Consider the following 115,343-nt stretch of genomic DNA (forward strand, 5'->3'; position numbering starts at 1 on the left):
GCCGCGCGGCGCCTGGGGATTGCGGTCGTCAGCGGCTTCCACACCAACTTTCAGCAGTACACCAGCCAGTATGGTCTGGAGCTGCTGACACGTTTGCTCACCCACTACCTCCGCTGGTTTCACAATCGTTCGGCAATGACCCTGGTGCCTAGCGTCAGCCAACGCCTGGAGCTGGAGCGCCGGCACTTCGAGCGATTGGCGTTGTTGTCGCGGGGAGTGGACAGCCAGCTGTTCCACCCGAGCAAACGGCAGAACGCGTTGCGTGAGCAATGGGGACTGTCCGAGCAGGATATCGCTGTGATTCACGTCGGACGACTCGCCCCGGAGAAGAATCTGGGACTGCTCAAGCGTTGCTTTGACACCCTGCGGGAAACCTATCCACAGCGCCGTTTGAAACTGATCGTGGTCGGAGATGGCCCGCAGCGTTCATTGCTGGAAAAACAAATGCCGGACGCGATTTTCTGCGGTGCTCAGCGTGGAGAAGCACTGGCGGCGCACTATGCTTGCGGTGATCTTTTCGTGTTTCCCAGCCTGACGGAAACCTTCGGCAACGTTGTGCTGGAAGCCTTGGCTTCGGGACTCGGCGTGGTGGCGTACGACCAGGCAGCGGCGGCGCAACATATTCGCCACGGCTACAACGGCGTGTCAGCCATGCCCGGCGATGAGCAGGCGTTTTGCGAAGCGGCGGCGTGGTTGCTGGAGGAGGATGAGCGGTTGCGCTGCGTAAGGTTGAATGCGCGTCAGCATGGCAGTCGCCAGGGATGGGCGGCGATTATCGAGCAGTTCGAGGGGTATTTGCGCGGGGCTTGTATCGGGGAGCAAGTAATTCCTCGGGCGCAGACACAACCTTAGATTTTCGTCGACATAAAAACAGCTTTCGCGAGCAGGCTCGCTCCCACATGGGCACCGCATTCCGTCACCTGAAATGCGATCAAGGGTGGGAGCGAGCCTGCTCGCGAATGGTTCGAACTGGCGCCGCTTAGACCAAGGTCATCAACGCCTCACGACTGAACGGCAAAATATCCTGCTCGCGCCCTTCACGAACTTTCTGCGCCCAGTCCGGATCGACCAGCAGTGCACGGCCTACCGCCACCAGATCGAATTCCTCTTTGTTCAGACGCTCCAGCAGGTTTTCCAGACTGGCCGGTTGCGCGACCTTGTCGGTGTTGACCATGAACTGCAGGAACTCGCCGTCCAGCCCCACGCTGCCGACGGTGATGGTCGGCTTGCCGGTCAACTTGCGCGTCCAGCCGGCCAGGTTCAGATCGGATCCGTCGAACTCCGGTTCCCAGAAACGTCGGGTCGAGCAGTGGAAAATGTCTACGCCGGCGTCGGACAGCGGCTTGAGAAATTCGCCCAGTGCTTCGGGGGTCTGCACCAGACGCGCGGTGTAATCCTGCTGTTTCCATTGCGAGAAGCGGAAGATGATCGGGAAGCCTTCACCGACGGCCGCGCGCACGGCTTGAATCAATTCAATGGCAAAGCGCGAGCGGTTGGCCAGGCTGCCACCGTATTCGTCGTTGCGCTGGTTGCTGCCTTCCCAGAAGAACTGATCGACCAGATAGCCGTGGGCGCCGTGGATTTCCACGCCGTCCATGCCGATGCTCTGCGCATCTTTGGCAGCCTGGGCAAACGCAGCGATCACGTCCTGGATATCCTGTTTGGTCATGCCGTGAACCACGACCTGACCGTCCTTGAGTTTTTCCGACGGGCCGTAGCCCGGCACGCTGGCGTCCGGCTCGGTGCCGAGGCGGCGTACGCTGCCGACATGCCACAGTTGCGGGACGATCTTGCCGCCCTCGGCGTGTACGGCGTCGACGACTTTTTTCCAGCCGGCCAGCGGCGCGTCACCGAAGAATTGCGGAACATTCGGATAGCCGTTGGAAGCGATGTGGCCCACCGTCGTGCCTTCGGTGATGATCAAACCGACGCCAGCCGCCGCGCGCCGACGGTAGTACTCGATGACCTTGGAATTGGGCACGCCGCCCGGCGAGAACGAGCGGGTCATTGGCGCCATGACCACGCGGGTCGGCAGTTCGAGGGCACCGAGGTGGAATGGTTTGAACAGGGCTTGAACAGGCATCGGGAGGCTCCATGGCGATCGCTTTATGACGGCGATAATATGGAGAGCCGGAGCCTTTGAACAGCATTATTGATTTTGGTGATTAAGGATTAAAAGAATGAAAAGCAAAAGATCGCAGCCTTCGGCAGCACCTACACGGAGTTTGTGGTCCCCCTGTAGGAGCTGCCGAAGGCTGCGATCTTTTGATCCTGCTTTTCAGCTCAGCGCTTTTTCAATCGCATGCACGATGGTCGGATCATCCGGCGCCGTTCGCGGCGAAAACCGCGCCAGCACCCGGCCGTCCTTGCCGAGCAGGAATTTCTCGAAATTCCAGGTGATGTCACCGGGAAACTCGGCGCCCTCGCCCGCCAGCAGGCGATACAACTGATGCCGCTCGTGGCCGTTGACTTCGAGCTTGCTCGACAACGGAAACGTCACGCCATAGTTGAGGCTGCAGAACTCCTGGATTTCTTTCTCAGAGCCCGGTTCCTGACCGGCAAACTGATTGCACGGCAGGCCCAGCACGGTAAAACCTTTGCCTTTGTATTGCTGATAGAGGTTTTCCAGTGCTGCGTACTGGGGGGTCAAGCCGCACTTGGAGGCCACGTTGACCACCAGCACCACTTGGCCCTTGAACGGCGCCAGCGGTAGCTCCTGACCATCCAGGGCTGTCAACTTAAGGTCGTGAAAAGCACTCATGCCGAACTCCAGGATTCTCGTGTTCTACTCGAAACAGCCACTTGGCGAGGCCACCAAGGACAGCCGCGGACTAAAAAGGCGCCCACAGGCGCCTCTCCAGTACTCGAAGCTTAGCGCAGAAAATCAGTGGTGATGGCCACCTTCGCCATGGACGTGACCATGAGCGATTTCTTCCTGGCTGGCGTCACGGATATCAACGATCTTCACTTCGAAGTTCAGGCGCTGACCGGCCAGAGGGTGGTTGCCATCAACGGTGACGTCGTCGCCGTCCAGATCACGGATGGTGACGATCTGCATCTGGCCGTCCGGCGCCGAAGCGTGGAACTGCATGCCGACTTCCAGCTCGTCAACGCCTTCGAACATGCTGCGGCTCAGGGTGCTGACCAGCTCGGCGGCGTATTCGCCGTAAGCGTCTTCCGGCTCAACGGCCACTTTCAGCTCGTCACCGACGGCTTTGCCTTCCAGGGCTTTTTCCAGGCCCGGGATGATGTTGCCTGCGCCTTGCAGGTAAACCAGCGGAGCGCCGCCGGCGGAGCTGTCGATGACCTCACCAGCGTCGTTGGTCAGGGTATAGTCGATGGAGACAGCCTTATTGGCGGCGATCAGCATGGGGCGAGACCTTTTGCATAAGAATATAGAAAGGCCAAGTTTAGCGAAGCAATCGCGTGAAAGCGACCACAACCCGGACAAACGGGTTTCGACCATCACCGGCTTCCATCAGGACGAAGACGGCCACTGGGTGGTCGAGCTTTCCTGTGGCCACACCCAGCACCTGCGCCACCAGCCGCCATGGCAAACCCGCGCCTGGGTCTTGGATCCGGCGCAACGTATTGAAAAAACAGGTCAACCCTTTGCCTGCGGTTGGTGTGCACAGGGCTCGGTTAGCGCTAACCTTGGCGACTGAATTTCGGTAGTCGGCCAGACATAGGCTGACACCCTTGCATAGAGAATTCCCATGCAAACTTTTTTTATCGCACCCACCGATTTTGGCGTGGGTCTGACCTCCATCAGCCTCGGGCTGGTGCGCACGCTTGAACGCGCCGGCCTCAAAGTCGGCTTCTTCAAACCGATCGCCCAGCCGCACCCGGGCGACACCGGCCCTGAGCGTTCCACCGAACTGGTGGCACGCACCCACGGTTTGAAACCGCCGCAACCGTTGGGCCTGGCGCATGTCGAGCGCATGCTCGGTGACGGTCAGCTCGACGAGTTGCTCGAAGAAATCATCGCCCTGTATCAGCAGGCGGCTGTCGGCAAGGATGTGCTGGTGGTCGAAGGCATGGTGCCGACTCGCAGCGCCAGTTACGCCGCGCGGGTCAATCTGCACCTGGCCAAGAGCCTGGATGCCGAGGTGATTCTGGTCTCGGCGCCGGAAAACGAAGTGCTCGCCGAGCTCTCTGGTCGGGTCGAGCTTCAAGCGCAATTGTTCGGCGGCCCGAAAGATCCGAAAGTTCTCGGCGTGATCCTCAACAAGGTCAAGACCGATGAGAGCATGGACGCCTTCGCTACGCGTTTGAAAGAGCATTCGCCGTTGCTGCGCAGCGGTGACTTCCGCCTGCTCGGCTGCATCCCGTTCCAGCCGGAACTCAACGCGCCGCGCACCCGCGACGTCGCCGACCTGATGGGCGCGCAGGTGCTCAATGCCGGCGACTACGAAACCCGGCGCATGAGCAAAATCATCATTTGCGCACGAACCATGCGCAACACCGTCGAGCTGCTCAAGCCCGGCGTGCTGGTGGTGACGCCGGGTGATCGCGACGACATCATCCTCGCTGTCAGCCTCGCAGCCATCAACGGTGTGCCGCTGGCCGGCCTGCTGCTGACCAGCGACACCCTGCCCGACCCACGCATCATGGACCTGTGCCGGGGCGCGTTGCAGGCCGGTTTGCCGGTGTTGTCGGTGAGCACCGGCTCGTACGACACCGCCAACCTGCTCAATGGCCTGAACAAGGAAATCCCGATCGATGACCGCGAGCGCGCGGAGATCATCACCGATTTCGTCGCCAGCCACCTCGACGCCAGTTGGCTACACCAGCGCTGCGGCACGCCACGGGAAATGCGCCTGTCGCCAGCGGTGTTCCGCTATCAATTGATCCAGCGTGCGCAGGCGGCGAACAAGCGCATCGTCCTGCCTGAAGGCAGCGAGCCGTTCACCGTGCAAGCGGCGGCGATCTGCCAGGAACGCGGGATCGCCCGCTGCGTGCTGTTGGCCAAACCCGAAGACGTCGAAGCGGTCGCCCGCGCCCAAGGCATCGTGCTGCCGCCGGGTCTGGAAATTCTCGACCCGGACCACATCCGCGAACGCTACGTCGAACCGATGGTCGCTCTGCGCAAGAGCAAAAGCCTCAACGCACCGATGGCCGAGCAGCAACTGGAAGACACCGTGGTGATCGGCACCATGATGCTTGCGCTGGATGAGGTCGACGGGCTGGTGTCCGGGGTGATCAACACCACCGCCAACACCATCCGCCCGGCCCTGCAACTGATCAAGACCGCGCCGGGCTGTACGCTGGTGTCTTCAGTGTTCTTCATGCTCTTCCCGGAAGAAGTGCTGGTCTACGGCGACTGCGTGATGAACCCGCACCCGAGCGCTGCCGAACTGGCGGAGATCGCCCTGCAAAGCGCGGATTCAGCAGCGGCATTCGGCATCATCCCACGGGTGGCGATGATCAGTTATTCCAGCGGCGAATCGGCACGCGGTGAAGAGGTCGAGAAAGTCCGCGAGGCGACCCTGCTCGCCCATGAGCAACAAAACTCACTGTTGATCGACGGCCCGCTGCAATACGACGCTGCGGCCAACGCCGACGTCGCCCGGCAACTGGCGCCGAACAGTCAGGTCGCCGGACGCGCCACGGTGTTCGTGTTCCCCGATCTCAACACCGGCAACACCACGCACAAAGCCGTGCAGCGCAGCGCCGATTGCGTCAGCCTCGGGCCGATGCTGCAAGGCCTGCGCAAACCGGTGAACGACTTGCCGCGCGGCGCGCAAGTCGATGACATCGTCTACACCATCGCGCTCACCGCGATTCAAGCCGCCAACCGACCTATGGATGTGTAAATGCTGGATTTTCTACCCGCACCCGTGCGCGGCGTGATCGCCTCGCTGCTGTTGGCGCTCAACACGATTCTGCTCTGCTCGTTCCTGTTCTGCGTGGCGCTGGTCAAGGCCCTGCCGTTTGCAGTTACCCAGCGCATTGCCGGTTGGCTGATGAGCCACACCCACGAGGCGTGGATCAGCAACAACAAGGGCTGGATGAATCTGGTACGGCGCACCCGCTGGCACCTCAGCGGCCTGCAGGGTCTCGACTATCAGCACTCGTACCTGATCACCAGCAACCACCAGAGCTGGGTGGATATTCTGGTCCTGCAATACGTGCTCAACCGCAAGATTCAGCCGCTGAAGTTTTTCCTCAAGCAGGAGCTGATCTGGGTGCCGGTGATCGGTCTGGCCTGGTGGGCGCTGGGCTTTCCGTTCATGAAGCGTTACTCCAAGGCGTATCTGGAAAAGCATCCGGAGAAGAAAGGCAAGGATCTGGAGACCACGCGCAAGACCTGCGCAAAATTCCGGCATAACCCGGTGGGGATTTTCAACTTCGTCGAAGGCACACGCTTTACCGAAGGCAAGCATGCGCAACAGCAGTCGCCGTTCAAGTATTTGCTCAAGCCCAAGGCTGGCGGGATCGCCTTTGTGCTCGATGCGATGGGCGAACAGCTAGAGTCGATCGTCAATGTGACGATTCATTACCCGGCCGGACGACCGGGGTTCTGGGATTTGCTCTGCGGCAACGTGCGCGATGTGGTGGTGCATTTTGAAGAAATCAAAATCCCGCCGGCCTTCATCGGCAAGAACTACGACCAGGACGGCGAGTACCGTTTGCAGTTTCAGGGCTGGATCAATCAGCTGTGGCTGGACAAGGATGCGCTGCTGGAGCAGATGCACCGCGAGTATCCGCCCAAACACTGAGCCCCCTGTAGGAGTGAGCCTGCTCGCGATAGCGGTGGATCAGCCGCCACCATTGTTGAATGACACACCGCTATCGCGAGCAGGCTCACTCCTACAATTGACCGAGCTGGCCCGAATAAAAAAGCCCGCCGATGATTGCTCATCGGCGGGCTTTTTATTTTGGGCTAACGCTTATATGGCGCCACGCTGACGCAACAGCTCCAGCACCTGCTTTACGCTTTCTTCCAGACCCAGCGACTGCGTGTCGATCACCAGGTCGGCGTTGAGCGGCACGTCGTAGGGGAAGGATTCGCCAGGGATATTGTCGCCGCCAGCGGCATACAGACCTTGCGGATCACGTTCGGCGCATACGGTTGGCGAGGCCTGCACGTAGACCGTCAGCAAGCGATCCTTGCCGATCAGTTCCTTGGCCTGCTCGCGACCTTCGGCGCTCGGCGCAACGAAGGCGGCCAATGTCAGCAGGCCCGCTTCGTTGAACTGACGCGCCACGTGTGCAGCACGACGCCAGTTCTCGGTGCGACCGGCGCGATCCTGTGGCAGACCTTTGTTCAGATCGTGACGCAGGTTCTGGCCATCCAGTACAAACACCGCACGGCCCATGTCGAACAGCTTGCGCTCGACCGCATACGCCAGGGTGCTTTTACCCGCACCGGACAGGCCGCTGAACAGCACGGTGGCCGGTTGCTGGCCGAAACGCTGGGCACGTTCTTCAGTTGCCACGTGAGCCAGTTTGCCGTGGTGCGTGGCGGTGCCATGAGCCACTGGCTGAGCGACGATCATGCCGGCGCCAACGGTGCCGTTGGTCAGGCGATCGATGACAATGAATGCGCCGGTGGTGCGGTTGCTTTCGTAACCGTCGAGGGCGATCGGTGCATCGAGTGCGATCTTCACCTTGCCGATTTCGTTGAGCTGCAACGCGCTCGCCGGGCCTTCTTCCAAAGTGTTGACGTCGACCTTGTTGACGATGCTGGCAATCGAGCCCGGCACGTAACTGGTGGCGCGTTTGATGTCGTATTTCTTGCCCGGCAGCATCGGCTCTTCAGCCATCCACACGAGCATCGCTTCGAAGCTGTCGGTGACCGGCGGCACGTTGTCGGCATGCACCAGCAGGTCGCCACGGGAGATGTCGATTTCGTCTTCCATGGTCAGCGTCACCGCCTGACCGGGACCTGCGTGTTCCAGCTCACCTTCGAACGTGACGATGGACTTCACCCGGCTGCTCTTGCCGGACGGCAGCACCACGACTTCGTCGCCCTTGTGCACGATGCCGCTGGCCAGGGTGCCGGCGAAACCACGGAAGTTCAGGTTCGGACGGTTGACGTACTGCACCGGGAAACGCAGGTCGGTGAAATTGCGATCGCCCGCCACTTCCACGGTCTCGAGAATTTCCATCAGCGACTGGCCGGTGTACCAAGGCGAGCGCTCGGACTTGTTCACCACGTTGTCGCCCTTGAGGGCAGACATCGGCACGAAGTGCATGCTGGTCGGCTTCATCTTCAAGCCTTCGGCGAACTTCAGGTAATCGGCCTTGATCGACTCGAACACGCCTTCATCGAAGTCCTTCAGGTCCATCTTGTTGATGGCGACGACGATGTGTTTGATGCCCAGCAACGAAGCGATGAAGCTGTGGCGACGGGTCTGGGTCTGCACGCCGTAACGGGCATCGACAAGAATGATCGCCAGGTCACAGGTGGATGCACCGGTGGCCATGTTGCGGGTGTACTGCTCATGGCCGGGGGTGTCGGCGATGATGAATTTGCGCTTGGCGGTAGAGAAATAGCGGTAGGCCACATCAATGGTGATGCCCTGCTCACGCTCGGCCTGCAGACCGTCGACCAGCAACGCCAGGTCGATGTCGTCACCGGTAGTGCCGGATTTCTTCGAATCGCGGGTAATCGCTTCAAGGTGATCTTCGTAGATCATCTTCGAGTCGTGCAGCAGGCGCCCGATCAGGGTGCTCTTGCCGTCGTCGACGTTACCGCAGGTCAAAAAGCGCAGCAGCTCTTTACGTTCGTGCTGGCCCAGGTAGGCGAGGATGTCCTCGCTGATCAAATCAGATGCGTGCGACATGACAACCCCTTAGAAATAACCCTGACGTTTTTTGTCTTCCATCGAGCCTGCGCCATCGTGGTCGATGACCCGGCCCTGGCGCTCGGAAGTTCGCGTCAGGAGCATTTCCTGAATGATGTCCGTGAGGCTTTCGGCCTCGGACTCCACCGCGCCCGTCAATGGGTAGCAGCCCAGGGTGCGGAACCGCACTTTCTTTTTCACGATGCGCGCTTTGTCTTCGTCGGACAGGTGTTCGAGGATGCGCTCGTCGTCGATCATGATCAGCGTGCCGTTCTTCTCGATCACTTCGCGTTCGGCGGCGAAATACAGCGGCACGATCGGGATGCCTTCGAGGTAGATGTACTGCCAGATGTCCAGCTCGGTCCAGTTCGACAACGGGAATACACGGATGGATTCGCCCTTGTTGACCTTGCCGTTGTAGACGTTCCACAGTTCGGGACGCTGGTTTTTCGGGTCCCAGCGGTGCTTGCTGTCGCGGAACGAGTACACGCGCTCTTTAGCGCGGGACTTCTCTTCATCGCGACGGGCACCGCCGAAGGCTGCGTCGAAACCATGCTTGTCGAGTGCCTGCTTCAGGCCTTCGGTTTTCATGATGTCGGTGTGCTTGGCGCTGCCGTGGGTGAACGGGTTGATGTTCTGCGCCACGCCATCGGGGTTGATGTGGGTGATCAGGTCCAGGCCCAGTTCTTCGACCATCTTGTCGCGGAACTTGTACATCTCCTGGAATTTCCAGCGGGTGTCGACGTGCATCACCGGAAACGGCAGTTTGCCCGGGAAGAACGCCTTGCGTGCCAGGTGCAGCATCACGGCGGAGTCTTTACCGATGGAGTACAGCATCACCGGGTTATCGAACTCGGCGGCCACCTCGCGGATGATGTGGATGCTTTCCGCCTCCAGCTGTTTCAGATGCGTCAGTTTGTCGACCATGGCTACTCACGAAAGCTTTCTTATGAACGGCCAGCGGGCCGTGTTCGAGCGGGGAATCCTAGCACAGCGACCTCTTCTAATCAGGACGCCAACTAGATCGAAAGGGTATATGAATATGCCCACCAGTTCGGCCGTCAGGGCCGAACGTGGGAGCGAGCCTGCTCGCGAAGGCGGAGTGTCAGGCACCTTTGTATTGAAGGTCTGACGCCTTCGCGAGCAGGCTCACTCCTACAGGGGAAACGCGGTGTGTCAGATAGGGTTCGGGATGTCGATGAAGATGTGCTCAAGGGCAAAGCGCTTCGCCAGATAATCGCCCAGCGCCTGCACGCCATAGCGTTCGGTGGCGTGATGGCCGGCGGCGATGAAGCTGATGTCGTTTTCCCGCGCACTGTGAAACGTCTGCTCGGAGGCCTCGCCACTGATGAACAGGTCGACCCCTGCAGCCACGCCCTGATCGATATAACCCTGGCCGCCCCCGGTGCACCAGCCGACGCGGCGGATCATGCCGCTGCCTTCGATCAACAGTGGCTCGCGGCCCATGACTTCCTGCACCTTGCGCGCGAAATCCCGGGCAGTCATCGGCTCATTCAGCGAACCGACCAGACCCACGACTTTCGGGTTGCTCGGGTCCAACGGCCCTTCGACAGTGATGTCGAGCTGACGCGCCAGTTGCACGTTGTTGCCGACGTCCGGGTGCAGATCCAGCGGCAGGTGATACGCCAGCAGACTGATGTCGTGCTTGAGCAAGGTCTTCAAGCGGCGCTGTTTCATGCCGGTGACGCAGGGGTTTTCGCCTTTCCAGAAATAACCGTGGTGGACCAGGATCAGATCGGCCTCGGCTTCGACGGCGGCGTCCAGTAAAGCCTGGCTGGCGGTGACGCCACTGACGATGCGCATCACCTGTGGGCGGCCTTCGACCTGCAATCCATTGGGGCAATAATCGGCAATTTTCGCACTGGTCAGGTAACGGTCGGCTTCTTCGACGAGGGTGCTGAGGGCAACGGCCATGAAAGACTCCTAAATATCCCGTTCAGAGGCACGCGCGGCCTCGTATAATGCGCGACATTATGGGCGGTCTGACCTCGCCTGCAACCTTTCCAGGAACGTGCTTAATGCTCAAGGCGCTGCGTTTTTTCGGCTGGCCACTGTTGGCCGGTGTGCTTATCGCTCTGTTGATTATTCAGCGTTATCCCGAGTGGGTCGGGCTACCGAGCCTCGACGTCAATCTGCAACAGGCGCCACAGACAACGATCGTGCAACAGGGGCCTGTGTCCTATGCGGATGCGGTAGGTATCGCCGCACCGTCGGTGGTCAACCTGTACACCACCAAGGTCATCAACAAACCGGCGCATCCTCTGTTCGAGGATCCGCAGTTCCGCCGCTTCTTCGGTGACAACTCGCCGAAACAGAAGCGCATGGAATCGAGCCTCGGTTCCGGGGTGATCATGAGCCCGGAAGGCTACATTCTCACCAACAACCACGTCACCAGCGGCGCCGACCAGATTGTCGTGGCATTGAAGGATGGTCGCGAGACGCTGGCACGGGTGATTGGCAGCGACCCGGAAACCGACCTCGCGGTGTTGAAAATCGACCTGAAAAACCTCCCGGCGATCACCGTCGGCCGCTCCGACAGCATTCGCATCGGCGACGTCGCGCTGGCCATCGGCAACCCGTTCGGCGTCGGCCAGACCGTGACCATGGGCATCATCAGCGCCACCGGGCGTAATCAGTTGGGCCTGAACAATTACGAAGACTTCATCCAGACCGACGCGGCGATCAACCCGGGCAACTCCGGCGGTGCGCTGGTCGATGCCAATGGCAACCTCACTGGCATCAACACGGCGATCTTCTCCAAGTCCGGCGGCTCGCAAGGCATCGGATTTGCGATTCCGGTGAAACTGGCGATGGAAGTCATGAAGTCGATCATCGAGCACGGTCAGGTGATCCGTGGCTGGCTGGGCATCGAAGTGCAACCGCTGACCCAGGAACTGGCCGAGTCGTTTGGCTTGTCCGGACGTCCGGGAATTGTCGTCGCGGGGATTTTCCGTGACGGCCCGGCGCAGAAAGCCGGCCTGCAGCTGGGCGATGTGATTCTGAGTATCGATGGCGAACCGGCCGGCGATGGTCGCCGTTCGATGAACCAGGTGGCGCGAATCAAACCGACTGACAAGGTGACGATCCAGGTCATGCGCAACGGCAAGGAGCTGAAGCTGAGCGCTGAAATCGGCCTGCGTCCACCGCCGGCACCAGTGAAAGAAAAAGAAGAGTAAAAATGTTTTCGCGCCAGCGGCGCGAATAACAGACATTCTCAACGGGCATGTTATATTGTTTCAATTCTGACAATTGGAACAACATAACATGTCGTCTCGAAAAAAGGCTTCGCTGCTGGGCCTGACCCTGGGTTTGCTCTGCGATCCCGCCTTCGCCGATGAACCGCAGCCCGTTGAGCTGGAAGCCATCAGCGTCACCTCCGACTATGAGTCTCCTACCGGCCCGGTCAGCGGCTATCGCGCGACTCGCTCCGCCAGTGCGACCAAAACCGACACGGCAATTCGCGATATCCCGCAAGCCATCAGCGTGGTCCCGGCCAGCGTGCTTTCGGATCTGGGCAGCGCCAGCGTTGATCGCGCGCTGGATTTCGCTGGCGGGGTATCGAAACAGAACAACTTCGGCGGCCTGACCCTGTACGAATACAGCGTGCGCGGCTTCACCACGTCCGAGTTCTACAAGGATGGCTTCAGCGCGAATCGCGGCTACCCGAGCACGCCGGATGCGGCCAACATCGAACGCATCGAAGTGCTCAAAGGCCCGGCCGCCAGCCTCTACGGTCGAGGCGATCCCGGCGGCACGGTGAACATCGTCACCAAGAAACCCCAGCCGCAAGCGTTCACCACTCTACAAACCAGCGCCGGTAGTTGGGACCGCTATCGCACCGCGCTGGACGTCAATACGCCCCTCGATGAACAGGGCGACGTACTCTCGCGCATCAATCTCGCCGTCGAGGACAACCACAGCTTTCGCGATCACGTCGACAGCCAGCGGGTCTTCGTCGCGCCCTCGATCAGTTGGCAGTTGAACCCGGACACCTCGCTGCTGGTTGAAAGCGAAATCGTTCGTCACAACTCGACGTTCGATCGCGGCGTGGTGGCGCCAAACAATAAATGGAGCGGCGTATCGCGTTCGACGTTCCTGGGCGAACCCAACGACGGCAATATCGACAACCACAACAACCTGCTTCAGGCCACGCTTGAGCACCATCTGAACGACAATTGGAAACTGCGTCTGGCCAGCCACTACAAGGAAGGCAAGCTCTGGGGCGACGCCTCGGAACAACGCGCGCTGAACGCCGACGGCCACACGGTCAACCGCCGCTTGCGCGAACGCGATACGAATTGGCACGACAGCATCACCCAACTGGAACTGCGCGGTCTGTTCGACCTCGGCCCGTGGCAGCATGAATTGCTGGTGGGCACCGAGTACGAGAATTACCGCAAGGACGAACGCGTCACCACCGTCGCCGGCGGCCCCTACGCCATCGACATCTATAAGCCGGTCTACGGCCAGCCAAAACCCAACGGTGCGCGCTCGGGCACTGACTTCTTCGAACACGTCGAAAGCCATGCGTTGAACCTGCAGGACCAGATCATCTTCACCGACAAGCTGCGCGGCATGCTCGGTGCGCGCTTCGAACACTTCGATCAGCGCATCGACGACCACAGCCGTAACGCCAAGAGCCAGCAGCGCCACGACGCGCTGACCCAACGCGCCGGCCTGCTCTATCAACTCACGCCGAACACTGGCCTGTTCGCCAACGCCTCGACCTCGTTCAAACCGAACAACGGGCTGGATGCTTCGGGCAAATCCTTCGATCCGGAAGAAGGCGTCGGTTACGAAGTGGGGATCAAGAACGAATTGTTCGATGAGCGCGTGAGCAGCACCCTCGCCTTCTTCCACATCGACAAGGAAAACGTCCTCGCCCTCGATCCGGGCACCGACACCAGCCGCGCCATGGGCAAGGCGCGAAGCCGGGGTTTCGATTGGCAATTGAGCGGCCAGGTGACCGACGCGGTGCGGGTCATCGGCGCCTTCGCCTACATCGACGCCGAGGTGACCAAGGGTGACGCGACCATTCCCGCCGGCAGCCGCATCCTCGGCGTGGCCAAACGCAGCGGCAGTCTACTGGGTGTGTATGAATTTCAGGATGGCCATCTGCGCGGTTCAGACGTCGGCGCAGCGTTCACTTACGTCGGCGATCGCTCGGGCGAGTCAGGCAGCGACTTCGAATTGCCGGCCTACCAGACCGTCGACCTGCTTGCGCACTACAAGGCCAGCGACAACGTCACGGTCGGCCTGAACCTGAACAACATCTTCGACGAGAAATACTACGAGCGCTCCTACAGCAACTACTGGGTCAACCCCGGCGAACCGCGCAATTTCACCGTCAGCCTGACACTCAACCTGTAAAAGGACGTCACCATGCACTACGGCAAACCCCTTCTGCTCATCGCGGCGCTGTTCGCAGGCCAGGTTTCGGCCCACGGCCTGTGGACAGAGGAACGGCGCGGCAATATCGAAGTGATCTACGGCCACGGCGCCGAAGACAACGCCTTCAAGGCGCAGAAAATCAGCAGTGCCTGGGCTTATGACGCGGGCGGCAAGATGATCCCGGTCAGCGTCGAGCGCCTGGCTGATCATGCACGGCTGAAACCGTTGAAGCCGCCGGCAGTGATGGCCGTAGCGCTGAACAATGGCATGTGGTCGCAGACGGCGGACAAGAAGTGGATCAACGAAGGACGCAGCAAAGTGCCCGGCGCCACCGAGGCCACACAAACGTTCAAGTACAGCCTGGCGATTTATCAACCGGGGGCAAAGTTGCCGAAGCTGGATCAAATCAAACTGCTGATCCTGCCGGAGGTCGATCCGCTGACGGTAGGGCCGGGCAAATCGTTGCCGGTGCGGGTGTTGCTCGATGGCAAACCCGCGGCGGGCGTGAAGTTGTACGGCGACTATCGCAGCGCGCCGAATACGCTGAGCACCGAGACCGACACGGATGGGCGTGCGCAGGTGCTGGTGAGAAATGAGGGTTTGAATGTGATTGCGGCGCAGGTTGAAGTGCCGGTGAAGGACAGTGTGGATGTGGATAGTCGAGGGCTGTTCAGTTCACTGACGTTCCTTGGCGAGCCGCATCACGAATAAAAAGCTCCCCTCACCCCAGCCCTCTCCCGGGGGAGAGGGAGCCGACCGAGTTATCTTGCGGGATACATCGACCTGAAAGAGCGAGTCGATTATGGATTCGGTAAAGCAAATTCAGGTCGGCGTACCTCAGCAATATCCCCCGATCAGTCCCCTCTCCCTTTGGGAGAGGGTTAGGGTGAGGGGCTTTTTGCTTTTAGAGGTTGCCCAGTCCATCGATGAGTGCCTGATTCTGCTCCGTCGCACTAATCGAAATCCTGATCAACTGTGCGATGCCCTGCGATTAAAAGTGACGGCCACCTTCTCTCGTACAAGCAGGTAATTGGACCGGCCTGCATGCAATGCAGGAGCGCCCTTCCCAATTACGACTTTCCGCTATATGAACAATAATATTAAATAATATAAAAACCTGTCAACTCTGACAGTTGCTGATTACCACCCAACACTTCACTTTATAACTATCTCCCCCACAAAACCCAGGGAAAGAACCATGACAAAAACAACCCCAACCACCACAACTGCAGAAAACGACAAACTCGCTGAGTCAAGGGGCCATATTAAAGTCGAGTTTAGCCAGGATTCACCAGTTACCCTGAACTCCGTCCACTTAGGCCCTTTACCAGAGGGCGGTGGCATAATGCGGGGATCAGAACTCGAAAACGTTGAATCCAAAGATTTCATTCAACTCACTTACCCACGCAATCCAATGATAGGTAGCCCGCAAAACTATACCTACCCAAATGATTTTGAAAACATGGTCGCGGAGTGGACATACTACAAGGACGAAAAATACCATACTGCAAAATCAGGAAACCTGAAGAACACCGTCGAGACTCTGGGCGAAACTGCTAAAGGCGAATATTCATTCAAAACCGAGAACGACATACAGATATCGGGAGACTTTGATTTGAGACCACGAACTTTGAGTTAAACCATGCCAAAAGAATAAACTCCTGCTCTTGCGCAATACTCGCAAGAGCAGGAAGTCCAAAATCAATAGAGGGCGTCCGAAGTATTACAACCCTCGCAGGCCATCGACCAACGCCTGATTCTGCTCAGGCGTGCCAATCGAAATCCGCAGGAACTGCGCAATCCGCTCCTGTTTGAAGTGCCGTACGATCACGCCCTGCTCGCGCAGTTTCGCAGCCAGGCCCGCCGCATCATGCTGCGGGTGCCGGGCGAAGATGAAGTTGGCCGCCGACGGCAGGACTTCAAAGCCCTTGGCCTGCAATTGCGCAACGACCCAATCGCGACTCTCGATCACCTCACGACAGGTCTCGTCGAAATATTCGCGATCTTCAAACGCCGCCGCCGCACCGACAATCGCCAGACGATCCAGCGGATAGGAGTTGAAGCTGTTCTTGATCCGCTCCAGCGCCTCGATCAGATCCGGATGCCCTACCGCCAGACCGACACGCAGACCGGCCAGCGAGCGGGACTTGGACAATGTCTGTGTCACCAGCAGGTTCGGATAGCGGTCCACCAGACTGATCGCGGTTTCGCCGCCGAAGTCGATGTAGGCCTCGTCCACCACGACCACCGAATCCGGGCTGGCCTTGAGGATTTGCTCGACGGCGTCCAGCGCCAGCAGGCAGCCGGTCGGGGCGTTCGGGTTGGGGAAAATGATCCCGCCGTTCGGCTTGGCATAGTCCGCCGGGTTGATCTGGAATTGCGCATCCAGCGGCACCGCGTCGAACTCAATTCCATAGAGCCCACAATAGACCGGATAGAAGCTGTAGCTGATATCCGGGAACAGCAGCGGCTGATCGTGTTGCAGCAGACCGTGGAAAATGTGCGCGAGCACTTCGTCCGAACCGTTGCCGAGGAACACCTGACTGGTTTGCACGCCGTAGTATTCGGCCACGGCGTTTTTCAGCAGATCACTGTTCGGGTCCGGGTACAGGCGCAGATTGTCGTTGAGCTCGGCTTGCATCGCCGCCAATGCTTTTGGCGACGGGCCGTAGGGGTTTTCGTTGGTGTTGAGCTTGACCAGTCTGGTCAGCTTCGGCTGTTCGCCCGGTACGTACGGCACCAGATCCTTGACGAACGGGCTCCAGAATTTACTCATGCTCATTCCCCTTGCTCTTTCAGAAAGTCTTCATCTTTGATGCGGTATTCGGCGCTACGGGCGTGGGCGCTCAGCGATTCGCCACGGGCCAGTACCGATGCAGTCTTGCCCAGCTCCGAAGCACCGGCCTCGGAGCAGAAGATGATCGAAGAACGTTTCTGGAAATCGTAGACACCCAGCGGCGAGGAGAAACGCGCAGTGCCCGAAGTCGGCAAGACGTGGTTCGGGCCGGCGCAGTAGTCGCCCAGCGCTTCGGAGGTGTGGCGGCCCATGAAGATCGCGCCAGCGTGACGGATCTGCGGCAGCCAGGCTTGCGGATCAGCGACCGACAACTCCAGGTGTTCCGGCGCGATGCGGTTGGCGACTTCGATGGCCTGGGCCATGTCGCTCACCTGGATCAGCGCGCCACGGCCATTGATCGAGGTCTCGATGATGGTTGCGCGGTCCATGGTCGGCAGCAGTTTGTCGATGCTCGCGGCGACCTTGTCGAGGAACTCGGCGTCGGGGCTGACCAGAATCGCTTGCGCGTCTTCGTCGTGCTCGGCCTGAGAGAACAGGTCCATGGCGATCCAGTCCGGATCGGTCTGGCCATCGCAGACCACAAGGATTTCCGAAGGGCCGGCGATCATGTCGATGCCGACCTGGCCAAACACGTGACGCTTGGCGGTGGCGACGTAGATGTTGCCCGGGCCGACGACTTTGTCGACACGCGGCACGCTTTCAGTGCCGTACGCCAGCGCAGCAACCGCTTGCGCACCGCCGATGGTGAATACCCGGTCAACACCGGCGATGCAGGCAGCGGCCAGCACCAGTTCGTTGAGCTCACCGCGCGGGGTCGGCACGACCATGACCACTTCGGTCACGCCGGCAACCTTGGCCGGAATCGCATTCATCAACACCGATGACGGATACGACGCTTTGCCACCCGGCACATACAGGCCGGCACGATCCAGCGGCGTGACTTTCTGGCCGAGCACCGTGCCGTCGGCTTCGGTGTAGCTCCAGGAATCCTGCTTCTGCTTTTCGTGATAGCTGCGCACCCGGGCAGCGGCTTTTTCCAATGCTTCGCGCTGCGGCACCGTAATGCGGGTCAGGGCCAGCTCGAGGCGCTCGCGCGGCAGGATCAGGTCGGCCATCGAGGCGACTTCGAGGCCGTCGAACTTCTGAGTGAACTCGACCAGCGCCGCGTCACCGCGTTCGCGCACAGCCTTGATGATGTCCAGCACGCGCTGATTGACCGAGTCGTCAGACACACTTTCCCAGCTCAGCAGATGATCCAGATGATGCGCGAAATCCGGGTCAGCAGCGTTGAGTCGGCGAATTGCAGTGGTTGCGGTCATAGCGAGAGCCTCATAGGAATGGCAAATAACTCAGGCGCCCGAAACTAGCATTCGATCCGCTTGGGCACCTGAGAATTCTGGCTATGAGGCGGATAGACGGCGCGGCCTTGGGCCACGCAGGTAGATCAGCCGCGGTGTCGCGATTCCACTGCGTTGCGCAGGGTGTCGATCAACGCCTGGATTCGGGCGTGCTGCATTTTCATTGAAGCCTTGTTGACCACCAGGCGCGAGCTGATCGTGGCGATCAGTTCCTGTGGCTCCAGGCCGTTGGCGCGCAGGGTGTTGCCGGTGTCGACCACGTCGATGATCTTGTCGGCCAGACCGATCAGCGGCGCCAGTTCCATCGAGCCGTACAGCTTGATGATGTCGACCTGACGGCCCTGCTCGGCGTAGTAACGCTTGGCAACATTGACGAACTTGGTCGCCACGCGCAGACGGCCCTTGGGCTCGGCCGCGCCGATTTTGCCGGCAGTCATCAGCTTGCACTGCGCGATCTGCAGGTCTAGCGGCTCGTACAGGCCCTGGCCGCTGTATTCCATCAGCACGTCCTTACCGGCGACGCCGAGGTCGGCCGCGCCATGCTCGACATAGGTCGGCACGTCGGTGGCGCGCACGATCAGCAGACGCACGTCGTCCTGGGTCGTGGGGATGATCAGCTTGCGGCTCTTGTCCGGATTCTCGGTCGGCACGATGCCCGCTTCAGCGAGAAGCGGCAGTGTGTCGTCAAGGATGCGGCCCTTGGACAGTGCGATGGTCAACATGGGAAACGTCAGTCCTTATCAAGGTACTCATGCCCGGTCGCAATCGGCGCCGGACACACATCGAGGGTGCGCACACCCTCGACTCGAAACGAATTCAGTGGACACGTCCGTGTGTCCCGATGCAGCGATCAGCCCGGAACGCGACGGATCTTGGCGCCGAGCATCTGCAGTTTTTCTTCGATGCACTCGTAACCACGGTCTATGTGGTAGATGCGGTCGATCAGCGTGTCGCCTTCGGCCATCAGTGCCGAGATCACCAGACTGGCCGAAGCTCGCAGGTCGGTGGCCATCACAGGCGCGCCCTTGAGGATTTCGGTACCGGTGACGATCGCGGTGTTGCCTTCGACCTGGATCTTGGCGCCCATGCGGTGCAGTTCGTAAACGTGCATGAAGCGGTTTTCGAAGATCGTCTCGATCACCGCACCGGTGCCTTCGGCAATGGCGTTGAGCGAAATGAACTGTGCCTGCATGTCGGTCGGGAACGCCGGGTACGGCGCGGTGCGCACGTTGACCGCTTTCGGGCGCTTGCCGTGCATGTTCAGCTCGATCCAGTCTTCACCGCAGGTGATTTCCGCGCCGGCTTCACGCAGCTTTTCCAGCACCGCTTCGAGGATGGTCGGATCGGTGTCCTTGACCTTGACGCGGCCACCGGTGACGGCTGCAGCAACCAGGTAGGTGCCGGTTTCGATACGGTCAGGCATGACCTTGTAGAACGCCGAACCCAGACGCTCGACGCCATCGATGGTGATGGTGTCGGTGCCGGCGCCGGAAACCTTGGCGCCCATGGCGTTGAGGAAATTCGCCAGGTCAACCACTTCAGGCTCGCGGGCGGCGTTCTGCAACACGCTGCGACCTTTGGCCAGTGCTGCGGCCATCATGATGTTTTCGGTACCGGTCACGCTGACGGTGTCGAAGAAGAAGTGCGCGCCGCGCAGGCCACCTTCAGGCGCCTTGGCCTTGATGTAGCCGCCTTCGACGTCGATGACCGCGCCCATGGCTTCCAGGCCACGGATGTGCAGGTCGACCGGACGCGAACCGATGGCGCAACCGCCCGGCAGTGCGACTTCGGCTTCACCGAACCGCGCGACCATCGGGCCCAGTACGAGGATCGACGCACGCATGGTTTTCACCAACTCGTACGGCGCGATCAGAGTTTTGATGGTGCGCGGGTCGATTTCGACGCTGAGCTTCTCGTCGATCACAGGCTCAATGCCCATGCGCCCGAACAGCTCGATCATGGTGGTGATGTCGTGCAGGTGCGGCAGGTTGCCAACGGTCACCGGGCCATCGCACAGCAGGGTCGCGGCCAGGATCGGCAGGGCAGAGTTCTTTGCCCCGGAAATGCGGATCTCGCCATCAAGACGAGCGCCACCGGTAATAATCAATTTATCCATTAGTATCTCGACGCCCTAGGGCTCAGGTGCGCTCGGCCCAGGCCGCGCTGCTGAAAAATTTCATAGTGACCGCATGGATGCTGCCATCGACGATCCATGGGTTCAAATGGGCATAGACCTGCTGCTGACGCTTCACCGGGCTCAACGCCGCCAGTTCATCGCTGATCACGTTCAGCTGGAAGTTGCAGCCTTCGCCTTCAACTTCTACCAGCGTTCCTGGCAGCTTTCCTTCAAGGAAGCTCTTCACTTCTACGGCCTGCATGCTCAACCTCAATCGGCGCCCTGTGCGCACGGGTCGGACATCATACAAAAAAGCCCCGCGCCTGCGAACCCCGCAACGCAGGACTCTGACGGGGGGCTTCTTTATAGATGAGGGTTCAGGGGTGCGCCAACAGCTCGGTCAACTCGCTGACCTGAGCGATTTCGCGCATGTCTTCGGGCATCGCGCGGATGCTGACGGCCTTGCCGGCCGCCTGAGCATCACGCATGAAGCACAGCAGCAACGACAGGCCGACGCTGCTGGACTTCTGCACCGCCGAACAATCGATGACCAGCGCCGACGCCTTGCTCGACTTGATCAGCGCCTGCCCTTCCTTGCGCAGGTCAGGCCCGGTGCGGTAATCCAGCACGCCGCTGAGTACCAATTCGTCGACATCACTCATCCGTACTGCCGCCTCACTCATTGGGCTGGCTTCGCGGCGGCTTTGTCGGTTTCCTGCTTGGCCTTCGCCACTTCACCGGCCCAGCCATCGATGGTCTTGTCCAGATCGTTGCCATTGCGCTGCATGGCGTCGGCGAACTGGTCACGGAACAGCTTGCCGATGTTGATGCCGTTGATGATCACGTTGCGCAGCTTCCACTCGCCATTGATCTTCTCAAGGGTGTACTGCACTGGATAGATCGCGCCGTTGCTGCCCTTGACGGTCATGTTGACGCTGGTGCGGTCGCCCGATTCGTCTTTGGCCGGGTCAACGGTGATGCCCTGGTTGTTGTATTCCAGCAGAGCGTTGCCGTAGAACTGGAACAGACCGCGCTTGAAGTTTTCCTGGAAGCGCTGCATCTGCGCAGGCGTGGCCTTGCGCGAATACTTCACGGTCATGATGCTTTTGGAGATGCCCTCGGCATCCACCACGGGACCGACAATGCTGTTCAGCGCCGCATAGAAATCCTGCGGATCCTGCTTGTACTTCTCTTTATTGGCCTGCAAATCGGCAAGCATCCGGTTCGTGGTGTCCTGAATCAGGTCATGAGCCGATTGTCCCGGTGCAGCGTTAGCCATCAACGGCAGGGCCGCGAGTAACACCAACAGGCCACGTCGCAAGATAGAGATCATTCAAAAGCTCCTCATTTGGCGTCTTTGCTAACGGTATTGAGCAGGAATTTACCGATCAGGTCTTCCAGTACCAGTGACGACTGCGTGTCATGGATGGTTCCACCGTCTTTCAACTGAGTGTCTTCACCGCCGACGCTGATACCGATGTATTTCTCGCCCAGCAGGCCCGCGGTGAGGATAGACGCAGTCGAATCAACCGGCAGGTTGTCGACCTTTTTATCCACCTGCAGCGTGACCCGACCGGTGAAACTGTCGCGATCCAGATCGATGGCGGTGACCTTGCCGATGGTCACACCGGCCATGGTCACTTTGGCTCTGACCGTCAGACCGGCGATATTGTCGAAATAGGCATACAACTTATAGGTGTCGGTGGACGAAGTCGGAGACAGGCCGCTGACGCGCAAGGCGAGCAGCAGCAAAGCCAGGATCCCTGCCAGCAGGAACAGGCCGACACCGATTTCCAGGGTGCGGTTTTGCATCAGAAATCTCCAAACATCAAAGCGGTCAGAATAAAGTCCAGACCGAGCACTGCCAGCGAGGCAAACACCACGGTCTTGGTGGTGGCACGACTGATTCCCTCGGAAGTGGGTTCACAGTCATAGCCTTGGAATACGGCGATCCACGTCACGACGAAAGCGAAAACGACACTCTTGATCACGCCGTTGAGCACGTCGCTGGTGAAGGTCACGCTGTTCTGCATGTTCGCCCAGTAGGAGCCTTCGTAGACGCCCAGCCAGTCGACCGCGACCCACGAACCGCCCCAGATGCCGACGACACTGAAGATCATCGCCAGCACCGGCAGGGAAATGAACCCGGCCCACAGGCGCGGGGCAATGATGTACTTGAGCGGATCAACACCGATCATTTCCAGGCTGGACAACTGCTCGGTGGATTTCATGTTGCCGATCTCGGCGGTCAATGCCGAACCGGCGCGACCGGCAAACAGCAACGCCGTGACCACCGGCCCCAGTTCACGCAGCAACGTCAGGGCGACCATCTGCCCCACCGCCTGCTCTGAACCATAGCTGGAAAGAATGCTGAAGCCCTGCAGCGCGAGCACCATGCCGATGAAAATGCCGGAGACCACGATGATCACCAGCGACATGACGCCGACCGAGTGCAGCTGCTTGACCAACAGGCCGAAACCACCGCTGATACCGCCACGGCCCAGCAGGGCGTGAAACAGGAACAGGGTCGCCCGACCAAACACCGCGACCGCGTCGATCGCCGATTCGCCGAACCGACGCACGCGTTCCATCAATGAAATTCTGCGCATCAGCGCTTCCCCAGAAGATCTGCGCGGTAATCCGTCGCTGGAAAATGGTACGGCACCGGACCATCGGGATCGCCGGTCATGAACTGGCGGATACGCGGCTCATCCGAGTTCATCAGCTCATCCGGCGTGCCCTGCCCCAGCACCTGACCATCGCCCACTACATAGATGTAGTCGGCAATGCTCGCGGTCTCCGCCAGATCGTGGGACACCACGATACTGGTGATGCCCAGTGCATCGTTGAGCAAACGAATCAGGCGCACCAGTACGCCCATGGCGATCGGGTCCTGGCCCACGAAAGGCTCGTCGTACATGAGAATCTGCGGATCGAGGGCAATCGCCCGGGCCAGCGCGACGCGGCGCTTCATGCCGCCGGACAGCTCGTCCGGCATCAGTTCGATGGCACCGCGCAGCCCCACGGCCTGCAACTTGAGCAGGACGATGTCGCGGATCATGTCTTCCGGCAGTTGCGTGTGAACCCGCAGCGGAAAGGCCACGTTCTCGAACACATCGAGGTCGGTGAACAGCGCACCGCTCTGAAACAGCACGCCCATGTGCTTGCGCGCATCGAACAGATCGCTGCGCGACAGCGTCGGCAGGTTCTGCCCGTTGACCCAGACTTCGCCGCTGGACGGGCGCAACTGCGCGCCCATCAGACGCAGCAGCGTGGTCTTGCCGCAGCCGGAAGGCCCCATGATGCCGGTGACCTTGCCGCGCGGGATGCGGATATCGACGTTATTGAAAATGCTCCGCGCACCGCGCTTGAAGGAGACTCCCTTCAGCTCGACCGCGTAGGCGTTATCGGCACTCATCTAAACTCCTTGCGATGCAGCCTCTCACTGGGATGCCAGACTTTCCTCGGAAACACCTGCATCCCGGGCAGGCCGAACTGGCGGCGAACTATATCACTGCAAAGGCTGAGCGCCCAAGCGAGAACCCGGCCTGAATCGCCGACAGATGAGGGTCGCAGCGACTTTCAGAGGGTTTTGGTAACCAGTAATGACAAAGCACGACGAACTTGCGTGAGGCTTTGCCACATAACCGCTATAATCGCCGCCTTTTCATCGGCCCATACGATTCTGACATGAGCAAAACCCGCGACCTGATTCAATCGGCACAACGCACCATCCGCCTCGAAGTGGAAGCCGTCCAAGGCTTGATGGCCCATATCGACGCCGATTTCGTACGCGCTTGCGAGATGATTCTGGCCAGCAAGGGCCGTGTGGTCGTGGTCGGCATGGGCAAATCCGGGCACATCGGCAACAAGATCGCCGCGACCCTGGCCAGCACCGGCACTCCGGCGTTTTTTGTCCATCCCGCCGAAGCCAGCCATGGCGACATGGGCATGATCACCCGCGACGACGTCATTCTGGCGCTGTCGAACTCCGGTTCGACCAACGAAATCATAACGCTGCTGCCATTGATCAAACGCCTGGGCATCCAGTTGATCAGCGTCACTGGCAACCCGCAGTCGCCGCTGGCGAAGGCTGCCGAGGTGAATCTCAATGTGCACGTTGAGCACGAAGCCTGCCCGTTGAACCTGGCACCGACATCTTCGACTACCGCAGCGCTGGTCATGGGTGACGCCCTGGCCGTGGCCTTGCTGGAAGCGCGCGGTTTTACCGCCGAAGATTTTGCCTTCTCGCATCCGGGCGGCGCACTTGGCCGGCGCCTGTTGCTGAAAGTGGAAAACGTCATGCACGCCGGGGAGGAACTGCCGCAGGTCCAGCGCGGCACCCTGCTCAAGGATGCGCTGATGGAAATGACCCGCAAGGGCCTCGGCATGACCGCTATCCTTGAGGCCGACGGCAAACTCGCCGGGATCTTCACCGACGGTGATCTGCGCCGCACCCTGGACCGCACCATCGACATTCGCAACGCGACCATCGACGAAGTGATGACCGCACATGGCAAAACCGCGCGGCCCGACATGCTTGCCGCCGAAGCCCTGAAAATCATGGAAGACCATCGAATCAGCGCCCTGGTAGTCGTCGACGAGGAGGATCGCCCGATCGGCGCCTTCAACCTCTCCGATCTGCTGCGCGCAGGAGTCATGTAATGAGCAACGATCTGCTGCAACGCGGCAAAGCGATCAAACTGGCAGTCTTCGACGTCGACGGTGTACTCACCGACGGTCGGCTGTACTTCCTCGAAGACGGCAGCGAGTTCAAGACTTTCAATACTCTCGACGGCCAGGGCATCAAGATGCTGATGAATGCCGGCGTGCAAACCGCGATCATCAGCGGTCGCAAGACCCCGGTGGTCGAGCGCCGCGCGAAGAATCTCGGCATCCCGCATCTGTTTCAGGGGCGTGAAGACAAATTGGTGGTGCTCGACGGCCTGCTCGCACAACTGGGCCTAAGCTATGAAGAAGTCGCCTATCTGGGCGACGATCTGCCAGACTTGCCGGTAATCCGCCGCGTAGGGCTGGGCATGGCGGTGGCCAACGCTGCCGATTTCGTCCGCGAACACGCCCACGGCGTTACCCGCGCCCGTGGCGGCGAAGGTGCCGCCCGCGAATTCTGCGAATTGATCCTGCGCGCCCAGGGCCGCCTCGAAGCGGCCAACGCCGCGTACCTGTGAGCCAGACCATGTTTAGCAAAAAGTTTCGCAACTTCCTGCTGTTCGGCTGCATCGCGGCGATTTTCGCCGCGGTCGGCTATTGGAACATCAGCCCGGAACGCTTCCTCGACAAGCCGCCGGTCTCGACTGCCGAGAACCCGATCGACTGGTACGCGACCAACACGCACACCATCCAGTACCTGCCCGACGGCAAGGTGCAATACGAGATGACCTCCGACAAGGCCGAGCACGTCAAGGCCACCGATGTCACGCTGGTGACCAAGCCTGATTTGAACATGTATCGCGGCACCGACTTCCCGTGGCACGTGACCAGCGAGCGCGGCGAAGTGAACTCGGGCGGTACCGAAGTGGAATTGATCGATTCGGTCCGCGTACAGCGCACCGATGAGAAAAAGCGCGGCACCCTGATCACCAGCACCCGCATGACGGTGTTCCCGCAGCAGGAATATGCGCAGACTGCGCAACCCGTTAGAATCGAGGGCGCTGGCGGCGTGTCGACTGGCGTCGGAATGAAAGCGTACCTGAAGGACAGCAGGATACACCTGCAATCGAACGTAAGAGGACAGTATGAGGCTCGTTAAAACCCTCCCTATTTTGCTCAGTCTGGGCGCAGCACTGGGAAGCGCGAGCGCCTGGTCCCTGCCGAACGATCAGCAGCAACCTATCCGCATTCAGGCCGACGACGCCCAGCTGGACGACAAGAATGGCATCGCCACCTATAAAGGTGACGTGATCATTACCCAGGGCTCGATGATCGTTAAAGGCAACACGGTGACCATGACTCGCGCGCCCAACGGCGATATCGACGTGGTGACCTCGGTGGGCAATCTGGCTTACTTCGAGCAGTTGCAGACCCAGGGCGACGCCAACCCGGTCAAGGGCTACGGCGTGACGATTCAATACCACGCCCAGCAGAACCGCGTGGTGCTGATCGACAAGGCCAAGGTTATCGACAAGGATAACAACGTCACCCAAGGCGAAAAAATCGTCTACGACACCGTGAAGAAACTGGCCAGCGCCGGTCGCGCCACGGGCAGCAAGGTCACCGAATCGCGTCCGCGCATCGACATGGTGATCCAGCCGAAGAAGAAAACCGAAGAGAAATCCCAGTAATGGCAACTCTGAAAGCTCAGCACCTGGCCAAGGCCTATAAAAGCCGCCAGGTCGTGCGTGACGTCAGCCTGTCGATCGACAGCGGGCAGATCGTCGGCCTGCTCGGCCCGAACGGCGCCGGCAAGACGACCTGCTTCTACATGATCGTCGGCCTGGTGCAGGCCGATCAGGGCCGGGTGCTGATCGATGATCTGGACGTCAGCCACCAGCCGATGCATGGCCGCGCCAAGGCCGGTATCGGCTATCTGCCGCAAGAAGCGTCGATCTTCCGCAAACTGTCGGTCGCCGACAACATCATGGCGATCCTCGAGACCCGTCCTGAACTCGACAAGGCCGGTCGTCGCAAGGAGCTGGAAAGCCTGCTGCAGGAATTCCACATCAGCCACATCCGCGACAACCTCGGCATGAGCCTGTCCGGTGGCGAGCGTCGCCGGGTGGAAATCGCTCGCGCTCTGGCCACTGCGCCGAAATTCATCCTGCTCGACGAACCGTTCGCCGGTGTCGACCCGATCTCGGTCGGCGACATCAAGCAGATCATCCACCACCTCAAGGCCAAGGGCATCGGGGTGTTGATCACCGACCACAACGTCCGTGAGACGCTGGATATCTGCGAAACCGCTTACATCGTCAACGACGGTCAACTGATCGCTGAAGGCGATGCCGAGACCATCCTGGCCAACGATCTGGTCAAGGAAGTGTATCTGGGTCACGAGTTCCGCCTGTAAGCGCGCCAGCGCTGTATCGATTCAAGGCGCATTTATCCGCTTTAATTGTTACAGCGCTCTAGGCAAACACTTCAGTTTCAGGCATATAATTTGCTTAAGTTTGGCGCTTCGGCGCCCTGTAGTGGATGGCGCAAAGCGCCGGCGAATAAGGTGTTAAGCCCCTGCCATGAAACCATCGCTAGTCTTGAGAATGGGCCAGCAGCTGACGATGACACCGCAGCTGCAACAGGCCATCCGCCTGCTCCAATTGTCGACCCTGGACCTGCAACAGGAGATCCAGGAGGCTCTGGAATCCAATCCGATGCTCGAACGCCAGGAAGAAGGCGACGACTTCGATAACGCCGATCCCTTGGCCGACAACGCCGAACAGAAGCCCGCCGAAATCCAGGAACCCTCCTATCAGGAAGCCGCCCCGACGGTGGACAACCTTGAAGATGGCGAATGGAACGAGCGCATCCCCAACGAACTGCCGGTAGACACCGCCTGGGAAGATGTTTATCAGACCAGCGCCAGCAGCCTGCCCAGCAGCGATGACGACGAGTGGGATTTCACCACCCGCACTTCCGCCGGCGAGAGCCTGCAGAGCCATCTGCTTTGGCAACTGAACCTGGCGCCGATGTCCGACACCGATCGCCTGATCGCCGTGACCCTGATCGATTGCATCAACAATCAGGGTTACCTGGACGAAACGCTTGAAGAAATCCTCGAAGCGTTCGATCCGGAACTGGACATCGAGCTCGACGAAATCGAAGCCGTCCTGCATCGCATCCAGCAATTCGAGCCCGCCGGGATCGGCGCACGCAACCTCAGCGAATGCCTGCTGCTGCAATTGCGCCAGCTGCCCGCGAAGACGCCGTGGCTCACCGAGGCCAAACGTCTGGTCGCCGATTACATCGACCTGCTCGGCAGCCGCGATTACAGCCAGTTGATGCGGCGCATGAAGCTCAAGGAAGACGAACTGCGCCAGGTCATCGAACTGGTGCAGAGCCTCAATCCGCGTCCGGGCTCGCAGATCGAATCGACCGAAGCCGAATACGTCATTCCCGATGTGATCGTGCGCAAGGACAACGAGCGCTGGCTGGTGGAACTGAACCAGGAATCGGTGCCACGTTTGCGCGTCAACGCCCAGTACGCCGGTTTTGTGAAGCGTGCCGACACCAGCGCCGACAACACTTTCATGCGCAATCAGTTGCAGGAAGCCCGCTGGTTCATCAAGAGCCTGCAGAGCCGCAACGAAACCCTGATGAAAGTGGCCACGCAGATCGTCGAACATCAGCGCGGTTTCCTCGAATATGGCGACGAAGCGATGAAGCCGCTGGTGCTGCATGACATCGCCGAAGCGGTCGGCATGCACGAGTCGACGATCTCGCGGGTGACCACACAAAAATTCATGCATACCCCGCGCGGTATTTATGAACTGAAATATTTTTTCTCCAGCCACGTCAGCACCTCCGAAGGCGGCGAATGCTCGTCCACGGCGATTCGCGCGATCATCAAGAAACTGGTCGCGGCGGAAAATCAGAAAAAGCCGTTGAGTGACAGCAAGATCGCTGGTTTACTGGAGGCACAAGGCATTCAGGTGGCTCGCCGCACCGTCGCCAAGTACCGCGAATCCCTCGGAATCGCGCCTTCGAGCGAACGCAAGCGGTTGATGTAAGCCACGTTACAGCGTTCCAGTGGCAGGCTTTTCGGCCTGCCGCTTTATGCACTGGCAACGAAGGAGAAGCTGTATGCAAGTCAACATCAGTGGACACCAACTGGAAGTGACCCAACCTCTGCGTTCCTACATCGAGGAAAAACTCCAACGACTGGAGCGACATTTCGACAAGATCACCAACGTGCAGGTCACGATGTGCGTCGAAAAACTGCAGCAGAAAATCGAAGCCACCTTGCATATTCCCGGAAAAGAAGTGGTCGCCAACGCAGAAGATACCGACATGTATGCTGCGATCGACTCACTCACCGACAAGCTGGACCGCCAACTCAAAAAGCATAAGGAAAAGACCGAGAGCCTCCTCCAGGGCGCAACCGGTCGTTAACCCCCCTATCCCATGATCCGACTTGAAACCATCCTGACCCCCGGCCGTTCCCAGGTGAACGCGCCGGGCGGCAGCAAGAAAAAAGCCCTCGAACAGATTGCCAACCTGATCCACCGCGAAGTGCCGGATCTGGCGATGCAGGATGTCTTCGAGGCGCTGATCGCCCGTGAGAAACTCGGCTCCACCGGTTTCGGCAACGGCATCGCCATTCCCCACTGCCGCCTCAAGGGCTGCACGGCGCCGGTCAGCGCGCTGCTGCACCTCGAAGCCCCGATCGATTTCGACGCCATCGACGGCGCCCCGGTGGACCTGCTGTTCGTGCTGCTGGTCCCGGAAGCTGCGACCGATGCGCATCTGGAATTGCTGCGCCAGATCGCCAGTATGCTCGACCGCAAGGAAGTGCGCGAAAAACTGCGCAGCGCTCCGAGCAACGAGGCCCTGTACCAGGTTGTACTGGACGAGCAGAACGGGCACTAATCATGCGTTTGATCATCGTCAGTGGCCGTTCGGGCTCGGGTAAAAGTACCGCCCTGAATGTCCTTGAAGACAACGGTTACTACTGCATCGACAACCTCCCGGCCGGCCTGCTGCCGGAACTGGCCGAGCGCGCGTTGATCCACACCGAGCTGGCGCAGCCGCTGGTCGCGGTATCGATCGATGCGCGCAACCTGCCGAGCCATCTGTCTCGTTTCCCCGAATTGCTCGAAGACGTGCGGGCCAAGCATATCAAGTGCGATGTGCTGTATCTGGACGCCGACGAAGAAACCCTGCTCAAGCGTTTTTCCGAGACCCGTCGTCGTCACCCGTTGAGCAACGCCAATCGCTCCCTGGCCGAAGCCATCCACGATGAAAGCGCCCTGCTCGGCCCGATCGCCGATCTGGCCGACCTGAAAATCAACACCACCCACCTCAATCTGTATCAACTGCGCGACACCCTGAAGTTGCGCCTGTTGAATCAGCCTGAGCCGGGTACGGCGTTCCTGGTCGAATCGTTTGGTTTCAAGCGCGGCATGCCGGTCGATGCCGATTTGGTCTTCGACGTCCGCTGCCTGCCCAATCCGTACTGGAAACCGGAGCTGCGTGCGCAGTCGGGTCTCGATGCACCAGTGGCCGAGTACCTGGCGGAACAGCCGGATGTCGAAGAAATGTATCAGGACATCTACGCCTATCTGAACAAGTGGCTGCCACGTTTCGCCGCCAGCAACCGCGCCTACGTCACCATTGCCATTGGCTGCACCGGCGGGCACCACCGCTCCGTCTACCTGACCGAACGCCTGGGTCAGGCCCTGCAGAAAACCCTGAAGAACGTCCAGGTTCGCCACCGCGACCTCACCTAAAGGATTCACACCGCGATGCCTGCTCGTGAAATCGAAATCATCAATAAGCTGGGCCTGCATGCCCGGGCATCGGCCAAATTTGTCGGCGTGGCCGGCAAGTTTCCGCAGACTACGATAAGAGTCGGCCGCACGCCCGAGACAGCAGTGGACGGTAAAAGCATCATGGCGATGATGATGCTCGCGGCTGGCAAGGGCACCAAAATCCATTTGAGCACCGAGGGCGAACAGGCTCAGGAAGCTATGGACGCCTTGGTCAAACTGATCAACAACTACTTCGACGAAGGCGAATGATCCGCCAATGAGGGAGCTTGCTCCCTCCTCACCTTCATTCAACCCAACGCCGTATCCATCACCATCATCAGACAAAAACCGATCAGCAAGCCAAGACTCGCCAGCTTGTCATGTCCATGCCGGCGCGACTCCGGAATCACTTCGTGAGTCACCACCAGCAACATCGCCCCGGCCGCCAGCGCCAGCCCCAGTGGCAACAGCACTTGAGCCAGACTCACCAGCCACGCGCATAACAACGCGAACACCGGTTCGACCAGCCCTGACGCCGCGCCGATCAGAAAGGCCCTGACCCGCGACATTCCCGCCCCGGCCAGCACCAGTGCAATCACCAGACCTTCCGGCACATCCTGCAACGCGATGCCCATCGCCAGACTGTCGGCATCCGCCATACCGCCACCGGCAGAAACGCCGACCGCCATGCCTTCCGGAATGTTGTGCGCGATGATGGCGAACACGAACAGCCAGATGCGCGGTGGAATCACCGGACGCTCAAGCGTACCGACGAGCATCTCCGGCGTAGCACCGGAAACCCTGCGATCCACCAGATACAGGCCGAAGGCGCCGAGCAGGATGCCAAAGCAGATCAAACCACTGGCGGCCCACGGCGTCAGGCCAAGACTCTCAGCCGCAGCAATGCCCGGCACGATCAGCGAAAACGCCGTCGCCGCCAGCATCACCCCGGCACCAAATCCCAGCAAGGTGTCGCTGAGTGCCTGCGGCATGCGCCGGATTATCAGCACCGGCACCGCGCCGAGCGCCGTGCCCAAGGCGCAGATAGCGCCGCCCTGCAATGCGCGCAGCAACCTGGGTTCAAGATTCAGCCAGTGCAAACCGTGGGCGACCAGCAGAGCCATCCCCGCCAACAGCAACAGCGAGCCCACCGCGTAACGAAACATCCGCCCGCTGCCAATCGCCAGTGTTTCAGTGCTCATAGTCAGCCCTGGATTGTTTTTATTGAAGGCTCAAACCAGTGCGGCTTGATAGCGCGCAGCAACTTCCGGCCAGTTGATCACGTTGTAGAACGCGCTGATGTATTCCGGGCGACGGTTCTGGTAGCGCAGGTAGTAGGCGTGCTCCCAGACGTCGAGGCCGAGGATGGGTGTATTTCCGTTCATCAACGGGCTGTCCTGGTTGCCGCTGCTTTCCACCACCAGCTTTTTTTCCGCGGTCACGCTGAGCCAGGCCCAGCCACTGCCAAAACGAGTCAGCGCGGCTTTGGTGAACGCTTCCTTGAAACTGTCCAGTCCGCCCAGTTGCTCGTCGATGGCCCGGGCCAGCTCGCCGTCGGGTTTACCACCACCGTTGGGCACCATGACTTCCCAGAACAACGAATGATTGGCGTGACCGCCGCCCTGGTTGATCACCGCCGCGCGAAGTTTTTCCGGCAGTTGCTGCACGCTGGCGACGAGCTTTTCCACCGGCCACTCGGCAAACTCGGTGCCTTCCACGGCGGCGTTGAGGTTGTTGATGTAGGTCTGGTGATGCTTGGTGTAATGGATCTCCATGGTCTGCGCATCGATGTGCGGCTCGAGGGCATCGTAGGCGTAGGGCAAGGCAGGCAAGGTAAAAGCCATTTCAATGGACTCCGTACTGATGAGAAGTTGAGGCGCGGCGGGCATTGCCGGTGTCGGGATGCAGCAGGCGCTGGGTGCGCGGGTATTCCCCATGCTCACTGATGAAATTCAACAGCTCGACGTAGGTCTTGCTGCTCTGGCGCAGCGCCGCTTCCCGCAGGGCCGGGCGCAGGCGTTCGTCCTGCATGGTCTGCAACAGGCGTTGATGGATGGCGCACAGGTACTCGGCGCTCTCCTCCGGTTGGTTCAGGCGCAGATGCAGGTCGGCGAGGTTGTGATGAGAGACGACGCAGGCCGCCACTGCTTCGTCGGCATCCGCCCAGCGTTCGAACAGCACTTGCGCCAGGGCCAGGGCTTGCAGGTAAGCCTCGCGGGCGTCGATCAATTCGCCCAGCATGAAGCAGCGATTGGCCCGTTCGATCGTGCGTTTCCAGTGCTCCATGGTGAGCCTCCAAAGCAGTTGCGGGTTTTACACGCCGCCGGCGGTGAGCTTCTCGGGGTTGAGCAACTCTTCCAGCTGGCTGCGCGACAGGTCGGTGTGTTCCAGGGCAACGTCGATCACCGCGCGGCCTTCCCGGTAGGCCTGCTTGGCGATGTCTGCGGCTTTCTGGTAGCCGATGATGGGGTTGAGGGCGGTGACCAGAATCGGGTTGCGCGACAACGCTTCTTGCAACCGCGATTCGTTGACCTTGAAGCTGGCAATCGCCTTGTCACCGAGCAGGCGACTGGAATTGGCCAGCAGTTCGATGCTGCTCAGCAGATTGTGCGCGATGATCGGCAGCATCACGTTAAGTTCGAAATTGCCCGATTGCCCGGCCACGGTGATCACCGAGTCGTTGCCGATCACTTGCGCGGCGACCATGGCGGTGGCTTCCGGGATCACCGGGTTGACCTTGCCGGGCATGATCGACGAGCCCGGCTGCAGCGCTTCGAGTTCGATTTCGCCGAGGCCGGCCAGCGGGCCGGAGTTCATCCAGCGCAGGTCATTGGCGATTTTCATCAGCGACACGGCGGTGGCCTTGAGTTGGCCGGAGACAGCGACGGCGGTGTCCTGCGAGCCGATCAAAGCGAAGAGATCCTTGCCTGGGGTGAATTGCACGTCGGTCAATTGGCTCAGATGCCGACTGAATCGCGCGGCGAACTCCGGATGCGCGTTGATCCCGGTACCCACCGCGGTGCCGCCCTGCGCCAGGGATTGCAGGCTCGGCAACAAATCCTGCAGATGTGCGACGTTGGCCTTGAGCTGCTGCGCCCAGCCGTTGAGCACCTGACTCATGCGCACCGGCATCGCGTCCATCAGATGGGTGCGTCCGGTTTTGACGTGATGATGCACCTGTCCGGCCTTGCGCTCGATGACCTGGACCAGATGCAACAGCGCCGGCAACAGTTGTTCATGCAGCGCTAGCGCGGCGCTGACGTGAATGGTGGTCGGGATGATGTCGTTGCTGCTCTGCCCGCAGTTGACGTGATCGTTGGCATTGACCGGCTCACCGAGCATGCGGCTGGCCAGCGTGGCGATCACTTCGTTGGCGTTCATGTTCGAGCTGGTGCCGGAACCGGTCTGGAAGATATCCACCGGAAAATGCTGCATGAAATCGCCTTCGAGCAGACCTTGCGCGGCATCGCTGATGGCTTTGCCCTGGGCCACGCTGATCTGGTTCAGCTCAACATTGGCCCGGGCCGCGGCGGCTTTGGCGAGAATCAGCGCGCGGATGAATTGCGTCGGCATCGGCTTGCCGCTGATCGGGAAGTTGTCCACTGCGCGCTGGGTCTGCGCGCCATAGAGCGCGTCGACCGGCACCTGCAGCTCGCCCATGCTGTCGCGCTCAATACGTGTCTTGGTCATTCGAATGTCCTTGCAGCAAATCAATAAGAGGAATCGACGGTTGCAACTCGCAAGTGGCGAGCTGCCAGGTGTAGCGTTGCCAGCGCTGCAGGCGGCATTGGCACAGCGACAGGCGCTCCATGTCACGCAACGGGCGCCAGGCTTGATCGAGACAGACGCTGCGCCAGTGCCACGGCAACGCGGTGTCGCTGGCCGTGTCGAGCAGCAGACGGAAAGACGTTTCGGCGACGGTCCAGGGCGAAGTGGCTGTGCAACAGGACAGATAGCGCCCTTCGGCGAGATAGTGTTCGATCAGGCGCGGTTCGTCAGGATCCAGTGCGCAACGGATTTGGCGGCTCATCCAGCGCCAGCTTTCGAGGTAGGGCTGCTCGTGCAAGGCAGAACTCATGATCCGGGACTCGTTCGGAGATGAGATTCATTATTAGATGATAATGAGAACCAACACAAGCGATCGAGTTTGCGCTGCCCATTTGTGGGAGCGAGCCTGCTCGCGAATGCTTCTGGCCGGTTGGGATGTTTTGTTCGGTCCACCGCTTTCGCGAGCAGGCTCGCTCCCACAAGGAGTTTGTGGCGAAGCGAATAAAAAAGGCGCGCCATCCACAACGGATGGCGCGCCTTTTTGGTTTGGCGGAATCGCGGTTTAGCTGCCCGCGACGGTCATCCGCTCGATCAATACCGAACCGGTGCGGATGTTGCTGCGCAGCTCCAGGTCGTTACCCACCGCAACAATCTGCTTGAACATGTCGCGCATATTGCCGGCGATGGTCACTTCCTGCACGGCGAACTGGATCTCCCCGTTATCCACCCAGAAACCCGCCGCCCCGCGCGAGTAGTCGCCAGTGACCATGTTCAAGCCATGGCCCATCAACTCGGTAACCAGCAGTCCTCGGCCCATGCGTTTCAACAGCGCTGCCTGATCCTCATCGCCATGGGTGACGAAAAGATTGTGCACACCGCCCGCGTTGGCGGTGCTTGGCATGCCCAGTTTGCGCCCGGAGTAGGTACCGAGGATGTAGGAGACCAACTCGCCCTTTTCGACGAACGGTTTCGCGTAAGTCGCCAGGCCATCGCCGTCGTAGGAAGCACTGCCCATGGCGCGCATCAGATGCGGACGCTCATCGATGGTCAGCCATTCCGGGAACAGCTTCTGCCCCAGCGTGCCTTCCAGAAACGACGATTTGCGATACAGACTGCCGCCGGATACTGCCGAGAGGAAGCTGCCGAACAGACCACCCGCCAGCTCCGCGGAAAACAGCACCGGCACTTCACAGGTCGGCACCGGACGCGCGCCCAGACGGCTGGCCGCCCGCTGCGCGGCACGCTGGCCGATGCTCACCGGATCGGCGAGCAAGCTGCCCTGGCGATTGACGTCGTACCAGTAATCACGCTGCATCTGGCCCTCGGCTTCAGCGATCATCACGCAACTCAGGCTGTGCCGGGTCGACGCGTAACCGCCGATGAAACCGTGGCTGTTGCCGTAAACGCGGCAACCCTGATGGGTGCTGAGGGTGGTGCCGTCGGCGTTCTTGATCCGCGCATCGGCGTCGAAAGCCGCAGCCTCGCAGAGCAGGGCCTTCTCGATGGCTTGCTCCGGGGTGATGTCCCACTCGTGGAACAGGTCGAAATCCTGCACATCCCTGGCCATCAGTGCCGCATCGGCGAGGCCCGAGGCTTCATCTTCGGAAGTGTGTCTGGCGATGGCCAGCGCAGCTGCGACCGTTTCACGAATCGCCTCAGGGCCAGTGGCCGAGGTGCTCGCCGAGCCCTTGCGCTGGCCGACGTACAGGGTGATGCCAAAACCCTGATCACGATTGAACTCAACGGTTTCGACCTCGCGCTGACGCACCGAGGTCGACAGGCCCTGCTCCAGCGACACCGCGACTTCACAGGCGCTGGCGCCCTGGCGCTTGGCTTCGGCGATGATCTGCTCGACCTGTTCTTGCAGTGCCGGCAATGCCTGCGGGCCGACGCTTTGAACTGCACTCATGCTCATCTCCACTCAAATTCTGCTTTCGGCTGGGGTCATCGAGCGACCGGGCCGGACAAGCGGCCCCCGACTGGTTATCATGGCGGCGTTTCTTTGCGGACTGCCACCATGGTTGATTCTTACGACGACTCCCTCGATACGGGAGAAAAAAGCAAATCTCAGGTCAAACGCGAGCTGCATGCGCTGGTTGACCTCGGCGAGCGCCTGACCACACTCAAGCCTGATCTGGTCGCCAAACTGCCCTTGACCGACGCTCTGCGCCGGGCACTGGCCGATGCGCCCAAGCACACCGCGAACATCGCGCGTAAACGGCATTTGCAGTTCATCGGCAAACTGATGCGCGATCAGGACACTGACGCGATTCTGATTCTGCTCGATCAACTCGATGCCTCCACTCGCCAGTACAACGAGCGTTTCCATAATCTGGAACGCTGGCGTGACCGCCTGATCGCGGGCGATGACGCCGTGCTGGAGAAATTCGTCGTCGAGTACCCGGACGCCGATCGCCAGCAATTGCGTTCCCTGATCCGTCAGGCCCAGCATGAGGTTGCGCAAAACAAACCCCCTGCTTCGAGCCGCAAGATCTTCAAATACATTCGGGAGCTGGACGAGACTCAACGCGGCCTGCGTTGATCATCGCCACCGGGTGGCCGTCCTGCGCGCTACCCGAAAGCCCCACCGTTCTTATGCGCCCGTGCCACCCACGGTGATCGCATCGATTTTCAGCGTTGGCTGGCCCACACCCACCGGCACCGACTGCCCATCCTTGCCGCACGTGCCCACACCGCTGTCCAGCGCCAGATCGTTACCGACCATCGACACCCGGCTCATCGCCTCTGGGCCGTTGCCGATCAACGTCGCGCCTTTGACCGGCGCGGTGATCTTGCCGTCCTCGATCAGATACGCCTCGCTGGTGGAGAACACGAACTTGCCGCTGGTGATGTCGACCTGACCGCCGCCGAGGTTGGCGCAGTAGATGCCCTTCTTCACCGAGGCGATGATTTCCGCCGGATCGCTTTCGCCACCGAGCATGTAGGTATTGGTCATGCGCGGCATCGGCAGATGTGCGTAGGATTCGCGGCGACCGTTACCGGTACGCGCCACGCCCATCAGCCGCGCGTTGAGCTTGTCTTGCATGTAGCCCTTGAGCACGCCGTTTTCGATCAGCGTGGTGCACTCGGTCGGCGTGCCTTCGTCGTCGACGCTCAGCGAACCGCGACGGCCGCTCAAGGTGCCGTCATCGACGATGGTGCAGAGCTTGGAGGCAACCATTTCGCCCATGCGCCCGCTGTAGGCGGAGCTGCCCTTGCGGTTGAAATCGCCTTCCAGACCATGGCCGACCGCTTCGTGCAGCAGCACGCCGGACCAGCCGGAACCGAGCACCACCGGCAAGGTACCGGCCGGCGCCGGAATCGCTTCCAGATTGACCAGTGCCTGACGCAGTGCTTCGCGGGCATAGCCCATGGCGCGGTCTTCGGCGAGGAAGTAGCGGTAATCGGTACGCCCGCCGCCGCCATGCCCGCCGCGCTCGCGCCGGCCATTCTGTTCAACGATGACACTGACATTGAAGCGCACCAATGGGCGCACATCAGCGGCCAGACCACCGTCGGTGGAGGCAACCAGAATCCGCTCCCAGACGCCGGCCATGCTCACGCTGACCTGCTGAATGCGTGGATCGAGTGCGCGGGTGGCGACGTCGATGCGTTTGAGCAATTCGACTTTTTCCGCGCGGCTGAGCACTTCCAGCGGGTTATCCGGTGCATACAGTTGCGCGACGTCCTGGCTGGTGAACGCCTGCACGGTGCCGTTCTGCCCGGCGCGGGAGATCGAGCGCGCGGCACGGGCCGCGGCGCCGAGGGCTTCGAGGGTGATCGCATTGCTGTAGGCAAATCCGGTTTTTTCACCGGACTGCGCACGTACGCCGACACCTTGGTCGAGGTTGAAGCTGCCTTCCTTGACGATGCCGTCTTCCAGCGCCCACGACTCGGAGATCTGGCCCTGGAAATACAGGTCGGCGGCATCGATGCCCGGCCCGGCCAGATCGCCGAGCACGCCTTGCAGGCTCTCGATCGTGACACCGCCGGGTGCCAACAGGTGATCACTGACTGAGGACAACAACTCGCTCATAGTCTTACGCCTTAAATTCGTGTTCTGAAGCAGGCCGCTGGGCGCCCTGCGAGAAAAACCGCCGATGACGCGTCACCGGCATGCGCGCCCGGATGGACGCTTGTTCATCGCTGTCGCGGGCGGCCAGCAACACCGCCTCGCCTTGATCCTGCTGGGACAGCACGCGTCCCCACGGGTCGACAATCGCCGCATGCCCGAAGGTTTCCCGAGGCCCCGGATGGGTGCCGCCCTGTGCTGCCGCCAGCACATAACATTGTGTTTCGATGGCCCGTGCACGGATCAGCACATCCCAATGCGCGGCGCCGGTCACGGCAGTAAACGCCGACGGTGCGGTAATCAACTCGGCACCGGCGGCGCGCAATTCGCTGTACAGCTCCGGGAAGCGCAAGTCGTAACACACGCTCAGACCAACGCGGCCTACCGGCGTGTCCGCCACTACTACATTACCGCCATAAGCATAGTCATCGGATTCACGATACCGGCCACGATTGTCGGCGACATCGACATCGAACAGATGCAGCTTGTCATAACGCGCGACGATCTCGCCGTGATCATCGACCAACAGCGAGCAGGCATTGGCTTTGGCCGTGGGTTGGCCCAGCGGTGGTAACGGCAATGTACCGGCGACTATCCATAAGGTGAGGTCGCGGGCGGTCTGTTTCAACCAACGCAGGATCGGCCCTTCGCCCAAAGCCTCGGCGCGGCCGATATCGGCCACGTCGCGACGGCCCATGGCGGCGAAGTTTTCCGGCAGCACCGCGAGTTTCGCCCCGCCGGCGGCTGCCTGTTCAAGCAGGCGTCGGGCCTGGGCCAGGTTGGCCAGCACGTCGCTCTGGCTGACCATTTGAATCACCGCTAAAGACATGGCCGCTCCTCGGAATTTACGCAGAACTGTGTAGGAGCTGCCGAAGGCTGCGATCTCTTGATCTTGATCTTGATCTTCAACAACAAGATCAAGAGATCGCAGCCTTCGGCAGCTCCTACGGGGCTAGTGTCTGCTAGTTAAAAAGGCTTGTCGAAGGTGATTTTCGGCTCTTTCCATGGGCCTTTGACGGTGTACTTGACGCTGGCGAAGCGCGCCACGCGGTCACCGATCAGTTTGTCGATGAGAAATAGCGCGCCGCCTACCGCCGGTGCGCCGACGATCAGCGCAGCAATCGGCAGATTGTTGGTCACCGGCAAGGTCACCAGCAATTTCGCATCGACCTTGTCGTCAACCAGATCCAGCGTGCCGTCCAGCTCGAGGTTGCTCGAAGGCCCGGTCAGGCGAATCGGCTCACGGGTGACGTAGACGCCATTGTTCGCCACCAGCAAACCTTTGACCCGGTCGTAGCTCAAGCCTTTGCCGAACAGGTCGGAGAAATCCAGACGCAAACGCCGGCCAATCGAGTTGAAGTTGAGCAGGCCGAACACCCGCAACGCCTGAGCGCCGCCCTCGACCTCGACGAACTGTCCCTTGTTCAGCGAAGCGTCGAGGGTGCCGGAGAAACGCTTGGTCGCCAGCCACGCCGGCGAGCCCGGCCAACGGCCGTCGACGTCCATGTGGAATTCTTCGCTGGTCACGCTCGGCGCGAAGCCCCAGCCCTTGAGCACATCAGCCAGGTTCTTGCCGCCAATGCGGCCCTTGTACCAGCTGCTGGTCGAACCCGGCGTGCCTTCCCAGCCGCCGTTGCCTTGCAGAAGGATGCCTTTGAGCCCCATGTCGAGGTTGTTCAGGGCGATGCCTTTGGCGGTCGGCCTTACTTTCAGCGACCAGCCACCGACCAGATCGGGACCGAGGAACAGTTGGTTAAGGGTGATATCCAGCGCCGGAATTTTCGTCGGGTCGACAGAGGCCAGTGGATCCGGCGCGTTTTCGTCAGCCTGCACCGCCGGGTCCGGCGCCGGCAGTTTCACGTACTGCAGATTCACCGCGATCGGCACGCCTTTGGCGTCCGGCAGACTGGCGCTGCCCTTGGCCTGCTGGCTGTCGAGAGCGAGATTCCATGCGCCGGGCTTGCGATTGATCTGCACCGAGGCCTGATCCAGTGTGGTGCCGAACGCAGTCAGTTTGCCGACCTTGATGTCAGCGCTGCTGAGCAGTTGTTTGGCGCTGCCGCCAGGATCCTGCCCGGCGTATTTATTGGCCAGATCCTGCCACGGCGCCACGTCCAGCTCCGATAGCACGCCGCGAATCCGCAGGCCTTTGGCACCCGGCAGGACGGCTTCGCCCGTGCCGAGAAACAGCTCGCCACGGCCGTCGGCGAAATTGCTCGGTGGCGCGGCGAAGGTGAAATTGGCCAATTGGTCGTAGTTGACCCAGTAGCGTCGCTCCTGACCTTGCAGGGTCATGCGGAACACCGTGTCCCGCCCGACATCGGCGGCCATGCCGAAAGGCGCCGGCAGATCCACCGCCACGCCTTTGAGGTTGGAGCTGACCATCAACTGGCTGTCGGCCCCGGAAAGATTCAGCTGCAACTGATAAGGCAGGGTCCCGGACACCGGCAACGGTTGGGTGACGCCCAGCCAGTCGGTAAGCTTTTTGACTTCGACCTGCCCCGACGCCGCCACCCGAGTCTTGATCTGGTTGGGGCTGCCATCCGCGAAGATCTGCGCAGTGACCGGTTTGTCGAAGGCCCGCGCAGAAATGTTCTGACCGCTAAGGCCTTTGTTACTGTCGAAGCGGAAATCGCCCTTGAGCTGGCTCAGTTCCAGCTTCGGCTCGGCCAGTTTCAGCCGCGCATTGGCGGTTTTGAAGTCGACGAGGATTTTCGGCTGCTCGCCCTTGGCCAGCGGAATATCCAGCTTGAGCTTGCCATTGAGATCACCCGCGCCTTCCCAACCGGCAAAGGTCTCGGCAGTGCCGATCGGCGCGTCCTGGAGGATCTTCAAGCCATCGCCCAGGCCACCGGCAAATGCGCCATCAAGCAACAGATGCGAATTCTGTCCGGCCGGTACATGAGGAATATTGACGAAGACATCGCTGACCTGCGTGTCGAGCAACTGGCCTTTGCTGGCCCAGATGCGCACACCGCTGTCTTCGATGAACACATCGCCGCTGACCTTGCTCACATGTGGCCACCCCGGCTGAAAGGCCAGTTCGGCGTCGTGCACTTTGAAGAACAGACTGATGCTGCGGTCAGCCTCACCGGCGTTCTTGTTCAGCGAACCCTGATACTGGAAGAAGCCCTGATCCACCGCACCTTTGAGGATCGCCGTGCGCAGCCATTCATCAAGCGCGGGGCTCAACACGGCCGGCAGGTATTTAGCGGTATAGCGACCGTCGCCGTCGACCAGACCGACGCGCAGGTCCATGTAGTCTTCCTGGCTATGGTCGAAGTGCAGGCGGATGAGGAAGTCGCCGGCAATCTTGCCCTCCTCGCCCAACACCTTCAGATACGGCGCGATCAGGGTGAAGCCATCCTTGTCGAGTTTCCAGGTCAGGCGCGCATTGGCCTGCAGGTATTGCCATGGCTTGGCGAAAATCGGATCGAGGTGCAGGACGAAATCCTTGCTGTCGAGGCGCAACTCGCCGCCGTCGAGATTGCCGCTGAGGCTGCCGCTGACATTTCGCGCCGCCGGAGCGCCGTGGTAGGCGTCAAAACCGACGTTGTCGAGGTTGGCGGCGAAGCCGAATTTATTGCCGTCGGTGGCAGTCGGGCGGAAATCCATCAGAACATTGCGCAGGCCGCCGGTCACTTTCAAGCGTTCAACCACCGTGGCAAGACTCTGCGGCAACGGGCCCAGCGCATTGAGCAGCGGCGTAATCGGGGTCAGATCGAGGCGATCCGCCTGCAAATGCCAGAGCTCTTCAGCCTTGGCGCTGGCGCGGGTCTGCTGTATCTGCACGCGGGATTCCCAGCGGGTTTCGCCAAAGCTCATCGCCAGTGAATCGAGGGTGACGTTCACGCCCTCGGCGCTGTTGCGGTAGTAGGCGTTGAGCGCCAGATTGTTGATCTGGATTGGCTTGCGCTCGGCGTAGGCGCCCGTCACTTGCGGCGCATTCAAGCGCAACGCGGCGCTCTGCAATGCGCCTTCGGCCCAATCGACCCAGAGTTCGCCGCCGGCCTTGATCTCGGAAAAATTCCATTGCTGGGTCAGCCGCTCGGGCAGCCACTTCGACCAGTCGCTCTGCGGCAGGCTGGCGTAACCCTCGATGGCGCTGCTCTGCCATTGATTGGGACGAAGCTGGCTGCGCAGGCTCAGCGCAACGGGCTGGCCATCGGGCAAGGTCAGACGCGCATCGAGCCGCTGACGGCTGGCGCCGGTGCGCAGATTGAGGCCGACATAGGTGAGCGTCATGGGCGGATGATCGAGCGGTTGCAGGGTCACCTGGCTATCGAGCACCGACAACTGCCTGATCATCTGCGAGCGCTGGAACAGTTGCGCCGCATCGAACGGTTGATCCTTCTGCACCGGCAAGCCTTCCAGCGCCCAGGTGCCGTCTTCGGCTTCCTTGAGGCTGATCTTCAGACCGTTGAGTTCGATATGCGCGAGGCGCACTTCGCGAGCCAACACACTGGCCCACAGATCCGGCACTACCCGCACGCGATCAAGGCGCAGTGCGTTGGCACCGTCGCCGACCATCACGTCATGGGCCAGCAGGATCGGCGCGAAACCGCTCCAGTTGCCTTCCAGCTCACCGATCTGCAAGGGCATGCCGAGGGCGGCACTGGCCTTGTCTTCGATGTCGGCGCGGTATTCGGCCACTAGTGGCGTCAGCTCGCGGCCGAGGCTGACGTATAGCGCCATCAACACCAGAACCAACGCGCACAGGCCCAGCCCCCAGCGGGTGAGTGCGGCCAGTATGCGTGTCAGACGCTCCATGTCAGTTGGCTCCCATGGCAAAAAAACTGCGAAAAGCTGAGGCCAGCCGCGTTGAATGAAAGGTGTTGCAGGGCTTCAGAGCAGCACCACGTCATATTGTTCCTGGGAATACATGGTTTCCACCTGGAAGCGTATGGTGCGACCGATAAAGCCTTCAAGCTCGGCGACGTTACCGGACTCTTCGTCGAGCAGGCGATCGACCACTTTCTGGTTGGCCAGTACCCGGTAACCCTCGGCCTGATAGGCACGAGCCTCGCGCAGAATCTCGCGGAAAATCTCGTAACAGATGGTTTCGGCGGTTTTCAGTTTGCCGCGTCCCTGGCAACTGCTGCATGGTTCGCACAGCACCTGTTCAAGGCTTTCACGGGTGCGCTTGCGGGTCATCTGCACCAGGCCCAACTCGGTGATACCGATGATGTTGGTCTTGGCGTGATCGCGCTCCAGCTGTTTCTCCAGAGTGCGCAGGACCTGACGCTGGTGCTCTTCATCTTCCATGTCGATGAAGTCGATGATGATGATCCCGCCGAGATTGCGCAGGCGCATCTGCCGGGCAATCGCGGTGGCCGCTTCGAGGTTGGTCTTGAAAATGGTTTCTTCGAGGTTGCGGTGACCGACGAACGCCCCGGTGTTGACGTCGATGGTGGTCATGGCTTCCGCCGGATCGATGACCAGATAGCCACCGGACTTCAGCGGTACCTTGCGCTCCAGCGCGCGCTGGATTTCGTCTTCGACTCCGTACAGATCGAAGATCGGCCGCTCACCCGGATAGTGCTCCAGACGATCAGCGATTTCCGGCATCAGTTCGGCGACGAATTGCGTGGTTTTCTGGAAGGTTTCCCGGGAATCTATGCGGATCTTCTCGATCTTCGGATTGACCAGATCACGCAGGGTGCGCAGGGCCAGGCCGAGGTCTTCGTAGATCACGCTTGGCGCGGCGATGGTCTTGATCTGCTCATTGATCTGGTCCCAGAGGCGGCGCAGGTAACGGATGTCCATGAGGATTTCGTCAGCGCCTGCGCCTTCAGCGGCGGTGCGCAAAATGAAGCCGCCGGCTTCCTTGATGCCTTCTTTGGCCACGCAATCACTCACCACCTGCTTGAGGCGCTCGCGTTCGGCTTCGTCTTCGATCTTCAGGGAAATGCCAACGTGAGCGGTTCGCGGCATGTACACCAGATAACGCGAAGGAATCGACAGTTGCGTGGTCAGGCGCGCGCCTTTGGAACCGATCGGATCCTTGGTGACCTGCACCACCAGACTCTGGCCTTCATGCACAAGCGAGCTGATGCTTTCTACCGCCGGGCCTTCGCGCAGGGAGATTTCAGCGGCGTGAATGAAGGCGGCGCGATCGAGACCGATGTCGACGAATGCCGCCTGCATGCCCGGAAGAACACGGACGATCTTGCCTTTATAGATGTTGCCGACGATCCCGCGTTTCTGCGTGCGCTCGACGTGGACTTCTTGCAGCACACCGTTTTCGACCACCGCCACGCGCGACTCCATCGGCGTGATGTTGATCAGAATCTCTTCACTCATGGCAGGATCTCGTTCAGGCATGTTCACGATAGTGGCCGCATCTGGATTCGTACGACGCTCAGGGCGTGTTCAGGTTTTGCCAACAGGGTATGCCGAAATGGCCCAACACCTGGCAGGTTTCGCACAACGGCAGGCCGACCACCGCCGAATAGCTGCCTTCGAGCCCGGCGACAAACACTGCACCGAGGCCTTGAATGCCGTAACCGCCCGCCTTGTCACGCGGTTCGCCACTGGCCCAGTAGGCGGCGGCCTCATCGCGGCTGATCGTGCGGAAATGCACCCGACTGCGCACCACCCGCGACTCGCAACGCTCGCCTTCGAGCACGGCGATGGCCGTCAGCACTTCGTGTTCGTTGCCGGACAACATCATCAGCATGGCGCATGCATCGGCTTCGTCCACCGGTTTGCCAAGAATTTTGCCGTCGAACACCACAGCAGTGTCGGCGCCGAGCACGCAGAACGGCCGATCAGAGACGACCGAGCGGCGACCGGCCTCAGCCTTGCCGCGCGCGAGGCGTTCGACATAGGCTGAAGGGGATTCATCAGGAAGCGGGGTTTCGTCGATATCCGCACTGATGGCGGAGAACTGCACGCCGACCTGCGTGAGCAATTCACGGCGACGCGGTGAGCCGGAGGCGAGGTAAAGCAGTTTCATCAAAACATCTCCCTGTTCAGTGCCCTGCTTCACCGGCTCAATAGATTCTGTAGCGTCGGCACATCCCGCGCAGGGCGAAGCTGACCCACGGCCAGAGCAAGGCACTGACCAGTGCCGGCAAGACCAACGCCAGGGTTGGTTGGCGATTGCCGGTCAAGGCGCTGAGCCACAGTTGCGCCAATTGTGCGAGGCCGAAGATAACCAGGATCACCAGGCACTGTTGCCACATCGGGAACATGCGCAGACGCTGCTGCAACGACAGTACAAGGAACGTGATCAGGGTCAGGATCAGCGCGTTCTGCCCAAGCAGGTCGCCCTGCAGGACATCTTCGGCCAGCCCCAGACAGAACGCGGTGACCATGCCGACCGTGTGCGGCATGTACAGCGCCCAAAAGGTCACGAGCAAGGCCAGCCACAGCGGGCGGAGGATTTCCATGAAGATCGGCAACGGTGAAACGCTGAGCAGGATGCCGACGAAGAAGGTCAGCCAGATCATCCAGCCGTTTGCGGATTTTTTCGCGCCGACCATTATTCTCGTCCCCCGGTAGTCGCTGGCGGTTTCGCCGGTGGTTTGCTGGCGGCCGGTGGCTTGGCCGCGGCCGGCGCGGCAGCGGGCGGTTTGCTCGCGGCGGGCTTGGCTGGCGTGGCGGCAGGCGCTGCGGCTTCGGCGGCCGGCGCGGCGGTAGCGGTGGAAGGCGTGGCAGGCATGATCAACGGTTTCGGCACGCTGGCCGGCAACATCGGGCCGCCACCGTGGGCGTCGAGCTGTTCCTGGGCCTGGGCGGCGTCATTCGCGCGTTCCTCTGCGGTGCGGCTGTCGCTGAACACCAGCAGCAGGTAGCGGCTGCGGTTCAGGGCGGCGGTCGGCACAGCGCGGACAATCGCAAACGGTTGGCCGGAATCGTGGATGACTTCCTTGACCGTGGCCACCGGATAGCCGGCCGGAAAACGCTGGCCGAGACCGGAACTGACCAACAGATCGCCTTCCTTGATGTCCGCCGTGTCGGCGACATGACGCAATTCCAGGCGCTCCGGGTTACCGGTGCCACTGGCAATCGCGCGCAGACCGTTGCGGTTCACCTGCACCGGAATGCTGTGGGTGGTGTCGGTCAGCAGCAGGACACGCGAGGTGTAAGGCATCAATTCGACCACCTGGCCCATCAGCCCCCGTGCATCGAGCACCGGTTGGCCGAGCACCACGCCGTCGCGCTCACCTTTGTTGATGATGATGCGATGGGTGAAGGGGTTGGGGTCCATGCCGATCAACTCGGCCACTTCGACCTTTTCGTTGACCAGTGCAGAGGAATTGAGCAGCTCGCGCAGCCGAACGTTCTGCTCGGTCAGGGCCGCGAGCTTTTGCATGCGTCCCTGCAACAGCAGGTTTTCGGTCTTGAGTTTTTCGTTTTCGGCGACGAGCTCGGTGCGGCTGCCGAACTGGCTGGCGACCCCTTCCCACAAGCGGCCGGGCAGGTCAGTGATCCAGTAGGCGTCCATGAGCACCAGCGACGCTTGTTTGCGCGCGGGCTTGAGCAGGTCGAAACGCGCATCGACCACCATCAGCGCGACCGCGAGCACGGCCAGCACCAACAGGCGCACGCCCAACGAAGGGCCCTTGGTGAAAAGCGGTTTAATAAGCCGCTCCTCCCAGGCAAATGTTCTGTTTATTCATACGGCATCAAACCGGCCTGGATGAAGACTGACAGAAGATAAACGCCAACAGGCAGCACTGCAAAGTGCTGCCTGTGCGTTCACCCACGTATTGCATTCGAAGCATCAAATGGTGTGAAAGCGTAGCGAGCGACGGCAAGACAAGGCAAAAACAGGCGAGGAAGCGGAGTTTACGGGTTGTAAATGAGCATTCCGAGCCTGTTTTTAACGCAGTATTGCGCGCGTAAAGCCGAAGGCTCCCAGCCCTGAGTAGCTTTCACGCCGTTTGATTATTCGCTCGAAAGCAGATCCATGGTGTGCTTATCCATCATTTCCAATGCACGGCCACCGCCGCGAGCAACGCAAGTCAACGGATCTTCGGCAACGATCACTGGCAGACCGGTTTCCTGGGCCAGCAACTTGTCGAGGTCACGCAGCAGCGCGCCACCACCGGTCAGCACCAGGCCACGCTCGGCGATGTCGGAAGCCAGTTCCGGCGGCGATTGCTCCAGAGCGCTTTTCACGGCCTGAACGATGGTCGCCAGCGACTCTTGCAGAGCCTCGAGCACTTCGTTGGAGTTCAGGGTGAATGCGCGTGGAACGCCTTCGGCCAGGTTGCGACCGCGAACATCGACTTCGCGCACTTCGCCGCCCGGGTAGGCGGTACCGATTTCCTGCTTGATGCGCTCAGCGGTGGATTCACCGATCAGGCTGCCGTAGTTGCGGCGCACGTAGGTGATGATCGCTTCGTCGAAACGGTCGCCACCGACACGGACGGATTCGGCGTAAACCACACCGTTGAGGGAGATCAGGGCGATTTCAGTGGTACCACCACCGATGTCCACGACCATCGAACCGCGCGCTTCCTCGACCGGCAGACCGGCACCGATCGCAGCAGCCATTGGCTCTTCGATCAGGAACACTTCACGGGCACCGGCGCCAAGGGCCGATTCACGGATGGCACGACGCTCAACCTGGGTGGACTTGCATGGAACGCAGATCAGCACACGAGGGCTGGGCTGCAGGAAACTGTTTTCATGAACCTTGTTGATAAAGTACTGCAGCATCTTTTCGCAGACGCTGAAGTCGGCGATTACGCCATCCTTCATCGGACGAATGGCAGCAATGTTGCCCGGCGTACGGCCGAGCATGCGCTTGGCCTCGGTGCCGACAGCGACGACACTTTTCTGGTTACCGTGTGTCCGAATGGCCACAACCGATGGCTCATTCAGGACGATACCGCGCTCGCGCACGTAAATAAGGGTGTTGGCAGTGCCCAGGTCAATGGAAAGATCGCTGGAAAACATGCCACGCAGTTTCTTGAACATGGGAAAGGGACCCTAGGCAACGCGTGGGTAAAAAAGTGCGGCAAACTCTAACAACGACAGGGATTTTGGGCAAGGCGCCAATATGTTAAATTGGCCGCTTTTCTGTGCACCAAGCCCCACAATCGCGGCCTTATGACCGTAGAAGTGCGGTAGTGTTCCGACAATCTAACACACGGACGCCGTCCGTTCTGTTTTCCACTGGAGAATCCCGATGGCGCTAGAACGCTCCGACGTGGAAAAAATCGCGCATCTGGCCTGCCTTGGCCTCAACGATGCCGATCTTCCGCACATTACTTCCGCCCTCAACAGCATTCTCGGGCTGGTCGACGAAATGCAGGCCGTTGATACCGACGGTATCGAGCCGCTGGCCCACCCCCTGGAAGCCAGTCAGCGCCTGCGCGCCGACGTGGTGACCGAGACGAATAATCGCGAGGCCTACCAGTCCATCGCACCAGCGGTCGAAAACGGCCTGTATCTGGTTCCGAAAGTCATCGACTAAAGGGAAAGAGCCTGCAATGCATCAAATGACTCTGGCCGAGATCGCCCGCGGTCTCGCCGATAAAAAGTTTTCCTCCGAAGAGCTGACCAAAGTCCTGCTGGCGCGTATTACCCAGCTCGATCCGCAGCTCAACAGTTTCATCAGCCTCACCGAGGACCTGGCCATCGAGCAGGCGAAAGCCGCCGACGCACGCCGGGCCAACGGTGAGAGTGGCGCCCTGCTCGGCGCGCCGATCGCTCACAAGGATCTGTTCTGCACCCAGGGCATCCGCACCAGCTGCGGCTCGAAAATGCTCGACAACTTCAAGGCTCCATACGACGCCACCGTGGTCGCGAAACTGGCTGCTGCCGGCGCCGTGACCCTGGGCAAGACCAACATGGACGAATTCGCCATGGGTTCGGCCAACGAGTCGAGCTGGTACGGCGCGGTGAAAAACCCGTGGAACCTGGAACATGTGCCGGGCGGTTCGTCCGGTGGTTCGGCGGCGGCGGTTGCTGCGCGTCTGTTGCCGGCGGCCACCGCAACCGACACCGGCGGCTCGATCCGCCAGCCGGCAGCATTCACCAACCTCACCGGTCTGAAGCCGACCTACGGTCGCGTTTCGCGCTGGGGCATGATCGCCTACGCGTCCAGCCTCGATCAGGGCGGTCCTTTGGCGCGCACGGCCGAAGACTGCGCGATCCTGCTGCAAGGCATGGCCGGCTTCGATCCGAACGACTCCACCAGCATCGATGAGCCGGTGCCGGATTACTCCGCCAGCCTCGGTGATTCGCTGCAAGGCCTGCGCATCGGCGTGCCGAAGGAATACTTCAGCGCCGGTCTCGACCCGCGCATCGCCGAGCTGATCCAGAACAGCATCCAGCAGTTGCAGAAGCTCGGTGCGGTGATCAAGGAAATCAGCCTGCCGAACATGCAGCACGCGATTCCCGCGTACTACGTGATCGCCCCGGCAGAAGCCTCCTCCAACCTGTCGCGTTTCGACGGCGTGCGTTTCGGCCACCGCTGCGAGAACCCGGAAAACCTCATCGACCTGTACAAGCGCTCCCGTGGCGAAGGCTTCGGCGCGGAAGTACAGCGCCGGATCATGGTCGGTGCCTATGCGCTGTCCGCCGGTTACTACGACGCCTACTACCTGAAAGCGCAGAAGATCCGTCGTCTGGTGAAAAACGATTTCATGGCTGCCTTCAATGAAGTCGACATCATCCTCGGCCCAACCACGCCAAACCCGGCCTGGAAGCTTGGCGCGAAGAACAGCGACCCGGTCGCTGCCTATCTGGAAGACGTCTACACCATCACCGCCAACCTCGCCGGCCTGCCGGGCCTGTCGATGCCGGCCGGTTTTGTCGACGGTCTGCCGGTGGGCGTGCAGTTGCTCGCGCCGTATTTCCAGGAAGGCCGCCTGTTGAACGTTGCCCACCAGTATCAGCTCAACACTGACTGGCACACCCGCACCCCAACCGGCTTCTGAGGAGACACACATGCAATGGGAAGTCGTGATCGGGCTGGAGATTCACACTCAGCTCACCACCCGGTCGAAAATCTTTTCCGGTAGTTCCACCACCTTCGGTTCCGAGCCGAACACCCAGGCCAGCCTGATCGACCTGGGCATGCCCGGCGTGCTGCCGGTGCTCAACCAGGAAGCGGTGCGCATGGCGGTGATGTTCGGTCTGGCGATTGACGCCGAGATCGGCCAGCACAACGTGTTCGCCCGTAAGAACTACTTCTATCCGGACCTGCCGAAGGGCTACCAGATCAGCCAGATGGAATTGCCGATCGTTGGCAAGGGCCACCTGGACATCGCCCTGGAAGACGGCACGGTCAAACGCGTCGGCATCACCCGTGCGCATCTGGAAGAAGACGCCGGCAAGAGCCTGCACGAAGAGTTCAACGGCGCCACCGGCATCGACCTCAACCGTGCCGGCACGCCGCTGCTGGAAATCGTTTCCGAGCCGGACATGCGCAGCGCCAAGGAAGCCGTGGCTTACGTCAAGGCGATCCACGCACTCGTGCGTTATCTGGGCATCTGCGACGGCAACATGGCCGAAGGCTCGCTGCGTTGCGACTGCAACGTTTCGGTGCGCCCGAAAGGCCAAGTCGAATTCGGCACCCGCTGCGAAATCAAGAACGTCAACTCGTTCCGCTTCATCGAGAAGGCGATCAACTCCGAAATCCAGCGCCAGATCGAACTGATCGAAGATGGCGGCAAAGTGATTCAGCAAACTCGCCTGTACGATCCGAACAAGGACGAGACCCGTCCGATGCGTTCGAAAGAGGAAGCCAACGACTACCGTTACTTCCCCGATCCGGACTTGCTGCCGGTGGTCATCGAAGAGTCGTTCCTCGGTGAAGTGCGTGCGACCTTGCCGGAACTGCCACCGCAAAAGCGCGAGCGCTTCCAGAGCCAGTTCGGTCTGTCGGCCTACGACGCCAACGTGCTGGCCACCAGCCGTGAGCAGGCGGATTACTTCGAGAAAGTCGCGGCCATCGGTGGCGACGCGAAACTGGCGGCGAACTGGGTGATGGTCGAGTTGGGCAGCCTGCTCAACAAGCAGGGCGTGGACATCGAGGATTCGCCAGTGTCCGCCGAGCAACTGGGCGGCATGCTCCAGCGCATCAAGGACAACACCATTTCCGGCAAGATCGCCAAAGTGGTGTTCGAAGCGATGGCCAACGGCGAAGGCAGTGCTGACGAGATCATCGAAAAGCGCGGCCTCAAGCAGGTCACCGACACTGGCGCAATCTCCGCGGTGCTCGACGAAATGCTCGCAGCCAACGCCGAACAGGTCGAACAGTACCGCGCGGCAGACGAAGCCAAACGCGGCAAGATGTTCGGCTTCTTCGTGGGCCAGGCCATGAAAGCCTCCAAAGGCAAGGCCAACCCGCAGCAGGTGAACGAACTGCTGAAAAGCAAGCTCGAAGGCTGACCACAATGGAGCCAGATCCAAAGCCTGGCTCCATCCCCTGTAGGAGTGAGCCTGCTCGCGATAGCGAAATGTCAGACACTGAAAAAGTGACTGTCGAACCGCTATCGCGAGCAGGCTCGCTCCCACATTTGTATCCGGGAAACCTTGAATGAAGCGCCTGTTTTTGAGCAGCGCCCTGCTCTCCCTGCTGGCCGGTTGCGCCAGTACCGACACCATCGACCCGCACGGTTACGACCAGACCGGCGTCGCCTCCTATTACGGAGCCAGACACCACGGTAAACGCACCGCCAGCGGCGAGGCGTTCAACCAGCACTCCCTGACCGCCGCCCACCGCCAGTTGCCGTTCGGCACGCGGGTAAAGGTCACCAATCTGAAAAACGATGAATCGGTCGTGGTCCGCATCAATGACCGTGGCCCACACACCCGTGGCCGATTGATCGATCTGTCACGCGAGGCTGCCGACGAGATCGGCATGCTGCGCAGCGGCACCGCGCGGGTTCGCGTGCAGGCCCTCGACTGATGGAGCGCCGACCATTTTCGCACTAGCCGATCTGCCGCTGATCAACGTCATCGAACTGTTCAGCGGCTTGTGTCTCTTGATCATCGGCGCCGAGCTGATGGTGCGGGCCGCCGTGCGCCTGGCCGAGCGGCTGCATGTGCGTCCGCTGATCATCGGCCTGACCATCGTCGCCCTCGGCAGCAGCGCGCCGCAGATGACCGTCAGCCTGCAAGCGGCGCTGACCCACAACCCCGACATCGCCGTCGGCAGCGTGGTCGGCAGCGGCATCTTCAACATTCTGGTGACCCTCGGCCTGTCGGCGCTGATCATCCCACTGCGCGTGTCTCGGCAACTGGTGCGCCTGGATATCCCGCTGATGATCGGCGCCAGCCTGCTGGTGTTCATCCTCGCCTGGAACAAAGACCTCGGACGCTTCGACGGCATTCTTTTGCTCGGCGCTCTGGCGCTGTACCTCGGCTTGCTGTTCCGCCAGTCGCGACATTCGACCCGCCCCCATGGCGCAGAGCCGCCGGAAACGCAGCAATCCTGGCTGATCAGTGTGCTGATGATTCTCGCTGGTCTGACCCTGCTGGTCTTCGCCGGTCGGTTGCTGCTCGGCGCCGCCGTGGCCGTGGCCACCGACCTTGGGCTGTCGGAACGGGTCATCGGCCTGACGGTCGTCGCGGTCGGCACTTCGCTGCCGGAACTGGCAACCTCGCTGATCGCCGCGTTGCGCGGGCAGCGCGACATTGCCGTGGGCAACGTGATCGGCGCCAATCTGTTCAACCTGCTCGGGGTGCTGGGGCTGACCGCGTTGCTCGCACCGGCGCCGCTTTCGGTTTCGCCCAACGCGCTGGATTTCGACTTGCCGGTGATGCTCGGCGTCGCCGCGCTGTGTCTGCCGGTGTTCTATTCCGGCTACCGCGTGACCCGGGCTGAAGGCTTGCTGCTGCTGGGTTTGTATCTGGTCTACGGGCTGCACGTGGTGTCGTTCACCACCGGCATGCCGCTGGCCGGCAAGCTCGAGCGCTTGATGCTGTTTTATGTCCTGCCGGCGCTGCTGACGTTTCTGGCGTTCACGTCGATCCGCGCCTGGCGTCGCCAACACCACAAGAGAGATGTGCCATGAGCGAGTCGAAGCAGTCCGGGGTTGAAATCCGTCGTCAGGTCATGGGCGATGCGTTCGTTGATCGCGCGCTGGGCAATGCCACTGAATTTACCCAGCCGTTGCAGGATTTCGTCAATGAACATGCGTGGGGCGGCGTGTGGAATCGCCAAGGCTTGTCGCTGAAAACCCGCAGCCTGATTACCCTTGCAGCGCTGACTGCATTGAAGTGCCCGCAGGAGTTGAAGGGCCACGTGCGCGGCGCGTTGAACAATGGCTGCACAGTGGAAGAGATTCGCGAAGCGCTGCTGCATTGCGCGGTGTACTCCGGCGTGCCAGCGGCGATCGATGCGTTTCGCGCGGCGCAGGAAGTGATTGATAGCTACCAGAAGCCGGAGTGATTCGGCGCGGCTGAAATAGCCTGCTCGCGATGGGGCCATGAGCAACACCGCAAAATCCAGATCAGATCCACCCACCCCACTGCAACACGAAGATCCCGACATTGGTGGTGATCGCCGCCATCAACGTGGTCATCACGATAATCGCCGCCGCCAGCTCATGATTGCCCTGCGCCGCCCGGGCCATGACGAAACTCGCCGCTGCCGTCGGACTACCGAAGTAGAGAAACAGAATCCCCAACTCCGCGCCGCGAAAGCCCCACAACCACGCTCCGAGGGTTGCCAGTATCGGCAGACCGACCATCTTCACCAGACTGGAGCTGAGCGCCATGTTGCCGCTCTTGCGCAGCGCCGCCAGTGACAGCGTGCCACCGATACAAATCAGCGCCAGCGGCAAAGTGGTCTGCGCCAGATACTGGCCGGAGGTTTCCAGCCAGCCCGGCAGGCCGATCTTGAAATAGGCAAACGGCGCGGCGGAAATCACGCTGATGATCAGTGGATTGCTGAACACGCTTTTACAGATACTCCATGGATCGGACTTGATCACCGGGCTGTACACCGCCAGCACAATGGTCGACAGCGTGTTGTAGAACAGGATCACCAGCGCAGCCAGAATCGCCCCGAGGGAAATACCATAATCGCCATACATGCTCGCGGCGAGCGCCAGACCGATCACGCCGTTGTTGCCGCGAAACGCGCCCTGGGTGTAAATGCCGCGATCTTCACGCGGACATTTGAAAATCGCCCAGCCCCAGGCCACGGCAAAGCTCACCAGGGTGGCCAGGGAAAAGTAAATGAGGAGCGAAGGTTGCAGCGCGGCGTGCAGGTCAGCGTGGAGGATGCCGAGAAACAGCAGTGCCGGCATCGTGACATTGAACACCAGCGACGAGGCCGTGTGAATGAAGTTGTCGTTGATCCAGTCGATGCGCTTGAGCAGCACACCGAGAAACAGCATGGCAAACACCGGCGCGGTGATGTTCAGGGTTTCGAGAAAGATTGCCAGCATGCCGGAGAGCCTTGGGTGAGCGTCGATAGGGGGCTAATGATAAGCCACTTGCGGCGCTATGGCCTTAATCCAAAAGCCGAAAGCTGAAAGGCAAAAGCCCCTCACCCTAACCCTCTCCCGGAGGGAGAGGGGACTGACCGAGATGTCTTGCGTCATACATCGACCTGAAAGACCGAGTCGACTATGGATTCGGTAAAGCCGTTTCAGGTCGGTGTGCTTCGCGAATATTCCCGGGTCGGCCCCCTCTCCCTCCGGGAGAGGGCTGGGGTGAGGGGCTTTTGATCTTCCCTGCAACAATCAGGTAATCGGCGCCGGGTTGAACAAGGTGATGTCGTTGTGCAGCTTGTGTTTCTCCGCCCAGGTCTGTTGCTTGCCACTGGCAACATCCAGGTAATAGTGAAACAGCTCCCAGCCGAGTTCTTCGATGGTCGCGCGCCCGGTAGCAATGCGCCCGGCATCGATGTCGATCAGGTCCGGCCAGCGCTGCGCCAGTTCGGTGCGGGTCGACACTTTGACCACCGGCGCCATGGCCAGCCCGTAAGGCGTGCCGCGACCAGTGGTGAACACGTGCAGGTTCATCCCCGCCGCCAGTTGCAGCGTACCGCAGACAAAATCGCTGGCCGGCGTTGCGCAGAAAATCAGGCCCTTCTGCTTGAAACGCTCGCCCGGGCCGAGCACGCCATTGATCGCGCTGCTGCCGGACTTGACGATCGAGCCCAGCGACTTCTCGACAATGTTCGACAACCCGCCCTTCTTGTTGCCCGGCGTGGTGTTGGCGCTGCGATCAGCCTCGCCCTTGGCCAGGTAACGGTCGTACCAGTCCATCTCGCGCACCAGCTCTTCGGCGACGGTCTGCGTCTGCGCCCGTGAGGTCAGCAGGTAGATCGCATCGCGCACTTCGGTGACTTCGGAAAACATCACCGTCGCCCCCGCACGCAATAGCAAGTCCGAGGCATAACCCAGTGCCGGATTGGCAGTGATGCCAGAGAACGCGTCACTGCCGCCGCACTGCATACCGAGAATCAGCTCGGAGGCCGGCACGGTTTCGCGGCGGCGCTGGTCGAGTTTCTTCAAACGGACTTCAGCCAGTTCCATGATCTGCTCGATCATTTCGGTGAAACCGTGACTGGAGTCCTGCAAGCGGTACAGCCACGGATCGCTGAGATCCACAGACGCATCGTCCTCGTGCATCACCTGCCCGGCCTGCAATTTCTCGCAGCCCAGACTGATCACCAGCGCCTCGCCGCCCAGGTTCGGGTTGCGCGCCAGATTGCGCACGGTGCGAATCGGGATGTAGGCGTCGGTGGCGGTGATCGCCACGCCGCAGCCATAACTGTGAGTCAGCGCCACCACGTCATCGACGAGCGGGTACTTCGGCAGCAGCTCCTCCTTGATGCGCTTGACCGCGTGATCGAGCACGCCGGTGACGCACTGTACGGTCGTGGTAATCCCGAGAATGTTGCGCGTGCCGACGGTGCCGTCGGCGTTGCGATACCCCTCGAAGGTGAAGCCTTCCAGCGGTGCCTGCGCGGCCGGCACGTCGGTGGACAGCGGCAGGCTGTCGAGCGGCGGCGCGGTCGGCATGCGCAGTTGATCTTCCTTGACCCAACTGCCACGACGGATCGGCTGCAATGCGTAGCCAATGATCTGCCCGTAACGAATCACCGGGCCGCCCTCGGGAATTTCCTCCAGGGTGACCTTGTGGCTCTGTGGCACGAAATCCACGGTGACCAGGCCATCGGCAAACTCGGTACCGGCCGGTACGCCCTGATCGTTGACCACCACTACAACGTTGTCCCGCTCGTGCAGGCGGATGTAGCGCGGCGAGTCGGAATGTTCAATCAACTGCATGACGCCGCTCCTCAGGAATGCGCTTGAGACAAATTGCCGGTGGCTTCATTACCGCCCTTCGCAGGCGGCTCTTTCAACACCACACGCTTGATCGGGCCGACGATCACCAGGTAGCTGAACACCGCCACCAGTGCGTTGGCGCCGACAAACACCAGCGCCCATTTGAACGAACCGGTGGAGCTGATGATGTATCCAATCACGATCGGCGTGGTGATCGAAGCGATGTTGCCGAAGGTGTTGAACAGGCCACCGCTCAGACCGGCGATCTGTTTCGGCGAAGTGTCGGAGACCACCGCCCAGCCCAGTGCGCCAACGCCTTTGCCGAAGAATGCCAGGGCCATGAAGCCAACCACCATCCATTCCACTTCAACATAGTTGCACGCGACGATGCTGCTCGATACCAGCAGACCGGCGATGATCGGCGCCTTGCGGGCGAAGGTCAGCGAGTGGCCCTTGCGCAACAGGTAATCGGAAATCACCCCGCCGAGCACGCCGCCGATAAAGCCGCAGATCGCCGGCAACGAAGCGATGAAACCGGCCTTGAGAATGGTCATGCCACGCTCTTGCACCAGATACACCGGGAACCAGGTCAGGAAGAAATAGGTGATGCCGTTGATGCAGTACTGGCCCAGATAAACGCCGAGCATCATGCGGTTGGTCAGCAGCTGACGGATGTAGTCCCATTTCGGACCGTCGGACTTCTTGCCCTTCTGATCCATGTCGACCATGCCGCCGTTGTCAGCGATGTGCTTGAACTCGGCCTCGTTGACGCGTGGGTGCTCACGCGGGCTGTAGATGACTTTCAGCCATACCAGCGAGAACACGATGCCGAGGATACCCATGACGATGAACACGTGCTCCCAGCCGAAGCTGTAGACGATCCAACCCATCAGCGGCGCGAACAACACGGTGGCAAAGTACTGCGCCGAGTTGAAGATCGCCGAAGCGGTGCCGCGTTCAGCGGTCGGGAACCACGCGGCGACGATGCGCGCGTTGCCAGGGAACGATGGCGCTTCGGCCAGGCCCACGAGGAAGCGCAGCATGAACAGCGCAACCACTGCCGTGGACATGCCGAATTCACCGACGAAGCCTTGCAGCACGGTGAACAGCGACCAGGTGAAAATGCTCAGGGCATAGACTTTTTTCGAGCCGAAGCGATCGAGCAACCAGCCACCGGGAATTTGCCCGGCGACGTAGGCCCAACCGAATGCGGAGAAGATGTAGCCGAGGGTAACGGCGTCAATGCCCAGATCCTTTTGCAGGCTGGAACCGGCAATGGCGATCGTGGCACGGTCGGCGTAGTTGATCGTGGTCACCAGAAACAGCATGAGCAGGATCAAATAGCGGACGTGAGTCGGCTTGGAGGATTGCATGCAGATGTACTCCCACTGATTATTTTTATGCGCGGGTGAAGCTTCTTTGGTCCCCGGTTTGCCGGGTGTTCCCTGTAGGAGCTGCCGAAGGCTGCGATCTTTTGATCTTCAGAAGCAAAGATCGTCCGATCGCGGCCCGAGCCTTCGGCAGTTCCTACAGGGGTATTGCGTGTATCAGGAGCCGATGTAACTGGTCTTCACGACCGTGTAGAACTCTTGCGCATAGCGGCCTTGCTCGCGGGAGCCGTAGGACGAGCCTTTACGCCCGCCGAACGGTACGTGGTAATCCACGCCGGCAGTCGGCAGGTTGACCATCACCATCCCGGCCTGGGAGTGGCGCTTGAAGTGGTTGGCGTACTTCAGCGAGGTGGTCGCGATGCCGGCCGACAGGCCGAATTCGGTGTCATTGGCCATCGCCAGCGCGGCGTCGTAATCGGCCACCCGCACAATGTTGGCGACCGGGCCGAAGATCTCTTCGCGGCTGATACGCATCGACGCTTCACTGTCGGCGAACAGCGTTGGTGCGAGGAAGTAGCCTTCGGTATCGCAGGTCACCACACCACCACCGCTGACCAGACGTGCACCTTCGGACTGGCCGATGTCGATGTACTTCATGTCCTGTTCAAGCTGCGCCTGGGAGACCACCGGACCGATGTCAGTGCCGGCTTTCAGCGCGTGACCGACCTTGATCGACTTCATGCGCTCGGCCATGGCCTCAACGAACTTGTCGTGAATGCCGGCGGTGACGATCAGACGGCTCGACGCCGTGCAACGCTGGCCGGTGGAGTAGAACGCGCTCTGCACCGACAGCTCGACCGCTTGCTTGAGGTCGGCGTCGTCGAGAATGATCTGCGGGTTCTTGCCACCCATTTCCAGCTGAACCTTGGCCTGACGCGAAACGCAGTTGACCGCGATCTGCCGGCCAACGCCTACCGAACCGGTGAAGCTGATGCCGTCGACTTTCGGGCTCTGCACCAAGGCATCGCCAACCACACGACCGCTGCCCATCACCAAGTTGAACACACCGGCCGGGAAGCCTGCGCGGGAGATGATTTCCGCCAGCGCCCAAGCGCAGCCCGGAACCAGATCGGCAGGCTTGAGCACGACGCAGTTGCCGTAGGCCAGCGCCGGGGCGATTTTCCACGCCGGGATGGCGATGGGGAAGTTCCACGGGGTGATCAGACCGACCACGCCCAGCGCTTCGCGAGTGACTTCAACGTTGACGCCCGGGCGTACCGACGGCACGTAGTCACCGGACAGACGCAGGCACTCACCGGCGAAGAATTTGAAAATGTTGCCGGCGCGGGTCACTTCACCGATCGCTTCCGGCAGGGTCTTGCCTTCTTCACGGGCCAGCAGCGTGCCGAGCTCTTCGCGACGAGCGAGGATTTCAGTGCCGACTTTATCCAGCGAATCGTGACGGGCCTGAATGCCCGAAGTGGAATACGCCGGAAACGCAGCGCGAGCGGCGTCGATGGCGGCGTTGACCTGAGTCAGATCAGCCTTGGCGTAGTCGCCGATGGTGTCGCTGAGTTCGGACGGATTGATGTTGGCCGAGTAATCGGCACCGGCGACCCATTCGCCGTTGATGTAATTGTCGTAGCGTTTTGCAGTTGTCACAGGGCAGCCCTCAACTCTAAAAGCCTTCACGCAAAAAGCCGCTGATTGCTCAGCGGCCTCGCTTTTCTCGTTTACTGCGCGCCTTGCTTGTCGATCAGCGCAGCGAGCATTTCGTACTCTTCGCCGGTCAGGTCGGTCAGCGGTGCCCGCACCGGGCCTGCGTCATAGCCGGCGATTTTTGCACCTGCCTTGACGATGCTCACGGCGTAACCGGCCTTGCGGTTGCGGATGTCCAGGTATGGCAGGAAGAAGTCGTCGATGATCTTGCCGACGGTGGCGTGATCTTCGCGAGCGATCGCGTGGTAGAAGTCCATCGCGGTTTTCGGGATGAAGTTGAACACCGCCGAGGAGTACACCGGCACGCCCAGCGCCTTGTAGGCAGCGGCGTAGACTTCGGCGGTCGGCAGACCACCCAGGTAGCTGAAGCGGTCACCGAGGCGGCGACGGATCGACACCATCAACTCGATATCGCCCAGGCCATCCTTGTAACCGATCAGGTTCGGGCAGCGCTCGGCCAGACGTTCCAGCAGCGGTGCGGTGAGGCGGCAAACGTTGCGGTTGTAGACGACCACGCCTATCTTCACCGATTTGCACACGGCTTCAACGTGCGCGGCAACACCGTCCTGGCTCGCTTCGGTCAGGTAGTGCGGCAGCAGCAACAGGCCTTTGGCACCCAGACGCTCGGCTTCCTGAGCGTATTCGATCGCCTGACGGGTCGAACCACCGACGCCGGCGAGGATTGGCACGCTGGTGGCGCAGGTGTCAACGGCAGTCTTGATGATTTCCGAGTATTCGCTGGCGGCCAGGGAGAAGAACTCACCGGTGCCGCCGGCAGCGAACAGAGCTGAAGCGCCATACGGAGCCAGCCATTCCAGGCGTTTGATGTAGCCCGCGCGGTTGAAATCGCCCTGCGCGTTGAAATCGGTCACCGGGAAAGACAGCAGGCCGGCAGAGAGGATGGACTTCAGTTCTTGTGGATTCATTATTCGAACACCCTGGTAGCAACGTTTTATTGTGAGTGGACCGTTCAGCCTTCGCCGAAGTTGTAGGTCATCGTACAACTTAAAAGATAACCGTCAACTGCATTTCATCGTTGGCAGCGCTTTTTTGTCCGACAAAATTGCTTTTTTACGCTTGCTGAAATCGCTGGAAGGCCCGTCCTTGAAGCCTTCGCTCGCGGAAATATCTGGTCTGGATTCGTTTAATTCCTGAGGGACCAGCGGCTCGTAAAGTACGTCGACTGCCACGAAGGATCGTGGCGGACCACTCAAAGGAAGCCTTTATGTCGATGCATTTTGCCGCCCCCACCCTCACCCACGCCGCCCCTGCGCAGGATGACTGCGTCACCGTTCAACTCTCGCAACTGCCGGACATCCTCACCGTGCAGGTGCCGGATTCCAGCGATTTCGCAGCGAACTGGAGCGTTTACGCGATCCTTGGCAGCGACGCCGAGGATCCTGAATGGGAAGGCGATGAGGTGGACACTGGCGCCTGGGACGACGCCGAGGATGAAATGGAAAAGCTGTTCGACATCGAGGTGCAACTGCCGAAAGAGGCGCTGCAACCGTATCTGAACCGCGAGGTGGAGCTGAGGTACAAATTTCGGGATGAGTCGAGTATGGAACCGTATTCGCAGGCGTTGAGGTTGCGGGTTGAGGCGTGAGGGATTGGGTGTTTGAGGAATGACCGTTGGTCGGGACTGGTATTTCTTACAGGTGCCAGGCTTTCGCGATCCATACGTTAATTAGCTTGAGCTGCCAACGGCTCGTTTCGACAACTAAAAGGATTTTGAACATGACAGATAAACGTTTCGCTATCCAGATGCTGCCAGCGCCTGTGCTGAAGGAAGCAATCAATGGCGTCCTGCACGTATCTAGCCTGGTGGACCCCGCTCACGGAATAGTACCTGCGTCTCAAGAAGCGGCCTTAGGGGACACAATTACACTGAACGTGTACGACTCTGACGGCGCCGAGCAGTGGTCACATTCCGTAGTACTGACTGAAAGCTCCGCTGGAGAGCCCGTTGAGTTTGCAATCCCGAAAGCGCTATTTGAAAAAATGCTCAATGCTGGCATGAATGCGCGCTTGCAGTACTCCAACGACAGAGCAGGCAACGTCCGGCAATCATTACCATTGGAAATCACGCTTAAAGGCTGATCCAACCTCAGCCCTGCGCCTGCGCCTCTTCATGGGCCTGGCGCAGCCTTTCGCGGCTGTTGGTCAGGTGCAGACGCATCGCCGCACGCGCGGCATCGGAGTCCTGACGGGCAATCGCGTCGTAGATTTCCTCGTGCTCGCGGCTCAGGCGGCTCATGTAATGCTGTTGATCATCGTGGGCCAGGCGCGCCGAGTTCAGCCGCGTACGCGGAATGATGCTGGTGCCCAGGTGGGTCATGATGTCGGTGAAGTAGCGGTTGCCAGTGGACAGGGCGATTTCCAGGTGGAAAGCGAAGTCCGAAGACACCGCATCGCTGGCATGCGAGGCGCTTTCGTTCAGGGCGTCGAGGGCGGCGCGCATGGTTGCCAGCTGCTCGGCACTGCGACGTTGCGCGGCGAGGCCGGCGGATTCGACTTCGAGGCTGATGCGCAATTCGAGAATCGCCAGGACGTCACGCAGAGTGACGACAGTGGCCGGGTCGATGCGGAAACCGCTCGGGCTTGGTGTGTCGAGAACGAAAGTGCCGATGCCATGGCGGGTTTCCACCTGACCGGCAGCCTGCAAACGGGAAATCGCCTCGCGCACCACGGTGCGGCTGACGCCATGGGCTTCCATGATCGCCGACTCGGTGGGCAACTTGTCGCCACGCTTGAGCAGGCCATCGCGGATCTGCTCGCTCAACACCGTCACCAGTTCCTGGGCGAGGCTGCGGCGCTTGCGGGGGAGGCGCGGGGTGTCGATCAGCTTTTCCATGATTTGTATCTTGTCTCGAAAGTTCGGCTTGCGGCCATCATAGCTCAAGCGAGTTGTACGATCACCGCCCAGATCACATACCCTTTGTAGGAGTGAGCCTGCTCGCGATAGCGTTCTATCAGCCACATCCATGTTGAATTTATCGACGCTATCGCGAGCAGGCTCACTCCTACAGGGGTTGTGTGGGCGTCAGGCAGTCACGGGTTGCTCCACCAGACGCCCGCTGTCGATCCGCACATGCCGTGGATGGAATCGTTTCAAACTGCTTCGATGGCCGACGCTGACAATGCTCAACCCCGGAATCTCATCGATCAACGCCTGATAAAGCGTCGCCTCGTCCTCTTCATCCATCGCCGAAGTGGCTTCGTCCATGTACAGCCATTGCGGTGCATAGAGAAGTGCGCGGGCGAAGGCCAGGCGTTGCTGCTCGCCCGGCGAGAGCATGCGCTGCCAGTGATTGGCCTCATCCAGACGTCCAACCAGGTGCGGCAGACGGCAGGTTTCCAGTACTTGTGCATAACGCTCTGGCGCGTAGGTGTCGCCCGGTTGTGGATAACTCAGTGCCTCACGCAATGTACCGATGGGCAGATAAGGTTTCTGTGGCAGGAACAGGTAGCGCGCCGCCGGCAAACGAATATTGCCGTGGCCCGCCGGCCACAAATGCCCCATCGCCCGCAGCAGAGTGGACTTGCCGCTGCCGGAACGGCCGCTGAGCATCACTCGCTCACCCGCCTCCACGGTCAAATCGGCGTTGGTCAGCAGGTGACGACCGTCGGCCAGATCCAGGCCGAGGCGGTGCACCTGCAATTCGCTGCCCTGATTCTGCACATCGATGGCGGGCACGCGCTCCTCGTTGTTGCTCATGGCATTGCGGAAACTCAGCAGACGATCGCAAGTGGCCCGCCACTCGGCCAGATCCTGGTAAGCGCTGATGAACCAACTGAAGTTCTCCTGCACATTGCCGAACGCCGAGTTGATTTGCATCAGCTCACCCAGCTCGATCTTGCCGCTGAAATACCGCGGCGCTGCAACGATGAACGGAAAAATGATTGCGATCTGGCCATAGCCCGAAGTGAAAAACGTCAGGCGCTTGGACACGCGCATGATGTCCCAGAAGTTATGCCAGACCAGTCCGAAGCGATTGCTCAAACGACGGTTTTCATTCGGCTCGCCGTTGTACAACGCGATGCTTTCAGCGTTTTCGCGTACCCGAACCATCGAAAAACGCAGGTCGGCTTCAAAGCGCTGCTGGTTGTTGTTCAAACCGATCAGACGTCTACCAATCAAGTGCGTCAGCCAACTGCCGACCGCCGCATAGACCAGTGCACACCAGAACATGTAGCCGGGAATCGTGAAACCGAACACCTCGATGCTCCCGGACACACCCCACAGGATGATCGAAAACGACACCAGACTGACGACCGTACGGATCAAGCCCAAGCCCAGCGCCAGCGTGTTCGCGGTGAATTTATTAAGGTCTTCGGAAATTCGCTGATCGGGGTTATCGGTGTAACCACCCTGCTCCAGCTGATAGTAATTCTTGTGTTCAAGCCAACGGGTGAAGTGCTTTTCGGTCAGCCATGCCCGCCAGCGAATGGTCAGCATCTGCGTCAGATATTGGCGATAAACCGCAGCGAGAATCGCCACAGCCGCAATACCGCAGAAGTACAGGATCAACTGCCAGAACGCCGCCTCGTCCTTTTTCTGCAGGGCGTTGTAGAAATCCTTGTACCAACTGTTCAGCCACACCGCGATCCATACGCTGAACAACGTCAGCGCGATCACGGCAATCAGCAATGTCCAGGCCTTGCCCTTCTCTTCGCTGCGCCAGTACGGCGTGGTCATCGCCCAGACCTTGCGAAAAAACTGCCCGCGCACAGCATCGTTGACCGCGGAATATTCAGCGTTCTGATTCATGGATAAGGCTCGATAGAAAAAACAACAGACACGCGCCGATCATAGATGATCGGCGCGATTTATCGCGAGGGCAGGCGATAGTCGTTCAGCGCAGGTTCAGCGACGCACCGGACGCTTCTGCAATTTGCGCTGCAGGGTGCGGCGGTGCATGCCCAGCGCTCGCGCCGTGGCGGAGATGTTGCCTTCGTGCTCGGTGAGCACGCGCTGGATGTGCTCCCATTGCAGACGGTCGACCGACATCGGGTTTTCCGGCACCAGACTGTCGAGGTCGGCGTGCTCGGACAGCAGCGCGGCCAGTACGTCGTCGGCATCGGCGGGTTTGCACAGATAGTTGCAGGCGCCGCGCTTGATCGCCTCGACCGCGGTGGCAATGCTCGAATAACCGGTGAGGATCACCACGCGCATTTCCGGGTCCAGCTCCAGCAGTTTGGGCAGCAGCACCAGGCCGGAGTCGCCGTCCATTTTCAGGTCCAGCGCGGCGTAATCAGGCAGATCGGCCTGGGCGATGGTCAGGCCTTCTTCAGCGGAACCGGCGGTGCTGACGCGAAAGCCGCGGCGGGCCATGGCACGGGCCATGACGCGGGTGAAGGTCGCGTCGTCGTCGACCAGCAGCAGATGCGGCAGTTCTTCGCCTTCGACTTGGATTTCGTCACTCATGTTGGTCTCCTCGGGCGCCGTGGGGCAGGCGCAGCTCGGTGAGCGTGCCGCCTTCCTCATGACTATAGAGTTTCACTGAGCCGCCGGCGCGTGTCACGCTGGCCTTGCTCAAAAACAGGCCCAGGCCGAAACCTTTGCCCTTGGTGGTAAAAAACGGTTTGCCGATCTGCTCGGCAATGGCCAGCGGCACACCGGCGCCGTGGTCGCGAATGCTGATGGTCAACGTTTCCGCATCCCAATCCAGCGTCACCTGGAGATTTTCCGGGCAGGCGTCAGCAGCGTTGTTCAGCAAATTAAGCAGCGCCTGAGTCAGATCCGGCGGCGGCGCCATGCGCGGCACCGTGCCCTGGCCGAGACGCTGGAAGCGATAACTGGCCTCCGGGCGCATCAGGTGCCAGCGGTTCAGCGCCTCGTCGAGCCAATCGGTGACGTCCTGCATTTCTACTGCCAGACGCCGGTTGGCCTCAGCGGCGCGGACCAGTTGCTGCAAGGTTTCCTTGCACAGCTTGACCTGATCCTGCAGCACTTTCAGATCGTCCTGCAGCAGTGCATCGGGGTGATCCTGCTGCATTTCCTTGAGCAACACGCTCATGGTCGCCAGCGGGGTGCCCAGCTCATGCGCCGCACCGGCAGCCTGGGTCGCAACGGCCAGCAACTGCTGATCGCGCAGACCTTCTTCGCGACGAATCGCACGCAACTCTTCCTGCCGGCGCAGCTCTTCAGCCATGCGCGCGGCGAAGAATGTGATAACCGCAGCGGCGAGGGCGAAGCTCAGCCACATGCCGTAGATCTGCAGATTCTCACGGGCGACCGGCAAGGTTTCCAGCGGGTAGAAACGCGTCAGCATCACCGTGTACAGCGCCAGTGCGATGCCGGACAGAATCACCGAATAACGCCACGGCAACGTCACCGCCGCGATGGTCAGCGGCACCAGATAATAGGAAACGAACGGGTTGGTCGAGCCGCCGGAGAAATACAGCAGCGCACTGTGAATCACCAGATCGCAGGCCAGTTGCAGCGCATATTCAAGCTCGGTCACCGGCCACGACGTACGCAGGCGCACAGCCGTGAACACGCAGAGCAGAATCGAACAGCCAAGGGTCATCGCCAGCTGCACCCACGGCAATGGCAACAATTGCAGCCAGTACGCCAGGCCCACGGACCCGGCCTGCGCGGCCAGCACCAGGGTGCGGATGAAAGTCAGCCGCCAGAGGTTCTGGCGAGTGGCGGAAGTCAGTTGTACGGGGGCGAGCATGAGCTCTCCTGATGAGCGCTCCAGGCGGATCGCACGGAGTATAACCAAGGCGCGGGGTTCAGAGGCGAAAGTGCGGCAAACGACCACATGGCGCTGCCCGTAAATTCAAACGAGGCGATTTTTTGTTGCGGCATATCACCTGTGGCGAGGGAGCTTGCTCCCGCTGGCCTGCGAAGCAGGCCCGAACCCGGCTACCATGATCTTTCTGAAACAGCGCTGCTGCTGATTTTACGACTGCTGCGCAGCCGAGCGGGAGCAAGCTCCCTCGCCACAAAGGCACTGCCGCCCCACCAGGCCGATCTGTATCGAAGTTGTAACTGGGCGAACCGGATCATAGAAGTTAGAGTCTGATGGTTCACGCAGGCCGAGACCCAACACCTGCGCCTCATTCAAGGAGCCTTCATGCACACATTTCGCCGCAGCGCCGCCCTCCTCGCCCTGACAGTCGGCAGCGTCGCCAGCCTTCCGGCGCTGGCCGCCGATGAGCTGCACTACAACCAGATTTCCCTGCGCGCCGAAGTCAGCCAGGAAGTCGCCCGCGACCAGATGATCGTGACGCTCTACACCGAAGAGCAGAACACCGACCCGGCCAAACTCGCCGCCGCCATCAGCACCACCATGAACAAGGCCACCGCCCAGGCCAAACAGGTCAAAGACATCACCCTGCGCACCGGCAGCCGCAACAGCTACCCGATCTACGACACCAAGGGCCAGAAAATCACCGGCTGGCGCGAACGCGCCGAACTGCGCCTGGAAAGCACCGACTTCGCCGCCCTGTCCAAACTCACCGGCGAACTGCTGACCGACCTGAAAATGGGCGGCATGGACTTCGCCATCGCCGACCCGACCCGCAAGGCCAGTGAAGACCAATTGCTCAAAGAAGCCGTCACCGCCTTCAAGAATCGCGCGCAACTGGCCACCGACGCTCTGGGCGGCAAGGGCTACAAAATCGTCAACCTGAACCTCAACAGCAACGGTTACCCACAACCGTACCTGCGCGCGCCGATGATGATGAAAGCCGCGGCCATGGATTCGGCACCGGTGACGCCGGAAGTTGAAGCGGGCACCAGCCAGGTCAGCATGACGGCTGATGGCGCGATTGAAGTGTTGATGCAGTGATTTGAGCTTGGCTCAATGAAGGACCGCCGATCGGTGAATGATCGGCGTTTTTTTTATGCCCGGGATTTGTGGTGAATGTTCCACCGCCTTCGCGAGCAGGCTCGCTCCCACAGGTTGAACGCATTTGGATGTGGGAGCGAGCCTGCTCGCGAAGAACGATGACGCGGTCTCAAGCGTGCGGATCCACCCGATCCAGCGCCCGATTCACCGCCAGCTCCGCCAGCATGATGATCTGCTGAATCGCCAGCGCCGTATTGCGCTGCGGACGGCCGAGCTGATCGGCGAAATCGCTGGCCAGCGTGTTGGCTGACGCGAGGGATTCACAGGCGTGGGCGAGCAGGCTTTCAGTATCGATGTCGGGCTGGATCAGAAACATCGTGCTGGGTGGATGGGGTTTGCTGGGTGCCGGGCAGAGATAGAAATCGAGGGCACGCTTGATGGCTTCGCGGTTTTTTGCGAGATCGTCGGCGCGCAGCGCGGCTTCGAGGGGGGTTGGGGTTTCTTCGGGTGGGTCGGGGACTGGCTTGGTCATACGCTTCACCTATGAGGTTGAGCCATCTCGATGCCGTTTCTCACACGGCGAAGAGGGGGCAGCTTTGTGCGGGGTGAGAAACCCGGTCATAGGCGCCCGGCCGGACATACGTCCGCCCGCACAGAGCCGCCATAACGCACTTTGCAGGCAGCAGACTTGCTGGCGGCAATTATGCGGATCTGGGCACTGAATGACTATGAATGTCGGGTTCTCACACCCGATCGCTGAACAACCAGCGACGCCCCAGACTAGAGAGCGGACGTCCGACGGACAACCTGAAAACCTTGTGGGAAGGTTCTGGTTATTTGGCAGCGGATTTAAACAGCCAAAAGCAAACCCTCACCCTAACCCTCTCCCAGAGGGAGAGGGGACTGACCGAGGTGTTTGGCAGACCTGCGCCGACGTGGAATACCGAGCTGAATGCAAATATGCAGAAGATCAAAAGCCCCTCACCCTAGCCCTCTCCCAGAGGGAGAGGGGACTGACCGAGGTGATTGCGAGAGCTACGCCGACGTGAGGTACCGAGTCGAATGCAGGTTTTGAACACCACCCAAATCGGCCCCCTCTCCCTCGGGAGAGGGCTGGGGTGAGGGGCAGCAACAACACAAATCAAAAGCCGGCCCCCCACGCTTTTCACCACTCAATAGGCCGAGTGTCAGCTCGCCTGCTCTTGATCTTGATCCACGGGCGACGTCGGAAGGCTGATCGGAGGGATTGATCCGGGGGTGGGAGCGCAGCGACCGTCTGGCGCAGCCAGACACAGCGGAAGGAGGTGCAGCGAAGCAAACCGGAGCCGCTGCGCCCGGATTGATCCCGGAGCGAAGGAACCCCGAACCCCAGCGAGTGGGACGAACGTAGGAGCTAGCGTTTTTTGCTTACTTTTTTTGGCGCTTGTAAAAAAGTAAGTCGCCGTCAGGCGAAACCGCCAGCCGCAGCACCCGAAGCAACGGATATGCACTCAAAACACAGCCACATATACCGAGATAGACACTCCCACGAGAAAAACGATATTTCCGGACGCCCCCGAATCCCCGCTAATCTCAATCCACCACCACCGCCAATTCCCCGGGGACTCCATGCCAAGATCCACCCTCAAACCGCTCTTGATCTCCCTGGCCCTTGCCGCCACCGCACCGATCGCCAACGCCGCCACAACCCTCGTCTACTGCTCCGAAGCCAGCCCCGCCGGCTTCGACCCGAGCCAATACACCAGTGGCACCGACTTCGACGCCTCCGCCGAAACCGTCTTCAACCGCCTCACCCAATTTCAGCGCGGCGGCACCGACATCGAACCCGGCCTGGCGACCAAATGGGACGTCTCCAGCGACGGCCTGCACTACACCTTCCATCTGCGCGGAGGGGTGAAATTCCACACCACCGACTACTTCACCCCGACCCGCGACTTCAACGCCGACGACGTCCTGTTCACCTTCCAGCGCCTGCTCGATCCGGACAACGCTTTCCGCAAGGCCTACCCCGCCGAATCCCCCTACTTTACCGACATGGGCCTGAACACCACGATCCAATCGGTGGAAAAACTCGACGACAACACCGTGCGCTTCAACCTCAACAACGTTGATGCAGCCTTCGTACAGAACCTCGCCATGAGCTTCGCCTCGGTACAATCGGCCGAATACGCCGCACAACTGTTGAAGGACGGCAAAGCCGCCGACCTCAACCAGAAACCGGTCGGCACCGGTCCGTTCGTGTTCAAGCGCTATCAGAAGGATTCACAGATCCGCTACGCCGCGAACAAGGCCTACTGGAAACCCGAAGACGTGAAAATCGACAACCTGATTTTCTCGATCACACCCGATGCCGCCGTGCGCCTGCAGAAGCTCAGGGCCGGTGAATGCCAGGTCAGCGGTTACCCGCGCCCGGCCGATATCGAGGTGATGGGAAAAGACCCGAACCTGCGCGTGCTCAAACAGGCCGGCTTCAACCTTGGCTTCCTCGCCTACAACACCACCCACCCGCCGCTTGATCAGCTCAAGGTCCGTCAGGCGCTGGACATGGCGATCGACAAACCGGCGATCATCAAGGCGGTTTACCAGGGCGCCGGCCAGCTGGCGCAGAACGCTTTGCCACCCGCGCAATGGTCGTTCGATCCGAACATAAAAGACGCGCCTTACGACCCGGTAAAAGCCAAGGCGCTACTCAAGGAAGCCGGGGTTGCACCCGGTACAACCATCAACCTGTGGGCGATGACAGTGCAGCGCGCCTCGAACCCGAATGCGCGGATGTCGGCGCAGATGATCCAACAGGACTGGGACAGGATCGGCATCAAGGCCAACATCGTCAGCTATGAATGGGGCGAGTACATCAAGCGCGCCAAGAATGGCGAACATGACGCCATGATCTACGGCTGGACCGGCGACAACGGCGACCCGGACAATTGGCTCGGCGTGCTTTACAGCTGCGCGGCCGTCAAAGGCAGCAACTATGCGAAATGGTGCGATCCCGCCTACGACAAACTGGTGCAGCAGGCCAAAGTGGCCACGGATAAAGCGCAACGGGTAAAACTGTATCAACAGGCGCAACTGATCCTTAAACAGCAAGTGCCGATCACGCCGATCGCCAACTCCACGGTCTTCCAGCCGTTGCGCAAAGAGGTCACTGACTTCCGTATCAGTCCTTTCGGTCTAACCCCTTTTTATGGCGTGGGTATAAATAAGTAACACCCAGCCCCAAGGCGGCGCGCAGAAGATGACTGCTGCACCGTTTTGGGGCTCGGTTTGCACCTCAAAAACCACCCGCAAACGGTCAAATGCGTCAAAAGTTACACGGATGCGACATTAAGGTACGTACGTGCCACCGTTTAACGCCGCCGACCGCTCTGGATCTTGCATTGGGTATGGGCCCTGCATAAGTATCCGCAGGCACGACTCACGAGGTCGTACCTCACTACTAAAAAATGACAACAAATCATGAGGCCAACATGCTTAAACACGCGGTCATTCCGTTTCTAGTCGGCGCAGGCTTGTTAGCCTCCGCACCTTTCGCCACCGCTGCGACTAACCTGGTGTTCTGCTCCGAAGGGAGCCCGGCCGGTTTTGATCCAGGCCAGTACACCACCGGAACCGACTTCGACGCCTCAGCCGAAACCATGTTCAACCGCCTGACCCAGTTCGAGCGCGGCGGCACCGCCGTGATTCCTGGTCTGGCGACCAAGTGGGACATTTCCGACGATGGCCTGACTTACACCTTCCACCTGCGCGAAGGCGTCAAGTTCCACACCACCCCGTATTTCAAGCCGACCCGTGAATTCAACGCCGACGACGTGCTGTTTACGTTCAACCGCATGATCAACAAGGACGACCCGTTCCGTAAGGCGTACCCGACCGAATTCCCGTACTTCACCGACATGGGGATGGACACCAACATCACCAAGATCGACAAAGTCGACGACCACACCGTCAAGTTCACGCTGAAAGAAGTCGACGCCGCGTTCATCCAGAACCTGGCCATGAGCTTCGCTTCGGTACAGTCCGCCGAATATGCCGCCCAGTTGCTCAAGGATGGCAAAGCCGCCGACATCAACCAGAAGCCGATCGGCACTGGCCCGTTCGTGTTCAAGAGCTACCAGAAAGACTCGAACATCCGTTACACCGGCAACAAGGATTACTGGAAGCCTGAAGACGTGAAGATCGACAACCTGATCTTCGCCATCACCACCGACCCGTCGGTGCGTATCCAGAAGCTGAAAAAGAACGAGTGCCAGGTCACCCTGTTCCCGCGTCCGGCCGATCTGAAAGCGCTGAAAGAAGACAAGTCGCTGAAGATGCCGGATCAGGCCGGCTTCAACCTGGGCTACATCGCCTACAACGTGATGGACAAGGTCAAGGGCAGCAACGAGGCCAACCCGCTGGCTGACCTGCGCGTGCGCCAGGCGCTGGACATGGCCGTGAACAAGCCGCAGATCATCGATTCGGTTTACCAGGGCGCTGGCCAGCTGGCCGTCAACGCCATGCCGCCGACCCAGTGGTCCTACGACACCACCATCAAAGACACCAAGTACGATCCTGAGAAAGCCAAGCAGCTGCTCAAGGAAGCCGGCGTCAAGGAAGGTACCGAAATCGTTCTGTGGGCGATGCCGGTGCAGCGTCCGTACAACCCGAACGCCAAACTGATGGCTGAGATGCTCCAGTCCGACTGGGCCAAGATCGGCTTGAAAGTGAAGATCACCAGCTACGAATGGGGCGAGTACATCAAGCGTTCCAAAGGTGGCGAGAACCAGGCCATGATCATTGGCTGGAGCGGTGACAATGGTGATCCGGACAACTGGCTCAACGTGCTGTTTGGCTGCGACTCGCTGAGCGGCAACAACTTCTCCAAGTGGTGCGACAAGAAGTTCGACGGCCTGGTGAAAGAAGCCAAACGTACCACCGACCAGGGCAAGCGCACCGAGCTGTACAAACAGGCGCAACACGTCCTCAAAGATGCAGTTCCAATGACACCTATCGCTCACTCGACGGTGTATCAACCCATGCGCGCCAACGTGCAGGATTTCAAGATCAGCCCATTTGGCCTGAATTCCTTCTACGGCGTCAGCGTCAGCAAGTAAGACATTGCAGCGGCGGCGTTTCTGACGTCGCCGTTGCTTTATCTACCGGGAAAAAAGGAAAAGGCCTACACCCAAATCCGCCGCAGATGATTGCTTCGGTATAGGCGCGTCGACTTTTCCTACGAGCATTAAGGCAATTACGTATTTACTGCCAGCAGCACGGTGCCTACCGTCGCGTACTGACCAGTGTCTGCGTGGGCCACCGGTTTTGCCGTACGTATTGGATTGAGCTCAATGCGGCCAAAAAGTCCCGGGATCGGGCCGAGGCGCATTGCACAACACTAAAAAAGAGGGAGCGTCATGCGCCATACCTTGGTTTTTTCCGCACTGTTGGGCGCCGGCCTGTTGGCCGCCACGTCTGCAAGCTACGCCGCCAGCGACAGCCTGGTGTTTTGCTCGGAAGGCAGTCCGGCGGGTTTCGATACCGCGCAATACACGACGGCCACCGACAACGACGCCGCCGAGCCGCTGTACAACCGTCTGGTCGAGTTCGAAAAGGGCGCGACCAACGTCGTACCGGGTCTGGCGACCCAATGGGACATTTCCGAAGATGGCCTGAAATACACCTTTCACCTGCGTGAAGGCGTGAAATTTCATACAACCCCTTACTTCAAGCCGAGCCGCGATTTCAACGCCGACGACGTGTTGTTCACGTTCAATCGCATGCTCGACGCGCAACAGCCGTTCCGTAAGGCCTACCCCACCGAGTTTCCGTACTTCAACGGGATGAGCCTGAACAAGAACATCGCCAAGGTCGAAAAGACCGGGCCGCTGACCGTGGAGTTCACGCTCAACAGCGTCGACGCCGCGTTCATCCAGAACATCGCCATGAGTTTCGCCTCGATTCTGTCCGCCGAATACGCCGACAAGTTGCTGGCCGACGGCAAGCCGAGCGACATCAACCAGAAGCCGATCGGCACCGGGCCGTTCGTGTTCAAGAGCTACCAGAAAGACTCGAACATCCGCTACACCGGCAACCCGCAGTACTGGGATCCGAGCCGGGTCAAACTGAAGAACCTGATTTTCGCGATCAACACCGACGCCTCGGTACGCGTGCAGAAACTCAAGGCCAACGAGTGCCAGATCACCCTGCACCCGCGCCCTGCCGACGTTGAAGCGCTGAAAACCGATCCGAAGCTGCAACTGATTACCAAGCCTGGCTTCAACCTCGGCTACATCGCTTACAACGTGCGCCACAAGCCTTTCGATCAATTGGAAGTACGTCAGGCGCTGGACATGGCGGTGAATAAACAGGGGATTCTCAACGCTGTTTATCAGGGCGCCGGCCAACTGGCCGTCAACGCCATGCCGCCTACCCAGTGGTCCTACGACGACACCATCAAAGACGCTGCCTACAACCCGGAAAAAGCCAAAGAGCTGCTCAAGGCTGCCGGTGTGAAAGAAGGCACCGAGATCACCCTGTGGGCGATGCCGGTGCAGCGCCCGTACAACCCGAACGCCAAACTGATGGCCGAAATGCTCCAGTCCGACTGGGCCAAGATCGGTCTGAAAGTGAAGATCGTCAGCTACGAATGGGGCGAGTACATCAAGCGCACCAAGAATGGTGAGCATGACATCAGCCTGATCGGCTGGACCGGTGACAATGGGGATCCGGACAACTGGCTGGGCACGCTGTACAGCTGCGACGCGATCGGTGGCAACAACTACTCCATGTGGTGCGATCCGGCGTACGACAAGCTGATCAAACAGGCCAAAGTCGTCACCGATCGTGACCAGCGCACCGAGCTTTATAAACAGGCCCAGCAATTGCTTAAACAGCAAGTGCCGATCACGCCTGTCGCCCACTCGACGGTCAACCAGCCGTTAAGCACCAGGGTCGAAGGGTTCAAAGTCAGCCCGTTCGGCCGCAATGTGTTCTCGGGTGTCAGTATCGATTAAACCCACCGATTAGCCGCAATGCTGAGGGGAGCCGTCTACTCCCCTCACGCAAGCGCTTTGCCGAAATTCGCCAATCCGGCCTTTTGCAAACGTTTGCGATGTGTGAACGAGTTCTAAACCAATAACCGGCATACCAAAAAAAGCCGGGATAAAAAGAAAGTAAAGGAGCTTCACCCATGAAACTGAGCAGCACCGCGATACTGGCCTTGGCCATCAGCAGCATCACCGCCACGGCTTATGCGGAAACCCAGAGCCAGGCGTTTACCCCGGTTACCGTCAACGAGAAGAGCGCCCAGGCCGAAGCCACCGGCTTCCTCGAAGGGCAATCGATCAGCGGTTCGACCCGTAACTGGTACGCCAACGAACAACTCAAGCGTGGCGGCAAGTTCGCTTACCGCAAGAACGGCCAGTCGACCGAAACCGATCGCCGGATCAACTGGGTGCAAGGCACGATCATCAAGTACAACTCGGGCTTCACCGAAGGTACTGTCGGCTTCAGCACCGAAGTGGCTGCATACAACGCAATCGCCCTTGAGCGCGACCGCGAGAACCTCGCCGCGAACAACGGCGGCGCGCCGGGCACCCGCCCAGGCGCGGGCAACAACCGTACCCTGACCCGTGAAGGCGGTGACGCGGTAGGCCAGTGGAGCAAGCTGGGCCTAGCCAACGTCAAGGCGCGCATCTCCAACACCACCCTGACCGCCGGCCGCATGAACTTCAGCAGCCCGCAAGTCGATGTGATCGGTAACCGTCCGCTGCCATCGAGCTTCGAAGGTATCGCGATCCACAGCGAAGAGCTGAACAACCTGGCGTTCGACGTCGCCACCTTCGACCGCGTTTCGCCACGTACCGAAGAAAGCCTGAGCAAATTCCGCTCGGAATACGGTGACATCAACGCCGAAGCCGATCACGTCAACACCGCCGGTATCTCTTACCAGCCGTTCGCCAGCCTGACCACCAGCCTGTGGGGCACCCAGGCCGAAGACCTGTGGAACCAATACTACTTCGGCGCCACCCACGTGCTGGGCGATAGCTCGGTGCTGAGCCTGACCACCGGCCTGAACTACTACAAGACCGTCGACGAAGGCAAAAAACTGCTGGGGGACATCGATAACGACACCTACTCGCTGTCGTTCGGCCTGACGCATCAGGCGCACACCGTGACCTTCTCCTATCAGGAAGTGAACGGTAACGAGTACTTCGACTACCTGCACGAAACCAACGGTATCTACCTGGCCAACTCCCTGCTCTCGGACTTCAACGGCCCGAACGAGAAATCCTTCCAGGTTTCCTACGGCATCAACATGGCCGAATACGGCGTGCCGGGCCTGAAATTCAACATCTACCAGGCACGCGGCTGGGGCATCGACGGCACTCACTACAAGGGTGGCGGCTACGATGGCGTGCAGGCGATGGACGGCGAACACCACTATGAATACGGCGTCGGTGCAGCCTATGCAGTACAAAGCGGCCCGCTCAAAGCCACGACGATTCGCGGCACCTACACCGCGCACCGTGCCAGCGAAAACCAGGCTGACGGCAGCATCAACGAGTTCCGTCTCGTGACCACCATCCCGTTCAACATTCTGTAAAAACGCAACCGGCGGCTGACTCATGATGAGTCGGCCGTTCGGTTTTCTGTCTTCAACCGATTGCAGAGGGTTATCGATGAAAATGCTTCCCCTACGTGCGGCCATCGCGGCTGCGTTGCTGAGCGTCGCTGTCGGCGCCTCGGCCAAACCCTTGGTGGTCTGCACCGAAGCCAGCCCGGAAGGCTTCGATATGGTCCAGTACACAACTGCAGTCACGGCGGACGCTGTGGCCGAAACCATCTTCAACCGGCTCGCCGATTTCAAGCCCGGCACCACTGAAGTGATCCCGGCACTTGCCGAGTCCTGGGACATCAGTGAAGACGGCCTGAGCTACACGTTCCACCTGCGCAAAGGCGTCAAGTTTCACACCACCGAATATTTCAAGCCGACCCGTGACATGAATGCCGACGACGTGGTCTGGAGCTTCCAGCGCCAGCTGGACCCGAATCACCCGTGGCACAAACTGTCGAGCGTGGGCTTCCCGTACTTTGAGAGCATGGGCTTCAAGGAACTGCTGAAAAGCGTCGAGAAAATCGACGACAACACGGTCAAGTTCACCCTGACCCGCCGCGAAGCGCCGTTCCTCGCCGACCTCGCCATGGCGTTCTCATCGATCTACCCGGCCGAATACGCCGACCAGTTGCTCAAGGCCAACAAGGCCGGCGACCTCAACAACAAGCCGATCGGCACCGGCCCGTTCATCTTCCAGCGCTACGCCAAGGATGCCCAGGTACGCTTCAAGGCCAACCCGGATTATTTCCGTGGCAAGCCACCGGCCGACGCGTTGATCCTGGCGATCGCCACCGACAACAACGTGCGTCTGCAGAAGCTCAAGGCCAACGAATGTCAGGTCGCCCTGTATCCGAAACCGGATGACATCCCGAGCATCAAGAAAGACAGCAACCTGAAAGTCGACGAGCTCGACGCGATGACCGTTTCGTACGTCGCGATGAACACTCAGCACAAGTACATGAGCGATGTGCGTGTGCGCAAAGCCATCGACATCGCGTTCGACAAGGAAGCCTACGTCAACGCGCTGTTCGGCAAGGGCAACGCGTCGGTGGCGGTCAACCCGTACCCGCCGACCCTGCTCGGCTACAACCATGACCTGAAGAACCCGCCACGCGACCTCGATGCAGCGCGCAAGCTGCTCAAGGAAGCCGGGGTTCCGGAAGGCACCACGTTTACCCTGTTCACCCGTAACGGCGGCGGTCCGACCAACCCCAATCCGATGCTCGGCGCACAAATGATGCAGGCTGACCTGGCGAAAGTCGGGATCAAGATCGACATCCGCGTCATGGAATGGGGCGAGATGCTCAAGCGCGCCAAGGCCGGCGAGCATGACATGGTCTCGGCCGGATGGGCGGGCGACAACGGCGACCCGGATAACTTCCTGACGCCTATGCTCAGTTGCGAGGCCGCCAAGAACGGCGAAAACTACGCACGCTGGTGCAACGAAAAATTCCAGGCACTGCTGGATGAAGCACGGGCTAAAGTAGATCCGGCCGAACGCGCCGCGCTCTACGAACAGGCTCAAGTGCTGTTTAATCAGGACCAGCCATGGATCAGCATGGCCCATACTCGGATGTTCACTGCAATGCGCAAAAATGTAGAGGGCTACCACATCAGCCCTCTCACCACTAATAACTTCGCCACCACCCAGGTGAAGTAGATAAGAAACGCCCGGCGTCCCTGACCTGAGGGACGCCGGACACGCCTAACCGGCTGATGAGGTACCACACAAGATGTTTAGTTTTATTGCCCGCCGACTGGGGTTGTTGATCCCCACGTTTTTCGGCATCACCTTGCTGACTTTCGCGTTGATTCGCATGATTCCGGGCGACCCCGTGGAAGTGATGATGGGCGAACGTCGGGTCGACCCCGAAATGCACGCTCAGGCAATGGAACGCCTGGGGCTGAACAAGCCGCTGTATGCCCAGTATCTGGACTACATCGGCAAACTGGCCCAGGGCGATCTCGGTGAGTCGTTGCGTACCCGTGAAAGTGTGTGGACCGAGTTCACCTCTCTTTTCCCGGCGACCCTGGAACTGTCCATGGCCGCCCTGCTGTTCGCTGGCATCCTCGGGCTCTTGGCCGGGGTGATCGCGGCACTCAAACGAGGATCGCTGTTCGACCACGGGGTGATGGGCATCTCCCTCGCGGGCTACTCGATGCCGATCTTCTGGTGGGGCCTGATCCTCATCATGTTCTTCTCGGTGAGCCTGGGCTGGACCCCGGTTTCGGGGCGCATCGACCTGCTGTATGACATCGAGCCGAAAACCGGCTTCATGCTGATCGACACGCTGCTGGCCGATGACGTCGGCGCGTTCTTCGACGCCCTGCATCACCTGATCCTGCCAGCCATCGTACTCGGCACCATTCCGCTGGCGGTAATCGCGCGGATGACCCGTTCGTCGATGCTCGAAGTGCTGCGCGAAGACTACATCCGCACCGCCAAGGCCAAAGGCCTGTCGCCGTCGCGCGTGGTGTTCGTGCATGGTCTGCGCAACGCTCTGATTCCGGTGCTGACCGTGGTCGGCCTGCAAGTCGGCACGTTGCTGGCCGGTGCGGTCCTGACCGAAACCATTTTCTCCTGGCCCGGCATCGGCAAATGGCTGATCGAAGCCATCGGCGCCCGGGACTATCCGGTGGTGCAAAACGGCATCCTGTTAATCGCCTGCCTGGTGATTCTGGTCAACTTCGTGGTGGATATCCTCTACGGCTTTGCCAACCCACGCATCCGTCATCAGCGCTGAGGTCCATACCATGAGCACTCCAACATCCTCAGTAGCCACCGCCACGTCCGCCGTGGATCAAAGCCTGCTGTACCCATCGCCGTACAAAGAATTCTGGCAAGCGTTCTCGAAAAACAAGGGCGCGGTTGCCGGCCTGCTGTTCATGCTGCTGATCATCTTCTGCGCGATTTTCGCGCCGTGGGTCGCGCCGCATAACCCGAGCGAGCAATACCGTGACTTCCTGCTGACGCCGCCGGCGTGGCTCGAAGGCGGGCAGATGCAGTTCCTGCTCGGCACCGACGAACTTGGCCGTGACCTGCTGTCGCGTCTGATCCAGGGCTCGCGCCTGTCGCTGCTGATCGGTTTGTCGTCGGTGGTGATGTCGCTGATTCCGGGGATCCTGCTGGGTCTGTTCGCCGGTTTCTTCCCGAAAGTGCTCGGCCCGACCATCATGCGTCTGATGGACATCATGCTGGCCCTGCCGTCGCTGCTGCTGGCTGTGGCGATCGTCGCCATCCTCGGCCCTGGCCTGATCAACACCGTGATCGCGATTGCCGTGGTTTCCCTGCCGTCCTACGTGCGTCTGACCCGTGCTGCCGTGATGGGCGAATTGAACCGCGACTACGTCACCGCCGCGCGTCTGGCCGGTGCCGGTCTGCCGCGTCTGATGTTCATCACCGTGCTGCCCAACTGCATGGCGCCGCTGATCGTGCAGGCGACCCTGAGCTTCTCCTCGGCAATTCTCGATGCCGCCGCACTGGGCTTCCTCGGTCTCGGCGTACAACCGCCAACCCCTGAGTGGGGCACCATGCTGGCCTCGGCCCGCGACTACATCGAACGCGCCTGGTGGGTGGTAAGTCTGCCTGGTCTGACCATTTTGCTCAGCGTGCTGGCAATCAACTTGATGGGCGACGGCCTGCGCGATGCGCTGGACCCGAAACTCAAGAACGCCGCCTGAGGAGATTCAAATGTCACTGCTAGAAATCAAGAATCTCAACGTCCGCTTCGGCGACAAGACCGCTACGCCGGTGGTCGACGGCCTCGACCTGAAAGTCGACAAAGGCGAAGTACTGGCCATCGTTGGCGAGTCGGGTTCGGGTAAATCCGTGACCATGATGGCGCTGATGGGTCTGATCGAGCATCCCGGCATCGTCACCGCCGACTCACTCAGCTTCGACGGCAAGGACATGCTCAAACTGAGCAATCGTCAGCGTCGGCAGATCGTTGGCAAAGACCTGTCGATGGTTTTCCAGGACCCGATGACCGCGCTGAACCCGAGCTACACCGTCGGTTTCCAGATCGAAGAAGTGCTGCGCCTGCACCTGAAAATGTCCGGCAAGCAAGCGCGCAAGCGTGCCATCGAACTGCTGGAAAAAGTTGAAATCCCGGGCGCGGCCAGCCGTATGGACGCCTACCCGCATCAACTGTCTGGCGGTATGAGCCAGCGTGTTGCGATCGCCATGGCGATCGCCGGCGAGCCGAAACTGCTGATCGCCGACGAACCGACCACGGCCCTCGACGTGACGATTCAGGCGCAGATCATGGATCTGCTGCTGGCGTTGCAGAAGGAGCAGAACATGGGCCTGGTGCTGATCACCCACGACCTCGCCGTCGTTGCCGAAACCGCTCAGCGTGTCTGCGTGATGTACGCCGGCCAGGCCGTTGAAGTCGGCCAGGTGCCGCAACTGTTCGACATTCCGGCGCACCCGTACAGCGAAGCATTGCTCAAGGCAATTCCCGAGCACAGCCTCGGCGCCTCGCGTCTGTCGACCCTGCCGGGCATCGTCCCGGGCCGCTACGACCGTCCGCAGGGTTGCCTGCTGTCGCCGCGCTGCCCGTACGTGCAGGACAACTGCCGCACCCAGCGTCCGGGCCTCGATCCGAAAGCCAACAGCCTCGCCCGCTGCTTCTACCCGCTGAACCAGGAGGTGGCGTAATGGCCGTCGTACTTACCGCCCGCGACCTGACCCGTCACTATGAAGTCTCCCGTGGCCTGTTCAAAGGCCACGCCACCGTACGCGCGCTCAACGGCGTGTCGTTCGAACTGGAAGCCGGCAAGACCCTCGCCGTGGTGGGTGAATCGGGATGCGGCAAATCCACCCTCGCCCGCGCCCTGACGCTGATTGAAGAGCCATCGTCGGGCTCGCTGCAGATCGCCGGCCAGGAAGTCGCCGGCGCCGACAAGGCCGAGCGCAAGCAACTGCGCAAAGACGTGCAGATGGTGTTCCAGAGCCCGTATGCGTCGTTGAACCCACGGCAGAAAATCGGTGATCAACTGGCCGAACCGCTGCTGATCAACACCAAACTGTCGGCCGCTGAGCGTCGCGAGAAAGTCCAGGCGATGATGAAGCAGGTCGGCTTGCGTCCCGAGCATTACCAGCGCTATCCGCACATGTTCTCCGGTGGTCAGCGTCAGCGTATCGCCCTCGCCCGGGCCATGATGCTGCAGCCGAAAGTGCTGGTGGCGGACGAACCGACTTCGGCGCTGGACGTGTCGATTCAGGCCCAGGTGCTCAACTTGTTCATGGACCTGCAGCAGGAGTTCAACACCGCCTACGTTTTCATCTCGCACAACCTCGCGGTGGTGCAGCACGTGGCCGATGATGTGATGGTGATGTATCTGGGTCGCCCGGTTGAACTGGGTCCGAAGAACGATATCTACGAGCGCCCGCTGCACCCGTACACCCAGGCGCTGCTGTCGGCGACCCCGACCATTCACCCGGATCCGCACAAGCCGAAAATCAAGATCGTCGGCGAACTGCCCAACCCGCTGAACCCGCCACCGGGCTGCGCGTTCCACAAGCGCTGCCCGTACGCGACCGAGCGTTGCAGCACGGAAGAACCGCTGTTGCGTGAACTGGATAACCGGCAGGTGGCTTGCCACTACGCCGAACAGTTCCTCGACGGCGCGGCGTAAGCCACAGCAAAACCTGTAGGAGCTGACGAGTGCAACGAGGCTGCGATCTTTTGATTTTCAGAATCAAGATCAAAAGATCGCAGCGTTCCGCAGCTCCTACAGGGGATTTGCGTCGAACCAGAGTTAACCAAACCCCTTCCACCTCGATTGCGCATCAATCGAGGCAGAAGGGGTTTTTCTTTGCCGGGTGATTCATGTCTGGCTATCGCCTTCGTCATCCGGGTCATCGGTGTCCGGCTCGTCCGTGGTCGAGTCGTCATCATCGGCGCTGCCGCCCTGATTCATATCCCCCGGCTCCGCCTCGGACTTGGCGAGCATCAGCCCGCTATGCCCGACCTGGCCGTTGAACGCCTGTGAATCGTGATCCTCGCACTCGGCCCAGGCCGTTGCAGTGCCGAGGGACAGCATCACCATCACTTTCAACAACATCAAAATCCGTAGCAATCTGCTTTTCATGGCCGACTCCATCCTGTTGCGCTAAGACATGCTTGCCGGGCTGGCTTCGTGTGAAATCTAGTCGCGATCCGCCCGGCTCACCACTTAGGACGCGGCGACGCGGAAAGAAATGCCCTAGAGTCACAGATTGCTTTCGAATAACAGTAATAACCGATGCAGCTAAGCGGCTCGCGTGGCCTGCCAAGTCAGGGGAATGGAGAACAGCACCAGCAGCGCACTCATCAGCCACACGCTGTGCCCGCCAAACTGGCCGTAGAGCTGACCGCTGAGCACCGGCGACAATAGCGCGCTGGCACTCCAGCTCATAAAGAACAAGCCGAAGTACTGACCGCTTTTGCCGCTCTGCGCAAACTGCATCGCCAGTACATTCAACGGCGGCATGAACAAGGCCTCGCCCAAGGTCCATATCAGTGTCGACAGACAGACAAAAGCCAACCCGGAACCGAACGGCAACATGCCCAGCCCACAGGCCAACAGCACGCTGCCGACAAGCATCTGCCAACGTGAGCCCCAGCGTTCGACCGAGTGCGACAGCGGGATCTGCAGCGCGATCACCAACAGCGCATTGAGCCCGAACTGCCAACCGATCGCCTCTGTGCTCAGGTGGTAGTAGTCACGCAGATAATTGCCCAGCGTGCTGTAGACCGTGTCGAACGCAATACCGAGCACGGCCGTCGCCGCCAGCAGCCAGAGGAACGGCTTGTCGCGAAGCGGCACGTTCGAGCCATCGGCGGATTCGTCTTCAAGCACCAGCACCGGCCGCCGCCACGTCGTGCGCACGAACCACAGCAGCGCCAGCATGGTCATCGCCGCACTGCCGAAAAAAACCCAACGAAAATCCGCCCGCGCCACCACCCCCCCCCCCACCCCCGCAGCCGCCATGCCCAGATTGCGCGCCACCCGACTCAATGCTTGCGCCCGCGAGCGCTGCGCAACTTCGCAATATTCCATGATCAGCCGCTGGTGCAACGTGCGAATCGCCCCGTCGATGACTCCGCTGAGCAGCAACAAACCGGCCAGCCACGGCACCTGCGTCACCAGCCCCAACAGCACCAGCACCCACACCGAAACGAAAAACAGCGCCGCCGTCAGCCGCGCCGTGCGCACGTGATCACTGAGCCAACCGCCAAGCATCGAACCAACCAACAACCCCGCGCCATACGCCGAGAGCAACCAGCCGACGGTTTCAATCGCCAACCCCAGTTCCTGACGCAGGTACAACGCCATGAACAGCTTGACCATGGCGCTGAGGCGATTGATGAACAAAAGCGCTGCGAGGACCCAGGCCATGGGGGCGAAATAGCCGTTGGGGTGCAACAGATGAGTCAGTCCTTTGAGCATGTAACGTCCGCTGTGGGCGAGGGTTCGCTGAACAGTAGACGGGTTGGATTGGAATGTCGTGGGGGTGGGGTCAGGCAAAGTAAAAGCAGAGTAGGGCTACGACGCTGAAGGAAAATGCCTTACAGAGAAATCACCTGACCTGGATGCAACTCCGTTTTTCACGCGGCGCTGAAGATCAAAAGCCCCTCACCCTAGCCCTCTCCCGGAGGGAGAGGGGACTGACCGAGGCGTATGGGCGAGGTACGCCGACGTGCGATACCGCGTCGAACACAGCTTTTGAAAAATCCAAAAATCGGCTCCCTCTCCCTCGGGAGAGGGCTGGGGTGAGGGGCAGCAACAATGCAAATCAAAAGCCGAACACCCACGCTTTTCTCCACTCAATAGGCCGAGTGTCAGCTCGCCTGCTCTTGATCTTGATCCGCCGGCGACGTCGGAACGCTGAGCGGAGGGATTGATCCGGGCGTGGGAGTGCTGAGACAGTCTGGCGCAGCTAAACGCAGCGAGAACAAGTTTAATCAAGCAAACAGCAGAAAACCGGCGGATTGAAAAAAACTGCGAGCGGGTCCAGGCGTATTCATTGTTAACGGTAAATACCCAACGTTGATGCACTCATATAAACCTGCGGCTGACCACATTAAGCCGCAGGCATAAAACCGAGGAAATTCTTTCATTGATTAGTTCTTACGACGAAAATCTCGCTCGAATGATTTGTTCTCGGGCCCGTCGAACCTGAATTTCATCGATGCTGTTATTTTGCTTTGCCGGTCAGAATTCGCGGCCTTTGCAATAAATTCAAAGTCCATTTGAACTACACGCTCTTCCAAATTGATCAAGCCTTTATAATTGCCCGACGCCGCTTCCCATGTCTCCAAAGGATCATGAGGATTGAAAAACGCGTGGAATTTTCGATCTGTACCAAAAGCCCCCTCGACACTTTGGCTTTGTTCAATATCGGCGAACTCAAAAAAAACAGAATCATCATTTCGAATGACTCCTCCCACCTGGCCTCGACCATTAGGGTCGATTACAAACCAGCCCGCGCCCACTACTGGATTGTATACAACTCCATCGATCGAGAATTCCATCTGACCAATTGGTTTAAGATGCGGAGGAAGTTCATTAATGGTAGACGTAGTGACATTCATGGTGTTTCTCCGAGTAGTTTCAGGGGCTATACCCCTTGATGCTTATAATCGCTATACCGTATTGGAGCCACTGTAAGACCTGACAGTTGACATCTCATTTGAAACATGCAAAAAGGCACTAGGTTGAATGTCCATTTGGCTGCTTTATTTTTTGTTTCCATGCCAACTTCAAGGCGACAGTTCCTCTTTGATACACCGATGAATAGCCGCTCTCTGAGGTAGCGGGACAAGCCGCCAAAAACAGCAGGCAACAAAAAGCCCCCAAGGCATTCACCTAGGGGGCTTTCGATCAAGCCAGCTTAGCGCTTAATGATGCTCACGCGTCGCGCGGAATTTCACATCCGGCCAGCGCTCTTCCATCAACGCCAGATTCACCCGCGTCGGCGCCAGATAGGTCAGATGACCACCGCCATCCAGCGCGAGGTTCTCCACCGCCTTGTTGGAAAATTCCTCAAGCTTCTTCTTGTCGTCGCACTCAATCCAGCGCGCGGAATACACGGTGATCGGCTCATATGAGCACTCGACCTTGTATTCCTCTTTCAAACGGCTGGCGACCACATCGAACTGCAGCACACCCACGGCGCCGAGAATGATGTCGTTGCTGCGCTCGGGGAAGAACACCTGGGTCGCGCCCTCTTCCGCCAACTGCTGCAGGCCCTGACGCAATTGCTTGGATTTCAGCGGATCACGCAGACGCACACGACGGAACAGTTCCGGGGCGAAGTGCGGGATGCCGGTGAAACCGAGGACTTCGCCTTCGCTGAAGGTGTCGCCGATCTGAATGGTGCCGTGGTTGTGCAGGCCGATGATGTCGCCGGCGTAGGCTTCTTCGAGCTGTTCACGCTCGGAGGAGAAGAACGTCAGGGCGTCGCCGATGCGCACGTCCTTGCCGGTACGCACATGACGCATCTTCATGCCTTTTTCGTACTTGCCGGAGCAGATACGCATGAAGGCGATGCGGTCGCGGTGTTTCGGGTCCATGTTCGCCTGGATCTTGAAGATGAAACCCGAGAACTTCTCTTCCACCGGCTCGACAGTACGCTCGTTGGCCACACGGGCCAGCGGGCGCGGCGCCCAATCGACGACAGCATCGAGCACGTGGTCGACACCGAAGTTGCCCAGTGCGGTACCGAAAAACACCGGGGTCAGTTGACCGTCGAGGAATTCCTGCTGGTTGAATTCGTGGCAGGCGCCCTGCACCAGTTCCAGTTGCTCGATGAAGCGCTCGTACTCGTCGCCCAGGTGCGCGCGCGCTTCGTCGGAGTCGAGTTTTTCGATGATCTTGGTTTCGGTGCGTTCGTGACCGTGACCGGCGGTGTAGACAATGATGTAGTCATCGGCCAGGTGATACACGCCTTTGAAGTCGCGATAGCAACCGATCGGCCAGGTGATCGGCGCCGCCTTGATCTTCAGAACGGCTTCGATTTCGTCGAGCAGTTCGATCGGGTCGCGGATGTCGCGGTCGAGTTTGTTGATGAAGCTGACGATCGGCGTGTCACGCAGACGGCAGACGTCCATCAGCGCGATGGTCCGTGGCTCTACACCCTTACCGCCGTCGAGCACCATCAAGGCCGAGTCCACCGCCGTCAGGGTGCGGTAGGTATCTTCGGAGAAGTCTTCGTGGCCCGGGGTGTCGAGCAGGTTGATCATGTGTTCGCGGTAGGGGAACTGCATGACCGACGTGGTAATGGAAATACCCCGCTGCTTCTCCATCTCCATCCAGTCGGATGTCGCATGGCGATCGGATTTACGGGATTTCACCGTACCGGCCACTGCAATCGCCTTGCCCATCAACAGGAGCTTTTCGGTGATCGTGGTTTTACCGGCATCGGGGTGGGAAATAATGGCGAAAGTGCGGCGTTTCGCGACTTCGGCGGCCTGTTGGGTCATGGGAAATCGCCTGGCGGTGATTCAAAAAAGGGCGGCGAGTATAGCTTAAAAAGTGATCGCCGAACCACCGTCCCTCGGCCGCGCGAAACCCCGCAGGAGCTGCCGCAGGCGGCGATCTTTTGATCTTGTTTTCAGCAGCAAAGTCAAAAGATCGCAGCCTTCGGCAGCTCCAACAGGGTGGCCAAATAGTGTCTAACGTGGGAACCTTTTAAAGCCTGGAGACGTCCATCCCCTGTTACGAATCTTCGTCAGGGGCTGAAAAATCAGCAAGTTAGCCTGACGAGGCTGCGCTCATGGCTCGCTTTCACGCCGCTTGGCCGGTGCTGGAAAACGGCTACTTTTCGCGAACGCTGACTTCGGCAACCAGGAATGGTCTTGCCACGTGGAGCAGCGCTCGCCGACTACAAAAAAAGGAGTCCGCCTGTGGCTATCCGCTATGGCAAAGGGCTGATGGGAGGTGCGGTGGTGATCGCGCTCCTGGCCCTGCTGGTCCACTGGATCGGCATCAACACGATCGAACACTACCGCGACGATTTGTTGTTTTACCTGCAAGCTCATCTGATTCTTGTCCTCGCGTCCATGCTGGCCGCCCTTGTCGTGGGCATCCCCGCCGGCATCTTCCTCAGCCGCCCGACCATGGTCGGCCGCGCCGAACGCTTCATGCAGATCTTCAATATCGGCAATACCGTGCCACCGCTGGCCGTGCTCGCGATCGCGCTGGGCATCCTCGGCATCGGCAGTGGCCCGGCAATCTTTGCGCTGTTCCTCGCCTCGCTGTTGCCGATCGTGCGCAATACCTACGAAGGCCTGAAAAACGTTCAGGGTTCACTAAAAGAAGCCGCCGTCGGCATCGGCATGACCCCGCGCCAGGTGTTGTGGAAAGTCGAATTGCCCAACGCCGTGCCGATCATCGTCGGTGGCGTGCGTGTCGCACTGGCGATCAACGTCGGCACCGCGCCGCTGGCGTTCCTGATCGGCGCCAACAGCCTCGGCAGCCTGATTTTCCCCGGCATCGCCCTGAACAATCAGCCGCAACTGCTGCTCGGCGCCGCGTGCACCGCGCTGCTGGCGCTGCTGCTCGATGGCGTGGTCACCCTCGCCAGCCGTCTCTGGCTGGAACGCGGTTTGCGCCCGTCTTAAGGCCCTTGCGAAGGAATATTCATGAAACGTCTTAGTTTGATCTTAGGCTGCGTCCTGCTATTCGCAGGATTGGCGCAAGCCGCCGAAAAACCGGTTATCCGCCTTGGCGCGCGGGTATTTACCGAGCAGACCCTGCTCGCCGAAATCACCGCGCAATACCTGCGCAGCAAAGGCTACGACGCGCAGATCACTGGCGGTCTGGGCAGCAACCTCGCTCGCAGCGCCCACGAAAGCGGCCAGTTGGACCTGCTCTGGGAATACACCGGCGTGTCGCTGGTGGCCTACAACCATGTCACGGAAAAACTCGACAGCGCGCAGTCCTACGCTCGAGTCAAAGAACTCGACGCAAAAAAAGGCCTGATCTGGCTGACGCCGTCGAAATTCAGCAACACCTACGCCCTCGCCCTCCCCAAGAAAGTGGCTGAGGAATATCCGCAGATCAACAACATCAGCCAGCTCAACGAAGTGCTGCGTGCGGAAGCCAAGACCAATCATCTGGTGGCGCTGGATACCGAGTTCGCCAATCGCTCCGACGGTCTCGACGGCATGGTCAAGCTCTACGACATGAACCTGACCCGCAAGAACATCCGTCAGATGGACGCCGGCCTGGTCTACACCGCGCTGCGTAACGGTCAGGTGTTTGCCGGCCTGGTCTACACCACCGACGGCCGCCTCAACGCCTTCGGCCTGAAATTGCTGGAAGACGACAAGCATTACTTCCCCGACTACACCGCAGCTCCCGTGGTGCGTCAGGCCACGCTGGATGCCAATCCGAAACTGGCCGAACAACTCAAGCCGCTGGCTGAACTGTTCGATGACGAAACCATGCGCCAGCTCAACGCGCGGGTGGATGTCGATCATGAAAGCCCATCGTCCGTTGCCGCCGATTTCCTGCGCCAGCATCCACTGAATTAAGAGAGGAGAAGTCATGGAATTTCTGAACGCCTTTTCCCATCTCGACTGGCAGCAGGTGATGCACCTGACCTGGCAGCACATCACTCTGGTCGGCATCGCCGTCACCCTGGCGATTGTCATCGGCGTGCCGCTGGGCATTCTGATGACGCGCTTTCCGAGCCTCGCCGGCCCCTTGCAGGCCAGCGCCACGGTGCTGCTGACCGTGCCGTCGATTGCCCTGTTCGGCCTGCTGCTGCCGTTCTACTCCAAGTTCGGCCAGGGCCTGGGGCCGCTGCCGGCGATCACTGCGGTGTTCCTGTATTCGTTGCTGCCGATCATGCGTAACACCTATCTCGCCCTGACCGGCGTTGAACCGGGCATCCGTGAAGCCGCACGGGGTATCGGCATGACCTTCGGCCAGCGCCTGCGCATGGTTGAACTGCCGATTGCGGTGCCGGTGATCCTCGCCGGTGTGCGTACCGCCGTGGTGATGAACATCGGCGTAATGACCATCGCCGCGACCATCGGCGCCGGCGGCCTCGGTGTGTTGATCCTCGCCTCCATCAGTCGCAGTGACATGTCGATGCTTATCGTCGGCGCGCTGCTGGTCAGTCTTCTGGCGATTTTCGCCGATCTCGTTTTGCAGTGGCTGCAACGCTCGCTGACTCCAAAAGGACTCCTGAAATGATCGAACTTCAAAACCTCAGCAAGACCTTCCAAAGCAACGGCAAAGATGTCAAAGCCGTGGACTCGGTAAGCCTGACCGTCAATGAAGGCGAGATCTGCGTGTTCCTCGGGCCATCGGGTTGCGGCAAAAGCACCACGCTGAAGATGATCAACCGCCTGATCAAACCGACCTCGGGCAAGATCCTCATCAACGGCGAAGACACCACCGATCTCGATGAGGTGACCCTGCGTCGCAACATCGGTTACGTGATCCAGCAGATCGGTCTGTTCCCGAACATGACCATCGAAGAGAACATCGTCGTCGTGCCGAAACTGCTCGGCTGGGACAAACAGAAATGCCACGACCGCGCCCGCGAACTGATGAGCATGATCAAGCTTGAGCCCAAGCAGTATCTGCATCGTTATCCGCGGGAACTGTCCGGTGGTCAGCAACAGCGAATCGGCGTGATCCGCGCATTGGCGGCAGATGCTCCGCTGCTGTTGATGGACGAGCCGTTCGGCGCCGTCGACCCGATCAACCGCGAGATGATCCAGAACGAGTTCTTCGAGATGCAGCGCGCGCTGAACAAGACCGTGATCATGGTCAGCCACGATATCGACGAAGCCATCAAGCTGGGCGACAAGATCGCCATTTTCCGCGCCGGCAAACTGCTGCAGATCGATCATCCCGACACCCTGCTGGCGCATCCTGCGGACGATTTCGTCAGCAACTTCGTCGGCCAGGACAGCACCCTCAAGCGCTTGCTATTGGTGAAGGCTGAAGACGCGGCGGACAACGCGCCGTCGGTGAGCCCGGAAACCCCGGTGGCCGATGCGCTGGAATTGATGGACGAGCACGACCGTCGCTACGTGGTGGTCACCTGCGCCGAGAACAAGGCGCTGGGTTACGTGCGCCGTCGCGACCTGCATCGCCAGACCGGCACCTGTGCGCAATTCCTGCGTGAATTCAACGCCACGGCGGCGTACGACGAGCACCTGCGCATCCTGCTGTCGCGCATGTACGAGTTCAACCGCGCCTGGCTGCCGGTGATGGACGCGGAACGGGTGTTCCTCGGCGAGGTGACGCAGGAGTCGATTGCGGCCTACCTAAGCTCGGGACGTTCGCGGGGAATGAAGACCAATATCGTATCGCCGGCTGAGACGGTGGTCGCGTAATCCTCCGGACCGAATACTGCAACTGTGGCGAGGGAGCTTGCTCCCGCTGGGTCGCGCAGCGGCCCTTCTTTGAAAAAAAGCGAGGACCGCTTCGCAGTCCAGCGGGAGCAAGCTCCCTCGCCACAGGTTTTCGGCGAATGCAATGGCTGGAAAAGAATCTCAACAACGCGGCGTCTTCTGCTCTCGCCATCGTCTTCAGCGTTTCAGCTGAAAAGCCTCTGAATCAGCACTAATGCCGGGAACGTCGCCGATGTTGTAGTCATCGGACTTATCGACAACTTGGCTGACAAAAACCCCGAACGTGCAGATATGTTTAACACTCGAAAATCCCTCGGGAACATCTGTCCGTCATCTCGGTCGGGTACAAGGAGTGATGAACGCGACGCACGTCAGAAGCGTGCAAAAACGCGACATTTTTAGTTGATCTCACGCCCCTCACGCCCTAAAGTTCGCGCCGAACGTCCATGCTGGAAACGATCCATCCGGCTCAAGTACTGACGACGAGACAGCAAGGCCAAGGGATAGCGGCACATCTCTGGGCCTTTTTGCTTTCGGCGACATGCCTTGGGAAGTAGGCGAACCAAAGTGGGGATACGGAGGACGTTCATGCACCCATTGTTAATTACAGTTTGCCAGTAGGAGTTCCCAGCATGTCGATCCAGGTCGAAGACTATTTCGCGCGCGCTACATTCGACAAAATGAAGGCGTTCGCCGACAAACAGGAAACCCCGTTCGTGGTGATCGACACCGCGATGATCGCCCAGGCCTACGATGACCTGCGTGCCGGTTTCGAATTCGCCAAGGTCTACTATGCGGTCAAGGCCAACCCTGCCGTCGAGATCATCGACCTGCTCAAAGACAAAGGTTCGAGCTTCGACATCGCCTCGATCTACGAGCTGGACAAAGTGATGGATCGTGGCGTCAGCCCGGACCGCATCAGCTACGGCAACACCATCAAGAAATCCAAGGACATCCGCTACTTCTACGAGAAGGGTGTGCGTCTGTTCTCCACCGACTCCGAGGCCGACCTGCGCAACATCGCCAAGGCTGCCCCGGGCTCGAAAGTCTATGTGCGTATTCTGACTGAAGGCTCGACCACAGCTGACTGGCCGCTGTCGCGCAAATTCGGCTGCCAGACCGACATGGCCATGGACCTGCTGATCCTCGCCCGCGACCTCGGTCTGGTGCCGTACGGCATCTCCTTCCACGTTGGCTCGCAACAGCGCGACATCAGCGTCTGGGACGCGGCGATCGCCAAGGTCAAAGTGATTTTCGAACGGCTGAAGGAAGAAGACGGCATTCATCTGAAGCTGATCAACATGGGCGGTGGCTTCCCGGCCAACTACATCACCCGCACCAACAGCCTGGAAACCTACGCCGAAGAAATCATCCGCTTCCTCAAGGAAGACTTCGGTGATGATCTGCCGGAAATCATTCTCGAGCCGGGCCGTTCGCTGATCGCCAACGCCGGTATTCTGGTCAGCGAAGTGGTGCTGGTTGCACGCAAGTCGCGCACTGCCGTCGAGCGCTGGGTGTATACCGATGTGGGCAAGTTCTCCGGCCTGATCGAAACCATGGACGAAGCGATCAAGTTCCCGATCTGGACCGAGAAGAAAGGCGAGATGGAAGAAGTCGTGATCGCCGGCCCGACCTGTGACAGCGCCGACATCATGTATGAGAACTACAAGTACGGTCTGCCGCTGAATCTGGCGATTGGTGATCGCCTGTACTGGTTGTCGACCGGTGCGTACACCACCAGCTATAGCGCGGTTGAATTCAATGGCTTTCCGCCGTTGAAGTCGTTTTACGTTTAAGGGGCAGCGGCAAGTTTCAAGCTGCTAGCTGCAAGAGAAAAGCCCGCGATGTTGTGGGCTTTTTTTGTGGGTGTTCGGCTGGGGGTTCATTTGCACTTGAGACCGAAGCCCCTCACCCCAGCCCTCTCCCGAGGGAGAGGGAGCCGATGTGCATGCTTTTCAAAATTGAGTTCGACTGGATATTTCAGGTCGATGTGTAGCGCAGGAACGACGCGGTCAGTCCCCTCTCCCCCTGGGAGAGGGCTAGGGTGAGGGCTTTGCGGTTTCAGCCGCGCTGCAACTCTGCATACCGAGCGGCATACTGACTAGCCATCACCTGAATCCGCAGATCTGTCGCACCAGCCAGCGTCTGACTCGCCACCCGCAAGAAATTCAGATTACCGCCGGCCAAAGCTTTCTCAAGCCAGTCGACCGCCTCATCAATTCGTCCTTCACTCGCCAACACCGCCGCATAACTGAACTGCCCACGAAAATCCCCCGCTTCAGCCGAGCGCCGATACCAGTCACGCGCCGCTGGCGGATCCGCCGGACACTCCTGCCCTTCCTCCAGATAGCGCCCAAGCAGATTCATCGATTTGGCATGGCCCAACTCAGCCGCGCGTCGATACAACACCAACGCCTGCCGATGATCAGCCGTCACCCCGCGCCCGGTCGCCAGCAGGTTGGCGAGGTTGTACATCGCCCAGTCCAGGCCCGCCTCGGCGCCGATTCGATAATGCTGCGCCGCGACTGAGGCATCCGCCGCACAACCCCAACCATGCTCATGGCAACGTCCGAGCATGTTGCGCGCCATCAGGTGCCCGCGTCCGGCGGCGATGGCGAACCAGCGCAGCGCCAGCGCTTGATCCTGCGCGATGCCCTGGCCGTCGAGCAGGATCTGCCCGAGCAGCGCCTGCGCTTCAACCTCGCCCTCACCCGCCGCCAGCAAAATCGCCTGCGCCGCTCGAGCCGGGCTTTCTTCAAGCATCGCCGCCAACCCGGCGGCATCGAGGACTTCCTCGCGGCGTAGCAAGAAACTCATACCTCGACCCACCGCCGCAGCAGGTTGTGATAAGTGCCGGTGAGGCGGATCAGCGAGGGATGATCGGGGACGTCCTGGGTCAGCTGCTGGATCGCCGCGTCCATCTCGAACAACAACGCGCGCTGACTGTCCTCGCGCACCAGGCTTTGGGTCCAGAAGAACGACGCATAACGCGCGCCACGAGTGACCGCATTGACCTTGTGCAAACTGGTGCCCGGATACAACACCATGTCACCGGCCGGCAACTTCACTCGCTGGCTGCCGTAGGTGTCCTGAATCTCCAGCTCGCCGCCGTCGTAATCTTCCGGCTCGCTGAAAAACAGCGTCGCCGACAGATCGGTGCGCACACGCTCGATGCTGCCCTTGGGCTGGCGTACGGCATTGTCGATATGGAAATCGAAACTGCCGCCGGCGGTGTAGCAGTTCACCAAGGGTGGAAAGACTTTGTGCGGCAATGCGGCGGACATGAACAGCGGATTTTTCCACAGCCGCTCAAGCATCGCCGCGCCGATTTCCTTGGCCAGCGGATGGCCTTCGGGCAATTGCAGGTTGTGCTTGGCCTTGGCCGACTGGAAGCCCGCAGTGATCTTGCCATCGGCCCAGTCCGCCTGCTCCAGGGCCCGGCGGATGCGCTGCACTTCGTCTTTTGCGAACAGCTCGGGAATGTGCAGCAGCATGGCAATGTCACCTGATGGCAAGAAGGCGGCAATGGTATTGATTCTTATTGACCGTGTAAAACCCGCAAGACGAATGAATGGACAGAAACCGTAAGGGCAAATTGTAAAGAATGTAAATTCAATGCGAATAACAATGTTTCGCAATTGATACGAATACCTGTTTACCCTATATTCCGCCGCCTCAAATCCTTGGGGAGGGGAATAAAAATGGCACGTCAACACGCACAACTACCGGTCAGTTCACCACGTCTGCTCGCCTCGGCAATCGGTGTCGCAATCACCGCCGGCTCTGCTGGGCAGATGGTCTTTGCAGCGGAAAAAACCGAGAGCAAAGCGTCCGGCAATGCCATCGCCCTGGACGCTACCGCCATCACCGGCGAAGCCCAGGACACGACCTCCTACCAGGTCGAAAAAGCCTCCTCACCCAAGTACACCGCGCCGCTGGTCGACACGCCGCGCTCGGTCACCGTCATCCCGCAACAAGTGCTCAAGGACACCGGCGCGCTGAACATGCAGGACGCACTGCGTACCGTGCCGGGCATCACCTTCGGTGCCGGTGAAGGCGGCAACCCCCAGGGCGATCGTCCGTTCATTCGTGGCTTCGACGCTCAGGGTGACACCTATCTGGACGGCGTGCGTGACACCGGATCGCAGAGCCGCGAGATCTTCGCCGTGGAAAACATCGAAGTCAGCAAAGGCCCGAACTCGGCCATTGGCGGTCGTGGCGCAGCCGGTGGCAGCATTAACCTGGTGAGCAAGAAAGCGCACCTGGGCAACTCGTTCGACGGCGGCTTCACCTACGGCTCCGACCAGACCCAGCGCTACACCCTCGACGGCAACTACCAGTTCAGCGACAGCGCTGCCGGCCGTCTCAACCTGATGAGCCATGAGAGCAACGTCGCCGGTCGCGACAAGGTCGATTACGACCGTTGGGGCATCGCACCCTCCCTGGCTTTCGGCCTGGGTACCGATACCCGCGTCAACTTTGACTACTACCACCTGGAAAGCAACGACACTCCGGACTCGGGCATCCCGTACACCATTCCAACCGGTGGTTCGGCCGCACGCACAAAGTCCAACCCGGACAAGCCGTACGCCGGTGGCGATCACGACAATTTCTACGGTCTGGATCGCGACTTCCGCAAGGGCCGCACCGACACCGCGACCTTCGCCATCGAGCACGACCTGAACGATGCGCTGACGATCAAGAACACCCTGCGCCACGGCACCAGCATGCAGGATTACATCCTCACCCAGCCGGACGACAGCAAGGGCAACGTCAACAATGGCAGCGTCTGGCGTCGCGCCAACACACGGGTGAGCAACACCGAAACCACCACCAACCAGACCGACCTGTTCGGCACCTTTTACGTGGCCGGTTTCAAGAACAGCTTCTCCACCGGTGTCGAGTACACCCGTGAGCAGAGCGAAAAATCCTCGTACAACGTCAACACCGACACCACACCGCGCACCAGCGCCGTAACGACCAACTGCAACCCGGGTCTGATCGGCGCGGCCAGCGGTTACAACTGCACCTCGCTGTCGAACCCGAACCCGAACGATCCGTGGAACGGCGCGATTTCGCGCAACTACGCCGGCACCGACACCCAGGCCGATACCTACGCGCTGTACGTATTCGACACGCTGGAATTGTCCGAGCAATGGCTGGTGAACATGGGCCTGCGTTACGACCACTTCGACACCGATTACAAGTCCTACAACGCCGCTGGCCGCACCACCTCCAAGGGCGATGACACCAGCGAGTTCGTCACCGGCCAGTTCGGCGTGGTCTACAAGCCAGCGGAAAACGGCAGCATTTATGCTTCCTACGCGACCTCGGCGACACCGCCGGGCAACACCTTGGGCGAAGGTCAGGAAGGCAATCCGCTGGGCGGTACGCCGGATCGCAGCGGCAACCTGCTGAGCAGCGACATGGAGCCGGAGACCACGAAGAACTATGAGATCGGCACCAAGTGGGATCTGCTCAATGATCGCCTGTCGCTGACCGCCGACATCTTCCGCACCGAGAAGGAAAACGCTCGCGTGCAGGTCGACACCAGCTCCTACGAGAACGCCGGCAAGACCCGGGTACAAGGTTTCGAACTGTCGGCCAGCGGCAGGATCACCGACAAGTGGCAGGTGTTCGCCGGTTACGCCTTCATGGACAGCGAACAGGTCGACGGCGGCCCGCTGGGTCGCGCCAACGACGGCAACGATCTGCCGAACACACCGAAAAACAGCGCCAGCCTGTGGACCACCTATCAGGTCACGCCAAAGCTGACCATCGGTGGTGGCGCGTTCTACGTCGACGACGTCTACGGCAGTGTGGCGAATACAACGATGGTCGACTCGTACGTACGTTACGACGCGATGGCGGCCTACAAGCTGACCAAGAACGTCGACCTGCAACTCAACGTGCAGAACCTGACCGACGAAACCTATTACGACAAAGCCTTCTCGACCCACTTCGCCAATCAGGCGGCGGGACGTACGGCGCTGTTGAGTACCAACTTCCACTTCTGATTGCTGTGGAAACCTGTAGGAGTGAGCCTGCTCGCGATAGCGGTGTGTCAGTCAGCATCAATCCCTCTGACAGCTAGCTATCGCGAGCAGGCTCACTCCTACATGGGATATGCCGTATGGCTCGGCCCCGTTCATTCAGTTGAACGGGGCTTTTGTGTGTTACGCAAAACGCTTCTTGATAACCCACGGCATAATGCCCGCCGTGATGACAATTTCCGAACGGACGGCGAGTGACGTGTTGAAGAAAACCCTGTTCCAGTTGCACTGGTTTTTTGGCATCACCGCAGGGCTGGTGCTGGCCCTGATGGGTATCACCGGCGCGGCGTATTCGTTTCAGGACGAGATCCTGCGCGCCCTCAATCCGTCCGTTTTGCAGGTGGAAAAGCAGGTCGCCGGCGTGTTGCCGCCGGTGGAACTGGTGGAGCGCATCGAAGCCGCGTCCGGCAAGAAAGTCGCCATGCTCTGGGTCGAGACCGACAGCGGTCACGCCGCACGGGTTTACTTCACCCCGCCCAAGGGTGAACGGCGGGGCGAGATGCGCTACTTCGATCCGTACACTGCCGAGTTCAAGGGCGACGCCACTGGCCAGGATTTCTTCGGCCTGATGCTGCAACTGCACCGCTTCCTCGCCATGGGCGACACCGGGCGCAACATCACCGGCGCCTGCACGCTGATGCTGTTGTTCTTCTGTCTCTCCGGCCTCTATCTACGCTGGCCACGCCAGTGGAACAGCTGGCGCGTGTGGCTGACGCTGGACTGGAAAAAGAAGGGTCGCGCGTTCAATTGGGACCTGCACTCGGTCGCCGGCACCTGGTGCCTGCTGGTCTATCTGCTGCTGGCATTGACCGGATTGTCGTGGTCGTACGAGTGGTACAACAAGGGCCTGACCCGGCTGCTTTCCGACGCACCACAGAACGAGCGCGTACGCGGCGGTCGCGGACCGGCGCCAGAAGGCCCGGCACCCACGGCCGACTACGCGGCGATGTGGAGCAGCATCTATAGCGCTGCCGGCCCGGGTCTGGCGGCGTACAACATCCGCATGCCAGCGGTGGCCGGCCAGCCGGCGACGGTGTTCTACCTGCTCGACAGCTCGCCCCATGACCGCGCGCTGAACCAGATCACCCTCGACCCGGCGACCGGCGTGGTCAAACGCGTCGACCGCTATGCCGACAAAAGCTTCAAGGCACAACTGCTGACCAGCATTTACGCACTGCACGTCGGCAGTTATTTCGGCCTCGTCGGGCGCATCATCGTGACGATGGCGGCGGTGTGCATGCCGCTGTTTTTCATCACCGGCTGGCTGCTGTATCTGGATCGCCGGCGCAAGAAAAAGCAGATCAAGGATGCCCGTGAGGGCCTGGCGCAACCGTCCGCTGATGCGTCGGCATGGCTGATCGGCTTCGCCAGTCAGAGCGGTTTCGCCGAGCAACTGGCGTGGCAGACCGCCGGGCAATTGCAGGCCGCCGGACTGCCGGTCAACGTGCAGCCGCTGGCCAATCTCAGCGAACAGGATCTGCGCGATTCGAACAATGCGTTGTTCGTGGTCAGCACCTTCGGCGACGGCGAAGCACCGGACAGCGCCCGTGGCTTCGAACGCAAAGTGCTGGCCAAGGCCTCGACACTCGACGGCCTCAACTACGCCGTGCTCGGCCTCGGCGATCGGCAATACGCGCACTTCTGCGGCTTCGCCAAACGCTTGCATCAATGGCTCGGCGAACACGGCGGCAAAACCCTGTTCGCCCCGGTGGAAGTCGACAGCGGCGATCCCTATGCACTGCGCCACTGGCAAACGCAACTCGGCCAGCTCACCGGACAGGCGCCGAGCGAAACCTGGCAGGCACCCAGCTACGACAACTGGACGCTGGTCCGTCGCGAACTGATGAACCCCGACAGCAGCGGCGCGCCGGTCTATCTGCTCGGCCTCAAGGCGCCGGATACGCGCAGCTGGCTGGCCGGTGACCTGGTCGAAGTGCTGCCACGCAATTGCCCGTGGGCCATCGAGCATTTCCTCGACGGCCTCGGCATCCGTGGCGAAACTCCGGTCAAGGTCAACGGCATCGACGAGCCGCTGGAAGTGGCACTCGCGTCACGCCAGCTGCCTGAACACCGCGCACATCTGGTCGGCCTGCATGCGCAATCGCTGGTCGACGCAATGGTGCCGCTGGCGATGCGCGAATACTCCATCGCCTCGATCGCCGCCGACGGCGTGCTGGAGCTGATCGTGCGTCAGGAACAGCACAACGACGGCAGCCTCGGCATCGGCTCCGGCTGGCTCACCGAGCATGCGCCAGTGGGCGGCAGCATCAGCCTGCGGGTTCGGCGCAACAGCGGCTTCCATCTGCCGAACGAGCCGGTGCCGATGATCCTGCTGGGCAACGGCACCGGCCTGGCCGGCCTGCGCAGCTTGCTCAAGGCACGCATTGCCGACGGTCAGCAGCGGCAGTGGCTGCTGTTCGGCGAGCGCAACCGCGAGCACGACTTCCTCTGCCGCGCCGAGCTGGAGGAATGGCTGGTCAATGGTGATCTGGCGCGCCTGGATCTGGCGTTTTCCCGGGATCAGGCCGAGAAGGTTTATGTGCAGGATCGCTTGCGTGAGTCAGCGGATGAATTGAAGAAATGGTTGGCTGATGGTGCCGTCATCTATATCTGCGGCAGCCTTCAGGGGATGGCTGCGGGGGTGGATCAGGTGCTCAATGATCTGCTGGGTGCCGATGAAGTTCAACGGCTGATCGAGCTGGGACGGTATCGCCGGGATGTTTACTAACGCCTGCGAGAAGCCCCTCACCCTAGCCCTCTCCCGGAGGGAGAGGGGACCGATTGGGGGATGCTCGAGATCGACGCCGACCTGAGCGTCCTTCACTGAATCCAAAGCCATAATCACCTCGGTCTTCCAGGTCGATGCATGACGCAAGACACCTCGGTCAGCTCCCTCCGGGAGAGGGCTTGGGTGAGGGAAATGGACTACTGTTAAATCTCCAGTCCACTTCACAAGGATCGTGAAGCCATGCCAATCCGCCCCACCCTCGCCCAATTCGCCCGCCAGTTACGCACCAACCAGACAGATTGCGAACTCCTGCTCTGGCAGCGCCTGCGTTCCCGGCAGATCGCCAACCTGAAATTCCGCCGACAGTTTCCATGTCCACCGTATGTGCTGGACTTCTACTGTGTAGATTTGAAGTTGGCGATTGAGCTGGATGGGGGGCAACACTATGAAACGGGCGGGATGATTCACGACCGGCGCCGGTCGAACTTCCTGTATCAACAAGGCATTCAAGTCGTGCGATTCAGTAATCTTGAGGTGCTTCAGCAGATGGACAATGTGTTGGAGCAGATCATCAGAATTGCGGCAGACCGGAGAATGCCCTCACCCTAGCCCTCTCCCAGAGGGAGAGGGGACCGACCGCAAATCATTTACGCTATACACCGACCTGAACGTCCTGCACTGAATCCAGAATCGTGCTGATTGCGGTACCCGATCCATAACCGCCTCGGTCTCCCAGGTCGATGCATGACGCAAGACACCTCGGTCGGCCCCATCTCCCTCCGGGAGAGGGCTCGGGTGAGGGGCTTTTGATCTGGAGTAATTAAACAGGCTGCAACTTCTGCTCAAACACCGCCACGCCATCCAGATCCCGCAACACCACACTCATCTCGCCACTCTGCCCTTCAATATTCACCTCACCAAAAAACTGAAACCCGGCAAACGGCGAGGTGTTCTGCGCAGACGGCGCTTTCTCGAACACCACCTCTGGGCCAAACGTCTTGTCCAACGGATTCGGCCCGAAACTGCCGGCATTCAGCGGCCCGGCGACGAATTCCCAGAACGGTTCGAAATCCTGAAACGCCGCGCGGTCCGGGTGATAGTGATGCGCCGCGCAGTAATGCACATCCGCCGTCAAAAACACGAAATTGCGCACCTGCTGCGCACGCAGAAACCCGAGTAATTCGGCGATTTCCACTTCGCGGCCCTGCGCAGGTCCAGGGTCGCCGTTGGCCACCGCTTCCCAACGCGCAACACCCGGGCTGACCTCGCCGTCCGGGACGCCAAGACCGATGGGCATGTCCGCCGCAATCACCTTCCACTGCGCCTTCGATGCCTTTAATTCGCGCTTGAGCCAGTCCAGTTGCTCGCGCCCGAGAAAAGGTTTGGCCGCGCCAAGATTGTCATCATTGGCTTCGCGATAACTGCGCATATCCAGCACGAATACATCGAGCATCGGCCCGTAACCGAGCTTGCGATAGATCCGTCCACCACCGTCCGCCGCCTGTAAGCGCATCGGCGCATATTCGAGCCATGCTTGCCGCGCGCGCCCCACCAGCTTGTGGATATCTTTCTCCTGATAGCGCTCATCCAGCTGTTTGCCTGGTGACCAGTTGTTGACCACTTCGTGATCGTCCCACTGCCAGATCTGCGGCACTTCGGCGTTGAAGCGGCGGATGTTTTCGTCCATGAGGTTATAGCGATAGTTGCCGCGATAGTCGTCGAGAGTCTGCGCGACTTTGCTCTTGGCTTGCGTGGTGATATTGCGCCAGACGCGGCCACTCTCGGTGGTCAGTTGCGCAGGCACCGGGCCGTCGGCGTAGATGGTATCGCCGCTGTGGATAAAGAAGTCCGGCAGGCGCAGGCGCATGGCTTCGTAGATGCGCATGCCGCCGATGTCCGGGTTGATGCCGAAGCCCTGGCCGACGGTGTCACCGCTCCAGACAAAACGGATGTCACGCCTGGCCGTCGGCACGCTGCGCAGATGACCGAACCACGGTTCGCTGGCGACGCCAGTCTGGGCGTCTTCGAAGTGCACGCGATAGAAGATTGCCTGGTTGGCCGGCAGGCCGGTGAGTTCGACGCGGGCGGTGAAATCGCTGCGCGCATCGGCCAACGGCGAGACGAATTTGCGCGGGTTGCTGAACAGGCTGCCGGTGTCCCACTCGACCACCATGCGCGCCGGGCGATCGCTGCGGCTCCAGATCATCGCGCGGTCGCCGAGCAGGTCGCCGGACTGCACGCCGTCGGTGAGCTGCGGACGATCCTTGACCGAGGCAATCACCGCCGGCGCCAGCCCCGGCAGCAACAGCCCGGCGCCAACCGCTTGCATGACGCGACGCCGGCCGAGGTTGAAATCGCTCATGGTGTTCTCCCTGCAAAAGGGAAAACTTAAACACGGGTGTATGAACCCGCTATGACATTGGCCACACAGCAATTCAAATGTAGGAGTGAGCCTGCTCGCGATTGCGGTGGGTCAGTAACTTCAACACTCACTGACACATCGCTATCGCGAGCAGGCTCACTCCTACAAGGGGATCGCGTTGTCAGGCGTTGACGGGTTCGACTGCCAGCTCGACAGCCTCAGGCCTTTTGAGCAGCGCATATACCACCGCCGTGACCAGGCTCCCCGCGACAATCGCCAGCAGATACAGCAGCGCATGGTTGATCGCATTCGGGATCGCCAGCACAAACAAGCCACCGTGCGGCGCCATCAGTTTGCAGCCGAAATACATCGACAAAGCGCCGGTCAGCGCACCGCCAGCGATGCTCGCCGGGATCACCCGCAGCGGGTCTTTGGCGGCAAACGGAATCGCCCCTTCGGAGATGAAGCACAGGCCCAGCACGAAAGCCGCTTTGCCGGCCTCACGTTCAGTCTGGGCAAACTTGCGCCGGGCAATGAACGTGGCGATGCCCAGGCCAATCGGCGGCACCATGCCGGCCGCCATGGTCGCGGCCATCGGTGCGTAACTCTGCGAGGCCAGCAGCCCCACCGAAAACGCATAGGCAGCCTTGTTGATCGGCCCGCCGAGGTCGACGCACATCATGCCGCCGAGCAACACGCCGAGCAGAATTGCGTTGGTGGTGCCCATGCTGTCGAGGAACTGCGTCAACGCGGCGAGCATGCCGGCGACCGGTTTGCCGACCACGTAAATCATCACCAGACCGGTGACCAGACTGGCCAGCAACGGGATGATCAGAATCGGCTTCAACGCCTCCAGGCTCTGCGGCAACTTCACATAGCGGGCGATGGTTTTGGCGACATACCCGGCAATAAACCCGGAAATGACCCCGCCGATGACGCCGGCGCCCAAAGTGCCTGCGAGTAGACCGCCGATCATCCCCGGCGCAAGGCCCGGACGGTCGGCGATCGAGTAGGCGATGTACCCGGCCAACAGCGGCACCATCAATTTGAACGCGGTTTCGCCGCCGATCTGCATCAGCGCCGCCGCCAGCGTGCCTTCTTCCTTGTACGCGGTGATGCCGAACACGAAGGACAGCGCGATCAGCAAACCACCCGCCACCACCATCGGCAGCATGTACGACACACCCGTGAGCAGGTGCTTGTAGACGCCGGTTTTCTCGGACTTGGCCGCAGCCTTGCCGTCGCTTGCCGCACTTTCTACAGCGCCTTCAGCCAAGGCTTTTTTCAGCGTCGCTTCGGATTGCTTCAGCGCAACGCCAGTGCCGCAGCGATAGATTTTCTTGCCGGCGAAACGCTCGGTGGCGACGTCGATATCCGCCGCCAGCAGGACCACATCGGCCTCGGCGATGGCCGTTGCGCTGAGCGGGGTTTTCGCGCCCACCGAGCCTTGGGTTTCGACCTGCAATTCATAGCCCAGACGCTTGGCAGTCTGCTGCAACGCTTCGGCGGCCATGAAGGTGTGGGCGACACCGGTCGGGCACGCGGTGATAGCAACGATGCGCGGCGCACGCGGCGTATCGATCGCCGGTTCGACTTCGCTCGCCACGTAGACTTCGGCTTCTTCAGCACCGCGACGCAACACCGCTTCGACATCCTGCAAGGCCTGGGCCGGAGCAATCTGGAACACGCGCTTGCCGACAAACCGACTCATGTCCACCGCGCCGGTGGCGACCAGCAAAACCCACTCGGCGGCTTCGATGGTCGCCGCCGACAATTCGCGTTCCGGGTGCGCCGGATCGACCACTTCGACGCTGGTGCTCCAGCCCTGACGCTGCGCCGCTGCATCGAGCAGACGCGCGCACAGGACACTGGTGACCATGCCGTTCGGGCAAGCCGTAACAATGGCTAACTTCATGACAAACCCTCTTATTGTTCTGTCAGGGGGCGCACGCGCACGCCCTGTTCGAGCTGCGCCAGTTGCGCAGGGTCGTTGATGCCAAAACCGATCTGGGTCACCGCCATCGCCGCAATCGCGGTGGCGGTGCGCAGGGTTTGTTCGGGGGTGTCGGCGCTGAGCAGACCGTGGAGCATGCCGGCGAGCAATGAATCGCCGGCACCGACCGTGCTGGCCACGCTGACCTTCGGCGGCGAGGCATGCAGGGCCGAGCCGACACTGAACCAGTTCACCCCGTCAGCGCCGTGGGAGATCACCACGTGCTCGATACCTTGCGCATGCAAGCGTGCGGCGGCTTGTGCTTCGGCGATTGGCGAGACCACTTCGCAGCCGAGTGCGTGGGCCAGTTCTTCGGTGTTCGGTTTGATCAGCCAGGGGCTGGCCTGCAACGCGGCGCGCAGGGCTTCACCGCTGGAATCGAGGGCGACTTTCAAGCCGAGTGCATTGAGCTTGTCGATCAGCTCGCGCAGCCACTGCGCAGTGACGCCGCGCGGCAAACTGCCGGCGACCACTACCGCATCGTGCCCCGGCGCGATCTGCAGCAGGCGATCAAGCAACGCTTGCTGCGCATCTGCATCGACCACCGGGCCCGGGCCGTTGATGTCGGTGATGCGCCCGTCCTGCTCGGCGACCTTGATGTTGCTACGCGTCTCGCCGGGCACGCGGATGAACGCGTCGACAAAACCACGCTTGGCGAACAGGGTTTCGAACGCTTGCAGATTGTCTTCACCGAGAAAGCCGCTGACGGTGAGCTGATGGCCGAGGTCCGCCAGCACCTGGGCGACGTTGACGCCTTTGCCCGCAGCGTGGGTGTGCATCTCGTCGCTGCGATTGACCTGACCAGCATCCAGCCGTGACAGCTCGACGGTCAGGTCGAGTGCCGGGTTGAGAGTCAGGGTGAGAATCTTGGCCATTACAGGGCCTCCACTAATGCGCGCACTTCATTGGCGCTGCCCACGGCCAGGGCCTGTTGAGCGAGGGTTTGCGCCTGGGTCAGGCTGAGTTCACGGATGCGCGCCTTGACTTCGGCAATGCTGCGACCGGACACGCTGAGCTCGTCGACACCGAGGCCGACCAACACCGGCACCGCCAGCGGATCGGCCGCCAGCTCGCCGCAGACGCCTACCCATTTGCCATGGGCATGGGCGGCGCGCACGGTGATGTCGATCAGTTGCAGCACCGCCGGGTGCAAGCCATCCGCCTGCGCCGACAGGGTCGGATGACCACGGTCGATGGCCAGGGTGTATTGCGTGAGGTCGTTGGTGCCGACGCTGAAGAAGTCGACTTCCTTGGCCAGCACCGGCGCGAGCAATGCGGCCGACGGCACTTCGATCATGATCCCCAGTTGCAGATCGGCGACCGGAATTTCCTTGCGCAGACGCTCGGTCATGTCGCGGGCCTGACGCCACTCTTCGACGCTGCCGACCATCGGGAACATGATCCGCAGCGGGCGGTTATCCGCTGAGCGCAGCAAGGCACGCAGTTGTGTTTCCATGATCTGCGGACGCTGCAGGGTCAGACGAATGCCGCGCACGCCGAGGAACGGGTTTTCTTCCTTGGCGATCGGCCAATATGGCAGCGGTTTGTCACCGCCAACGTCAAGCGTACGCACCACCAGCGGACGCCCGGCGAGACCGTCGAGGACGCGACGGTATTCAGCTTCCTGCGTGGCCTCGTCCGGTGCCTGCGGGTGGGCCATGAAAATCAGTTCGGTGCGCAGCAGACCGATGCCTTCGGCGCCCTGCTCCACTGCGCTGGTCACGCCTGCGCTTTCACCGATGTTGGCGAACACTTCGACCGCATGACCATCGGTGGTGTGCGCCGGTTGATGGCGTTGTTCGGCGGCAATCTTCAGGCGTTGCTCGCGGGTGTCGCGTTCCTCGGCGGCGCGTTGCAGCGTCGCGGCATCGGCGTCGACGTGCAGACGGCCACGCTGGCCGTCGAGCAACAGTGGTGTGCCCGGTTCGAGCAGCAACACCGCCGCACCCGCACCGACCAGCGCCGGAATTCCGAGGGCACGGGCGACGATGGCGCTGTGCGCGGTAGCGCCACCGCGCGCGGTGAGGATCCCCGCGACCCGTGCAGGATCCAGACGCGCAACATCGGACGGGCCGACTTCGTCCATCACCAGAATGTACGGCTGCTCCGGCTCATTCGCGGTCTGCACGCCACACAACTGCGCCAGCACCCGGCGACCGATGTCACGCAGATCGGCGGCTCGCTCGGCGAGCAAAGCGTCCTGCAGCGATTCCTGCTGTTTGGCGGCGGCTTCGATCACCGCCATCCACGCCGCTTCAGCGCTTTCGCCTTGCTTGAGGCGGGTATCGACTTCGTCAGTCAGATCCGGGTCGTCGAGCATTTCCTGGTGAGTGATGAAAATCTCGCGGATTGCTTTGGCCTTGCTGCGTTCGATCAAGCCCTGAATGTCGCGGCGCACGTCGCTCAGCGCTTGCTTGAGGCGCTCGCGCTCGATCGCCGCCGACTCGCCGCGCAACGGGTAATCGATGGCCTGCAGCACCTGAATGTGCGCCGGGCCGATGGCGATGCCCGGGGCGGCGGGGATCGCTTGCAACAGGCTGCCGGAGGCCGGAGCGACCAGCACTTCGGCGATGTCGGCGATCACTTCGCGCTGCTGACTCACGGCCGGCAGCGGTTCGACCTCTTCACCGAGGCCTTCTTCAATCGCCGCGAGCAGGGCCGGCAAGGCATCAGCGGCGATGCTCGGTTCGGCGATCAGCTCCAGCACCTGACCGCGCCGGGCGCCGAGGCTGAGCAGTTTGCTCAGGCTCTTCACCGACACGGCACTGTCCTGACTGTCGACGATGCGCACGCGAATTTCGCCATCAAAACTTTTCGCCAGCTGCGCGAGGATCTTCGCCGGGCGTGCGTGCAAACCGTGGGCATTGGCCAGGGCAATACGCGCGCTCGGCCAGTCAGCAGGCAGTTCACCGCCCAACACTTCGAGGACTTTGCGGCTGCAGGTGGCGCGGCCCAGTTCGTGGCCGCGACCTTCGATCAGCAACGCGCACAAACGCTCGAGCAGTGCCTGATGCGCCTCGCCCAGGCTCGCCAGGCAGAACAGACCGCTGAGCGGCTGGCCGAGGTAGCGCATCGGTTTGTCCGGGGTGACGAATGCCAGCCCCGGACGCTTCACGGTTTGCTCGCTGTGCAGCCACCACAGACCATCGCCGAGTGGTAGCGCTTCAACCTGCTGCAACACGCCGGCAAAGCCGTTGCTCACGCAGTCGGCCTGACGCAGCAGACGCGCGCCGCGCCAGACCAGTTCTTCGAAATCGTCGGCCGACACACCGAGGCCGATCATCTGTGCGTCCAGCGCCAGTTCCTGCGGCGCGCCTTGCAGCAACTTCAGCAACGCTTCGGGCGAGCTGGCGCGACGCAACGCCTGGCCCAGATCGGTCTCGCCGAGGGCGCGGGTCAACAGTTGCAGCAGACGCAGGTGTTCGTCGGATTTCGCCGCGATGCCGATCGCCAGATAGACGATCTGGCCATCGCCCCAGTCGACGCCGTCAGGAAACTGCATCAGGCGCACGCCGGTGGCGAATACCTGATCGCGGGTTTCCGGGGTGCCGTGGGGAATGGCGATGCCTTGACCGAGAAAGGTCGAGCCCTGGGCTTCCCGAGCCTGCAGGCCGGCGAGGTAGCCGTCGGCCACCAGACCGTCGGCGACCAGATGACTGGCGAGCAATTGCAGGGCGGCGGGTTTATCCACGGCCGACTGGCCCATGGATATCTGCTCTATAGTGAGCTCGAGCATGCGATCTCCTTTTTGGCGCGGTTCAACGCCAGGTATTGTTTTGAATGGTTCACAGCTTAGGCGCTCTGCCGCGCTTTTCAGCGGCAGTTTTGGCGGTTTCACGGCAGGACCGGCCAAAGGCGTCCAAAACGTAGAAAATACGCTTGCTGAAACGTTTAATCTAGATTGATCGGCACGTTACTCGATAATGTCTCATCCTTGAAGTCCAACTGGTCGGATCTGCCTAGGCAATAAGTCGGCTGCCCTTATCGGGTAGGATTGGCGAAAATGTCGCGGCATGCTCGAAAAAACAAGGAAATACCGGGTTGAAACTCAGTGATATCGCGCGGTTGGCCGGCGTCTCCGTCACCACCGCCAGCTACGTCATCAACGGCAAGGCCGAACAGCAACGCATCAGCAACGCGACCGTCGAGCGCGTGCGCGCGGTGGTCGATCTGCACGGCTTTACGCCCAATCCGCAAGCGGCCGGCCTGCGCAGTCGGCACACGCGCACCCTGGGTTTTATCCTGCCGGATCTGGAAAACCCCAGTTACGCGCGGATCGCCAAGTTGCTCGAACAAGGCGCGCGGGCGCGCGGTTATCAATTGCTGATCGCCAGTTCCGACGATGCGCCGGACAGCGAACGTCAGCTCCTGCAACTGTTCCGCGCCCGGCGTTGCGACGCGCTGATCGTCGCCAGTTGTCTGCCCGCTGGTGATGACAGCTATCGCCAGTTGCAGGCCAAGGGTCTGCCGATCATCGCCATTGACCGGGTCATGGAGCCGGAGCATTTCTGCTCGGTGATCAGCGACGACCGCGAGGCCAGCCTGCACCTGACCCAGAGCCTGCTCGATCCACAGCCCAAGCAGATCGTGCTGCTCGGCGCCCGTCCGGAATTGAGCATCAGCCAGGAACGTGCTGCCGGTTTCCGCGAAGCGCTCAGAGATTTCCAAGGCGAAGTGCTGATCGAGCACGCCGAGTCGTTCAGCCGCGAGTGCGGCAAGCAACTGATGGAAGAACTCCTGCAGCGCCTGGGGCATTTGCCTGACGCGCTGGTGACCACTTCTTACGTACTGCTGCAGGGCGTGTTCGATGCACTGCATGATTTCCCGCTGAAATCGCGGCCGCTGCGCCTTGGCACCTTCGGCGACACGCAGTTGCTGGATTTCCTGCCGCTGCCGGTCAACGCCATGTCCCAGCAACACCAGTTGATTGCCGACAAGGCCTTGGAACTGGCACTGGCCGCCGTCGAGCAGGACGATTACCAGCCGGGCGTGCAAGCCATTGCGCGGACCTTCAAGCAGCGTATTCATCGGGACTGAAGCGTGGAGCTGATCGACAGTCACACCCATCTCGACTTTCCCGACTTCGACGCCGATCGCGCGGCGCTGCTGGCCGAAAGCCGCGCCCTCGGGGTGCGGCGCATGGTCGTGCTCGGCGTGCATCAGGGCAACTGGCAACGGGTGTGGGACCTGGTGCAGAGCGATGCCGACCTGTATGCGGCGTTCGGTCTGCATCCGGTGTTCCTCGATCAGCACCGCCGCGAGGATTTGCTCGCACTGGGTGACTGGCTGACACGCCTGCGCGGGCATCGGCAGTTGTGTGCGGTGGGCGAGATCGGTCTGGATTATTTCATCGAAACCCTGGACCGCGAGCGCCAGCAAGCGTTGTTCGATGCGCAACTGCAACTGGCGGCGGATTTCAACTTGCCGGCGCTGATCCACGTTCGCCGCAGCCATGCGGCGGTGATCGCCACGCTCAAACGCTTCAAGCTCAAACGCGCCGGCATCATCCACGCCTTCGCCGGCAGCCGCGAAGAAGCGCGGGAATACATCAAGCTCGGTTACAAACTGGGTCTTGGCGGTGCACCGACCTGGCCGCAGGCATTGCGCATGCATCGGGTCCTGCCGGAACTGCCGCTGCACTCGGTGGTGCTGGAAACCGACTCACCGGACATGGCCCCCGCCATGTTCCCCGGCCAGCGCAACAGCCCGGCGCATCTACCGGCGATTTGCGCGGCGCTGGCCGAGCTGATGAATATCACCCCTGAACAACTCGCCAACGTCAGCACCACCAACTGCTGCGAAGTCTTCGGCTGGTAACACCGCTATCCCCTGTGGGAGCGAGCCTGCTCGCGAAAGCGATCTGTCAGTGAGATCGTCAGTGCCTGCCCCACCGCCTTCGCGAGCAGGCTCGCTCCCACATTTTTGATCCGGCACCAGCCTCTCAGACGCGAAATGCGCTGATCAGTTGTTTGAGTTCAACCACCTGCGCCGACAGCGCGCGGCTGGCATCTTCGGTCTGGTGTGCCCCTTGCGCCGTGCGTTCGCCGGCGCGGTTGATCTCGACGATGTTCTGATCGATGTCATGGGCCACGGCGGTTTGCTGTTCCACGGCAGCGGCGATCTGCTGGTTCTGGTCGACGATCATGCCCACCGCGCCGAGAATATTTTCCAGCGCTTGCTGGACCTTCTCCGACTGCCCGACCGTGCCATTGGCCATCTGATGGCTGACGCCCATGGCCTTCACCGCCGCGCCGACGCCGCCATGCAGTTTGGCAATCATCTGCTCGATCTCCTCGGTCGATTGCTGGGTGCGCTTTGCCAGGGTGCGTACTTCGTCGGCGACCACGGCAAAACCGCGCCCCTGCTCGCCGGCCCGGGCCGCTTCGATCGCGGCGTTGAGCGCCAGCAGGTTGGTCTGCTCGGCGATGCTCTTGATCACCTCAAGCACACGGCTGATCGACTGGCTGTCACTGGCCAATTGATTGATCACCAGCACCGACTGATCAATCTCGCTGGCCAGCGCGGCAATGCTGCCCTGCTGCGATTCCACCAGACCCCGCCCGCTCAGGGTTTCGTCGTTGACGCTGTGGGCGCTACTCACCGCTGCCGCAGCACTGCGGGCAACTTCCATTGAGGTCGCCGACATCTGGTTCATCGCCGTCGCCACTTGTTCGATCTGCGTACGCTGGCCGGCGACAGCCTGATTACTCTGCGCCGACACGCTCTCCACTTGCCCGGCCTGACGCTCGACTTCGCCGACGGTGTGGCCGACGCGTTCGATCAGGTCGTGAATCTTCTTCACTGTGCCGTTGAACACCTCGCCCAATTCGCCCAGTTCATCGCGGCTGCTGGCCTTGAAGTTGACGGTCATGTCACCGGCCGCGACTCTGTCCATCATCGCCCCAAGGCTTTTCAGCGTAGTGCGGGTCGAGGCGTAGAAACCGCCGTAAAGATAGAAAATCAGCACGAACACCACCGACAGCGCCGACGCTTGCAGAACCATGTGCATGCGGTTCTGCGCCAAACGTTGCTGCAACTGGCTGTCGAGAAATTTCAGCGTGGCTTGATTCAGCTGATAGGTGTGTTCCATCAGGCCGGTGACCTGATCGTAAAACCCCTGCCACGGCGCATCGAGGGTGTCGGCCATCACCACTTGTTCTTCGAACAATTCGCTGGCCTGCTTGAGCGAGGCCTTGCTGCTGTCGGCCTGGGCGCTGAGGGATTCACGGGCAGCGCTGCTGGAACCGAGGGCGTCTTGCAGCTTCAGGGCGTACTCGGCCTGGAGTTTTTCGATCTGCACCAGCAACTCGTCAAAACGCGTGCTGGAAGAACTGTTGAGAAAGCCCTGGCCCAACGAATACGAACCCATCGCCCGGCCTTCGCCGAGCGTCTGCGTGACGCTCGGGGTGATCAGCGTGACCAGTTCGCTGAGCTGGCGAATATCACTCTGGTTATCGCGGCTCAGCCCGGCCTGACTGGTGATGATCTGGCTGAAAATCTGCGCACTGGCCAGCAACTTGCCGATCAACGCGCTTTTGCTTTGCAGCGAGCTTTCCGCTTGTTGGGCTTTGAACGCGGCGATCATTTCATCGCGTTTGGCTTCGAATTGCCTGATCTGCTCGGGGTCTTCGGCCATCGCCGTCAGCCCTTCGAGGCGCGCGAGCACGGCCTGCTCCAGCGTCTGGATCTGCGCTTCGACATTGCCCGCCTTGCCGGACTGGCCGAGGGTGACGTCGATCTGCACCAGATTGTTCAGGGTTTCCAGATCGCGACGCAGGCTCAGGCTGCTGCCCAGCAGGTCGAGGCTTTGCAGTTCGACGCGGGTGCCCTGAAATTCGCGATAGGAGTCGCGCACCAGATAGAAATTGGTCACCAGCATCGGCACCAGGAACAGCACGCTGATCAGGCTGAACTTCATGCCGAAGCTCAGACGGTTCATCAGCGAGACGGCGGGATAGAGCAAGCTCTTCACTGGAAGTCTCCCTTGGTTTTTCTTGTTTTTATTGGCAGGCGCGGGGCGACAGCAGATAGCCACTATCGGGCGCTATCCCTGTATAGCGCAAAACGGCGGGGGGGTTTGTAACTTAAGGTTAACAACGCAAGGACCAGCAACAGACCACTGTGGCGAGGGAGCTTGCTCCCGCTCGGCTGCGTAGCAGTCGCCAATCAGACAAAAGCGTTGCAGGTGACGAACAGCGAGGGCGGCTTCGCCACCCAGCGGGAGCAAGCTCCCTCGCCACAATATGTTCATTTCAGATCGTCAGTGAACCAGAACAGTCCACAAGGCAAACCCGGCATACCACAGCACTGCGGCGCGCAGCAGCAGTTCCCACAGGCAGTCGAGGGTGTTGATGCCGTCCGGGCCGACCGCTGGCGGCGGGATTTCCCCGGCGGCCAGGCCGACCTTGTTGATCAACTGTGCAGCGCTGATGTTCCAGTTGAGCAGCTCATGCAGCATCACTCGGCTGACCGCGACGAAGTTGCCGACCAGGGCCAGACTCGCCGCCAGCAAACGCACCGGCACCCAATCGAAGGCGTGACGCAACTGCGCCGCACGCTCGACCAGCGCCGGATTGTTGCCGTGCTCTTCGGCCAGCGCCAGCAAGCGATAGGCCAATGCCGCCACCGGGCCGAGGAGGAAGTACCAGAAGATCACCGCGAAGAAACTCTGATAGGCCTGCCACAGCAGATGCCCTTGCACCCGCTCGAGCAATTGCTCGCCGCTGTCGGCGCAGATGTTCAGGTCGCGCTTGGCCACGTGCGCCGCCGCTTGCAGGTCCTCGCGGCGCCAGGCATCGCGGAACGGGCCGAGGCCGCCGAGCAGATCGCCGCGTCCGAGGCTGTAAATCACCACCAGCAAATGCACCGGCAGCGCCAGCAAACCGTACGCCACCGGCTCCAGCACCAGCAACAACAGCGCCAGCAATGCCACCGGGAACAGCACCAGTATCGTCAGCACCAGCCACGGTTGTTTCGCCAGCCGCTCACCGGCTTCGAGTTTGTGCAGTTCGCGGATCCATCCGCCATCGCGTTGAAGCCGATGGCGCAGGGCCGAAAACTTCTCGATCCACAGCGCCAGCAGTAACACCAGAAAACTCATTGTCCTTCCTCTTTTGCCAGGGCCGCGCGGTAGCGTGCCCAATCGAATGCCGGTCCCGGATCGGTCTTGCGCCCCGGCGCGATATCGCTGTGGCCGCAGATGCGCTGATCGGTGATCGCTGGAAAACGCTCCTGCAACTGCCGGGTCAGCGCAATCAGCGAGCGATATTGTTCGTCGGTGAACGGCAGATCATCGGTGCCTTCCAGCTCGATGCCCACGGAAAAATCGTTACAGGTTTCACGACCTTCGAACAGCGAAACGCCGGCATGCCACGCCCGCTCCAGACAGGAGACAAACTGGGTGACCTTGCCGTCACGTTCGATCAGAAAATGCGCCGAGACGCGCAGGTCAGCGATGCCTGCAAAGTACGGGTGTTCGGTGACATCCAGACGATTCTGGAAAAATTCCTGCACCTTGCCCGTGGCGAATTGCGCCGGCGGCAGGCTGATGTTGTGGATGACCAACAGGGACACTTCGCCCGCCGGGCGCTCATTGAAGTTGGGTGACGGGCAGATCTGCACGCCATGACACCACCCGCTCGCGGGATCCAACTGCATACCGATTCCTTCAACGCCGACCATGTGGGCGCCCAGTATGCCGCGATCCGCCCTTGCCGCGCGATCACTTGCCGCGATTGAGTCGCCGCAGGTCGCCCAGCACCGTTTCAAGTGCGCGGTCGAACAGCAAAGTGTCCTCCAGCGCGCGGGCGCCACCACGGCTGAACGCCATGGCCAGATCGGTGCGATCGCGCTCCAGTACTTTCATGCCGGTGCGGTCGACGAAAACGTACTTGCCGGTCTCATCGATGATCGCCGCGAGCTTGCAACGCAAGGTCTGCTCGTCGTTCTCGTCGAACACCACCCAGTTGCCCACACGCAACTGCTCGACCTGACACAGGCCGGCATCGTCTTGCGCCGGGCGCGGCGATGGCGTGGCGGCATCAGCCAGGTCGGCGCTGTGCTGCAAGAGCTGCGGCGTGACTTCGATCAGGCTGTGATCGGCGTCGTCGGAGCGTTCCAGCACGCGCACGTGCAGTGCCTCCAGTTCACTGAAGAATTCGCTGGTGGCAAACGGGTCGAACGCCGTGCTGCTCAGGCCATCGCGCAGCGACTTGAGCAAGCCGGGCACCAGTGCCAACAGCCGCAGGCTGGATTCGCCATCGTCATGGCGTTGCACACTCCAGATCAACTGTTCCATGGTCTGCACGTCGGCGTGCCATTCGGCGGACTGATCGCCATGCTTCAGACAGGTCAGCAACAGCACGTTGCTCCAGGCTTGCTGAACGAAACCGACCACCGAGGCCGGCAGCACTTTGCCCGACAACGCCTGCTGCAGCGCCTGCGCTACGCGACGCTGAGCCAGCTCGGCTTTCGCCCGACCTTCCTCGGCATCGCGCAGGCGTTGTTCGAGCAGTTCGGTGCGGCGGCGTTCGTCCTGGGTGAAGGCGAGGAAATCGGCAAGCAGTTCGGAGAAGATCGCCGGGTCGTCGACGAACTCGCTCAGCAAGCGCTGCACCACTTGCTCGATGCGCACGTAGAGGCTGTCCCGCTCAGCACCATCGCAATCGCTCCAGCCCATTGCGGCCTCGGCGATTTCATTGAGCAGGCGCCGCGCCGGATGGGTGCTGCGGCTGAAGAAACTCTTGTCCAGTACGGCGACCTTGAGCATCGGAATCTGCAATCGGGCGATCAGTGCCTTGAGCGCGTCGGGCACGTTGCGATCCTCGAGGATGCAGTCGAAGACCATGGCCATCAGGTTGATCACATCTTCGTCGGCAGTCGCGACGACGCGGGAGCGGCCACTTCTGACGCTGACCCGGGTCAGCAGCTGTTCGAGCTGATGACGCAGATCGAAATCTTCCTGAGCCTCCAGCGCGGGTACGTATTGCTGCAAGTGCGACAACAACCGCAGCAGGTCGCGGGTGTTGATCGGATGCGCCGGAGCGCCGGGCTCCAGTGTCGGGGTGACACGGCCGCGCACGTGAGCGAGCAGTTGCTGCAGCGCGGCAAATACTTCCTCGACGCCTTCGTCCGCTGGCGGCGGCGCGTCGAGTTCTTCAACGAACGGGTCGCCTTCCCCACGCTCAACAGGACGCCGCGTTGTGGCCGGTTTCAGATGCGGCAATACGCCGGTGGCGAGCAGCAACTGATTGGCCTCGGCATACAGCTGTTCGGTGTCGGCCAGCACGTAGCGTTCGAACAGCTTGAGCAGGATCAGCTTGACCTTGATCTCGACGCCAAGATTACGCCCGGCCTGCAGGAAATATTCGCAGAGCATCGCCGGACTCAGCGGATTGTGCTGATCGTCGAGACGCTTGCCGAGCATCGAGCTGAACC

At 60.5% G+C, this 115,343-nt stretch carries 102 protein-coding genes and 1 pseudogene (2 of these 103 only partly in view); 47 read left to right on the forward strand and 56 right to left on the reverse strand.

Going from position 1 to position 115,343, the window contains the following annotated elements; translation table 11 throughout:
• Nucleotides 1-852 carry the 3' portion of a glycosyltransferase family 4 protein gene (locus AEQ63_RS19535; RefSeq protein WP_064364454.1) on the forward strand. It extends 348 nt beyond the left edge of the window, so 852 of the gene's 1,200 nt are visible here — the last part of the coding sequence; its start codon lies beyond the left edge, outside the window; the stop codon is at nt 850-852.
• Between the two features lie 127 nt (nt 853-979).
• On the opposite strand, the gene AEQ63_RS19540 is transcribed toward AEQ63_RS19535, so the two are convergent.
• From AEQ63_RS19540 to AEQ63_RS19550, 3 genes are all read right to left on the reverse strand, one after another.
• Entirely contained in the window at nt 980-2,083 is a 1,104-nt protein-coding gene (locus AEQ63_RS19540; RefSeq protein WP_064364455.1) for an NADH:flavin oxidoreductase, read from the reverse strand.
• 195 nt (nt 2,084-2,278) lie between these two features.
• Nucleotides 2,279-2,761, reverse strand: coding sequence for a glutathione peroxidase (locus tag AEQ63_RS19545; protein WP_064364456.1), 483 nt, complete (start codon nt 2,759-2,761; stop codon nt 2,279-2,281).
• Nucleotides 2,762-2,884: 123 nt separating this feature from the next.
• On the reverse strand, nt 2,885-3,370 hold the full coding sequence (locus tag AEQ63_RS19550; protein WP_016771661.1) for an FKBP-type peptidyl-prolyl cis-trans isomerase: 486 nt from the start codon (nt 3,368-3,370) through the stop codon (nt 2,885-2,887).
• Between AEQ63_RS19550 and AEQ63_RS27390 the strand changes: the two genes are divergently transcribed.
• From AEQ63_RS27390 to AEQ63_RS19560, 3 genes are read left to right on the forward strand one after another with little or no spacing between them, the layout of a single operon-like run.
• Nucleotides 3,339-3,665, forward strand: coding sequence for a DUF3565 domain-containing protein (locus AEQ63_RS27390; RefSeq protein ID WP_073473919.1), 327 nt, complete (start codon nt 3,339-3,341; stop codon nt 3,663-3,665). The two genes, AEQ63_RS19550 and AEQ63_RS27390, sit on opposite strands and share 32 nt — an antisense overlap.
• Nucleotides 3,666-3,716: 51 nt before the next feature.
• Complete coding sequence (gene pta, locus AEQ63_RS19555; RefSeq protein WP_064364457.1) at nt 3,717-5,816, forward strand: phosphate acetyltransferase; 2,100 nt, start codon at nt 3,717-3,719, stop codon at nt 5,814-5,816.
• The gene (locus tag AEQ63_RS19560; RefSeq protein WP_064364458.1) at nt 5,817-6,722 is read left to right on the forward strand and encodes an acyltransferase; all 906 of its coding nucleotides are present in this window, start codon (nt 5,817-5,819) and stop codon (nt 6,720-6,722) included.
• A gap of 171 nt (nt 6,723-6,893) precedes the next feature.
• Here AEQ63_RS19560 and cysN read toward each other — a convergent pair whose 3' ends face one another.
• The 3 genes from cysN to AEQ63_RS19575 all read right to left on the reverse strand — a co-directional run bounded on the left by cysN (nt 6,894) and on the right by AEQ63_RS19575 (nt 10,727).
• Nucleotides 6,894-8,792: a sulfate adenylyltransferase subunit CysN gene (cysN, locus tag AEQ63_RS19565; RefSeq protein ID WP_064364459.1), complete on the reverse strand. Its 1,899-nt coding sequence runs from the start codon at nt 8,790-8,792 to the stop codon at nt 6,894-6,896.
• A 9-nt stretch (nt 8,793-8,801) separates the two neighbouring features.
• Nucleotides 8,802-9,719, reverse strand: a complete 918-nt coding sequence (cysD, locus tag AEQ63_RS19570) for a sulfate adenylyltransferase subunit CysD (protein WP_007912374.1) — start codon at nt 9,717-9,719, stop codon at nt 8,802-8,804.
• Between the two features lie 249 nt (nt 9,720-9,968).
• Nucleotides 9,969-10,727: a Nif3-like dinuclear metal center hexameric protein gene (locus AEQ63_RS19575; RefSeq protein WP_064364460.1), complete on the reverse strand. Its 759-nt coding sequence runs from the start codon at nt 10,725-10,727 to the stop codon at nt 9,969-9,971.
• 104 nt (nt 10,728-10,831) lie between these two features.
• On the opposite strand from AEQ63_RS19575, the gene algW reads away from it, so the two are divergent.
• The 4 genes from algW to AEQ63_RS19595 all read left to right on the forward strand — a co-directional run bounded on the left by algW (nt 10,832) and on the right by AEQ63_RS19595 (nt 15,843).
• Nucleotides 10,832-11,989 (forward strand): Do family serine endopeptidase AlgW, encoded by a 1,158-nt coding sequence (algW, locus tag AEQ63_RS19580; RefSeq protein WP_042608743.1) that lies wholly within the window; start codon nt 10,832-10,834, stop codon nt 11,987-11,989.
• An 88-nt stretch (nt 11,990-12,077) separates the two neighbouring features.
• Nucleotides 12,078-14,183, forward strand: coding sequence for a TonB-dependent siderophore receptor (locus AEQ63_RS19585; protein WP_064364461.1), 2,106 nt, complete (start codon nt 12,078-12,080; stop codon nt 14,181-14,183).
• A 12-nt stretch (nt 14,184-14,195) separates the two neighbouring features.
• On the forward strand, nt 14,196-14,915 hold the full coding sequence (locus tag AEQ63_RS19590) for a DUF4198 domain-containing protein (RefSeq protein ID WP_064364462.1): 720 nt from the start codon (nt 14,196-14,198) through the stop codon (nt 14,913-14,915).
• Nucleotides 14,916-15,402: 487 nt separating this feature from the next.
• Nucleotides 15,403-15,843, forward strand: coding sequence for a hypothetical protein (locus AEQ63_RS19595; RefSeq protein ID WP_064364463.1), 441 nt, complete (start codon nt 15,403-15,405; stop codon nt 15,841-15,843).
• A gap of 84 nt (nt 15,844-15,927) precedes the next feature.
• On the opposite strand, the gene hisC is transcribed toward AEQ63_RS19595, so the two are convergent.
• From hisC to AEQ63_RS19645, 10 genes are all read right to left on the reverse strand, one after another.
• Entirely contained in the window at nt 15,928-16,980 is a 1,053-nt protein-coding gene (hisC, locus tag AEQ63_RS19600) for a histidinol-phosphate transaminase (RefSeq protein ID WP_064364546.1), read from the reverse strand.
• Nucleotides 16,981-16,982: 2 nt separating this feature from the next.
• Nucleotides 16,983-18,320 (reverse strand): histidinol dehydrogenase, encoded by a 1,338-nt coding sequence (gene hisD / locus AEQ63_RS19605; RefSeq protein WP_042608748.1) that lies wholly within the window; start codon nt 18,318-18,320, stop codon nt 16,983-16,985.
• 125 nt (nt 18,321-18,445) lie between these two features.
• The gene (gene hisG, locus AEQ63_RS19610; protein ID WP_016771668.1) at nt 18,446-19,081 is read right to left on the reverse strand and encodes an ATP phosphoribosyltransferase; all 636 of its coding nucleotides are present in this window, start codon (nt 19,079-19,081) and stop codon (nt 18,446-18,448) included.
• 128 nt (nt 19,082-19,209) lie between these two features.
• Entirely contained in the window at nt 19,210-20,475 is a 1,266-nt protein-coding gene (gene murA / locus AEQ63_RS19615; RefSeq protein ID WP_042608749.1) for a UDP-N-acetylglucosamine 1-carboxyvinyltransferase, read from the reverse strand.
• A 22-nt stretch (nt 20,476-20,497) separates the two neighbouring features.
• Complete coding sequence (locus tag AEQ63_RS19620) at nt 20,498-20,737, reverse strand: BolA family protein (protein WP_042608750.1); 240 nt, start codon at nt 20,735-20,737, stop codon at nt 20,498-20,500.
• Between the two features lie 115 nt (nt 20,738-20,852).
• The gene (locus AEQ63_RS19625) at nt 20,853-21,158 is read right to left on the reverse strand and encodes an STAS domain-containing protein (protein ID WP_039759362.1); all 306 of its coding nucleotides are present in this window, start codon (nt 21,156-21,158) and stop codon (nt 20,853-20,855) included.
• Complete coding sequence (locus tag AEQ63_RS19630) at nt 21,155-21,808, reverse strand: MlaC/ttg2D family ABC transporter substrate-binding protein (protein ID WP_042608752.1); 654 nt, start codon at nt 21,806-21,808, stop codon at nt 21,155-21,157. The genes AEQ63_RS19625 and AEQ63_RS19630 overlap by 4 nt, the downstream gene beginning before the upstream one ends.
• Before the next feature lie 11 nt (nt 21,809-21,819).
• Nucleotides 21,820-22,287: an outer membrane lipid asymmetry maintenance protein MlaD gene (gene mlaD, locus AEQ63_RS19635; RefSeq protein WP_016771673.1), complete on the reverse strand. Its 468-nt coding sequence runs from the start codon at nt 22,285-22,287 to the stop codon at nt 21,820-21,822.
• Nucleotides 22,287-23,084 (reverse strand): lipid asymmetry maintenance ABC transporter permease subunit MlaE, encoded by a 798-nt coding sequence (gene mlaE, locus AEQ63_RS19640; RefSeq protein ID WP_042608753.1) that lies wholly within the window; start codon nt 23,082-23,084, stop codon nt 22,287-22,289. The genes mlaD and mlaE overlap by 1 nt, the downstream gene beginning before the upstream one ends.
• Nucleotides 23,084-23,893: an ATP-binding cassette domain-containing protein gene (locus AEQ63_RS19645; RefSeq protein WP_039759369.1), complete on the reverse strand. Its 810-nt coding sequence runs from the start codon at nt 23,891-23,893 to the stop codon at nt 23,084-23,086. The genes mlaE and AEQ63_RS19645 overlap by 1 nt, the downstream gene beginning before the upstream one ends.
• Nucleotides 23,894-24,165: 272 nt before the next feature.
• On the opposite strand from AEQ63_RS19645, the gene AEQ63_RS19650 reads away from it, so the two are divergent.
• The 10 genes from AEQ63_RS19650 (at nt 24,166) to AEQ63_RS19695 (ending at nt 31,169) form a co-directional block, all read left to right on the forward strand.
• Entirely contained in the window at nt 24,166-25,140 is a 975-nt protein-coding gene (locus tag AEQ63_RS19650; protein ID WP_042608754.1) for a KpsF/GutQ family sugar-phosphate isomerase, read from the forward strand.
• A complete protein-coding gene (locus tag AEQ63_RS19655; RefSeq protein WP_016771677.1) occupies nt 25,140-25,664 on the forward strand; it encodes a KdsC family phosphatase in 525 nt (174 codons plus the stop codon). Before AEQ63_RS19650 ends, AEQ63_RS19655 begins: the two co-directional genes overlap by 1 nt.
• An 8-nt stretch (nt 25,665-25,672) precedes the next feature.
• Nucleotides 25,673-26,245, forward strand: coding sequence for an LPS export ABC transporter periplasmic protein LptC (lptC, locus tag AEQ63_RS19660; protein ID WP_042608756.1), 573 nt, complete (start codon nt 25,673-25,675; stop codon nt 26,243-26,245).
• Nucleotides 26,232-26,777 carry a lipopolysaccharide transport periplasmic protein LptA gene (gene lptA, locus AEQ63_RS19665; RefSeq protein WP_016771679.1) on the forward strand — a complete coding sequence of 182 codons (546 nt, stop codon included), beginning with the start codon at nt 26,232-26,234 and terminating at the stop codon, nt 26,775-26,777. Before lptC ends, lptA begins: the two co-directional genes overlap by 14 nt.
• The gene (gene lptB, locus AEQ63_RS19670; RefSeq protein WP_024011621.1) at nt 26,777-27,502 is read left to right on the forward strand and encodes an LPS export ABC transporter ATP-binding protein; all 726 of its coding nucleotides are present in this window, start codon (nt 26,777-26,779) and stop codon (nt 27,500-27,502) included. Before lptA ends, lptB begins: the two co-directional genes overlap by 1 nt.
• Before the next feature lie 166 nt (nt 27,503-27,668).
• Nucleotides 27,669-29,159 (forward strand): RNA polymerase factor sigma-54, encoded by a 1,491-nt coding sequence (locus AEQ63_RS19675; RefSeq protein ID WP_042608757.1) that lies wholly within the window; start codon nt 27,669-27,671, stop codon nt 29,157-29,159.
• Between the two features lie 73 nt (nt 29,160-29,232).
• On the forward strand, nt 29,233-29,541 hold the full coding sequence (gene hpf / locus AEQ63_RS19680; RefSeq protein ID WP_042608758.1) for a ribosome hibernation-promoting factor, HPF/YfiA family: 309 nt from the start codon (nt 29,233-29,235) through the stop codon (nt 29,539-29,541).
• Nucleotides 29,542-29,553: 12 nt separating this feature from the next.
• Entirely contained in the window at nt 29,554-30,018 is a 465-nt protein-coding gene (gene ptsN, locus AEQ63_RS19685) for a PTS IIA-like nitrogen regulatory protein PtsN (RefSeq protein WP_042608759.1), read from the forward strand.
• Between the two features lie 2 nt (nt 30,019-30,020).
• Nucleotides 30,021-30,878: an RNase adapter RapZ gene (rapZ, locus tag AEQ63_RS19690; protein ID WP_042608760.1), complete on the forward strand. Its 858-nt coding sequence runs from the start codon at nt 30,021-30,023 to the stop codon at nt 30,876-30,878.
• Nucleotides 30,879-30,893: 15 nt separating this feature from the next.
• Complete coding sequence (locus tag AEQ63_RS19695; protein WP_064364464.1) at nt 30,894-31,169, forward strand: HPr family phosphocarrier protein; 276 nt, start codon at nt 30,894-30,896, stop codon at nt 31,167-31,169.
• A gap of 38 nt (nt 31,170-31,207) precedes the next feature.
• Here the strand turns inward: AEQ63_RS19695 and AEQ63_RS19700 are convergent, their stop codons facing one another.
• The 6 genes from AEQ63_RS19700 to pmbA form a co-directional block, all read right to left on the reverse strand.
• Nucleotides 31,208-32,101, reverse strand: coding sequence for a ZIP family metal transporter (locus tag AEQ63_RS19700; RefSeq protein WP_064364465.1), 894 nt, complete (start codon nt 32,099-32,101; stop codon nt 31,208-31,210).
• Between the two features lie 30 nt (nt 32,102-32,131).
• The gene (locus AEQ63_RS19705; RefSeq protein ID WP_064364466.1) at nt 32,132-32,743 is read right to left on the reverse strand and encodes a superoxide dismutase; all 612 of its coding nucleotides are present in this window, start codon (nt 32,741-32,743) and stop codon (nt 32,132-32,134) included.
• A gap of 1 nt (nt 32,744) precedes the next feature.
• Complete coding sequence (locus AEQ63_RS19710) at nt 32,745-33,185, reverse strand: hypothetical protein (protein ID WP_042608764.1); 441 nt, start codon at nt 33,183-33,185, stop codon at nt 32,745-32,747.
• A gap of 27 nt (nt 33,186-33,212) precedes the next feature.
• Nucleotides 33,213-34,589, reverse strand: coding sequence for a class II fumarate hydratase (locus AEQ63_RS19715; protein WP_064364467.1), 1,377 nt, complete (start codon nt 34,587-34,589; stop codon nt 33,213-33,215).
• Nucleotides 34,570-34,977, reverse strand: coding sequence for a hypothetical protein (locus AEQ63_RS19720; RefSeq protein WP_042608766.1), 408 nt, complete (start codon nt 34,975-34,977; stop codon nt 34,570-34,572). Before AEQ63_RS19720 ends, AEQ63_RS19715 begins: the two co-directional genes overlap by 20 nt.
• 252 nt (nt 34,978-35,229) lie before the next feature.
• Complete coding sequence (gene pmbA / locus AEQ63_RS19725; protein ID WP_064364468.1) at nt 35,230-36,576, reverse strand: metalloprotease PmbA; 1,347 nt, start codon at nt 36,574-36,576, stop codon at nt 35,230-35,232.
• 108 nt (nt 36,577-36,684) lie between these two features.
• Here pmbA and yjgA point away from each other — a divergent pair, with 108 nt between their 5' ends.
• Nucleotides 36,685-37,209 (forward strand): ribosome biogenesis factor YjgA, encoded by a 525-nt coding sequence (yjgA, locus tag AEQ63_RS19730; protein ID WP_042608768.1) that lies wholly within the window; start codon nt 36,685-36,687, stop codon nt 37,207-37,209.
• 51 nt (nt 37,210-37,260) lie between these two features.
• Here the strand turns inward: yjgA and tldD are convergent, their stop codons facing one another.
• From tldD to mreB, 8 genes are all read right to left on the reverse strand, one after another.
• Nucleotides 37,261-38,703 (reverse strand): metalloprotease TldD, encoded by a 1,443-nt coding sequence (gene tldD, locus AEQ63_RS19735; RefSeq protein WP_016771693.1) that lies wholly within the window; start codon nt 38,701-38,703, stop codon nt 37,261-37,263.
• Nucleotides 38,704-38,707: 4 nt separating this feature from the next.
• Nucleotides 38,708-39,568, reverse strand: coding sequence for a carbon-nitrogen hydrolase family protein (locus AEQ63_RS19740; protein ID WP_064364469.1), 861 nt, complete (start codon nt 39,566-39,568; stop codon nt 38,708-38,710).
• Between the two features lie 137 nt (nt 39,569-39,705).
• Nucleotides 39,706-43,509: a YhdP family protein gene (locus AEQ63_RS19745; RefSeq protein WP_064364470.1), complete on the reverse strand. Its 3,804-nt coding sequence runs from the start codon at nt 43,507-43,509 to the stop codon at nt 39,706-39,708.
• A 75-nt stretch (nt 43,510-43,584) separates the two neighbouring features.
• Nucleotides 43,585-45,042, reverse strand: a complete 1,458-nt coding sequence (rng, locus tag AEQ63_RS19750) for a ribonuclease G (protein WP_016771696.1) — start codon at nt 45,040-45,042, stop codon at nt 43,585-43,587.
• A 58-nt stretch (nt 45,043-45,100) separates the two neighbouring features.
• The gene (locus tag AEQ63_RS19755; protein WP_064364471.1) at nt 45,101-45,697 is read right to left on the reverse strand and encodes a Maf family protein; all 597 of its coding nucleotides are present in this window, start codon (nt 45,695-45,697) and stop codon (nt 45,101-45,103) included.
• Between the two features lie 37 nt (nt 45,698-45,734).
• Nucleotides 45,735-46,226 carry a rod shape-determining protein MreD gene (gene mreD, locus AEQ63_RS19760; protein WP_042608773.1) on the reverse strand — a complete coding sequence of 164 codons (492 nt, stop codon included), beginning with the start codon at nt 46,224-46,226 and terminating at the stop codon, nt 45,735-45,737.
• On the reverse strand, nt 46,226-47,329 hold the full coding sequence (gene mreC, locus AEQ63_RS19765) for a rod shape-determining protein MreC (RefSeq protein ID WP_080902498.1): 1,104 nt from the start codon (nt 47,327-47,329) through the stop codon (nt 46,226-46,228). Before mreC ends, mreD begins: the two co-directional genes overlap by 1 nt.
• A gap of 305 nt (nt 47,330-47,634) precedes the next feature.
• Nucleotides 47,635-48,672 carry a rod shape-determining protein MreB gene (gene mreB, locus AEQ63_RS19770; protein ID WP_002555108.1) on the reverse strand — a complete coding sequence of 346 codons (1,038 nt, stop codon included), beginning with the start codon at nt 48,670-48,672 and terminating at the stop codon, nt 47,635-47,637.
• 211 nt (nt 48,673-48,883) lie between these two features.
• Between mreB and gatC the strand changes: the two genes are divergently transcribed.
• The 6 genes from gatC (at nt 48,884) to AEQ63_RS19800 (ending at nt 54,100) form a co-directional block, all read left to right on the forward strand.
• Nucleotides 48,884-49,171, forward strand: coding sequence for an Asp-tRNA(Asn)/Glu-tRNA(Gln) amidotransferase subunit GatC (gatC, locus tag AEQ63_RS19775; protein ID WP_024011606.1), 288 nt, complete (start codon nt 48,884-48,886; stop codon nt 49,169-49,171).
• Between the two features lie 16 nt (nt 49,172-49,187).
• Entirely contained in the window at nt 49,188-50,639 is a 1,452-nt protein-coding gene (gene gatA / locus AEQ63_RS19780) for an Asp-tRNA(Asn)/Glu-tRNA(Gln) amidotransferase subunit GatA (protein ID WP_042608774.1), read from the forward strand.
• Nucleotides 50,640-50,649: 10 nt separating this feature from the next.
• Nucleotides 50,650-52,095: an Asp-tRNA(Asn)/Glu-tRNA(Gln) amidotransferase subunit GatB gene (gene gatB, locus AEQ63_RS19785; protein WP_064364472.1), complete on the forward strand. Its 1,446-nt coding sequence runs from the start codon at nt 50,650-50,652 to the stop codon at nt 52,093-52,095.
• 148 nt (nt 52,096-52,243) lie between these two features.
• The gene (locus AEQ63_RS19790; protein ID WP_042608775.1) at nt 52,244-52,615 is read left to right on the forward strand and encodes a septal ring lytic transglycosylase RlpA family protein; all 372 of its coding nucleotides are present in this window, start codon (nt 52,244-52,246) and stop codon (nt 52,613-52,615) included.
• A gap of 97 nt (nt 52,616-52,712) precedes the next feature.
• A complete protein-coding gene (locus tag AEQ63_RS19795; protein ID WP_064364547.1) occupies nt 52,713-53,723 on the forward strand; it encodes a calcium/sodium antiporter in 1,011 nt (336 codons plus the stop codon).
• On the forward strand, nt 53,720-54,100 hold the full coding sequence (locus AEQ63_RS19800) for a carboxymuconolactone decarboxylase family protein (protein WP_064364473.1): 381 nt from the start codon (nt 53,720-53,722) through the stop codon (nt 54,098-54,100). Before AEQ63_RS19795 ends, AEQ63_RS19800 begins: the two co-directional genes overlap by 4 nt.
• A gap of 61 nt (nt 54,101-54,161) precedes the next feature.
• Here the strand turns inward: AEQ63_RS19800 and AEQ63_RS19805 are convergent, their stop codons facing one another.
• The 6 genes from AEQ63_RS19805 to AEQ63_RS28675 form a co-directional block, all read right to left on the reverse strand.
• A complete protein-coding gene (locus AEQ63_RS19805; RefSeq protein WP_042608778.1) occupies nt 54,162-55,103 on the reverse strand; it encodes an AEC family transporter in 942 nt (313 codons plus the stop codon).
• A gap of 297 nt (nt 55,104-55,400) precedes the next feature.
• Nucleotides 55,401-56,954, reverse strand: coding sequence for a galactarate dehydratase (gene garD / locus AEQ63_RS19810; protein ID WP_064364474.1), 1,554 nt, complete (start codon nt 56,952-56,954; stop codon nt 55,401-55,403).
• Nucleotides 56,955-56,965: 11 nt separating this feature from the next.
• Nucleotides 56,966-58,327 carry an MFS transporter gene (locus AEQ63_RS19815; protein WP_051600602.1) on the reverse strand — a complete coding sequence of 454 codons (1,362 nt, stop codon included), beginning with the start codon at nt 58,325-58,327 and terminating at the stop codon, nt 56,966-56,968.
• 174 nt (nt 58,328-58,501) lie between these two features.
• Nucleotides 58,502-59,947 carry an aldehyde dehydrogenase family protein gene (locus AEQ63_RS19820; RefSeq protein WP_042608781.1) on the reverse strand — a complete coding sequence of 482 codons (1,446 nt, stop codon included), beginning with the start codon at nt 59,945-59,947 and terminating at the stop codon, nt 58,502-58,504.
• Nucleotides 59,948-60,018: 71 nt separating this feature from the next.
• On the reverse strand, nt 60,019-60,930 hold the full coding sequence (kdgD, locus tag AEQ63_RS19825) for a 5-dehydro-4-deoxyglucarate dehydratase (protein ID WP_039759443.1): 912 nt from the start codon (nt 60,928-60,930) through the stop codon (nt 60,019-60,021).
• Nucleotides 60,931-61,023: 93 nt separating this feature from the next.
• On the reverse strand, nt 61,024-61,194 hold the full coding sequence (locus AEQ63_RS28675; RefSeq protein WP_161806095.1) for a hypothetical protein: 171 nt from the start codon (nt 61,192-61,194) through the stop codon (nt 61,024-61,026).
• Nucleotides 61,195-61,229: 35 nt separating this feature from the next.
• Here AEQ63_RS28675 and AEQ63_RS19830 point away from each other — a divergent pair, with 35 nt between their 5' ends.
• Together AEQ63_RS19830 and AEQ63_RS19835 are read left to right on the forward strand one after the other, a co-directional pair.
• Nucleotides 61,230-61,610, forward strand: a complete 381-nt coding sequence (locus tag AEQ63_RS19830) for a hypothetical protein (protein WP_064364475.1) — start codon at nt 61,230-61,232, stop codon at nt 61,608-61,610.
• 131 nt (nt 61,611-61,741) lie between these two features.
• Complete coding sequence (locus tag AEQ63_RS19835; protein ID WP_064364476.1) at nt 61,742-62,104, forward strand: hypothetical protein; 363 nt, start codon at nt 61,742-61,744, stop codon at nt 62,102-62,104.
• 7 nt (nt 62,105-62,111) lie between these two features.
• On the opposite strand, the gene AEQ63_RS19840 is transcribed toward AEQ63_RS19835, so the two are convergent.
• From AEQ63_RS19840 to AEQ63_RS19855, 4 genes are all read right to left on the reverse strand, one after another.
• A complete protein-coding gene (locus AEQ63_RS19840; protein WP_042608783.1) occupies nt 62,112-62,858 on the reverse strand; it encodes a FadR/GntR family transcriptional regulator in 747 nt (248 codons plus the stop codon).
• A 189-nt stretch (nt 62,859-63,047) separates the two neighbouring features.
• Nucleotides 63,048-64,775 carry an ABC transporter ATP-binding protein/permease gene (locus tag AEQ63_RS19845; RefSeq protein ID WP_042608784.1) on the reverse strand — a complete coding sequence of 576 codons (1,728 nt, stop codon included), beginning with the start codon at nt 64,773-64,775 and terminating at the stop codon, nt 63,048-63,050.
• Nucleotides 64,776-64,871: 96 nt separating this feature from the next.
• Nucleotides 64,872-65,432 carry a response regulator transcription factor gene (locus AEQ63_RS19850; protein ID WP_003221630.1) on the reverse strand — a complete coding sequence of 187 codons (561 nt, stop codon included), beginning with the start codon at nt 65,430-65,432 and terminating at the stop codon, nt 64,872-64,874.
• Nucleotides 65,425-66,687, reverse strand: a complete 1,263-nt coding sequence (locus AEQ63_RS19855) for an ATP-binding protein (protein ID WP_042608786.1) — start codon at nt 66,685-66,687, stop codon at nt 65,425-65,427. Before AEQ63_RS19855 ends, AEQ63_RS19850 begins: the two co-directional genes overlap by 8 nt.
• 402 nt (nt 66,688-67,089) lie before the next feature.
• On the opposite strand from AEQ63_RS19855, the gene AEQ63_RS19860 reads away from it, so the two are divergent.
• The gene (locus AEQ63_RS19860) at nt 67,090-67,806 is read left to right on the forward strand and encodes an SIMPL domain-containing protein (RefSeq protein ID WP_064364477.1); all 717 of its coding nucleotides are present in this window, start codon (nt 67,090-67,092) and stop codon (nt 67,804-67,806) included.
• A 169-nt stretch (nt 67,807-67,975) separates the two neighbouring features.
• Here the strand turns inward: AEQ63_RS19860 and AEQ63_RS19865 are convergent, their stop codons facing one another.
• Nucleotides 67,976-68,338: a DUF6124 family protein gene (locus tag AEQ63_RS19865; RefSeq protein WP_042608788.1), complete on the reverse strand. Its 363-nt coding sequence runs from the start codon at nt 68,336-68,338 to the stop codon at nt 67,976-67,978.
• 1,076 nt (nt 68,339-69,414) lie between these two features.
• On the opposite strand from AEQ63_RS19865, the gene AEQ63_RS19870 reads away from it, so the two are divergent.
• The 9 genes from AEQ63_RS19870 to AEQ63_RS19910 all read left to right on the forward strand — a co-directional run bounded on the left by AEQ63_RS19870 (nt 69,415) and on the right by AEQ63_RS19910 (nt 82,045).
• Nucleotides 69,415-71,016 (forward strand): ABC transporter substrate-binding protein, encoded by a 1,602-nt coding sequence (locus tag AEQ63_RS19870; RefSeq protein WP_064364478.1) that lies wholly within the window; start codon nt 69,415-69,417, stop codon nt 71,014-71,016.
• 260 nt (nt 71,017-71,276) lie between these two features.
• Complete coding sequence (locus AEQ63_RS19875) at nt 71,277-72,902, forward strand: ABC transporter substrate-binding protein (RefSeq protein ID WP_042608790.1); 1,626 nt, start codon at nt 71,277-71,279, stop codon at nt 72,900-72,902.
• A 300-nt stretch (nt 72,903-73,202) separates the two neighbouring features.
• Nucleotides 73,203-74,801 carry an ABC transporter substrate-binding protein gene (locus AEQ63_RS19880; protein WP_064364479.1) on the forward strand — a complete coding sequence of 533 codons (1,599 nt, stop codon included), beginning with the start codon at nt 73,203-73,205 and terminating at the stop codon, nt 74,799-74,801.
• A 176-nt stretch (nt 74,802-74,977) separates the two neighbouring features.
• Nucleotides 74,978-76,393, forward strand: coding sequence for an OprD family porin (locus AEQ63_RS19885; protein ID WP_042608792.1), 1,416 nt, complete (start codon nt 74,978-74,980; stop codon nt 76,391-76,393).
• A gap of 76 nt (nt 76,394-76,469) precedes the next feature.
• A complete protein-coding gene (locus AEQ63_RS19890; protein ID WP_042608793.1) occupies nt 76,470-78,065 on the forward strand; it encodes an ABC transporter substrate-binding protein in 1,596 nt (531 codons plus the stop codon).
• A 73-nt stretch (nt 78,066-78,138) separates the two neighbouring features.
• A complete protein-coding gene (locus AEQ63_RS19895; RefSeq protein WP_016771720.1) occupies nt 78,139-79,149 on the forward strand; it encodes an ABC transporter permease subunit in 1,011 nt (336 codons plus the stop codon).
• A gap of 10 nt (nt 79,150-79,159) precedes the next feature.
• On the forward strand, nt 79,160-80,086 hold the full coding sequence (locus AEQ63_RS19900) for an ABC transporter permease subunit (RefSeq protein ID WP_064364480.1): 927 nt from the start codon (nt 79,160-79,162) through the stop codon (nt 80,084-80,086).
• Nucleotides 80,087-80,096: 10 nt separating this feature from the next.
• Nucleotides 80,097-81,065 carry an ABC transporter ATP-binding protein gene (locus AEQ63_RS19905; RefSeq protein ID WP_016771722.1) on the forward strand — a complete coding sequence of 323 codons (969 nt, stop codon included), beginning with the start codon at nt 80,097-80,099 and terminating at the stop codon, nt 81,063-81,065.
• Nucleotides 81,065-82,045, forward strand: a complete 981-nt coding sequence (locus tag AEQ63_RS19910; protein ID WP_064364481.1) for a peptide ABC transporter ATP-binding protein — start codon at nt 81,065-81,067, stop codon at nt 82,043-82,045. Before AEQ63_RS19905 ends, AEQ63_RS19910 begins: the two co-directional genes overlap by 1 nt.
• Before the next feature lie 192 nt (nt 82,046-82,237).
• Here AEQ63_RS19910 and AEQ63_RS19915 read toward each other — a convergent pair whose 3' ends face one another.
• From AEQ63_RS19915 to AEQ63_RS19930, 4 genes are all read right to left on the reverse strand, one after another.
• The gene (locus tag AEQ63_RS19915; protein ID WP_042608795.1) at nt 82,238-82,501 is read right to left on the reverse strand and encodes a hypothetical protein; all 264 of its coding nucleotides are present in this window, start codon (nt 82,499-82,501) and stop codon (nt 82,238-82,240) included.
• Nucleotides 82,502-82,660: 159 nt separating this feature from the next.
• Nucleotides 82,661-83,842 carry an MFS transporter gene (locus AEQ63_RS19920; protein ID WP_064364482.1) on the reverse strand — a complete coding sequence of 394 codons (1,182 nt, stop codon included), beginning with the start codon at nt 83,840-83,842 and terminating at the stop codon, nt 82,661-82,663.
• Between the two features lie 674 nt (nt 83,843-84,516).
• Complete coding sequence (locus AEQ63_RS19925) at nt 84,517-84,987, reverse strand: hypothetical protein (protein ID WP_141681030.1); 471 nt, start codon at nt 84,985-84,987, stop codon at nt 84,517-84,519.
• Nucleotides 84,988-85,293: 306 nt separating this feature from the next.
• Nucleotides 85,294-86,877, reverse strand: coding sequence for a peptide chain release factor 3 (locus tag AEQ63_RS19930; RefSeq protein ID WP_016771727.1), 1,584 nt, complete (start codon nt 86,875-86,877; stop codon nt 85,294-85,296).
• Between the two features lie 450 nt (nt 86,878-87,327).
• Between AEQ63_RS19930 and AEQ63_RS19935 the strand changes: the two genes are divergently transcribed.
• The 5 genes from AEQ63_RS19935 (at nt 87,328) to AEQ63_RS19955 (ending at nt 92,567) form a co-directional block, all read left to right on the forward strand.
• Nucleotides 87,328-88,017 (forward strand): ABC transporter permease, encoded by a 690-nt coding sequence (locus tag AEQ63_RS19935; protein ID WP_172667905.1) that lies wholly within the window; start codon nt 87,328-87,330, stop codon nt 88,015-88,017.
• 21 nt (nt 88,018-88,038) lie between these two features.
• The gene (locus AEQ63_RS19940; protein ID WP_042608799.1) at nt 88,039-88,932 is read left to right on the forward strand and encodes a glycine betaine ABC transporter substrate-binding protein; all 894 of its coding nucleotides are present in this window, start codon (nt 88,039-88,041) and stop codon (nt 88,930-88,932) included.
• 13 nt (nt 88,933-88,945) lie between these two features.
• The gene (locus tag AEQ63_RS19945) at nt 88,946-89,599 is read left to right on the forward strand and encodes an ABC transporter permease (RefSeq protein ID WP_042608800.1); all 654 of its coding nucleotides are present in this window, start codon (nt 88,946-88,948) and stop codon (nt 89,597-89,599) included.
• Nucleotides 89,596-90,753, forward strand: coding sequence for an osmoprotectant ABC transporter ATP-binding protein OsmV (locus AEQ63_RS19950; protein WP_039759487.1), 1,158 nt, complete (start codon nt 89,596-89,598; stop codon nt 90,751-90,753). The genes AEQ63_RS19945 and AEQ63_RS19950 overlap by 4 nt, the downstream gene beginning before the upstream one ends.
• Before the next feature lie 650 nt (nt 90,754-91,403).
• Entirely contained in the window at nt 91,404-92,567 is a 1,164-nt protein-coding gene (locus AEQ63_RS19955; protein WP_016771733.1) for a type III PLP-dependent enzyme, read from the forward strand.
• 265 nt (nt 92,568-92,832) lie between these two features.
• Here the strand turns inward: AEQ63_RS19955 and AEQ63_RS19960 are convergent, their stop codons facing one another.
• Nucleotides 92,833-93,588 carry a tetratricopeptide repeat protein gene (locus AEQ63_RS19960; RefSeq protein WP_064364484.1) on the reverse strand — a complete coding sequence of 252 codons (756 nt, stop codon included), beginning with the start codon at nt 93,586-93,588 and terminating at the stop codon, nt 92,833-92,835.
• Nucleotides 93,585-94,265, reverse strand: a complete 681-nt coding sequence (locus AEQ63_RS19965; RefSeq protein ID WP_064364485.1) for a Fe2+-dependent dioxygenase — start codon at nt 94,263-94,265, stop codon at nt 93,585-93,587. The genes AEQ63_RS19960 and AEQ63_RS19965 overlap by 4 nt, the downstream gene beginning before the upstream one ends.
• Before the next feature lie 207 nt (nt 94,266-94,472).
• On the opposite strand from AEQ63_RS19965, the gene AEQ63_RS19970 reads away from it, so the two are divergent.
• From AEQ63_RS19970 to AEQ63_RS19980, 3 genes are all read left to right on the forward strand, one after another.
• A complete protein-coding gene (locus AEQ63_RS19970; RefSeq protein WP_064364486.1) occupies nt 94,473-96,788 on the forward strand; it encodes a TonB-dependent receptor in 2,316 nt (771 codons plus the stop codon).
• A gap of 235 nt (nt 96,789-97,023) precedes the next feature.
• A complete protein-coding gene (locus tag AEQ63_RS19975; protein WP_064364487.1) occupies nt 97,024-99,552 on the forward strand; it encodes a PepSY domain-containing protein in 2,529 nt (842 codons plus the stop codon).
• 240 nt (nt 99,553-99,792) lie between these two features.
• Nucleotides 99,793-100,161 (forward strand): endonuclease domain-containing protein, encoded by a 369-nt coding sequence (locus AEQ63_RS19980; protein ID WP_064364488.1) that lies wholly within the window; start codon nt 99,793-99,795, stop codon nt 100,159-100,161.
• 211 nt (nt 100,162-100,372) lie between these two features.
• On the opposite strand, the gene AEQ63_RS19985 is transcribed toward AEQ63_RS19980, so the two are convergent.
• The 4 genes from AEQ63_RS19985 to ptsP form a co-directional block, all read right to left on the reverse strand.
• On the reverse strand, nt 100,373-101,914 hold the full coding sequence (locus AEQ63_RS19985; RefSeq protein WP_064364489.1) for an alkaline phosphatase D family protein: 1,542 nt from the start codon (nt 101,912-101,914) through the stop codon (nt 100,373-100,375).
• A 181-nt stretch (nt 101,915-102,095) separates the two neighbouring features.
• Nucleotides 102,096-103,829 carry a PTS fructose-like transporter subunit IIB gene (locus AEQ63_RS19990; RefSeq protein WP_064364490.1) on the reverse strand — a complete coding sequence of 578 codons (1,734 nt, stop codon included), beginning with the start codon at nt 103,827-103,829 and terminating at the stop codon, nt 102,096-102,098.
• 11 nt (nt 103,830-103,840) lie between these two features.
• The gene (pfkB, locus tag AEQ63_RS19995; protein ID WP_042608875.1) at nt 103,841-104,782 is read right to left on the reverse strand and encodes a 1-phosphofructokinase; all 942 of its coding nucleotides are present in this window, start codon (nt 104,780-104,782) and stop codon (nt 103,841-103,843) included.
• The gene (gene ptsP / locus AEQ63_RS20000) at nt 104,782-107,643 is read right to left on the reverse strand and encodes a phosphoenolpyruvate--protein phosphotransferase (RefSeq protein ID WP_064364491.1); all 2,862 of its coding nucleotides are present in this window, start codon (nt 107,641-107,643) and stop codon (nt 104,782-104,784) included. Before ptsP ends, pfkB begins: the two co-directional genes overlap by 1 nt.
• 305 nt (nt 107,644-107,948) lie before the next feature.
• On the opposite strand from ptsP, the gene cra reads away from it, so the two are divergent.
• Both cra and AEQ63_RS20010 read left to right on the forward strand, forming a co-directional pair.
• Nucleotides 107,949-108,944, forward strand: coding sequence for a catabolite repressor/activator (gene cra / locus AEQ63_RS20005; RefSeq protein ID WP_064364492.1), 996 nt, complete (start codon nt 107,949-107,951; stop codon nt 108,942-108,944).
• Nucleotides 108,945-108,947: 3 nt separating this feature from the next.
• A complete protein-coding gene (locus AEQ63_RS20010) occupies nt 108,948-109,724 on the forward strand; it encodes a TatD family hydrolase (protein ID WP_064364493.1) in 777 nt (258 codons plus the stop codon).
• 124 nt (nt 109,725-109,848) lie between these two features.
• On the opposite strand, the gene AEQ63_RS29330 is transcribed toward AEQ63_RS20010, so the two are convergent.
• From AEQ63_RS29330 to AEQ63_RS20030, 5 genes and pseudogenes are all read right to left on the reverse strand, one after another.
• A complete protein-coding gene (locus AEQ63_RS29330) occupies nt 109,849-110,778 on the reverse strand; it encodes a methyl-accepting chemotaxis protein (protein ID WP_401205007.1) in 930 nt (309 codons plus the stop codon).
• Nucleotides 110,755-111,846: pseudogene (locus AEQ63_RS29335) on the reverse strand (methyl-accepting chemotaxis protein); the annotation flags it as partial. The gene AEQ63_RS29330 and the pseudogene AEQ63_RS29335, both read right to left, overlap by 24 nt.
• 321 nt (nt 111,847-112,167) lie before the next feature.
• Nucleotides 112,168-113,007: a regulatory signaling modulator protein AmpE gene (gene ampE, locus AEQ63_RS20020; RefSeq protein ID WP_042608870.1), complete on the reverse strand. Its 840-nt coding sequence runs from the start codon at nt 113,005-113,007 to the stop codon at nt 112,168-112,170.
• Nucleotides 113,004-113,564, reverse strand: coding sequence for a 1,6-anhydro-N-acetylmuramyl-L-alanine amidase AmpD (ampD, locus tag AEQ63_RS20025; protein ID WP_042608869.1), 561 nt, complete (start codon nt 113,562-113,564; stop codon nt 113,004-113,006). Before ampD ends, ampE begins: the two co-directional genes overlap by 4 nt.
• Nucleotides 113,565-113,628: 64 nt before the next feature.
• Nucleotides 113,629-115,343 carry the 3' portion of a DUF1631 domain-containing protein gene (locus AEQ63_RS20030; protein WP_064364495.1) on the reverse strand. Its footprint extends 460 nt past the window's final position, so 1,715 of the gene's 2,175 nt are visible here — the last part of the coding sequence; the start codon falls outside the window, past its right edge; its stop codon occupies nt 113,629-113,631.

This window comes from Pseudomonas sp. RIT-PI-o (assembly GCF_001297215.1).
GTDB lineage: Bacteria > Pseudomonadota > Gammaproteobacteria > Pseudomonadales > Pseudomonadaceae > Aquipseudomonas > Aquipseudomonas moraviensis_A.

Bases quoted from the DNA above. Each gene is read 5' to 3' on its own strand.
- AEQ63_RS19540 (WP_064364455.1), bottom strand. From the start codon at position 2,083: ATGCCTGTTCAAGCCCTGTTCAAACCATTCCACCTCGGTGCCCTCGAA.
- AEQ63_RS19545 (WP_064364456.1), bottom strand. From the start codon at position 2,761: ATGAGTGCTTTTCACGACCTTAAGTTGACAGCCCTGGATGGTCAGGAG.
- AEQ63_RS27390 (WP_073473919.1), top strand. From the start codon at position 3,339: ATGGAGACAGCCTTATTGGCGGCGATCAGCATGGGGCGAGACCTTTTG.
- AEQ63_RS19550 (WP_016771661.1), bottom strand. From the start codon at position 3,370: ATGCTGATCGCCGCCAATAAGGCTGTCTCCATCGACTATACCCTGACC.
- pta (WP_064364457.1), top strand. From the start codon at position 3,717: ATGCAAACTTTTTTTATCGCACCCACCGATTTTGGCGTGGGTCTGACC.
- AEQ63_RS19560 (WP_064364458.1), top strand. From the start codon at position 5,817: ATGCTGGATTTTCTACCCGCACCCGTGCGCGGCGTGATCGCCTCGCTG.
- cysN (WP_064364459.1), bottom strand. From the start codon at position 8,792: ATGTCGCACGCATCTGATTTGATCAGCGAGGACATCCTCGCCTACCTG.
- cysD (WP_007912374.1), bottom strand. From the start codon at position 9,719: ATGGTCGACAAACTGACGCATCTGAAACAGCTGGAGGCGGAAAGCATC.
- AEQ63_RS19575 (WP_064364460.1), bottom strand. From the start codon at position 10,727: ATGGCCGTTGCCCTCAGCACCCTCGTCGAAGAAGCCGACCGTTACCTG.
- algW (WP_042608743.1), top strand. From the start codon at position 10,832: ATGCTCAAGGCGCTGCGTTTTTTCGGCTGGCCACTGTTGGCCGGTGTG.
- AEQ63_RS19585 (WP_064364461.1), top strand. From the start codon at position 12,078: ATGTCGTCTCGAAAAAAGGCTTCGCTGCTGGGCCTGACCCTGGGTTTG.
- AEQ63_RS19590 (WP_064364462.1), top strand. From the start codon at position 14,196: ATGCACTACGGCAAACCCCTTCTGCTCATCGCGGCGCTGTTCGCAGGC.
- AEQ63_RS19595 (WP_064364463.1), top strand. From the start codon at position 15,403: ATGACAAAAACAACCCCAACCACCACAACTGCAGAAAACGACAAACTC.
- hisC (WP_064364546.1), bottom strand. From the start codon at position 16,980: ATGAGTAAATTCTGGAGCCCGTTCGTCAAGGATCTGGTGCCGTACGTA.
- hisD (WP_042608748.1), bottom strand. From the start codon at position 18,320: ATGACCGCAACCACTGCAATTCGCCGACTCAACGCTGCTGACCCGGAT.
- hisG (WP_016771668.1), bottom strand. From the start codon at position 19,081: ATGTTGACCATCGCACTGTCCAAGGGCCGCATCCTTGACGACACACTG.
- murA (WP_042608749.1), bottom strand. From the start codon at position 20,475: ATGGATAAATTGATTATTACCGGTGGCGCTCGTCTTGATGGCGAGATC.
- AEQ63_RS19620 (WP_042608750.1), bottom strand. From the start codon at position 20,737: ATGCAGGCCGTAGAAGTGAAGAGCTTCCTTGAAGGAAAGCTGCCAGGA.
- AEQ63_RS19625 (WP_039759362.1), bottom strand. From the start codon at position 21,158: ATGAGTGAGGCGGCAGTACGGATGAGTGATGTCGACGAATTGGTACTC.
- AEQ63_RS19630 (WP_042608752.1), bottom strand. From the start codon at position 21,808: ATGATCTCTATCTTGCGACGTGGCCTGTTGGTGTTACTCGCGGCCCTG.
- mlaD (WP_016771673.1), bottom strand. From the start codon at position 22,287: ATGCAAAACCGCACCCTGGAAATCGGTGTCGGCCTGTTCCTGCTGGCA.
- mlaE (WP_042608753.1), bottom strand. From the start codon at position 23,084: ATGCGCAGAATTTCATTGATGGAACGCGTGCGTCGGTTCGGCGAATCG.
- AEQ63_RS19645 (WP_039759369.1), bottom strand. From the start codon at position 23,893: ATGAGTGCCGATAACGCCTACGCGGTCGAGCTGAAGGGAGTCTCCTTC.
- AEQ63_RS19650 (WP_042608754.1), top strand. From the start codon at position 24,166: ATGAGCAAAACCCGCGACCTGATTCAATCGGCACAACGCACCATCCGC.
- AEQ63_RS19655 (WP_016771677.1), top strand. From the start codon at position 25,140: ATGAGCAACGATCTGCTGCAACGCGGCAAAGCGATCAAACTGGCAGTC.
- lptC (WP_042608756.1), top strand. From the start codon at position 25,673: ATGTTTAGCAAAAAGTTTCGCAACTTCCTGCTGTTCGGCTGCATCGCG.
- lptA (WP_016771679.1), top strand. From the start codon at position 26,232: ATGAGGCTCGTTAAAACCCTCCCTATTTTGCTCAGTCTGGGCGCAGCA.
- lptB (WP_024011621.1), top strand. From the start codon at position 26,777: ATGGCAACTCTGAAAGCTCAGCACCTGGCCAAGGCCTATAAAAGCCGC.
- AEQ63_RS19675 (WP_042608757.1), top strand. From the start codon at position 27,669: ATGAAACCATCGCTAGTCTTGAGAATGGGCCAGCAGCTGACGATGACA.
- hpf (WP_042608758.1), top strand. From the start codon at position 29,233: ATGCAAGTCAACATCAGTGGACACCAACTGGAAGTGACCCAACCTCTG.
- ptsN (WP_042608759.1), top strand. From the start codon at position 29,554: ATGATCCGACTTGAAACCATCCTGACCCCCGGCCGTTCCCAGGTGAAC.
- rapZ (WP_042608760.1), top strand. From the start codon at position 30,021: ATGCGTTTGATCATCGTCAGTGGCCGTTCGGGCTCGGGTAAAAGTACC.
- AEQ63_RS19695 (WP_064364464.1), top strand. From the start codon at position 30,894: ATGCCTGCTCGTGAAATCGAAATCATCAATAAGCTGGGCCTGCATGCC.
- AEQ63_RS19700 (WP_064364465.1), bottom strand. From the start codon at position 32,101: ATGAGCACTGAAACACTGGCGATTGGCAGCGGGCGGATGTTTCGTTAC.
- AEQ63_RS19705 (WP_064364466.1), bottom strand. From the start codon at position 32,743: ATGGCTTTTACCTTGCCTGCCTTGCCCTACGCCTACGATGCCCTCGAG.
- AEQ63_RS19710 (WP_042608764.1), bottom strand. From the start codon at position 33,185: ATGGAGCACTGGAAACGCACGATCGAACGGGCCAATCGCTGCTTCATG.
- AEQ63_RS19715 (WP_064364467.1), bottom strand. From the start codon at position 34,589: ATGACCAAGACACGTATTGAGCGCGACAGCATGGGCGAGCTGCAGGTG.
- AEQ63_RS19720 (WP_042608766.1), bottom strand. From the start codon at position 34,977: ATGAGTTCTGCCTTGCACGAGCAGCCCTACCTCGAAAGCTGGCGCTGG.
- pmbA (WP_064364468.1), bottom strand. From the start codon at position 36,576: ATGAGTGCAGTTCAAAGCGTCGGCCCGCAGGCATTGCCGGCACTGCAA.
- yjgA (WP_042608768.1), top strand. From the start codon at position 36,685: ATGGTTGATTCTTACGACGACTCCCTCGATACGGGAGAAAAAAGCAAA.
- tldD (WP_016771693.1), bottom strand. From the start codon at position 38,703: ATGAGCGAGTTGTTGTCCTCAGTCAGTGATCACCTGTTGGCACCCGGC.
- AEQ63_RS19740 (WP_064364469.1), bottom strand. From the start codon at position 39,568: ATGTCTTTAGCGGTGATTCAAATGGTCAGCCAGAGCGACGTGCTGGCC.
- AEQ63_RS19745 (WP_064364470.1), bottom strand. From the start codon at position 43,509: ATGGAGCGTCTGACACGCATACTGGCCGCACTCACCCGCTGGGGGCTG.
- rng (WP_016771696.1), bottom strand. From the start codon at position 45,042: ATGAGTGAAGAGATTCTGATCAACATCACGCCGATGGAGTCGCGCGTG.
- AEQ63_RS19755 (WP_064364471.1), bottom strand. From the start codon at position 45,697: ATGAAACTGCTTTACCTCGCCTCCGGCTCACCGCGTCGCCGTGAATTG.
- mreD (WP_042608773.1), bottom strand. From the start codon at position 46,226: ATGGTCGGCGCGAAAAAATCCGCAAACGGCTGGATGATCTGGCTGACC.
- mreB (WP_002555108.1), bottom strand. From the start codon at position 48,672: ATGTTCAAGAAACTGCGTGGCATGTTTTCCAGCGATCTTTCCATTGAC.
- gatC (WP_024011606.1), top strand. From the start codon at position 48,884: ATGGCGCTAGAACGCTCCGACGTGGAAAAAATCGCGCATCTGGCCTGC.
- gatA (WP_042608774.1), top strand. From the start codon at position 49,188: ATGCATCAAATGACTCTGGCCGAGATCGCCCGCGGTCTCGCCGATAAA.
- gatB (WP_064364472.1), top strand. From the start codon at position 50,650: ATGCAATGGGAAGTCGTGATCGGGCTGGAGATTCACACTCAGCTCACC.
- AEQ63_RS19790 (WP_042608775.1), top strand. From the start codon at position 52,244: ATGAAGCGCCTGTTTTTGAGCAGCGCCCTGCTCTCCCTGCTGGCCGGT.
- AEQ63_RS19795 (WP_064364547.1), top strand. From the start codon at position 52,713: ATGGTGCGGGCCGCCGTGCGCCTGGCCGAGCGGCTGCATGTGCGTCCG.
- AEQ63_RS19800 (WP_064364473.1), top strand. From the start codon at position 53,720: ATGAGCGAGTCGAAGCAGTCCGGGGTTGAAATCCGTCGTCAGGTCATG.
- AEQ63_RS19805 (WP_042608778.1), bottom strand. From the start codon at position 55,103: ATGCTGGCAATCTTTCTCGAAACCCTGAACATCACCGCGCCGGTGTTT.
- garD (WP_064364474.1), bottom strand. From the start codon at position 56,954: ATGCAGTTGATTGAACATTCCGACTCGCCGCGCTACATCCGCCTGCAC.
- AEQ63_RS19815 (WP_051600602.1), bottom strand. From the start codon at position 58,327: ATGCAATCCTCCAAGCCGACTCACGTCCGCTATTTGATCCTGCTCATG.
- kdgD (WP_039759443.1), bottom strand. From the start codon at position 60,930: ATGAATCCACAAGAACTGAAGTCCATCCTCTCTGCCGGCCTGCTGTCT.
- AEQ63_RS19830 (WP_064364475.1), top strand. From the start codon at position 61,230: ATGTCGATGCATTTTGCCGCCCCCACCCTCACCCACGCCGCCCCTGCG.
- AEQ63_RS19835 (WP_064364476.1), top strand. From the start codon at position 61,742: ATGACAGATAAACGTTTCGCTATCCAGATGCTGCCAGCGCCTGTGCTG.
- AEQ63_RS19840 (WP_042608783.1), bottom strand. From the start codon at position 62,858: ATGGAAAAGCTGATCGACACCCCGCGCCTCCCCCGCAAGCGCCGCAGC.
- AEQ63_RS19845 (WP_042608784.1), bottom strand. From the start codon at position 64,775: ATGAATCAGAACGCTGAATATTCCGCGGTCAACGATGCTGTGCGCGGG.
- AEQ63_RS19850 (WP_003221630.1), bottom strand. From the start codon at position 65,432: ATGAGTGACGAAATCCAAGTCGAAGGCGAAGAACTGCCGCATCTGCTG.
- AEQ63_RS19855 (WP_042608786.1), bottom strand. From the start codon at position 66,687: ATGCTCGCCCCCGTACAACTGACTTCCGCCACTCGCCAGAACCTCTGG.
- AEQ63_RS19860 (WP_064364477.1), top strand. From the start codon at position 67,090: ATGCACACATTTCGCCGCAGCGCCGCCCTCCTCGCCCTGACAGTCGGC.
- AEQ63_RS19865 (WP_042608788.1), bottom strand. From the start codon at position 68,338: ATGACCAAGCCAGTCCCCGACCCACCCGAAGAAACCCCAACCCCCCTC.
- AEQ63_RS19870 (WP_064364478.1), top strand. From the start codon at position 69,415: ATGCCAAGATCCACCCTCAAACCGCTCTTGATCTCCCTGGCCCTTGCC.
- AEQ63_RS19875 (WP_042608790.1), top strand. From the start codon at position 71,277: ATGCTTAAACACGCGGTCATTCCGTTTCTAGTCGGCGCAGGCTTGTTA.
- AEQ63_RS19880 (WP_064364479.1), top strand. From the start codon at position 73,203: ATGCGCCATACCTTGGTTTTTTCCGCACTGTTGGGCGCCGGCCTGTTG.
- AEQ63_RS19885 (WP_042608792.1), top strand. From the start codon at position 74,978: ATGAAACTGAGCAGCACCGCGATACTGGCCTTGGCCATCAGCAGCATC.
- AEQ63_RS19890 (WP_042608793.1), top strand. From the start codon at position 76,470: ATGAAAATGCTTCCCCTACGTGCGGCCATCGCGGCTGCGTTGCTGAGC.
- AEQ63_RS19895 (WP_016771720.1), top strand. From the start codon at position 78,139: ATGTTTAGTTTTATTGCCCGCCGACTGGGGTTGTTGATCCCCACGTTT.
- AEQ63_RS19900 (WP_064364480.1), top strand. From the start codon at position 79,160: ATGAGCACTCCAACATCCTCAGTAGCCACCGCCACGTCCGCCGTGGAT.
- AEQ63_RS19905 (WP_016771722.1), top strand. From the start codon at position 80,097: ATGTCACTGCTAGAAATCAAGAATCTCAACGTCCGCTTCGGCGACAAG.
- AEQ63_RS19910 (WP_064364481.1), top strand. From the start codon at position 81,065: ATGGCCGTCGTACTTACCGCCCGCGACCTGACCCGTCACTATGAAGTC.
- AEQ63_RS19915 (WP_042608795.1), bottom strand. From the start codon at position 82,501: ATGAAAAGCAGATTGCTACGGATTTTGATGTTGTTGAAAGTGATGGTG.
- AEQ63_RS19920 (WP_064364482.1), bottom strand. From the start codon at position 83,842: ATGCTCAAAGGACTGACTCATCTGTTGCACCCCAACGGCTATTTCGCC.
- AEQ63_RS19925 (WP_141681030.1), bottom strand. From the start codon at position 84,987: ATGAATGTCACTACGTCTACCATTAATGAACTTCCTCCGCATCTTAAA.
- AEQ63_RS19930 (WP_016771727.1), bottom strand. From the start codon at position 86,877: ATGACCCAACAGGCCGCCGAAGTCGCGAAACGCCGCACTTTCGCCATT.
- AEQ63_RS19935 (WP_172667905.1), top strand. From the start codon at position 87,328: ATGGGAGGTGCGGTGGTGATCGCGCTCCTGGCCCTGCTGGTCCACTGG.
- AEQ63_RS19940 (WP_042608799.1), top strand. From the start codon at position 88,039: ATGAAACGTCTTAGTTTGATCTTAGGCTGCGTCCTGCTATTCGCAGGA.
- AEQ63_RS19945 (WP_042608800.1), top strand. From the start codon at position 88,946: ATGGAATTTCTGAACGCCTTTTCCCATCTCGACTGGCAGCAGGTGATG.
- AEQ63_RS19950 (WP_039759487.1), top strand. From the start codon at position 89,596: ATGATCGAACTTCAAAACCTCAGCAAGACCTTCCAAAGCAACGGCAAA.
- AEQ63_RS19955 (WP_016771733.1), top strand. From the start codon at position 91,404: ATGTCGATCCAGGTCGAAGACTATTTCGCGCGCGCTACATTCGACAAA.
- AEQ63_RS19960 (WP_064364484.1), bottom strand. From the start codon at position 93,588: ATGAGTTTCTTGCTACGCCGCGAGGAAGTCCTCGATGCCGCCGGGTTG.
- AEQ63_RS19965 (WP_064364485.1), bottom strand. From the start codon at position 94,265: ATGCTGCTGCACATTCCCGAGCTGTTCGCAAAAGACGAAGTGCAGCGC.
- AEQ63_RS19970 (WP_064364486.1), top strand. From the start codon at position 94,473: ATGGCACGTCAACACGCACAACTACCGGTCAGTTCACCACGTCTGCTC.
- AEQ63_RS19980 (WP_064364488.1), top strand. From the start codon at position 99,793: ATGCCAATCCGCCCCACCCTCGCCCAATTCGCCCGCCAGTTACGCACC.
- AEQ63_RS19985 (WP_064364489.1), bottom strand. From the start codon at position 101,914: ATGAGCGATTTCAACCTCGGCCGGCGTCGCGTCATGCAAGCGGTTGGC.
- AEQ63_RS19990 (WP_064364490.1), bottom strand. From the start codon at position 103,829: ATGAAGTTAGCCATTGTTACGGCTTGCCCGAACGGCATGGTCACCAGT.
- pfkB (WP_042608875.1), bottom strand. From the start codon at position 104,782: ATGGCCAAGATTCTCACCCTGACTCTCAACCCGGCACTCGACCTGACC.
- ptsP (WP_064364491.1), bottom strand. From the start codon at position 107,643: ATGCTCGAGCTCACTATAGAGCAGATATCCATGGGCCAGTCGGCCGTG.
- AEQ63_RS29330 (WP_401205007.1), bottom strand. From the start codon at position 110,778: ATGACCGTCAACTTCAAGGCCAGCAGCCGCGATGAACTGGGCGAATTG.
- ampE (WP_042608870.1), bottom strand. From the start codon at position 113,007: ATGAGTTTTCTGGTGTTACTGCTGGCGCTGTGGATCGAGAAGTTTTCG.
- ampD (WP_042608869.1), bottom strand. From the start codon at position 113,564: ATGCAGTTGGATCCCGCGAGCGGGTGGTGTCATGGCGTGCAGATCTGC.